This window comes from Halopiger goleimassiliensis, from assembly GCF_000455345.1.
In the GTDB taxonomy this organism is placed as follows: Archaea; Halobacteriota; Halobacteria; order Halobacteriales; family Natrialbaceae; genus Halopiger_A; species Halopiger_A goleimassiliensis.
Window position 1 is genome coordinate 448,115 of record NZ_HG315690.1, and the last position, 114,092, is coordinate 562,206.

104 protein-coding genes and 1 tRNA gene (2 of these 105 running past the window's edge) are annotated in these 114,092 nt (G+C 65.8%); 54 read left to right on the forward strand and 51 right to left on the reverse strand.

Annotated features, from left to right (window positions below):
* The 5 genes from TX79_RS02250 to TX79_RS02270 form a co-directional block, all read left to right on the forward strand.
* On the forward strand, positions 1-407 hold the final stretch of the coding sequence (locus tag TX79_RS02250; RefSeq protein ID WP_049925485.1) for a hypothetical protein. The gene continues 1,324 nt to the left of window position 1, outside the view; 407 of the gene's 1,731 nt are visible here — the last part of the coding sequence; the start codon falls outside the window, past its left edge; it ends in the stop codon at positions 405-407.
* A gap of 175 nt (positions 408-582) precedes the next feature.
* Positions 583-1,635, forward strand: coding sequence for a DUF7283 family protein (locus TX79_RS02255; RefSeq protein WP_049925486.1), 1,053 nt, complete (start codon positions 583-585; stop codon positions 1,633-1,635).
* Positions 1,613-2,107 carry a DUF7285 family protein gene (locus tag TX79_RS02260; protein ID WP_049925488.1) on the forward strand — a complete coding sequence of 165 codons (495 nt, stop codon included), beginning with the start codon at positions 1,613-1,615 and terminating at the stop codon, positions 2,105-2,107. Before TX79_RS02255 ends, TX79_RS02260 begins: the two co-directional genes overlap by 23 nt.
* Entirely contained in the window at positions 2,101-3,144 is a 1,044-nt protein-coding gene (locus TX79_RS02265; protein ID WP_154660447.1) for a DUF7284 family protein, read from the forward strand. Before TX79_RS02260 ends, TX79_RS02265 begins: the two co-directional genes overlap by 7 nt.
* A complete protein-coding gene (locus TX79_RS02270; protein ID WP_049925490.1) occupies positions 3,144-6,266 on the forward strand; it encodes a DUF7286 family protein in 3,123 nt (1,040 codons plus the stop codon). The genes TX79_RS02265 and TX79_RS02270 overlap by 1 nt, the downstream gene beginning before the upstream one ends.
* Positions 6,267-6,506: 240 nt before the next feature.
* Here TX79_RS02270 and TX79_RS18930 read toward each other — a convergent pair whose 3' ends face one another.
* Complete coding sequence (locus tag TX79_RS18930) at positions 6,507-7,703, reverse strand: outer membrane protein assembly factor BamB family protein (protein WP_081655466.1); 1,197 nt, start codon at positions 7,701-7,703, stop codon at positions 6,507-6,509.
* A gap of 114 nt (positions 7,704-7,817) precedes the next feature.
* Between TX79_RS18930 and TX79_RS02275 the strand changes: the two genes are divergently transcribed.
* The gene (locus TX79_RS02275) at positions 7,818-8,108 is read left to right on the forward strand and encodes a DUF7286 family protein (RefSeq protein WP_049925491.1); all 291 of its coding nucleotides are present in this window, start codon (positions 7,818-7,820) and stop codon (positions 8,106-8,108) included.
* Positions 8,109-8,126: 18 nt separating this feature from the next.
* On the opposite strand, the gene TX79_RS02280 is transcribed toward TX79_RS02275, so the two are convergent.
* On the reverse strand, positions 8,127-9,332 hold the full coding sequence (locus TX79_RS02280) for an outer membrane protein assembly factor BamB family protein (RefSeq protein ID WP_081655467.1): 1,206 nt from the start codon (positions 9,330-9,332) through the stop codon (positions 8,127-8,129).
* 149 nt (positions 9,333-9,481) lie between these two features.
* On the opposite strand from TX79_RS02280, the gene TX79_RS02285 reads away from it, so the two are divergent.
* On the forward strand, positions 9,482-10,333 hold the full coding sequence (locus TX79_RS02285; RefSeq protein WP_049925493.1) for a translation initiation factor eIF-2B: 852 nt from the start codon (positions 9,482-9,484) through the stop codon (positions 10,331-10,333).
* Here TX79_RS02285 and TX79_RS02290 read toward each other — a convergent pair.
* The gene (locus TX79_RS02290; RefSeq protein WP_049925494.1) at positions 10,330-11,025 is read right to left on the reverse strand and encodes a ThuA domain-containing protein; all 696 of its coding nucleotides are present in this window, start codon (positions 11,023-11,025) and stop codon (positions 10,330-10,332) included. The two genes, TX79_RS02285 and TX79_RS02290, sit on opposite strands and share 4 nt — an antisense overlap.
* A 294-nt stretch (positions 11,026-11,319) precedes the next feature.
* Between TX79_RS02290 and TX79_RS02295 the strand changes: the two genes are divergently transcribed.
* From TX79_RS02295 to TX79_RS02315, 5 genes are all read left to right on the forward strand, one after another.
* Complete coding sequence (locus tag TX79_RS02295; protein ID WP_049925495.1) at positions 11,320-12,435, forward strand: Gfo/Idh/MocA family protein; 1,116 nt, start codon at positions 11,320-11,322, stop codon at positions 12,433-12,435.
* Positions 12,436-12,788: 353 nt separating this feature from the next.
* Positions 12,789-14,117, forward strand: coding sequence for an ABC transporter substrate-binding protein (locus tag TX79_RS02300; protein WP_049925496.1), 1,329 nt, complete (start codon positions 12,789-12,791; stop codon positions 14,115-14,117).
* Between the two features lie 15 nt (positions 14,118-14,132).
* On the forward strand, positions 14,133-15,110 hold the full coding sequence (locus TX79_RS02305; protein ID WP_049925497.1) for a carbohydrate ABC transporter permease: 978 nt from the start codon (positions 14,133-14,135) through the stop codon (positions 15,108-15,110).
* Positions 15,110-16,000: a carbohydrate ABC transporter permease gene (locus TX79_RS02310; protein WP_081655468.1), complete on the forward strand. Its 891-nt coding sequence runs from the start codon at positions 15,110-15,112 to the stop codon at positions 15,998-16,000. Before TX79_RS02305 ends, TX79_RS02310 begins: the two co-directional genes overlap by 1 nt.
* Before the next feature lie 15 nt (positions 16,001-16,015).
* A complete protein-coding gene (locus tag TX79_RS02315) occupies positions 16,016-17,158 on the forward strand; it encodes an ABC transporter ATP-binding protein (protein WP_049925499.1) in 1,143 nt (380 codons plus the stop codon).
* A gap of 29 nt (positions 17,159-17,187) precedes the next feature.
* Here the strand turns inward: TX79_RS02315 and TX79_RS02320 are convergent, their stop codons facing one another.
* The 3 genes from TX79_RS02320 to TX79_RS19530 form a co-directional block, all read right to left on the reverse strand.
* Entirely contained in the window at positions 17,188-17,934 is a 747-nt protein-coding gene (locus TX79_RS02320) for a DUF4013 domain-containing protein (RefSeq protein ID WP_049925501.1), read from the reverse strand.
* 201 nt (positions 17,935-18,135) lie between these two features.
* Complete coding sequence (psmB, locus tag TX79_RS02325) at positions 18,136-18,867, reverse strand: archaeal proteasome endopeptidase complex subunit beta (RefSeq protein ID WP_049925503.1); 732 nt, start codon at positions 18,865-18,867, stop codon at positions 18,136-18,138.
* Between the two features lie 168 nt (positions 18,868-19,035).
* On the reverse strand, positions 19,036-19,206 hold the full coding sequence (locus tag TX79_RS19530; protein ID WP_195892443.1) for a hypothetical protein: 171 nt from the start codon (positions 19,204-19,206) through the stop codon (positions 19,036-19,038).
* A 307-nt stretch (positions 19,207-19,513) separates the two neighbouring features.
* Here TX79_RS19530 and TX79_RS02330 point away from each other — a divergent pair, with 307 nt between their 5' ends.
* From TX79_RS02330 to tenA, 3 genes are all read left to right on the forward strand, one after another.
* On the forward strand, positions 19,514-19,867 hold the full coding sequence (locus tag TX79_RS02330) for a DUF555 domain-containing protein (protein WP_049925504.1): 354 nt from the start codon (positions 19,514-19,516) through the stop codon (positions 19,865-19,867).
* 161 nt (positions 19,868-20,028) lie between these two features.
* Positions 20,029-20,568, forward strand: coding sequence for a CBS domain-containing protein (locus TX79_RS02335; RefSeq protein WP_049925505.1), 540 nt, complete (start codon positions 20,029-20,031; stop codon positions 20,566-20,568).
* 99 nt (positions 20,569-20,667) lie between these two features.
* Positions 20,668-21,351: a thiaminase II gene (gene tenA, locus TX79_RS02340; RefSeq protein WP_049925507.1), complete on the forward strand. Its 684-nt coding sequence runs from the start codon at positions 20,668-20,670 to the stop codon at positions 21,349-21,351.
* Here tenA and TX79_RS02345 read toward each other — a convergent pair whose 3' ends face one another.
* Entirely contained in the window at positions 21,352-21,771 is a 420-nt protein-coding gene (locus tag TX79_RS02345; protein ID WP_049925508.1) for a helix-turn-helix transcriptional regulator, read from the reverse strand. It abuts the gene before it with no gap.
* A gap of 235 nt (positions 21,772-22,006) precedes the next feature.
* Here TX79_RS02345 and TX79_RS02350 point away from each other — a divergent pair, with 235 nt between their 5' ends.
* From TX79_RS02350 to TX79_RS02360, 3 genes are all read left to right on the forward strand, one after another.
* A complete protein-coding gene (locus tag TX79_RS02350; RefSeq protein WP_049925509.1) occupies positions 22,007-22,558 on the forward strand; it encodes a hypothetical protein in 552 nt (183 codons plus the stop codon).
* Between the two features lie 66 nt (positions 22,559-22,624).
* On the forward strand, positions 22,625-22,867 hold the full coding sequence (locus tag TX79_RS02355) for an antitoxin VapB family protein (RefSeq protein ID WP_049925511.1): 243 nt from the start codon (positions 22,625-22,627) through the stop codon (positions 22,865-22,867).
* The gene (locus TX79_RS02360; protein WP_049925512.1) at positions 22,864-23,259 is read left to right on the forward strand and encodes a PIN domain-containing protein; all 396 of its coding nucleotides are present in this window, start codon (positions 22,864-22,866) and stop codon (positions 23,257-23,259) included. Before TX79_RS02355 ends, TX79_RS02360 begins: the two co-directional genes overlap by 4 nt.
* 61 nt (positions 23,260-23,320) lie before the next feature.
* Here TX79_RS02360 and TX79_RS02365 read toward each other — a convergent pair whose 3' ends face one another.
* The 6 genes from TX79_RS02365 to TX79_RS02390 form a co-directional block, all read right to left on the reverse strand.
* Entirely contained in the window at positions 23,321-24,295 is a 975-nt protein-coding gene (locus TX79_RS02365; RefSeq protein ID WP_049925514.1) for an aldo/keto reductase, read from the reverse strand.
* A 367-nt stretch (positions 24,296-24,662) separates the two neighbouring features.
* Entirely contained in the window at positions 24,663-25,025 is a 363-nt protein-coding gene (locus TX79_RS02370) for a hypothetical protein (protein ID WP_049925516.1), read from the reverse strand.
* Positions 25,025-27,568 (reverse strand): penicillin acylase family protein, encoded by a 2,544-nt coding sequence (locus tag TX79_RS02375; protein WP_049925518.1) that lies wholly within the window; start codon positions 27,566-27,568, stop codon positions 25,025-25,027. The genes TX79_RS02370 and TX79_RS02375 overlap by 1 nt, the downstream gene beginning before the upstream one ends.
* 80 nt (positions 27,569-27,648) lie before the next feature.
* A complete protein-coding gene (locus TX79_RS02380) occupies positions 27,649-28,851 on the reverse strand; it encodes an ABC transporter permease (RefSeq protein ID WP_394324989.1) in 1,203 nt (400 codons plus the stop codon).
* The gene (locus TX79_RS02385) at positions 28,841-30,865 is read right to left on the reverse strand and encodes an ABC transporter permease (RefSeq protein WP_049925519.1); all 2,025 of its coding nucleotides are present in this window, start codon (positions 30,863-30,865) and stop codon (positions 28,841-28,843) included. The genes TX79_RS02380 and TX79_RS02385 overlap by 11 nt, the downstream gene beginning before the upstream one ends.
* Complete coding sequence (locus TX79_RS02390; RefSeq protein ID WP_049925520.1) at positions 30,862-31,818, reverse strand: ABC transporter ATP-binding protein; 957 nt, start codon at positions 31,816-31,818, stop codon at positions 30,862-30,864. The genes TX79_RS02385 and TX79_RS02390 overlap by 4 nt, the downstream gene beginning before the upstream one ends.
* Positions 31,819-31,936: 118 nt before the next feature.
* Between TX79_RS02390 and TX79_RS02395 the strand changes: the two genes are divergently transcribed.
* Together TX79_RS02395 and TX79_RS02400 are read left to right on the forward strand one after the other, a co-directional pair.
* A complete protein-coding gene (locus TX79_RS02395; RefSeq protein ID WP_049925522.1) occupies positions 31,937-32,347 on the forward strand; it encodes an SRPBCC family protein in 411 nt (136 codons plus the stop codon).
* 104 nt (positions 32,348-32,451) lie between these two features.
* A complete protein-coding gene (locus TX79_RS02400; protein WP_049925523.1) occupies positions 32,452-32,802 on the forward strand; it encodes a winged helix-turn-helix transcriptional regulator in 351 nt (116 codons plus the stop codon).
* Positions 32,803-32,814: 12 nt separating this feature from the next.
* Here the strand turns inward: TX79_RS02400 and TX79_RS02405 are convergent, their stop codons facing one another.
* Positions 32,815-33,033 carry a hypothetical protein gene (locus TX79_RS02405; RefSeq protein ID WP_049925525.1) on the reverse strand — a complete coding sequence of 73 codons (219 nt, stop codon included), beginning with the start codon at positions 33,031-33,033 and terminating at the stop codon, positions 32,815-32,817.
* Between the two features lie 151 nt (positions 33,034-33,184).
* Here TX79_RS02405 and TX79_RS02410 point away from each other — a divergent pair, with 151 nt between their 5' ends.
* Positions 33,185-33,733, forward strand: a complete 549-nt coding sequence (locus tag TX79_RS02410) for a tRNA (cytidine(56)-2'-O)-methyltransferase (RefSeq protein ID WP_049925526.1) — start codon at positions 33,185-33,187, stop codon at positions 33,731-33,733.
* A gap of 20 nt (positions 33,734-33,753) precedes the next feature.
* Here the strand turns inward: TX79_RS02410 and TX79_RS02415 are convergent, their stop codons facing one another.
* Positions 33,754-34,416 carry a hypothetical protein gene (locus tag TX79_RS02415; RefSeq protein WP_049925528.1) on the reverse strand — a complete coding sequence of 221 codons (663 nt, stop codon included), beginning with the start codon at positions 34,414-34,416 and terminating at the stop codon, positions 33,754-33,756.
* A 95-nt stretch (positions 34,417-34,511) separates the two neighbouring features.
* Between TX79_RS02415 and TX79_RS02420 the strand changes: the two genes are divergently transcribed.
* The 3 genes from TX79_RS02420 to TX79_RS02430 all read left to right on the forward strand — a co-directional run bounded on the left by TX79_RS02420 (position 34,512) and on the right by TX79_RS02430 (position 36,768).
* Positions 34,512-36,092, forward strand: coding sequence for a class I adenylate-forming enzyme family protein (locus TX79_RS02420; RefSeq protein ID WP_049925529.1), 1,581 nt, complete (start codon positions 34,512-34,514; stop codon positions 36,090-36,092).
* A 107-nt stretch (positions 36,093-36,199) separates the two neighbouring features.
* Positions 36,200-36,418 carry a hypothetical protein gene (locus tag TX79_RS02425; RefSeq protein ID WP_049925530.1) on the forward strand — a complete coding sequence of 73 codons (219 nt, stop codon included), beginning with the start codon at positions 36,200-36,202 and terminating at the stop codon, positions 36,416-36,418.
* Positions 36,419-36,516: 98 nt separating this feature from the next.
* Entirely contained in the window at positions 36,517-36,768 is a 252-nt protein-coding gene (locus tag TX79_RS02430; protein WP_049925531.1) for an amphi-Trp domain-containing protein, read from the forward strand.
* 11 nt (positions 36,769-36,779) lie between these two features.
* On the opposite strand, the gene TX79_RS02435 is transcribed toward TX79_RS02430, so the two are convergent.
* The 4 genes from TX79_RS02435 to TX79_RS02450 form a co-directional block, all read right to left on the reverse strand.
* Positions 36,780-37,775, reverse strand: coding sequence for an MBL fold metallo-hydrolase (locus TX79_RS02435; RefSeq protein ID WP_049925532.1), 996 nt, complete (start codon positions 37,773-37,775; stop codon positions 36,780-36,782).
* Between the two features lie 91 nt (positions 37,776-37,866).
* On the reverse strand, positions 37,867-38,823 hold the full coding sequence (locus TX79_RS02440; protein ID WP_049925533.1) for an NAD-dependent epimerase/dehydratase family protein: 957 nt from the start codon (positions 38,821-38,823) through the stop codon (positions 37,867-37,869).
* A complete protein-coding gene (locus tag TX79_RS02445; protein ID WP_049925534.1) occupies positions 38,820-39,854 on the reverse strand; it encodes a DUF362 domain-containing protein in 1,035 nt (344 codons plus the stop codon). Before TX79_RS02445 ends, TX79_RS02440 begins: the two co-directional genes overlap by 4 nt.
* Entirely contained in the window at positions 39,851-40,954 is a 1,104-nt protein-coding gene (locus TX79_RS02450; RefSeq protein WP_049925536.1) for a Gfo/Idh/MocA family protein, read from the reverse strand. The genes TX79_RS02445 and TX79_RS02450 overlap by 4 nt, the downstream gene beginning before the upstream one ends.
* Before the next feature lie 415 nt (positions 40,955-41,369).
* Here TX79_RS02450 and TX79_RS02455 point away from each other — a divergent pair, with 415 nt between their 5' ends.
* Positions 41,370-43,235, forward strand: a complete 1,866-nt coding sequence (locus tag TX79_RS02455; RefSeq protein WP_049925537.1) for a rhomboid family intramembrane serine protease — start codon at positions 41,370-41,372, stop codon at positions 43,233-43,235.
* 14 nt (positions 43,236-43,249) lie between these two features.
* Here TX79_RS02455 and TX79_RS02460 read toward each other — a convergent pair whose 3' ends face one another.
* Positions 43,250-44,221, reverse strand: a complete 972-nt coding sequence (locus tag TX79_RS02460) for a polysaccharide deacetylase family protein (RefSeq protein WP_049925538.1) — start codon at positions 44,219-44,221, stop codon at positions 43,250-43,252.
* A gap of 402 nt (positions 44,222-44,623) precedes the next feature.
* Between TX79_RS02460 and TX79_RS02465 the strand changes: the two genes are divergently transcribed.
* Complete coding sequence (locus TX79_RS02465; protein WP_049925539.1) at positions 44,624-46,219, forward strand: alkaline phosphatase family protein; 1,596 nt, start codon at positions 44,624-44,626, stop codon at positions 46,217-46,219.
* Positions 46,220-46,308: 89 nt separating this feature from the next.
* Positions 46,309-46,686: a hypothetical protein gene (locus TX79_RS02470; protein WP_049925541.1), complete on the forward strand. Its 378-nt coding sequence runs from the start codon at positions 46,309-46,311 to the stop codon at positions 46,684-46,686.
* 37 nt (positions 46,687-46,723) lie between these two features.
* On the opposite strand, the gene TX79_RS02475 is transcribed toward TX79_RS02470, so the two are convergent.
* Complete coding sequence (locus TX79_RS02475; RefSeq protein WP_049925542.1) at positions 46,724-48,049, reverse strand: hypothetical protein; 1,326 nt, start codon at positions 48,047-48,049, stop codon at positions 46,724-46,726.
* 326 nt (positions 48,050-48,375) lie between these two features.
* On the opposite strand from TX79_RS02475, the gene TX79_RS02480 reads away from it, so the two are divergent.
* From TX79_RS02480 to TX79_RS02490, 3 genes are all read left to right on the forward strand, one after another.
* Entirely contained in the window at positions 48,376-50,163 is a 1,788-nt protein-coding gene (locus TX79_RS02480) for a hypothetical protein (RefSeq protein ID WP_049925543.1), read from the forward strand.
* Between the two features lie 545 nt (positions 50,164-50,708).
* Complete coding sequence (locus tag TX79_RS02485) at positions 50,709-51,650, forward strand: hypothetical protein (RefSeq protein WP_049925545.1); 942 nt, start codon at positions 50,709-50,711, stop codon at positions 51,648-51,650.
* A gap of 453 nt (positions 51,651-52,103) precedes the next feature.
* Complete coding sequence (locus tag TX79_RS02490; RefSeq protein ID WP_049925546.1) at positions 52,104-53,891, forward strand: hypothetical protein; 1,788 nt, start codon at positions 52,104-52,106, stop codon at positions 53,889-53,891.
* 308 nt (positions 53,892-54,199) lie between these two features.
* On the opposite strand, the gene TX79_RS02495 is transcribed toward TX79_RS02490, so the two are convergent.
* A complete protein-coding gene (locus TX79_RS02495) occupies positions 54,200-54,799 on the reverse strand; it encodes a DUF7344 domain-containing protein (protein ID WP_049925548.1) in 600 nt (199 codons plus the stop codon).
* A 749-nt stretch (positions 54,800-55,548) separates the two neighbouring features.
* On the opposite strand from TX79_RS02495, the gene TX79_RS02500 reads away from it, so the two are divergent.
* Positions 55,549-56,502: a transcription initiation factor IIB gene (locus tag TX79_RS02500; RefSeq protein ID WP_049925549.1), complete on the forward strand. Its 954-nt coding sequence runs from the start codon at positions 55,549-55,551 to the stop codon at positions 56,500-56,502.
* Here the strand turns inward: TX79_RS02500 and TX79_RS19535 are convergent.
* Both TX79_RS19535 and TX79_RS02505 read right to left on the reverse strand, forming a co-directional pair.
* Positions 56,495-56,671, reverse strand: a complete 177-nt coding sequence (locus tag TX79_RS19535; protein WP_195892444.1) for a hypothetical protein — start codon at positions 56,669-56,671, stop codon at positions 56,495-56,497. The two genes, TX79_RS02500 and TX79_RS19535, sit on opposite strands and share 8 nt — an antisense overlap.
* A gap of 70 nt (positions 56,672-56,741) precedes the next feature.
* Positions 56,742-58,481 (reverse strand): methyl-accepting chemotaxis protein, encoded by a 1,740-nt coding sequence (locus TX79_RS02505; RefSeq protein ID WP_049925551.1) that lies wholly within the window; start codon positions 58,479-58,481, stop codon positions 56,742-56,744.
* A 208-nt stretch (positions 58,482-58,689) separates the two neighbouring features.
* Here TX79_RS02505 and TX79_RS19540 point away from each other — a divergent pair, with 208 nt between their 5' ends.
* Positions 58,690-62,115: a DEAD/DEAH box helicase family protein gene (locus tag TX79_RS19540; protein WP_195892445.1), complete on the forward strand. Its 3,426-nt coding sequence runs from the start codon at positions 58,690-58,692 to the stop codon at positions 62,113-62,115.
* Here TX79_RS19540 and TX79_RS02520 read toward each other — a convergent pair.
* Both TX79_RS02520 and TX79_RS19185 read right to left on the reverse strand, forming a co-directional pair.
* Complete coding sequence (locus tag TX79_RS02520) at positions 62,112-62,432, reverse strand: hypothetical protein (protein WP_049925552.1); 321 nt, start codon at positions 62,430-62,432, stop codon at positions 62,112-62,114. The genes TX79_RS19540 and TX79_RS02520 overlap by 4 nt on opposite strands.
* 2 nt (positions 62,433-62,434) lie before the next feature.
* Positions 62,435-62,528 (reverse strand) — tRNA-Asp (locus TX79_RS19185).
* Between the two features lie 456 nt (positions 62,529-62,984).
* Between TX79_RS19185 and TX79_RS02525 the strand changes: the two genes are divergently transcribed.
* The 3 genes from TX79_RS02525 to TX79_RS02535 all read left to right on the forward strand — a co-directional run bounded on the left by TX79_RS02525 (position 62,985) and on the right by TX79_RS02535 (position 67,486).
* Complete coding sequence (locus TX79_RS02525; protein WP_230198529.1) at positions 62,985-64,721, forward strand: helicase HerA domain-containing protein; 1,737 nt, start codon at positions 62,985-62,987, stop codon at positions 64,719-64,721.
* Between the two features lie 126 nt (positions 64,722-64,847).
* Positions 64,848-66,479 carry an alkaline phosphatase family protein gene (locus TX79_RS02530; protein WP_049925553.1) on the forward strand — a complete coding sequence of 544 codons (1,632 nt, stop codon included), beginning with the start codon at positions 64,848-64,850 and terminating at the stop codon, positions 66,477-66,479.
* On the forward strand, positions 66,476-67,486 hold the full coding sequence (locus TX79_RS02535) for a lipid II:glycine glycyltransferase FemX (protein WP_049925554.1): 1,011 nt from the start codon (positions 66,476-66,478) through the stop codon (positions 67,484-67,486). Before TX79_RS02530 ends, TX79_RS02535 begins: the two co-directional genes overlap by 4 nt.
* 42 nt (positions 67,487-67,528) lie before the next feature.
* Here TX79_RS02535 and TX79_RS02540 read toward each other — a convergent pair whose 3' ends face one another.
* Positions 67,529-67,777: a MarR family transcriptional regulator gene (locus TX79_RS02540; protein WP_049925555.1), complete on the reverse strand. Its 249-nt coding sequence runs from the start codon at positions 67,775-67,777 to the stop codon at positions 67,529-67,531.
* Between the two features lie 255 nt (positions 67,778-68,032).
* Between TX79_RS02540 and glmM the strand changes: the two genes are divergently transcribed.
* Positions 68,033-69,346 (forward strand): phosphoglucosamine mutase, encoded by a 1,314-nt coding sequence (gene glmM / locus TX79_RS02545; protein ID WP_049925557.1) that lies wholly within the window; start codon positions 68,033-68,035, stop codon positions 69,344-69,346.
* A gap of 117 nt (positions 69,347-69,463) precedes the next feature.
* On the opposite strand, the gene TX79_RS02550 is transcribed toward glmM, so the two are convergent.
* Positions 69,464-69,673, reverse strand: coding sequence for a DUF7563 family protein (locus TX79_RS02550; RefSeq protein ID WP_049925559.1), 210 nt, complete (start codon positions 69,671-69,673; stop codon positions 69,464-69,466).
* Between the two features lie 381 nt (positions 69,674-70,054).
* On the opposite strand from TX79_RS02550, the gene glmU reads away from it, so the two are divergent.
* Positions 70,055-71,239: a bifunctional sugar-1-phosphate nucleotidylyltransferase/acetyltransferase gene (gene glmU, locus TX79_RS02555; protein ID WP_049925560.1), complete on the forward strand. Its 1,185-nt coding sequence runs from the start codon at positions 70,055-70,057 to the stop codon at positions 71,237-71,239.
* Positions 71,240-71,723: 484 nt separating this feature from the next.
* Here the strand turns inward: glmU and glmS are convergent, their stop codons facing one another.
* Positions 71,724-73,538: a glutamine--fructose-6-phosphate transaminase (isomerizing) gene (gene glmS, locus TX79_RS02560; RefSeq protein ID WP_049925563.1), complete on the reverse strand. Its 1,815-nt coding sequence runs from the start codon at positions 73,536-73,538 to the stop codon at positions 71,724-71,726.
* Between the two features lie 739 nt (positions 73,539-74,277).
* Between glmS and TX79_RS02565 the strand changes: the two genes are divergently transcribed.
* Complete coding sequence (locus TX79_RS02565; RefSeq protein WP_049928241.1) at positions 74,278-76,341, forward strand: cation:proton antiporter; 2,064 nt, start codon at positions 74,278-74,280, stop codon at positions 76,339-76,341.
* A 32-nt stretch (positions 76,342-76,373) separates the two neighbouring features.
* On the opposite strand, the gene TX79_RS02570 is transcribed toward TX79_RS02565, so the two are convergent.
* From TX79_RS02570 to TX79_RS02580, 3 genes are all read right to left on the reverse strand, one after another.
* Positions 76,374-77,072, reverse strand: a complete 699-nt coding sequence (locus TX79_RS02570; RefSeq protein WP_049925564.1) for a helix-turn-helix domain-containing protein — start codon at positions 77,070-77,072, stop codon at positions 76,374-76,376.
* 342 nt (positions 77,073-77,414) lie between these two features.
* Positions 77,415-80,540 carry a bacterio-opsin activator domain-containing protein gene (locus TX79_RS02575; protein ID WP_049925566.1) on the reverse strand — a complete coding sequence of 1,042 codons (3,126 nt, stop codon included), beginning with the start codon at positions 80,538-80,540 and terminating at the stop codon, positions 77,415-77,417.
* 241 nt (positions 80,541-80,781) lie between these two features.
* A complete protein-coding gene (locus TX79_RS02580; protein WP_049925568.1) occupies positions 80,782-81,204 on the reverse strand; it encodes a universal stress protein in 423 nt (140 codons plus the stop codon).
* 130 nt (positions 81,205-81,334) lie between these two features.
* On the opposite strand from TX79_RS02580, the gene TX79_RS02585 reads away from it, so the two are divergent.
* The 4 genes from TX79_RS02585 (at position 81,335) to TX79_RS19190 (ending at position 83,664) form a co-directional block, all read left to right on the forward strand.
* A complete protein-coding gene (locus TX79_RS02585) occupies positions 81,335-82,108 on the forward strand; it encodes an SCO family protein (protein WP_049925570.1) in 774 nt (257 codons plus the stop codon).
* Positions 82,109-82,110: 2 nt separating this feature from the next.
* Positions 82,111-82,674, forward strand: a complete 564-nt coding sequence (locus tag TX79_RS02590) for a TlpA family protein disulfide reductase (protein ID WP_049925571.1) — start codon at positions 82,111-82,113, stop codon at positions 82,672-82,674.
* Position 82,675: 1 nt separating this feature from the next.
* Positions 82,676-83,344: a cytochrome c biogenesis protein CcdA gene (locus TX79_RS02595; RefSeq protein WP_049925572.1), complete on the forward strand. Its 669-nt coding sequence runs from the start codon at positions 82,676-82,678 to the stop codon at positions 83,342-83,344.
* 125 nt (positions 83,345-83,469) lie between these two features.
* Positions 83,470-83,664, forward strand: coding sequence for a hypothetical protein (locus tag TX79_RS19190; protein ID WP_154660448.1), 195 nt, complete (start codon positions 83,470-83,472; stop codon positions 83,662-83,664).
* On the opposite strand, the gene TX79_RS02600 is transcribed toward TX79_RS19190, so the two are convergent.
* From TX79_RS02600 to TX79_RS02610, 3 genes are all read right to left on the reverse strand, one after another.
* Entirely contained in the window at positions 83,658-84,953 is a 1,296-nt protein-coding gene (locus TX79_RS02600; protein ID WP_081655470.1) for a sensor histidine kinase, read from the reverse strand. The genes TX79_RS19190 and TX79_RS02600 overlap by 7 nt on opposite strands.
* Before the next feature lie 59 nt (positions 84,954-85,012).
* Positions 85,013-85,681, reverse strand: a complete 669-nt coding sequence (locus TX79_RS02605; protein WP_049925573.1) for a helix-turn-helix domain-containing protein — start codon at positions 85,679-85,681, stop codon at positions 85,013-85,015.
* 77 nt (positions 85,682-85,758) lie between these two features.
* On the reverse strand, positions 85,759-86,916 hold the full coding sequence (locus TX79_RS02610; protein WP_049925574.1) for a M24 family metallopeptidase: 1,158 nt from the start codon (positions 86,914-86,916) through the stop codon (positions 85,759-85,761).
* Between the two features lie 179 nt (positions 86,917-87,095).
* On the opposite strand from TX79_RS02610, the gene TX79_RS02615 reads away from it, so the two are divergent.
* The 3 genes from TX79_RS02615 (at position 87,096) to TX79_RS02625 (ending at position 90,189) form a co-directional block, all read left to right on the forward strand.
* Entirely contained in the window at positions 87,096-88,745 is a 1,650-nt protein-coding gene (locus tag TX79_RS02615; RefSeq protein WP_049925576.1) for an alpha,alpha-trehalose-phosphate synthase (UDP-forming), read from the forward strand.
* Entirely contained in the window at positions 88,742-89,584 is an 843-nt protein-coding gene (gene otsB / locus TX79_RS02620) for a trehalose-phosphatase (RefSeq protein ID WP_049925577.1), read from the forward strand. Before TX79_RS02615 ends, otsB begins: the two co-directional genes overlap by 4 nt.
* A gap of 251 nt (positions 89,585-89,835) precedes the next feature.
* A complete protein-coding gene (locus TX79_RS02625) occupies positions 89,836-90,189 on the forward strand; it encodes a winged helix-turn-helix domain-containing protein (protein ID WP_049925578.1) in 354 nt (117 codons plus the stop codon).
* Positions 90,190-90,244: 55 nt separating this feature from the next.
* On the opposite strand, the gene TX79_RS02630 is transcribed toward TX79_RS02625, so the two are convergent.
* Positions 90,245-91,015, reverse strand: coding sequence for a peptidase M10A and M12B matrixin and adamalysin (locus tag TX79_RS02630; RefSeq protein WP_049925579.1), 771 nt, complete (start codon positions 91,013-91,015; stop codon positions 90,245-90,247).
* Between the two features lie 347 nt (positions 91,016-91,362).
* Between TX79_RS02630 and TX79_RS18935 the strand changes: the two genes are divergently transcribed.
* Positions 91,363-91,674, forward strand: coding sequence for a hypothetical protein (locus tag TX79_RS18935; RefSeq protein ID WP_081655585.1), 312 nt, complete (start codon positions 91,363-91,365; stop codon positions 91,672-91,674).
* Between the two features lie 30 nt (positions 91,675-91,704).
* Here TX79_RS18935 and TX79_RS02640 read toward each other — a convergent pair whose 3' ends face one another.
* Both TX79_RS02640 and TX79_RS02645 read right to left on the reverse strand, forming a co-directional pair.
* Positions 91,705-93,666: a bacterio-opsin activator domain-containing protein gene (locus tag TX79_RS02640; protein ID WP_049925583.1), complete on the reverse strand. Its 1,962-nt coding sequence runs from the start codon at positions 93,664-93,666 to the stop codon at positions 91,705-91,707.
* 162 nt (positions 93,667-93,828) lie between these two features.
* Positions 93,829-94,080 (reverse strand): MTH865 family protein, encoded by a 252-nt coding sequence (locus TX79_RS02645; protein ID WP_049925584.1) that lies wholly within the window; start codon positions 94,078-94,080, stop codon positions 93,829-93,831.
* Positions 94,081-94,331: 251 nt separating this feature from the next.
* On the opposite strand from TX79_RS02645, the gene TX79_RS02650 reads away from it, so the two are divergent.
* Both TX79_RS02650 and TX79_RS02655 read left to right on the forward strand, forming a co-directional pair.
* The gene (locus tag TX79_RS02650) at positions 94,332-94,721 is read left to right on the forward strand and encodes a CopG family transcriptional regulator (protein ID WP_049925586.1); all 390 of its coding nucleotides are present in this window, start codon (positions 94,332-94,334) and stop codon (positions 94,719-94,721) included.
* A gap of 142 nt (positions 94,722-94,863) precedes the next feature.
* Positions 94,864-95,277, forward strand: a complete 414-nt coding sequence (locus TX79_RS02655; protein ID WP_049925588.1) for a VOC family protein — start codon at positions 94,864-94,866, stop codon at positions 95,275-95,277.
* 12 nt (positions 95,278-95,289) lie between these two features.
* Here the strand turns inward: TX79_RS02655 and TX79_RS02660 are convergent, their stop codons facing one another.
* Positions 95,290-96,927: a cobyric acid synthase gene (locus TX79_RS02660; protein ID WP_049925591.1), complete on the reverse strand. Its 1,638-nt coding sequence runs from the start codon at positions 96,925-96,927 to the stop codon at positions 95,290-95,292.
* A gap of 99 nt (positions 96,928-97,026) precedes the next feature.
* On the opposite strand from TX79_RS02660, the gene TX79_RS02665 reads away from it, so the two are divergent.
* Entirely contained in the window at positions 97,027-98,097 is a 1,071-nt protein-coding gene (locus tag TX79_RS02665) for a phosphotransferase family protein (protein WP_049925593.1), read from the forward strand.
* Between the two features lie 31 nt (positions 98,098-98,128).
* Here TX79_RS02665 and TX79_RS02670 read toward each other — a convergent pair whose 3' ends face one another.
* The 4 genes from TX79_RS02670 to TX79_RS02685 all read right to left on the reverse strand — a co-directional run bounded on the left by TX79_RS02670 (position 98,129) and on the right by TX79_RS02685 (position 101,356).
* Positions 98,129-98,341: a hypothetical protein gene (locus tag TX79_RS02670; protein WP_049925594.1), complete on the reverse strand. Its 213-nt coding sequence runs from the start codon at positions 98,339-98,341 to the stop codon at positions 98,129-98,131.
* A 70-nt stretch (positions 98,342-98,411) separates the two neighbouring features.
* Positions 98,412-99,857: a hypothetical protein gene (locus TX79_RS02675; RefSeq protein WP_230198530.1), complete on the reverse strand. Its 1,446-nt coding sequence runs from the start codon at positions 99,855-99,857 to the stop codon at positions 98,412-98,414.
* Entirely contained in the window at positions 99,857-100,606 is a 750-nt protein-coding gene (locus TX79_RS02680; protein ID WP_049925597.1) for an ABC transporter ATP-binding protein, read from the reverse strand. Before TX79_RS02680 ends, TX79_RS02675 begins: the two co-directional genes overlap by 1 nt.
* Before the next feature lie 60 nt (positions 100,607-100,666).
* Positions 100,667-101,356 carry a cob(I)yrinic acid a,c-diamide adenosyltransferase gene (locus tag TX79_RS02685; RefSeq protein ID WP_049925599.1) on the reverse strand — a complete coding sequence of 230 codons (690 nt, stop codon included), beginning with the start codon at positions 101,354-101,356 and terminating at the stop codon, positions 100,667-100,669.
* 118 nt (positions 101,357-101,474) lie between these two features.
* Here TX79_RS02685 and TX79_RS02690 point away from each other — a divergent pair, with 118 nt between their 5' ends.
* Positions 101,475-101,837: a DUF7342 family protein gene (locus TX79_RS02690; protein ID WP_049925600.1), complete on the forward strand. Its 363-nt coding sequence runs from the start codon at positions 101,475-101,477 to the stop codon at positions 101,835-101,837.
* Between the two features lie 126 nt (positions 101,838-101,963).
* On the opposite strand, the gene TX79_RS02695 is transcribed toward TX79_RS02690, so the two are convergent.
* The 4 genes from TX79_RS02695 to TX79_RS02710 all read right to left on the reverse strand — a co-directional run bounded on the left by TX79_RS02695 (position 101,964) and on the right by TX79_RS02710 (position 106,600).
* Positions 101,964-102,944: a HEAT repeat domain-containing protein gene (locus TX79_RS02695; RefSeq protein WP_195892446.1), complete on the reverse strand. Its 981-nt coding sequence runs from the start codon at positions 102,942-102,944 to the stop codon at positions 101,964-101,966.
* Positions 102,945-103,244: 300 nt separating this feature from the next.
* Complete coding sequence (locus tag TX79_RS02700) at positions 103,245-104,003, reverse strand: SDR family NAD(P)-dependent oxidoreductase (protein WP_049925603.1); 759 nt, start codon at positions 104,001-104,003, stop codon at positions 103,245-103,247.
* A 169-nt stretch (positions 104,004-104,172) separates the two neighbouring features.
* A complete protein-coding gene (locus TX79_RS02705; RefSeq protein ID WP_049925604.1) occupies positions 104,173-105,393 on the reverse strand; it encodes an FAD-dependent oxidoreductase in 1,221 nt (406 codons plus the stop codon).
* Positions 105,394-105,514: 121 nt separating this feature from the next.
* Positions 105,515-106,600, reverse strand: coding sequence for a guanosine monophosphate reductase (locus tag TX79_RS02710; protein WP_049925606.1), 1,086 nt, complete (start codon positions 106,598-106,600; stop codon positions 105,515-105,517).
* Positions 106,601-106,792: 192 nt separating this feature from the next.
* Here TX79_RS02710 and TX79_RS02715 point away from each other — a divergent pair, with 192 nt between their 5' ends.
* Positions 106,793-108,223: an FAD-dependent oxidoreductase gene (locus TX79_RS02715; protein ID WP_049925608.1), complete on the forward strand. Its 1,431-nt coding sequence runs from the start codon at positions 106,793-106,795 to the stop codon at positions 108,221-108,223.
* A gap of 6 nt (positions 108,224-108,229) precedes the next feature.
* Here TX79_RS02715 and TX79_RS02720 read toward each other — a convergent pair whose 3' ends face one another.
* Together TX79_RS02720 and TX79_RS02725 are read right to left on the reverse strand one after the other, a co-directional pair.
* Entirely contained in the window at positions 108,230-108,646 is a 417-nt protein-coding gene (locus TX79_RS02720; protein WP_049925609.1) for a CBS domain-containing protein, read from the reverse strand.
* Between the two features lie 128 nt (positions 108,647-108,774).
* Positions 108,775-108,993: a hypothetical protein gene (locus tag TX79_RS02725; protein WP_049925611.1), complete on the reverse strand. Its 219-nt coding sequence runs from the start codon at positions 108,991-108,993 to the stop codon at positions 108,775-108,777.
* 107 nt (positions 108,994-109,100) lie between these two features.
* Here TX79_RS02725 and msrA point away from each other — a divergent pair, with 107 nt between their 5' ends.
* Complete coding sequence (msrA, locus tag TX79_RS02730; protein WP_049925612.1) at positions 109,101-109,637, forward strand: peptide-methionine (S)-S-oxide reductase MsrA; 537 nt, start codon at positions 109,101-109,103, stop codon at positions 109,635-109,637.
* Positions 109,638-109,673: 36 nt separating this feature from the next.
* Here msrA and TX79_RS02735 read toward each other — a convergent pair whose 3' ends face one another.
* Both TX79_RS02735 and TX79_RS02740 read right to left on the reverse strand, forming a co-directional pair.
* On the reverse strand, positions 109,674-110,336 hold the full coding sequence (locus TX79_RS02735; RefSeq protein ID WP_049925614.1) for a 2,5-diamino-6-(ribosylamino)-4(3H)-pyrimidinone 5'-phosphate reductase: 663 nt from the start codon (positions 110,334-110,336) through the stop codon (positions 109,674-109,676).
* An 82-nt stretch (positions 110,337-110,418) separates the two neighbouring features.
* Positions 110,419-111,006 (reverse strand): cupredoxin domain-containing protein, encoded by a 588-nt coding sequence (locus TX79_RS02740; RefSeq protein ID WP_230198531.1) that lies wholly within the window; start codon positions 111,004-111,006, stop codon positions 110,419-110,421.
* Between the two features lie 388 nt (positions 111,007-111,394).
* Here TX79_RS02740 and TX79_RS02745 point away from each other — a divergent pair, with 388 nt between their 5' ends.
* Together TX79_RS02745 and TX79_RS02750 are read left to right on the forward strand one after the other, a co-directional pair.
* A complete protein-coding gene (locus TX79_RS02745; RefSeq protein ID WP_049928242.1) occupies positions 111,395-112,723 on the forward strand; it encodes a Single-stranded DNA binding protein in 1,329 nt (442 codons plus the stop codon).
* Positions 112,720-114,092: the 5' portion of a hypothetical protein gene (locus TX79_RS02750; RefSeq protein ID WP_049925617.1), read on the forward strand. 445 nt of this gene lie beyond the right edge of the window; 1,373 of the gene's 1,818 nt are visible here — the first part of the coding sequence; the start codon lies at positions 112,720-112,722; the stop codon falls past the right edge of the window. The genes TX79_RS02745 and TX79_RS02750 overlap by 4 nt, the downstream gene beginning before the upstream one ends.

Genomic DNA, 114,092 nt, shown 5'->3' on the forward strand with positions numbered 1-114,092 from the left:
CCATCGTCTCGATGGCCGACCACCTCGAGGAGCTCGAAGACGTCGAGGCCGAAACCAAACGAGCGCTGGTCCGCGTGACGAGTACGCTCGACAACACTGCGGCCTATTTCGGTCCGATGGTCGGCGGTGCGACCGTCGCCATGGCCGATATGATGTCGACCGAGAACTTCGAGACGCTCGAGGGCTTCGAGGAGGCGACGACGCTCTCGACCGATCATCTCGGTATCGTCGTCGCCATCTACCTGATCATGCTCGTCTGCATCCTGATCCCGCTGTCGTACGCGCTTCGCCACGGGATGGATCGAACGCTGTTTGGCTACCACGTCGGCCGCGGACTGGTGTCGGCGATGGTGCTGTTCGTCCTGACGGTCGGCCTGATCGAAATCGCGCTGGTCGAACCGATCTGATCCCGATTTCCGGGCCGCTCTCGAGGATCGCCGACGGACATCGTCTCACGAGAAAGGAACGGCGCGGGCTTTTCGTGCGTCGGTTGGCGACGCCAGTCGTAGCGCCATTCGATGCTCGGACGAGGACGTTAATTCACCTGTGTATCTTTAAATACTAACGAGTAGCAATCACGATATGGACTTCGAGGCTCCGGTAGACGCCTGGTACGTCTTGGTGGCGGTGATGATCATCACCACCGCACTCGCCGGGATCGTACTGGGCCTTCCCTCGGCTCCGCCGCCGGACGCCCAGCAGACCGCAAACGCCATCGAGGGAACAACCAGCAGCGAGTACGCCGCTAGCTCGTCCTACGAGCACGATGCGGAGACCGTGACCATCAACCGGAAGACGATCACGATGGAGAACGATCACGGGACCGCTCACGCGAGTTTCGGCTACGGCACTGTCGTCCCCGTCAACGGGTACGAACGCCTCGAGAACCTCACCTACGGCGCGTCGTTCGAGGACGAATACGAGGCGGAACTCCAGGACGGGGACACGCACGCGTTCGCGGTGTTCGAAGACGAGGTCGAAACCGCTTACGAGGAGAATACCGACGAGGAACTCGTCGCCGACGGCACGCTTCAGGCCCGCAAGGTCACGGTCGACTCCGGAATCGACGAACTCGAGCCGCTCGAAGAGAGTATCACGGTCGAAGTAGCGGAGACGTGGGAACCTGCGATCAACAAAATTCCTGGGTGGGACCCAGACGAGTTCATCGGCGCGGTCAGGATAGCGTACGACGGAGTCGAAGACAGGCAGATAAGCGCCGATATAGAGGGAGACCACCGGCTCCAAGATACATTCCCGTCTGTGATCCCTGATCAGTTCCTCCCCTCTCCCGATGATCTGGACGAAACTGAACAGCTACAGGCTAACAATGCTGGATACGACTCGGAAACAGTCGAAACCAAATCTGAGGGGTTTACGATCGAGACAACGGTCCTTGGCCAGGATTTTTACGCCGAATCCAAGCAGCCTGCCGAAGATCCGGTTGAGTTCGACATCCGCGTTTCCGATCCAGCCGGAGAGCTGCCGACCGAAACGGTGGACCTAGAACTCGAGCACGATGAGGGTTCGAAAACGTGGGAAAACGAGATCGAACGCGAGATGGACTTCGACCACGACCATCCGGCGATCGGGCTCAACGACGGAGGGAACTACTATGTCACGCTCGTCAAAGTCTAGGGGACAGACCGAACCCCTCGCGGCGATCCTGGCGGTCTCTATCTTCGTCATCGCCCTGGGCATGTACGTGATGGCGACACAGCCGTTGTTACCGGGTTCTAGTGACGAAGCGACCGCCGATCAGACGATCGACCGGATCTGGAACGACGTGGAAGAAGACGGCATCTTCCACGCGTACCCAGGCTCCGACGACATCTCCGACCTGGTCGAGCACGAGTCGATCCCCGGTGGATCGTCCGTGTACGTTTCTGTAACCGCGATCGAGAACGGTGCGGAACGAACCGTCGACGAGGCTGCGTTCCCGTCGGGCTATGCCTCGGACACGAGCCAGAGCGACATTACCGAACTCGAGCAGTACATCGCCGACGAGGGCACCCCCGACGACGCCAGCGTGGCGACGCGCTCGATTCCGGTTGCCGTCGAGAGCCGTGCAGACGTTCGCTCCGGAACCCTCCGGGTGGAAGTATGGTAACACGCGATCGAGCCATCTCGACGGTGATGGACGTCTGCCTGGCGCTGCTGATCATCAGCGCGAGCGTGATGCTCGTCGGGATGTACCTCCACGACGACGAGGAGTCGATCGAAGGCGACCGCGGTGATCAGGCGCTGGAGACCCTGTCCGGATCGACGGTGACGATCACGTACAATCTCGACGCGCCCAACGAGTCCGGCCACGCTGCGACTGACAGCGACAATTACGACCTCCCCGATAATCTGGAGCCGGAAAACGTCGGGGAACTCTACAATATCACTACTTACGGCTCGGCGGCCGATCTGCTCGGGGAGGCGGCCCTCTCGAACCTCCGGATCGACGGGACCGAACTGTTCGCCTACGGTCACGAGGTCGAGCGATCAGTCGAAGCGGCGATTCAGGGTCGACTGGTCGGCAGCGAGGGGAACGTCTACGCCGTCGCGACCTGGGAACCCTACGAGGGTGCCGGGATCAACGGTACCGCAACCGCCGGGAGCCGACCGCCGTCGACGGCCGACGTCTCGAGTGCCACGATGGAAGTCTCGACCGACATTCCGGCACTCGATCCCCGGTCGCTGGCTAACTCCCTCTTACAGAATCCAGCGAGTCGGCCCGACGCCGAAGACGGATTCGACTTCGTCGGTCGGGATATCGCTGCGGCGATGGTCGAGGGCTATTTCCCGGCCACCCAGAGCCAGTATACCCTCGAGTCGACGCTCTCGGAGAATCCGGCGACGCTGTACAACTATCGACAGATGGCTGACGTAGCAGGCGTCGATATCGAGTCGGAACTTACAGGGACGCTTCCCGACGCTACCGAGGCGAACGAGAAACTTCGCGGTGATCCCGGTGCGGACGGGCTGGCCCCCATTATCGCAGACGACCTGCGCAACAGTACGGCCGGAGAGAAACTGGAGGCGGCTATTGACGACTTCGGCAACAATCCGACGCCGGCCGAACGGGACGAACTCGAAGCGCTGTGCGAAGAACTCTTCGAACCCGAAACGATCGAAATTACCGTCCAGACCTGGGACTAATGTCACGACGCAATCGCTCACGACGGGACGCATCGTTTACGATCGCCGAACGCGGCCACGTACCGTTCGCGATGATCGCCGTCCTCTTGCTCGTCTCGAGCATCGGCGTCGTCGCCGTGCTCGAACAGCGATCCGAGCCGACGATCAACCGCGACGCACAGGAGGTGATGGATCGCAGTGAAACCGCAGCACAGAGCGAACTCCGGACGGCCGCGCTCGAGGCGACCCACCAGGCCGGTGCCGCGCCAATCAATACGACGGCCGGCAGTTCCGTATCCGCTATCGCATCGGAGTCCGGCCAGGAAGCTTTCGAACGGTACGTGAAACTGCTCGTCTATATCGAGGCAGCCGACCGCCTTCCTGCGGCGGGACAGTCGATGGGTACTGATACCCGTTCGTCCGTGTCGCTGGAGCCGGTGACCAGTGGAGGAAGCGGTGACGGGATAACGCCGTCGGAGGCTATCGAACGGGTCGAACTCGACATCGGACGCTACGAGAGCGGCCTCGAGAACGGCACCGTCGACGTGACGATCGAAGACGTCGAGTTCGAGGCGCAGGTCGACGGCGAAACGGTGCCGACGGAGACGCGATCCATCAGCACCACGGTCGGGACGCCGGTGTTCGAACTCAACGAGAAGATGAACGAGTACGAATCGGAGCTCAACAGGGGCTTCTTCGAGTCCGACGGCATGCCCGATCCGACGAGTCTCGACGGGCTCGGTCAGGAGATGGCGGCGCGACTCTACCCCATCGCGTACATGAAAGCGGGTTGGAACCGGCTGGGTGAGAAAACGACGGCTCCCCAGAACCAGACCTTCGAAGAGGTCATCGACACCGATCACGCCGAAGTGCTCGCGAATAACGCCATCTTCTCCGTGCAGGAGGAGGTCTTCGGGACGCGCGATCCACACGCCTCTCGCACGATGCGACCACAGTATCTCTGTATGAGTCTCGATCTCGCCACGAATATCGGAGACGTCGATCTCGAGGTGGACATGAACGACATCGTTCCGAGCGATAACATCACGTTTGCTGAAGATCTCGAAGACCAAGGAGTCAACAGCAGTGAGATGGACGGCGACGAGAACGTGACGGTACCAGTCAACGGAACGGTGGACTTCCAGGAGGAGTTCTGTGACGACAGTGGAAGCCTAAACAAGTGGATCTTCGGCGACAAGGCGACGGGCGACCTCCCCGAAGTACCGCCGGTGTCGGAACTCATCCAGGACGGCGTCGACAGCATGGAGGTCGGTAATCAGGAGATCGAAGTGCCGGTGAACACGCTCGCGAACGCGACGTACTACGAGTACGCGATCGAGGACTATACGCTCAAAGACCTGAAGGATCCCGCCACGTATATCGAAGATCAGGCCGACAATCTGAGGAGCACTATCCAGGGCGAAGGTGGTGACGTAGACGACTTCGAGATCGACGACATTACGGACGACGATTACGAACGGACGCTGGAGGACATCAGGGACGAACTCTACAAACTCGGCGTGCGCATCGAATCGGATGCGTGGTCTGGATCGGTACCGAGTCCCTCGTCGCCCGGAAGCGGATACAGTCGCTACTATGCGTTAGATACCGAGCGCATCGAAGACGTCACCATCAACGACGTCAGACACAACCCGCACCCCGACGGTGACGACTACACGAACCGTGAGATCCACACCATTACGGCCGACGCATCCGTAGACGTATACGTCAGACATGGATGGGTAAAAGTCGAGGACAACAGGACCATAACGGAAACGACGAACACTACGGGATCCGTGGGCGTCGGGTTCAACGCGACGATCACGAGCAACTACAGATACAGAGAAGGCGGAGAACACTTCGAATCTGCGGGTCAGTTCCGCGTCGCGGAGAACCCGATCGAGACCGACTACGGTACCCACGAGAACGTCACGTTCCGAGAGGGCTTCGAAACGGCGCTCGAGGAACTGACGAGTGTGGGCGATTACAGTAGGGCCGAGAGCGACCTCGAGTCGGATCTCAGATCGGCGCTTTCGAGTTCCGATCCCGATTCCCTCGAGAGTGCCGCGGAAAGCGCCCTCACGGATGGGAGCAGTGCGACCCTAACCGTCGATCAGGTGATCGAATCCAGCGAGGAAAGCGAGCTCGAACCGGTGATGCATAACGAACTCGAAACGGTACACTCCGAGTTCCAGTCGGCCTGGGAAAACGACCCGTTCAAAGTCGAACTCAGCGAGCTCACCGAGGACGAGACGCCGCCCCAGAAGGTCATGGAGTACATCAAAGACGAGATTCAGCCCGATCTCGTCGACGAAAGCGGGTACGAGACGCCCGAGGACAATCTGCGACAGCAGGTTCGCAAGGCCTACTTCGACCGGATCTACTACTGGCTCGAACTGTTCGACGACGAGTACAGTACTCAGTTGGACGGCGTGAACGACAAACTCAACGACGTAACCGGTGACCAGATCGACGGGCTCAACGAGGTGCTGGGCTTCGTCCAGGACTTTGCCAACGCCGACTTCGATCCCGATCCGGTCGACCTCGAGGGGTCGCCGGTGTTAGACGACGCCCAGTACGAGGTGTCGGGTGCGCCGACGTACTTGGCGGCGACGTCGATCAATCGCTCGATCGATCCCGCCGTCCGTCCCGAAACGTCGACGGTCGCCGACGCCAACGTTCCGTCGGACTTCCATCATGACCCGCTGGCGATCAAGACACACAATCGCGTCCCCTGGCCCGGGTTGCCCGTCGTCCTGCCGCTGCCCAGCAACTGGTACGCTACCGTCAATACCTGGAACGTCGAGGTTGAAGGCGAGTACGCCCGCCTCGAGGTGAGTTCGACGGTGGGCGATCCAGCCGACACGGATCGGCTGACCTACGTCGCCGAGGCCAGCCCCGTCGAGGTCGAACTCAACGACGGCTCGACGGTTCAAGTGGGGAAGAACGAGGCCGTCGACTTCGACACCAGTACCGAAGTGATCGTCATCATGCCCGGAGCCGTCGTCCAGACCGGTGGACCGGTGCCGGCTGTCGCGGATGGGCGGTCTACAGGATCTGGAGCCACATACTGTTCACAAACATGGGACGAAGTTGGTCCAGATGCAGCAGTAGACTACGATAATTGTGACAACCTCGGTTAACGTTGGGGAATACACTATGATGGCTTTGATAATATAAATATTACGTGGATTTATATTTGAGTGTATAAGTTATCTACTCATACAATCCTAATTCTCAAGCGAATCATGGTGGATTGGATGCCACGATGTCAACCACGAATGTTAAAATTCAACGTCATTTGGGCCAACGTACCCTTCAGAGAGGAGGACAATCGCCCTAAAACAGACAATACTGATCCGAACAGCCGATTATAGATCCGTTTAGCTAAATGCAATGAGCCCAGGATCGTCAACAGCAACCAAAACGAGACCGTTCAAAACGACTGGAGAGTGCCATTCTGTCTGTTCAGGAATCTCCTTTTCTCCCCGAAGTTCACCCGTTTCTGCTTCCATTGACACGAACTTCTGCGGGGACACAACTCCTGCCTGATGAGTCCCGTACAGATTTCCAGCTGCTGCTACGAGTGGATCATCAGGACTTGCTTCGGGCTCCCAGTCTGCTACGGGCTCGTTAGCATCGAGATCGTACGCAATCAGGCTGCAGTAGATCCTTTCATTGTCCACTGTTGGTCTATTTCTTAGTGTAGTGTCCTCAAACTCTGCAATTTCGTCTATCTCCCCACTGGATCCCTCAATCGTGATGAGAGAATTTTCATCTCGAGTATATATTTCTCCATCGACAACCGGAAACGTTCGGGTATAGCGGTCATCAATCCAAGTTTCTGTTTTATAAAGGTCGTGTTCCCAGAGATGGTCGCCTGAATCTCGTTCGTATGCTGCCACCGTGAACTCATCTTCGTCACTCTCCTCTCGTGATTGGACGTAGATCCAATCGGCATCGATTGCGATCGATTGAAGCGTTTCAGCCACCTCGAATTCGTTGCGTTCTTCACCGTCTTCGTCGACAACGAGAAGCCGATCCTCGAGACCAGCATAGATTAGCTCGTCGTAGATCCGAATACTACGAACGGATTGCTCGTGGCCGGTCGTCCACTGCACATCACCCGTCTCGTGGTCTCGTGCTTCGAGGCCATCTCCACCGGTAAAAACGGCCGACTCGGAAACTGCAAGTGCCTTTTGTTCTCCGGTTTCGTCTTCCCAGATAACTTCACCATCGGAAAGGTCAACTGCACTATACATTCCGCTCCTGTGGCTTACAAATGCAGTATCGTCGTAGACAACTGGTGGTTCGACGGTCCCTTCTAGGTCAGCAGTCCACTCAATTTCGGGTTCGCCATCGATACCGTCGTGTGGAACCGAGAGTCGATTGCGGGAATTGTACCGGATCATCGGCCAGGCCCCGTACTCGCCGTCGTCCGCGACGGCACCGGGATCGTCCTCCGGCGAGGTTCCGTTCCCGTCGGAGCCACTGGTACAGCCCGCGAGAGCGGCCATCCCGACTGTCGTCCCGGCACACGCCACTAACCACTGCCGGCGGGTTCGTCTATTTTCACCCATACATTTACTTATCGATGTTATTGACAGTAATGTATTCTTCGGAAGTGATTTTCTTCCTTCATTCACGTTGGAAAAATACTGCACAGAAACGGCACGTGGGGGCAAAGTTAGACGGTGGGCGATCCAGCCGACACGGATCGGCTGACCTACGTCGCCGAGGCCAGCCCCGTCGAGGTCGAACTCAACGACGGCTCGACGGTTCAAGTGGGGAAGAACGAAGCCGTCGACTTCGACACCAGTACCGAAGTGATCGTCATCATGCCCGGAGCCGTCGTCCAGACCGGTGGGCCGGTGCCGGCTGTCGCGGACGGCAAAGCGACCGATTCTGGTACCACCTATTGTTCAGACACTTGGAAGGAAGTCGGCCCAGATGCGAACTCGGACGCTGCAAACCGTTGTGATTGAAAGAGGTTAGGTTGCTCCCTAACTGAACGCTACAAGACCGGGAGAATCGATCGGAAGTAGTACCAGTCCATTCAGAACGATCGGGAGATGAGACTCCGCTTGTTCTGGGGATTGTTTGTCCCAGTTTACGTCTCCAGAAGTAGCATCCATCGACACAAGATATTGGGGTTCAGTGACACCGCCACTATCTGTGGTGTAGATTTCATCGTCGGCAAGAACCAACGAACGTCGCGTATTCACTTCCGGGTCCCACTCAGATAGCATGCTGTCGGTCTCGAGATCGTAGGCTACCGGTTCCGTTGTACGAATGTACAACCGGTCGTGATGAATTGTCGGTCTCGTCCACGGATCTCCCTCATCGAACGTGGCTACTGCTTCTCTTTCACCGGTAGCTCCATCGATAGCAATCACTTCGTTTTCGTCGACAGTATACACTGACTGGTCGATGACGGGGAACGTTCTGGTCACTCGATCGTCGAACCACTGTTCGGTCTGATGAACGCTATGTTCCCACAGTTGTTCTCCAGTATCGTGGTCGTACGCAGTCATCACGAACTCGTCTTCCTCTTCGTTAGGTCGGGAACGGACGTAGATCTGGTCGGAATCGATAGCCAGTGATAAAACAGTCTCCGGCGCTTCGAACTCGAGTTGCTCGTCCCCTTCTGCGTCCAGAACGATTACTCGATCCTCGAGACCAGCGTACACTTGTCCGTCGTAAATACGAAGTGTTTCGACGGACGGATCGTGACCAGTCGTCCATTGAACATCACCCTCGTCGTGATCGAGGGCTTCAACGCCATCTCCAGCAACGAAAACAGCGGCTTCGGACACCGCAATTGTCCTCATATCATCTGTTTCGTGTTCCCACACGATCTCGCCCTCGCTCAAGTCAATTGCAGTATACTTTCCGATAGAATGACTAACAAATGCCATCTCATCGTACACGACGGGTGGATCAACAGGCGACTCGAGATCGACAGTCCACTCAATCTCGGGTTCACCATTCAGGCCATCGTGAGGGACCGACAGCCGATTTCGAGAATTGTACCGAACCATCGGCCAGGCCCCGTACTCGCCGTCGTCCGCGACGGCACCGGGATCGTCCTCCGGCGAGGTTCCGTTCCCGTCGGAGCCACTGGTACAGCCAGCCAGGGCGGCCATCCCGACTGTCGTCCCGGCACACGCCACTAACCACTGCCGGCGGGTTCGTCTCTCTCGAGCCATAGTGTTACTTTTCGAGGGTGTTGAGAGTAAAGTATCCTCCGAAAGGAGTGCTCTTTTCGACCAGGGTCGCGGAACGAATACTCGAGCCGGTTTCTCGCCGGTCGTCGCTCACCCGAACACCTTTTGCCCTCACGGGAATCCTCTCGAGTATGATCGACGAGACGGTCGAGGAGATCACGGAGATGCAGACCCACAGCTCCTCGGTGGTCGCGGTGAAGGCGACCCGGGCGCTCGAGGAGTTGCTCGAGCGCGAGTTCGCGACGGTCGAGGAGTACCTCCGTGCGCTCGAGCGGAACGGAACCGTGTTGCGGCGGGCCAATCCCTCCCACGCGTCGCTCCAGAACGCGATTCGGGAGGTCGTCACGGACGTGACCGAGGCGGACCCGGAGACCGTCGCGGACGCGAAAGAACGGACCCAGGAGCAGATCGACGCCGTGATTTCCCGGGTGCAATCGGGCAAACGGCTGGCCGCCGAGAACGCGGCCGAACTATTAAGCGACGGGGAGACGCTGTTGACACACGACTACTCGTCGACGGTACTCGAGGCGCTCGAGCAGGCGACCGCCGAGGGCAAATCGTTCGAGGTCTACGTCACCGAGGCCCGACCCCGGTACATCGGCCGGAAGACGGCCCGGCGGCTGGCGGACGTCGAGGGCGTCGAGCCGACGCTCATCACCGACAGCGCCCACGGCCTCTACCTGGAGGAGTGTGACCGCGTCATCGTCGGGATGGACTGTATCGTCGACGAGACGCTGTACAACCGGGTGGGGACGTTCCCCATCGCGGCGACGGCGAACCAACTCGAGGTGCCGGTCACGGTGTTGGGGTCGGCGTCGAAGATCGTTACCGAGGGGTTCGTCTTCGAGAACGAGTATCGGTCGGGGAGCGAGGTGATGCCCGAACCCGCCGAGGGGTTCGCCGTCGAGAACCCCAACTACGACGCGACGCCGGTCGCGTTGCTCGAGAGCGTCGTCACCGACGAGGGTCGCCGGGAGTTTTAGTCGCGTTCGCCGAACGTTCGGGGGGACCCCTCGCGGGGTGTTGCCCAGTCCACGGCGTTTCGCAGCACTTGCTGGACGTGTTCGTGCTCGTAGATGGGATAGGTCTCGTGGCCGGGTCGGAAGTAGAAGATCCGGCCGCTGCCGCGCAGGTAACAGCAGCCGCTGCGGAACACCTCGCCGCCCTCGAACCAGCTGACGAAGACGAGTCGATCGGGTTCGGGGACGTCGAACGGCTCGCCGTACATCTCGGTTTGGGGCAACTCGAACGACTCCGGGAGACCGTCGGCGATCGGGTGGCCGGGATCGACGACCCAGACGCGCTCGGTAGCGCCGTCCTCGCGGTACTGGAGGTTACAGGAGGTCCCCAGGAGCCGCTTGAAGATCTTCGCGTAGTGGCCCGAGTGCAGGACGATCAGGCCCATCCCCTCGAGAACCTGCTCCTGAACGCGGTCGACGACGTCGTCCGAGACCTCGTCGTGGGCCTCGTGGCCCCACCAGAGCAGGACGTCCGTCTCCTCGAGTCGGTCCGGCGGGAGTCCGTGATCGGGTTCGTCGAGCGTCGCCGTCCGGACCGCGAATCGCTCGTCGAGCGCCGCGGCGATCGTGGCGTGAATGCCGTCGGGATACACCGCCTGCACTGCCTCGTCGGTTCGTTCGTGTCGGTACTCGTTCCAGACGGTGACCGTTACCATACCGTCTCCGACCACCTCGAAGCCCTTAGCTCGCCCCCGTAGACTCACGAGGAACTCGGGGCACTCCAGGTCGCGGTGCCGGCTTCCAGCGCCCCGAATTGTCTGGACGTTTGAAGAAAATATATCGTAATAAGTGAATGATTAGTGGTGTAACGGATTAATCGTACACAACTCTTATTTCCATCCCCGACCGGGTTCCTACATGGACTTCTGCCCTCACCCACAACCGACACCGAAATGGCGTCTTTCTCGGCGATCGCACCAGATCTCCCTCGAGAAATTCGGTGTTTACACATGAGCGATGGGAGCGTCGGTATCGGCGTCGTCGGCCTCGGTGGAATGGGAACCCTCCACGCCCGCCGTCTCCAGGAGCTCGGTGCCGACGTCGTGGCGGGGGCGGACCTCGTGGAAACCCAGCGACGACGCTTCGCCGACGAGTTCGGAGCCACCGTCTACGAAACCCACGACGAGCTCGTCGTCGACGAGGCGGTCGACGCGGTCGTCGTCACCACGCCCAACCGGTTCCACGAACCGATCGCGGTCGCTGCCCTCGAGGCCGGCCGTGACGTCCTCGTGGAGAAGCCGCTGGCACACTCCCTCGAGAGCGCGGAACGGATCGCTGCGGTCGCGAGGGAAGCCGAGGGCGTCTGTATGGTCGGCTTCCACAACCGCCACGCCGCGTCGATGCGGATGTTCGAGGAACACCGCGCTCGCGGCCGATTCGGCGATCTCACTCACGTCGAGGCGAACTACGTGCGGCGTCGGGGCGTCCCCGGCCCGGGATCGTGGTTCACCGACCCCGAACTGGCCGGCGGCGGCGCGTTGCTCGACATCGGCGTCCACGCCCTCGACCTCGCGCTGTACGCCCTCGAGTTCCCGGAGATTACCGAAGTCTCGGGCGTCACGCGTACGACGTTCGGCGACCGGCCAGACTACGCCGACCCCGAGGGCTTCGGCGACAACTGGGACGCCGAGGCAGAGACCTACGAGGTCGACGACTCCGTCAGCGCGTTCCTGCGGACCGCCGAGGGACAGACGATTTCGCTCGAGGCAGCCTGGGCGACCAACCGCGAGGAGGGCATGGACTTCCGCGTCCGGGGGACGGACGCCGGTGCCCAGTTCGACATCGGCGACACGGACGTGACTATCCTCGAGGCTGGCACCGCGGGCTGTGACCACTACGCCGACGTCGAACTCTCCGGCGATCCCTCGTTGACCGGCTACAGCACGCAGGACCAGCGGTTCCTCGAGGCTATCACGGCGGGGGCAGAACCCGAGACGAACACCCTCGAGCAGGCACTGACCGTCCAGCGGGTCATCCACGCCATCTACCGCTCCAGTGAAAGTGGCCGCTCGGTCTCGCTCGAGGAGGCCGACCTGGCGGTCGGTCAACGGGCCCAGCTCAACTGACGACTCGAGCGTGATCGACGCGTCAGTCGAACACTCGAGTCGTCAGTCTTCGAGTATCGACAACGGGAGGGATGGGACCGAAACCGATCGAAGCCCGATCCTCCGGTGAGCGAACGAACACCCACCCGTGAACCGGACGGTTCGGCTAGAACTTGATCGACGAGCGAGGAGTCACTCGAGGGACTGTAGAACGAGTGGTACCGTCGACTTGCCGTCCCTCGCTGGCCGGGTGCGTCCCCGGTACCGAGGGGAATAGCACCGATCGAAGCCGTTTTCGACTTCGTCGCGACTCCGTGGTAATCCCAAAGGTATTAATGCACATTCCTTCATCATTATCGAAGTAGAAGTTGACTATGGATCGAAAGAATTCTAGCGTATCCACACCGTCCCGACGAACGGTACTCCAGGTCGCCGGTGCCACGGGGGCCGCCGCGCTCGCGGGGTGTCTCGGGGGCGACGACGAGGCCGAACCGCTCGGCGAACTGCTCGAGGAGGAGCCGGACGAGTTCGAACCGCTCGAGATCGCACACTGGTGGACCGCCGGTGGCGAGGAAGAAGCCTTCGATGCGCTCGTCGAGGGCTTCGAGGAGGCGTATCCCGAGATCGAGGTCGACTCCTCGCCGTCGCCGGGCGGGGCCGGGAGCGCGCTCGAGGCCGACGTGCGCAACCGGGTCGTCGACCAGAATCCGCCGAGTACGTTCCAGGTCTGGCCCGGTCAGGCTCTGACTGACTACACCGACGAGGACCTGCTGTACGACATCGGCGATCACGTCTGGGACGACGAGATGGAGGACGCCTACATGGACGGGCCGATCGACGCCGCGCGCCCGAACGGGGACTTCGTCGCCGTCCCGATCAACATCCACCGGCTGAACAACCTGTTCTACAACGTCGACGTGGTCGAGGAGGCCGGCGTCGACCCGGCCGAGATCGACAGTCCGAGCGAACTGCTCGACGCGATGGCGGACGTCGACGACGCCGGCTACGTCGGGATGGCCCAGCAGACCCAGTCGGAGTGGTCGACGCTCCAGCTGTGGGCACAGGTCCTGCTCGGCGAGTACGGCGCTGATACCTACGAGACGTTCATCGAGGGGGACGTCGAGGCGGTCGAATCCGAGGTCCGCGACAGCCTCGAGATCGTCGTCGACTACAGCGAGTACTTCAACGAGGACGCGAGTTCGATGGCCGACTGGGACGACGCCAGCGCCTACATCAACCGGGGCGAGGCGGCGTTTTTCCACCAGGGCGACTGGGCCGCCGGCGAGTACGAGGCCGACGACGACCTCGAGTACGGCGAGGACTGGGACCACGTCGCGTTCCCGGGAACCGAGGACATGTACGCGTTGAACATGGACTCGTTCGTGTTCCCCGTCTACAACCCTTCGCCGAACGCGACGCTGCGATTCCTCCAGTACGCGGGGAGTGTCGACGCACAGGAACGGTTCAACCCGCCCAAGGGGTCGATCCCGCCGCGGACCGACGTCTCCGACGAGGCGTTCACGCCGTTCCTCTCCGACCAGATGGCCGACTTCGAGCGTTCGAGCGAGCAGCCGCCCTCGATCGCCCACGGGCTGGCGGTGCGACCGGCAATCCAGTCGGACGTCGAAGGTGCCTTCGCCAACTTCATCGACAACTGGGACGTCGACGAAACGTACGACGAACTCGTCGCCGCATTCGAGTAGCGTCCGGACTGAGCTATGGACTCGTTACGACAATCGCTCGACCGGCTCAACCCGCTGTCGACGGCCGACGTCGACGAGACCGACGCCCACGGAGATGCTGGCCTGTTCGAGAGGGTCCGTCGCAGCGACTTCGTCCAGTCGATGCCGTTCTGGCTCCCGCCGACGCTGCTCATCATGCTGTTCGTCTACGGAGCGATCGGCTGGAACGTCGCCATCTCGCTGACCGGCTGGTCCGGCCTCGGACAGCCCGACTACACGAATCTGACGCTCGATATGTACCGGCAACTGCCGGGCGATCCCGACTTCCGGGCGTCGTTCGTCAACACGATCTACCTGCTCGTTTCGTTCACCGGGGTCTCGCTGATCGTCGGGCTCGTACTCGCCTTGCTCGTCGACCGCAAGGTCCGCTTCGAGAACACGTTCAGAACGATCTACCTGCTTCCGATGGCGCTGTCGTTCGTCGTGACGGCGATCTTCTGGACGTGGATGTACAACACGTCGGAAGGATTGATCAACACGGCGTTGAGCGCCGTCGGACTCGACGCCCTCACCCAGGACTGGCTGGGTGATCCGCGGTTCAAACTCGCCGCGGTCGTCTTCGCGTTGATCTGGCAGTTCAGCGGCTACTGTATGATCGTCTACCTCGCCGGCCTCCGGTCGATCCCGACCGAACACTACCAGGCAGCACGGATCGACGGCGCGTCGACGCTGAAAGTCTACTGGCGAGTGATCATCCCACAGCTTCGCTCCTCGACCGTCGGGGCGGTCGTCGTCCTGATGGTCTTCGCCCTCAAGGCGTTCGACTTCATCTACGTCATGTTCGGCACGAATCCCGGTCGGTCGGTCGACATCCTCGCGGTGACGATGTACCGCGAGGCGTTCGAACGGACCGAGTGGGCCTACGGCGCAGCGATCGCCGTCGTGCTCTTCTTGCTCGCACTGACGATCATCGGTCCCTACGCCTACAACCAGTACAAACGAGGTGCACTCTGATGGCTTCGACCGACGATACACACAGCCCCATCGATCGGCTCCGCGAGTTGCCCCGGCGCGTTCGCCGACTCGAGCGCAAACGCGTCGCCCTGTACGGCACGCTGTTCGCGCTGGTCCTGGCCTACCTCTCGCCGCTGTACAGCGGCCTTACCACCGCGTTCAAGACACAGGACGCGTATCAGGAGACGACGCCGCTTCATCCCCCCTTCCTGGAGGGGTTTACGATCGATCCGTGGGTCACGGCCGGGAGCGAACTGGCCTTCGCGATGGTCAACAGCTTCGCGTTGACGATCCCGGGGGCCGTGCTGTCGGCGGTTCTCGGCAGCTTCGCGGCCTACGGGCTGACCAAGGTCGACTGGCGCGGACAGGCGTTCCTGCTCGCGCTGTTTCTCGCAGCGGTGTTTATCCCCTATCAGGCGGTGCTCGTTCCGCTGCGGCAGTTCTGGTCGATGATCGGCCTGAGCCAGCTCCATCCCCGGGGCGAACTGGTGGAGTTGATCGTCACCCACGTCGCCTACGGGGTTCCGATCTGTACGATCCTATTCCGATCGTACTACCGGACGCTCGATACGGAACTCATCGAAGCGGCCCGCCTCGACGGGGCGACCCTCGCGCGGATCTACCGGAAGATCGTGTTGCCGCTCTCGCTCCCGATGTTCGCCGTGACGCTGATCTACCAGTTCACCCAGATCTGGAACGACTTCCTCTTCGCGCTGGTGTTGCTCACGAACCGCTCGAACTACGTCGCCACCCTCGAGTTGAACGCGCTCGCGGGGTCGATGTCGACGGACTACAGCGTCCAGATGGCGGGGGCGTTCATCGCAGCGCTGCCGACGATTCTGGTCTACGTCCTGTTCGGAGAACAGTTCGCCAAGGGACAAACGATATGAACGAACGGAGAGACGATGGCTGATCTAGAACTCGACGACGTAACCAAAGTGTACGTAGAGAACGACGGCAACGAGATCACCGCCGTCGACGAGGTATCGCTCGAAATCGACGACGGGGAGTTCCTGGTGCTGGTCGGCCCCTCGGGCTGTGGGAAGTCGACGACCCTCCGAATGGTCGCGGGCCTCGAGAGTATCACCAGCGGCGAGATCAGGCTCGACGGGGAAGTGATCAACGACCGCAAACCCAAGGATCGGGACATCGCGATGGTGTTCCAGTCGTACGCGCTGTACCCCCACATGACCGTCCGCGAGAACATGGCGTTCGGGCTCGAGGAGTCGACGACGATGCCCGACGACGAGATCGCCGAGACGGTCGAATCTACCGCAGAGATGCTCGGCATCGACGATCTCCTCGACCGTAAGCCCGACGACCTCTCGGGCGGCCAGCAACAACGCGTCGCGCTCGGCCGCGCGATCGTCCGCGATCCCGAGGTGTTCCTCCTCGACGAGCCCCTCTCGAACCTCGACGCGAAGCTCCGGGCCCAGATGCGGACCGAACTCCAGCGACTGCAGGAGGAACTGACCGTCTCGACGATCTACGTCACGCACGACCAGACCGAGGCGATGACGATGGCGGACAAGATCGCCATCCTGAACGAGGGGCAGTTACAGCAGGTCGGCACGCCCCTCGAGTGTTACCACGAGCCCGCGAACCTGTTCGTCGCCGGCTTCATCGGCGAGCCGTCGATGAACTTCTTCGAGACGACCCGCGAGGACGACCGACTCGTCCACGACTGTTTCGAGTACGACCTCTCGAGGGAGACGGCCGCCGAGGTCGGCGACCACAGCGACCTCGTGCTCGGCATTCGACCGGAGGACGTCGAGCTGTCCGCCGGATCGGAGGGACGACACTCCTACGAGACCGTCGTCGACGTGGTCGAACCGATGGGCAACGAGAACAACGTCTATCTCACGTTCGCCGGCGACCACGACGAGACGTTCGTCGCGACCATCGACGGGTTGCAACACGTCGAGGAGGGAGAGTCCGTGATCGCGAAACTACCGGAGGAGGCGGTACACGTTTTCGACCGGGAGAGCGGACGCGCGCTTCGCAACCGGACGCTCGACACGGAGTCGGTGACCGACCTCCGTATCTAGCCGGCCGTCGGTCGCTCTCGGCTCCGTTCTCAGTCGATCGAACCCGCAGCGTCTTCTACAGCCGACCGATAGCCCCGCGCGACGAGCCGTGCGGCGACGACGTGTGCGTAGAACGCGACGAAAATCGCGACGACGCCGAACGCCGTCGCACGCGAGAGCGCCGCGAGGAGGAACGCCCAGCCCGGGACGACGAACAGAGCCGCGAACGTCCAGGCCATGAAGTAACCGCTGTGTCCGAGAATCGGGACGTACCGGTGGACGTCCGCGGCACCCGCCAGCCGTCCGCCCGTGGCCACGTATCCGACGGCCGCGGGATAGACGTAGCCGACGGTCACCACCAGCACCAGGACGACCGTCGTCCCGGTGAAAAACAGCAACGATCCGGCGAACCCGAGCGAATCCGCCGATACGGGGACCTGTAACAGCCCGCCGACCGTCGCGGCGACGATCACACCTCCTACCGCGGCGTATCCGAGCGTCACGGCCAGCAGTCGACAGCCGTCCCTGAAGACGGTGCCGACTGGCCGAAACCCGGGCGGGGTATCCGCGCCGTCGATCGTCGTCGCGACGACCCTGAACAGGTACCCGAGCAAGGCGACGACCGGGACCGTTCCGAGCGCGAGGAACACTACGGCCAGTGGAAGCGAGTGACTGACGCTCGTGAGCTGGAGGGTCATCGCCGCCACCAGCCCCAGCAGGCCGCCGGTCGCGAGGAGATCCGGTGACCGATCGCCCCGGAACGGGTACCGCATCCCCTCGTTCACGAGCAGCGCCATGGTCGGTCACAGGGAGCCTCCCCCTAAAACGGTTTCAATCCCTCTCCGAGCAGTGCCACTGCGGTCCCGGACCGGTGATCGACACTCGAGCGATGGCCATGCCTCCACGGGGGGATCGACGGCGAGAGGCGGACGGGGTCCGGCTACGAGACAGGACGATTCCGTCCTCAGGCCGGTCGAAATCGGGAGAATCGAGTGGAGTTAGATTACTTCGTCGAAGTCGTGGTGGCCGTGGATGTCGACGCCCTCGTCGGTGATCTCACAGAGGAAAACGCCGTTACCGGAGCCGGTGTCGCGCTCGGCGGCGGACTTGATCGAGCGGGCCGCGATGGTCGTCGCCTCGTCGTTCGAGAGGTCGTCCTCGTAGGCCTGCTCGAGGTGGCCGTAGGCCAGTTGCATCCCCGACCCCGTCACGGTGTACTCGTCCTCCATGACGCCGCCCGCGGGGTCGATACTGAAGACGTGGCTGCCCTCTTCGTCGACGCCGCCCAGGATCGGGTGGATGGCGAAGAACGGGCCGCCGCGGGCGAAGTTGCCCGCGAGGTTCGCCAGCGCCTCGATGCTCATGTCCTCGCCGCGACGGGACTCGTAGAGGTTGACCTCGGCCCGCAGCGTCGAGATAAAGGACTGTGCGCCGCCGACGCTACCGACCAGCGTCAGCGCGCCGGTCGGGTGGATCTGCTCGACCTTCTGGACGTTCTTGTTGGAGACGAACCGACCGCCGAGACTGGCGCGCATGTCCGTCGCGATGACGACGCCGTCCTCGGTCGTGATGCCGATGGTCGTCGTCCCGGTCTTGTTCACGTTGTCGAGGTCGGCCGTCGAGAGGTCGTTCTGTGGCAGACGACCCACTTCGGGCGCGTAGGGGTCGGAGTCGTCGGCCAACTGATCGACCGTCCGCGAGAAGTCCGAGTCGTGGTGCGGTGTACGCATTGACGGAACGTTACGGCCGGACGGTATAAAACACCGGCGTTCGTCCTCCCGTTTTACCGTAACGCGCGTGAGCGGACGGTCGACGCGCTCTCGGAGTCACGAAGCGAACTAGGCCCACGGGGCCGTCGCTCGGTGGCGAGTCAGCGCAAAACGAGCGCGAGCGGTCGATCAGGGCTGGGCGTTTTCGTAGGCCTCCTCGACGTTCGCGAGGAGTCGGTGGACCGGAAGGGTGATCCCGGCCTGGCGGGCGGTGATGGCGAGGGGCATCGCGACGATACCGATCACGATGCACAGTTGGTACAGTGCGAACAGGGTCGCGCGGTACACGCGGGTTATCATCGGCGTTCAGCCGTGTTCAGAGGCAGGGAGTATATAAGCTTTCTTGAAACTCGTAAAGTATAATGATCGTCCCTTATCGACCAGGTCGCCGCCGTGTTGCGATTCAACTGGAGTTTACTCGAGCCAAACTGAGGCAGTTTTCGGCTCGACATCGGGCTAAGCCTGCGGGAATCGACGCGGCAAATTCGCATAAGTTACGAGCATTATCGCTTTGACGTGCGCGGTCGGTCCGGACTGCCGTCTCGAGAGCGCGCGCCTCGGAGCGACGAACCGCAAAACAGGAAACCCCTCGGAACGACCAGGGCATATGGGCAATTATCTCGTCGCGATGGAGGCCGCATGGCTCGTTCGTGACGTCGAAGAGATCGACGACGCGATCGGCGTCGCGGTCAGCGAAGCCGGGAAACGACTCAACAACGAGGACATGGACTACGTCGAAGTCGAAGTCGGCGCGACGGGGTGTCCAGCCTGTGGCGAACCCTTCGACTCGGCGTTCATCGCGGCCGACACCGCGCTGGTCGGCCTGGCGCTCGAGATGGAAGTGTACAACGCCGACAGCGAGGAACACGCTTCCCGGATCGCCAAAAGCGAGGTCGGCGGCGCGCTGCGGGACGTCCCGCTGTCCGTCGTCGAAGTCGTCGAGACCCCCGACGACGAGTGAACCCGACTGCCGTTCCGAACTACCGCCGCGACCGCGACGCGGACGCGATCGGTCCGACGCTGTCCTCCAGCGTCGGTACGTGACGGGAGTCCGACGTTCGTCCCGACCGAGGATTGGCACGTACCCAAAGTACTTTTGATAACCCGTAGTTATCCCTTCGTATGGAACTTCCGACGCCCGCGGACCTGCGCCAGCGCCGAACCGAACTCGGGCTGACCCAGAGCGAACTGGCCGAGAAAGCCGACGTCTCCCAGCCGTTGATCGCCCGGATCGAAGGCGGTGACGTCGATCCACGCCTCTCGACGCTGCGGCGCATCGTCAACGCCTTAGAGAAGGCCGAAAGCGACGTGGTTCGCGCGGCGGACCTGATGAACGAGGCCGTCGTCAGCGTCGCGCCCGACGAACCGGTCAGCGAGGCCGCCCGCAAAATGGAGGAAGAGGCCTACTCGCAACTGGCCGTCATCCAGGAGGGGATTCCGGTGGGTTCGATCAGCCAGAGCGACCTCGTCCACCTCGACTCCGAGGACCGCGACGAACCCGTGGAACAGCACATGAGCGAGAGTTTCCCGACCGTTTCGAAGGACGCGACGCTCGACGAGATCAGTAACCTGCTCGAGCACTACAAGGCCGTGATGATCACCGAGGCCGGCGAGACAGTCGGGATCATCACCGAAGCCGACGTCGCCGCGCGGCTGTCGTAACTCCCGTTCGGCCCGGTTGTGTCCGACGCACCGTGATCGGAACGACTCGCTCGCCTGGGATAACTGACTTGTACAAGGGGCGAATACCGGGGCGTACGTATGGCGTTCAGCGATCAGTTGCTCGAGGAGGGCGAATCGATCTGGGAGGCACAGAAGAGCCATCCGTTCGTGACGGAACTGGCCGCGGGCACGTTAGACGAGGCGGCGTTCCTCCACTGGGTACGCCAGGACTACCGCTACTTGCTCGACTATGCCCGGGTGTTCTCCGTCGCGGGGACCAAGGCCCGCGACGAGGAGACGATGACCCACCTGCTCGGCGTCGCCCACGAAATTCTGGACTTCGAGATGGACCTCCACCGGGAGTTCGCCGCCGACTACGGGATCGACCCCGCCGACCTCGAGTCCGTCGAGAAGGCACCGACCTGCCACGCCTACACGAACTACCTCGTGCGGACGGCCCACGAGGGATCGATCGCCGAAATCGCGGCGGCGATCTACCCCTGCGGCCAGGGGTATCTCGACATCGCCGCCCACATGGACGACCTGCTCGAGGATCCCGAATCGAACCCGTACACGCCCTTTATCGAGAAGTACACCAGCGAGGAGTTTCACGAGGCCGTCGACTGGATGCGTGCGTTCGTCGACCGTTGTGGCGAACGTTACCCCGGGGAGCACGAGGCCATGCGCGAGGCCTTCCTGACGAGCGCGAAACTCGAACACCAGTTCTGGGAGATGGCCTACACCCAGGAAGGCTGGGAGACGACCGCGGGCAAGACGGTCTGATTATGCGTCGTCGACGTCGGGACGGGGCGCGTTCTCGTATTTGACCATCTTCTCCGGTCTGTCCGTGATCGACTCGTAGAGGCGTTCGAGCGTCTCCTCGGCGGCCAGCAGGTTGTGCTCCTCGAGAAACGCCCGTCCCTCCTCGGTCAGGCGGTAGAACTTCCAGGGGTAGCCCTGCCGTCGCCGGTCGTCGGGGAGCGTCACCTCCTCGAGCAGGCCCGCCTCGATCAGTTTCTGGACGTGTTTGTACACCGTCGCGTCGCTGACGCTCGGGTTCAACTGCTCGAGTTCGTACATCGAGGGCATCCCCTCGGGATGCTGGAGCACGTTGTTGAGCAGCGCGAACCGGGTCTCCTGGGTGACGAAGTGGAGGAGTTCGCGCGTTTGCGTCCCCTCGCCGGTTCCTAAACGGGTACTCATACGTGCCCCTTTGGACCGAGGGGGTAAGTAGTTTACCCTAGAGTAAATTACTCTCGAGTAAACTTCCGTGGAGTAACGCACCTCGGAGTAGTTACCCGGTGCGGTTCACTCCGGAGGAAGTGCCGATGAAGGGGCATACCGGCCGCTTCTCGACCGGACCGAACGATAGCCGACGGAAATCGGAAACGGAAACGACTCGACAACTACTATTTTCCGGTCGCGTGAACGGTCACGTATGACCGACTCCCAGCCGCCCGTCCCGGAGGAGATCCTCACGAGCGCGAGCGACCGCCTCGCCGAGGAGGAACTGACGCTGGCGGAGAACGAGGAACTCCTCCACGCGCTGAGCGAGTTGACCGGCATCTACGAACACGAGCGATCCTACTTCGTCCTCGGGAACTACGACCCCGAGCCGATTCGACGGGTGAACCTCGTCGTCGACCGGCTCAACCGCCGCACGGACGCCTACGCGTTCCGGATGGTCGACGTCCGCGGCGACTGGGAGAACGGCATCCAGAAGTTCTGTCTGATCGCGGATCTGGTCTCCCACGTCGTCGGCGTCGCCGAGAGGGAGCCGAGCGGCTTCCTCGTCGAACAGGGCCTGCTCGTCGGCACCGAGGAGTACTTCGAGAAGAGCCACGTCCTCAAGCGAACCTATCCGGACGCCGACGGCCACCCCTACGGCTGGATGGAAGACGGCGTCTTCGAGTTGCTCGAGCGGGAGGAGCGACTTCACGAGTGGCGAACCGAGGACGACCTGCTCGAGGCCATCGAGGAAATTCCGTGAGATTGTGGCCGTGACCGACCGATCGTACCGAACGTTGAAGGATTGTCAACGCGAACGTTAACGATAATGGGGACCGCGAACGAACACATCCGCGTCAGCGAAACGGTGAAACGGGAGCTCGAGAATCGCCGGCGAGACGGGGAATCCTACAACGACGTCCTCGAACGGCTCCTCGACGAGGACGACCGCGACCTGCTCGCCGGATTCGGACGGTGGTCCGATGACCACGCGGATCGCGTCAGGGAACGGCGCGAAGCGTCGAAACGCGAGTCGAAAGCGCGGACGAAACGGCTGGAGAAGGACGAATGAAGGTTCTCGACGCGACGTTTCTCATCGACTATCTCGACGGTGTCGACGCAGCCGCCGAGTATCTGCTCGCACACGAAACGGAGCGATTCATCGTTCCGGCACCCGCCTACGCCGAAGTACTCGTTGGAGAAGGGAACGCACCGAACGGGGACGTCGCCGCAGTGAAAGCCGACCTCTCCTGGGGAGAAGTCTACGAACCGACCGCCAACACTGCCACGCTCGCCGGCGAAATAGCGAACGAGATCGGGCCGGACGGCCCGTTCCTCACTGGGATGGACGGATTGATCGCTGCTACCGGCCGCGAACTCGGCGCTCCGGTCGTCTCGAACGATACCGATCTCACACACGAGGCGACGAAAGCGGTAGTCGACGTCGAAGAGTACCGCGATTGATCGTCGATAGGCCCGCTTCGATCCCTCTCACTGCGATTTCGGGAAGCCGAACGGCCGGCCCTTACTCGTGACCCGACACCGGCACGGGTTCGTAGGGTTCCTCGAGATAGGCGATATCCGACGCCGACAGCGAGATCTCGAGCGCTTCGACGGCCTGCTCTAGGTGTTCGACGCTCGTCGTTCCGATGATCGGCGCGTCGACCCAGTCCTTGTGCAACAGCCAGGCGAGGGCGATCTGGGCCATCGTCACGCCCTTCTCGGCGGCCAGTTCGGCGACGCGCTCGTTGATCTCGCGTCCGCCGCCGTCGCGGTAGGGGTGTTCGTACATGTGCTCCTCCGTCTCGCCGCGGGTCGTCGCGTCGATCTCCTCGTGGGGCCGCGTGAGGTACCCCCGCGCAAGCGGCGACCACGGGATCACGCCGACGTCCTCCTTCTCGCAGAGGGGCAGCATCTCGCGTTCCTCCTCGCGGTAGACGAGGTTGTAGTGGTTCTGCATCGTCTGGAACCGCTCGAGTCCGAGTCGATCGCTCGTGTGGAGCGCCTCGGCGAACTGGTGGGCCCACATCGACGAAGCACCGACGTAGCGGACGTGACCCCGTCGAACGGCGTCGTCGAGCGTCCGCAGGGTCTCCTCGATCGGCGTCTCGTAATCCCAGCGGTGGATCTGGTAGAGGTCGATCGTGTCCATCCCCAGGCGCTCGCGGCTGGCCGCGAGTTCCTGCTCGATCGCCTTCCGGGAGAGCCCGCCCGAGTTCGGGTCGTCATCGCGCATCTGGAAGTAACACTTCGTCGCGACGACGGACTCCTCGCGGTAGCCCTCGAGGGCCTCGCCGAGGATGCGCTCGGACTCGCCCCGCGAGTACATGTTCGCCGTGTCGAAGAAGTTGATCCCGAGGTCGATAGCTCGCTCGATGATCTCCTCGCTCTCCTCGTCCTCGAGGACCCACTCGCGCCAGTCGCTCGAGCCGAAGCTCATGCAGCCGAGACAGAGCCGACTGACCTCCAGCCCCGTCCCGCCGAGCGTCGTATACTCCATGGGCGGTCGTACGGACGAGTAACCCAAAACGGTACGTGGTCCGGCAATGCGAACGCCGGCCCGGTAGCTGACGTTCGCGTCATCCGTGGCGAATTTCTATCATTAACGGTAATACATCCGTCATTTTTTAGTGAGGCGAGAACGTATGGAATCGTGACCATGGCGGAAGAACAGAACGACCGTGACCGAAGCGGTAGCGACGACGGAGGCATCGTCTCCCGAATCAAGAACGTCTTCAGCCGCAGCTAATCGGTTCGTCGGCCGTTCGATTCCGTCATTTTCGTATTTCTCACGCAGTCCGCCAGTGATGAGTACCGTCGTGGTCCGACTGTGAGCGGCCCGAACTGTTCGCGCCGCCGTCGGTCGCTCAAACGATTCCGCGGACGAGCGATCCGAACGCGGGGAGGCCGATCGCCGCCACGATCGGCACGTAGACGATCGGCGTCGCCTCGAGCGCGACCGCCGCCGAATCGCCGAGCGAGACGGCGAACAAAACGAGTACGAGGAGGCCGAACCCGATCGCACCGAGGAGGGCCCGACCGATCGTCGGCGAGACGAGTCCGATCAGGATCCCGCCGAGGAGCAGGCCGATCCAGTGGACGTGCGCGACGCCGATGCCGACCCCAACGGCGGTCAGAACGGCACCGAGGTGGACCGTCGGTTCCGTCCGTAGGCGTTCGAGAGCCGCCACGAAATCCGTCGACTGGGAGCCACCCGTCTCGGTCCCCATCAGTCGTCACCTCCGTCGACGAACGTCAGGTCGGGATCGCCCTCGGGGTCGGCGTCCATCGACCGCAGTTCGCCGTCGAGCCAGGCGTCGAACTGGTCGGCGTAGTGAGCCGAGAAGTAATCGCCCGAGTTGCCGCCCGGCAGGATCGCCCGGGCCTCCTCGCCGGGCGCAACGACCATCCGCCAGCTCGAGCCCACGGCCGAGTCGACGCGGTAGTTCTTGACGGTGGCGTCCGAGCCGTCTGCCGGGCGCTCCTCGTAGTTCAAAAACGGGGCCTCGCCGCCGAAGGGGTGTTCCACGACGCGGGTCGAGTTCCAGTCGCCGTAGCGGTCCCAGCCCTCCGCGTCGATCTCCTCGAGGGCCGCCTCGAGCGCGTCGACCATCGCGTCGGCTCTCGAGCGGTCCGCGAAGACGTCGCTCTCCGGGGGAAGCGTCGCGAGCACCCAGTCGTTCGGGTAGTACGACGAATCGAGGTCGACGGGATCGAACACCGGTTCGAAGACGCCCTCGCGGTAGTGGGCGAACCACCTGGCGAACACGAGCGCCCCCTCGGCGTCGCGATCCATGCGGTAGTCCCAGTCCTCGAGCGTGCTCCTGGCTTCCGCGAGCCGTTCCGACTCGTCGGCAGTCGGCGCGTCGTCGAGCGCCTCGAGGAGGTCCGGGACCAATTGTGCTGCGCGCCCGTCGTAGACGTCGTCCTGCAACTGCCGGTGGAACTCGAGGTCGGTCGCCTCGCCGGACGCGACGCGGTCGTCCAGCCGATCGTAGATGCGCGCGCCGCGGTAAGGCGTCGCGTAGGCGACGCCGACGTAGTGGTCGGGATCGTCGACGACTCGCTGATTCGCCGTGGCGAGCACGTCCGGGTCGACCGCGTGGGGTTTCTCCTCGAAGGGGACGAACCCCTCCCAGGTGGACTCGCCGAACGGAGTGAACCCGTCCCACTCGCCCTCGCCGGCGGAGCCGTCGAAGATCCGGTTCCCCGAGACGACTTCGCCGTCGACCTCCCTGATCGGGAGCTTCCCGGTCGCGTAGTACAGCGTTCGGCCGTCGACGTCGGCGTAGACGAGGTTCTGGGTCGGCAGGTCGAACCGCCGGGTCGCCTCGAGGAGGTCCGCCAGTCCCTCGCTGCGTTCGTACTCGTAGATCGCCTCCGTCGTCCGGGTCGCGGTGTGGCCGGTCCACGCGACGCCGACGGTTCGGCCCTCGCGCTCGAGCACCGGGCCGTGAACCGTCTTTCGGACGGTCACGGTCCGATCCTCGCCACCGGAGACGGGGATCTCGCGCGTCTCGGTCTCGAACGCCCGCCACTCGCCGTCGTACCGGTAGCGGTCGCCGTCCTCGTCGATCTCGTAGGTGTAACAGTCGAGGACGTCGGCACCGACGTTGGTGAACGACCAGACGCCGGTCCCGTTCGCCCCGGTGATGACGAACGGAACCCCCGGGAAGGTCGCACCCCGGACCGCCGTCTCGGGCGTCTCGACGGCCTGTTCGTACCACAGCGGCGGCGTCATGAGCGAGAGGTGGGGATCGTAGGCCACCGTCGGCTGCCCGCTCGCCGTGTGCTCGCCGGAGATCACCCAGCTGTTCGAGCCGACGCCGGTCGGCGATTCGAACCGCGAGAGCCAGTCGGTCAACGCCTGGCCGATTCGGGACGCCGCCTCGTCAGCGTCGTCGGTCGATTCGTCGTCCCTCCTGCTGGAAGCGTCGGCTCCACTCACTCCGCCGGCCGTCCCGCTCAAACCACCGATGCTGCTCGTTCCGCCCGCCCCGCCCGCCGTCCCGCTCGAGGCACCGATACCGTTCGTTACGCTCGCCCCGTCCGCGTCGTCCAGTCTGTCGGCATCGATCCCGTCGCGGAGGATGGGTACGTCGTGATCCAGTCGGTCCGGGAACAGTTCCTCGTAGCGGTCGTCGTCCAGTCGATCCGCGATCACAGCCCGGCGGAGTTCGCCGAAGTCACCGGTCAGGTCCCAGGAGATCTGTTTCTCCATCAGCATCGAGTCGACCGCCGTCCAGGGATCGGGCTCGTACCCCAGCAGTTCGAACTCCAGGGGGAGCTGTTCCCGGTCGATAGCCGCGTTGACGCCGTCGACGTAGGCCTCGACGAGCGGGGCGGCGGGCGTCTCGGCGACCACCTCCCAGGTCGCCTCCGCCGCGCCGACGAAGTCCATCGCGACGTGGAACTCGTCGTCCTCGAGCGTCGCCTCCCCGGCCAGTTCGGACACTCGCCCGCGCATGACGCGTCGCTGCAGGTCGAGCTGGAAGAGCCGGTCGAACGCCTGGACGTAACCCACGCCGAAGTACGCCGCCGCCTCGTCGTCGGCCTCGACGGTCGGGACGCCGTACTCGTCGTACCGGACGGCGGCCTCGCCGTACGGACTCTCGACCCGCTCGGAAAGCGTTCGGTTCGCCGCCTCCCAGGCGTCCCCCGACAGCGGCGCGAACGAATCGAGGAGTTCTCGAGCCGACGGCAGCGTCAATCCACCCACCCCTGCGGCCAACGCTCCGGCGAGTACGCCACGACGTGTGGTATCGTTCATCAGTGTTGGATCACCTCATCCCAGCTACAAAAACGTCCCCCGTCAGCGCAGTCGTGAAAATACACGACCGATCGCTCGGCCGATCACAGCGCGTCCGCCTCGAGGCGGACGACGGCGCGTCGGACGAGGCCGATCGCGACGGCGGCGAACAGACAGTAGGCCGCCAGCAGCAGCCAGGTCGTCGCCGTCGGGTTGCCGATGGCGAACTTCGCGACGGTGTTGGCGGGGTGTTCCGGCAGGAGCGTGGCGACGACCAGCGCGCTGACGACGCCGATCGAGTACAGCAGTTGGGCCTGTCGCCGATCGGGTGCGTAGAGGGCGACGCCGGCCCCGACGGCGACGACGAACAGCGACAGCGCCCCGACCAGACCGAGCAACGCGAGCGGGTTCGCGATCGCCGTCCCGTTGACTGCGAGCAACGCCAGCCAGGCGGCCGCCTGGATCGGCGCGAGCGCGGTGATCGCGAGCAGTTTGGCGTCGATCACGTCGACGAGCGAGGGCGGCGCGACCCGGAGCAAGGCGAGCGTCCCCCGCTCGCGTTCCTCGCTGAGCGAGTCGACGACGAGCGACCCGCTGATAAACGGTGGCAGGAACAACAGCAACGGAACCAGTACGGTGTACGTGAAGCCGACGTACGGACTGGCCTCGATTCCCGAGGGCACCGACAGCGGCGGCCGCTCGAGTCGGTTCGCGTTCGCCAGCCGCGCGTCCTGTTCGACGCTCTCTAGGACCTCCCGGAGCTGGACGACGAGGACCGTCGACTCGATGCCGCCGTCCGGTGCCGTCGCGTCGACCACGAGTTGTCCCTGGTCGTTCCGGTTGGCGTCGAGTACGGCCGAGACGGCCTCGCTGTCGAACGCCTCGTACGCGTTCGAGCGGTCCGCGAACTCGTGTGCGCTGACGCCCGCTTCCGCGTTCGCCGCCGCCAGCAGTTCGTCGGGATCGTCGCCGGTGATGGCGATGTCGGTCTGATACCCCTCCACCGCACCCGGATCGTACATCGAGACGAGGCCGACGACCAGGAACGACGAGAAGGCCGCGATGAACAACTGGATGGCGATCGCCAGCACGATCGTCTTCTCCGAGCGCAGCGAGGCCAGTTCCCGCCGTGCAATCGCCCACCGGGCACGCCAGACGGACTGTGGCCCCGTCTCTTGGGCTCGAGTCGGCGGGTTCGGTCCGATCGCGTCCGACCGAGCCGTGCCGTCGGTCTCCGAAAGCGACTCGCGCTCCGGCGATCCGACGTCGTCCTCGGGGGTCGATCCGTCGTCGCGATCAGGCGACAAGCGTGATCACCCCCAGATTGTAGACGGAGTGGACCAGGGTCGCCAGCAGGAAGGCGACGGCGTAGGCCGCCCGGCCGCGCGTCGCGCCGAGCGCGCCGATCACGGCCGTACCCACGTGCAGCACCATCGGCGCGAAAAAGAGCGCGACCAGGACGAGCGGATCGCTCGAGATCGCGGGGCCGAACGCGGCGACGGCAACGTCCAGTTCGGGTAAGCCGACGAGCTGGACGATCTGTGTGAACTTCTCGCCGACGAAGAAGCCGACGCCGGAGAGCGTACCCAGGACGACGCCGACCCGGAGCGAGCGATCGAACCGCGAGCGGGCGACGCCGGCGTAGACGTGGATGCTCTTGGCGAACTCCTCGATGGCGGCCGCGAGCACGAACACGATGGGGAGCGCGAGGGCGTCGGGGACGGCAAACAGCAACGCGACCACGAGCAACTGCCCCGCGAAGACGAACGGGATGAACAGGATCGAGAGAGCGAAGGGGGCGGCGTTGCGGTGGACGCGAGCGGTGATCGCGTCGATCTGGGCCACGATGGCGTCGACGATCTTTGCGGGGATCGGCTTCTGGGCGAACATGTCCTCCTCGCGGTAGACGCCGATTCCGAGCAGGAAGAGGACGGCCCCGCCGAGGTAGAACGTCCCCGTCGAGAACGCGTACTCCCCGAGCGAGACTGCCTCTCCCTGCAGGTCCATCACGATCAGCGTCAGCGGCGAGATCAACGCGATCGGCGTCACGTCCGTGAAGATCGCCGGGACGAACACGTACGTCGTCAACACCACGCTGATCGTGACGGTGACGAACGTGAGTTCCTTGAACGAACGGGCGAACATCGCGCCGGCGAACGTCGCCGCCAGAAACGCCACTGCGATCGGGAAAACGGCGGCGATCGAGAGAACGCCGCCATCGATCGCGAGCGCGATGACGGTCGAGATGGCGGCGAGACCGAGGAGGTAGGGAAGCGTCTTCCCCGCGACGATCTCGCGGCGGGCGGCCGGCGAGACCAACAGCAGTTCCCCCCGACGGTTGATGCGCTCGTCCATGATCGTGCTTCCGTACGCCTGGATCACGAAGTTCATCGGCACGACGAACAGAAACGCCAGCACCAGCGACTCGAACGGGAACGGCGGGGAGAGCGTCGACGGCGATCCCGGACTCGTGCCCGTCGACTCGAGCGTTCCGTCGCCGACGTCGGGAACCGGCATCCCGTCGTCCGTGGACGCCGTGCGGTCGCCAGCGCCGGCCGATCCCTCGTCGCCGTCGACCGTCGGCTCGTCGTCCGCTCCCCGCTCGTCGGTCTCGCCCGCCGTCGAGTCGGATTCGGACCCGTCATCCGTGCCGCCGTTCCCTCCTTCGGCATCGTCGTCAGAGAGGTGTGCGTCTCCCTCGTCGGTAGCCGTCTCCTGACCGGTATCGGTCTCGATCCCGCCTGCCGCGCCGTCGTCGTCCGTCGTCTCGGACGCGGCAGTCGAGTCCGAACCCGCCTGCGTCCGGTACTCGAGATCGACGAGGACGGGATAGGCGGCCGTTTCGTCGCTCTCGGCGGCCATCAGGTGTTCGTTGTACGTCTCGACGGCCGACTGGAACGCGTCGTAGGCGGCCTCACCGTTGGGACCGTGGTAGCCGATTCGGCCGTCACCGAGGACGACGACGTCCGCGTTACCGTCCCCGTCGGATATCGCGACCGCCGAGAGCGGAATCGGTCTGAACTCCTCGCTCTCGACGGCGACGTCGTAGTAGGGATCGTCCTCGTCGACGCCGACGACGTAGATCTCTTCCTCGAGGCCGAGACCGTCGTCGGCGACCGAAAGCCCGACGACGCCGGCGACGACCACCGTCGCGAGCACGAGCAGGAGGGTCTTTCGATCGACGGTTCCGGTCGTTCGCGTGACCTCCCAGCGGGCGATCCGGGCGGTTCTGGCGACGCCGGCGCGGAGCCGCCGCCACCGCGAGGCCGGTTCGCCGTCGGCGTCCGGATCGAAACCGTCGACGTCCCGATCGTCGCTCACGTTTCGGCCGCCTCCGGGTCGGGTGCGTCGCTCGCGATCTCGAGGAAGATGTCCTCGAGACTGGGCGTTTCCGTCTGAATGTCGGTGATCTCTCCGCCTGCGGCCGTGACGGCCTCCCGGATCGCCTCGACGTGGCGCATCTCGTGGACGACGTGCTCGACGTGGCCGTTCTCGCGTCGGACTTCGACGGCGGCGGATTCCGCATCGGCCTCCCGGGACGAACCGTCGTCGGGTACCAGCCCGTCGCTCCCGTCGACCGTCGCGTAGACGTGGTACGTCGTGCCGCCGTGTTCGTCGCGGATCTCCTCGAGCGTCCCCCGGGCGACGATCCGTCCCTCGTTCATCACGGCGACGCGATCGCAGATGCTCTCGACGTGAAAGAGGTTGTGCGCGCTGAAGACGACGGTCTTGCCCTCCTCGCTCAGCTCCCGGGTGAACTCGATGATGTAGTTGGTGGTGAGCGGGTCGAGCCCTGAGGCAGGTTCGTCGAAGATGAGTACGTCAGGATCGTTCACCAACGCCCGCGTGATCGCGACCTTGCGTTGCATCCCCTTCGACATGTTGCCGATCCGCCGGTCGCGGTGCTCGAGGTCGAGGCGATCGAGCGTCCGTTCGATGCGTTCCGCGGCGATATCGCTGGGAACGCCGTAGAGGTCGGCGAAGAAGGCGAGATAGCTCCGCGGAGTCATGTCCTCGTAGAGCGGCGATTCTTCGGGGAGGAAGCCGAGTCGGCGTTGCATCGCCGGCTCGCCGGGTTCGTGGCCGGCGACGACGGCGGTCCCGTCGGTCGGTTCGATCAGTCCGGCCAGCATCTTCAGCGTCGTCGTCTTCCCCGCGCCGTTGGGGCCGACGACGCCGTAGACCTCGCCGCGCTCGATGGCGAAGCTACTGCCTTCGACCGCGGCGAACTCCCCGTATTCCTTTCGTAAATCCGTAACGTCGACGATCGCCATAGAGTCGTTACTCGAGACTGGGAGCCACCGAAGGTAAGTCTAGTGGCGGCTGAGTGTCACGCCGTCCGGCGACTCGGCCGAAACGTTCCTGATCCGACGACGCCATGACACGGCTAGAATGACCCGACTCCGGCGAACGCGAACGGCGGCCGGGCGACGGCTCGAGGGCTCGCAGATCGTCGACGTCCCGGCCGACGCGGCCTGGGACCTGTTCGTCGATACGACCCGCTGGCCCGAGTGGTCACCGATCGTCTCCGGCGTGGACGCCTCGGATCGGTACGTTCGCGAGGGGACGACGGGCCGAATCCGGATCCCGGGGGCCTGGGTTCCGTTCACCGTTACCGACTGCCGGGACCGCCGATGGGAGTGGCGCGTGACCGGCCTTCCCGGCTCCGGCCATCGCGTCGACGACCTCGGTCCGGAGCGCTGTCGGATCGTCTTCGAACTCCCGACCCACGCCGTCGGCTGTGCGCCGATCTGTCTCGAGGGGCTCGAGCGGATGGCGTCCATCCTCGTCGAAGAGCGATAGTCCTGCGGTACCATCCTCGCGAACCCTGTTGAACTATCGCGGTGTTAGCTGGTTCGCTACCGAACCACTATAGGGACGCGGCCCGTACGATCCGGCGACGAGCAATGTCGACCCCCCAAGCGAAATCCGCCGACGACACCCCGGACGCCTGCCCCGTCATCGAATCCCTCGAACAGATCGGCTCCCAGTGGCGACTGGCCGTGTTGCACGAACTGCTCGCGGGCGAACAGCGCTTTAACGAACTGAAACGGTCGACGGGCGCGAACGCGCGGACGCTCTCGCGCGTACTCGACGACCTCGGCGAGATGGGGTTCGTCGAACGCCGGATCGAGGAGGACGCGCCGATCGCCACCTACTACAGCCTCACCGAGAAGGGCCGCTCGCTCGAACCGGTCTTCGACGAGATCGAGTGCTGGGCCGGCAGTTGGCTCGAGGACGACCCGAAAAGCGACTGACCGTATCGAGCGTTATCCGTCGCGATTTCTGGCCGCCTCGAGGCTCGCGAAGAAGCCGAAGTAGGCGACGATCCCCGAGAGCATCAGCAGGTAGTAGGCGTACTGCGGGCCGTCGATCACCCGGAAGATGAGATCGACCATCGTCACCCAGGCGACCGCGAACACGAGGTCGACGGCGAGACCCCAGCGCTCCTCGCGGGCGGTCTCGAGCCACTCGCGCACGCCGCTCATCGATCTCTCACCCGCCGCCGCTCTACTCGAGCCATCGTGTGAAACGTTCTCCCGATTCGGGAAAAAGCCTGTCGGCGAGGTCGCGTCGGATCGACCGTCGATCGCGCTGGAAAACGAAACCCCCTAACCCCGGCCGCGACTGGTCTCGAGCATGCAGGGATCCCCCGAGGTCGCCGTGTTGCGACTGGGCCACCGGCCGGGCCGGGACGAGCGGATGACGACCCACGTCGGCCTGACAGCGCGGGCGCTCGGCGCGGATAGCGTGACGCTTCCCGACAACGCCGCCCAGTCGATGGAGACGATCGAGGACATCACCGACCGCTTCGGCGGCCCGTTCGACGTCTCGCTGACCGACTCGCCGAAAGCCGTGATCCGCGACTGGGAGGGGCGAGTCGTCCACCTGACGATGTACGGCGAACGGATCCAGGACGTCGAAGGCGAGATTCGCCGCTCCCACCGCGAGGACGACCAGCCCCTGCTGGCCGTCGTCGGCTCCGAGAAGGTGCCCTTCGACGTCTACGAGGCGGCCGACTGGAACGTCGGCGTCACGAACCAGCCCCACTCCGAGGTGGCCGGGCTCGCCGTCTTCCTCGACCGCCTGTTCGAGGGGGCGGAACTCGAGCGGGAGTGGGCGGACGCTCAGCGGCAGGTGGTCCCGATGGAGACGGGCAAACGCGTGGAGTCGCTCGAGGAGGAGTAGCCCCGGACGGAGACGCTTCGTTAGCGACCCGGACGGAGCACCGAGAACGGCCGCAGCAGCCGTCGAGCGGCGTCCCTGAGGAGTGACGACGCGCCCATCTCGCGTTCGTCGACGGTGTACCGATCGTCGCCGACCCGTTCGATCGGATCGGCGTCGCCGAGGTCCGCGAGGATCGATTCGACCTCGTCCCGCGAAAACGCCGTTCGATCGGCGAGTTGGGCGGTCGAAAGCGGCGTCGGGGACTCCCGGAGTTCCGCTACGAGCAGGCGGCCGTCGGACATCACCGCCACGCTCTCGCGAACCGAGTAGTCGGCCATGGGATCGGCCGGCGGCTCCGACCGGTCGATGCCGTGGCGTCGATCGTAGAGCGCGTCGAGGAAGAGCCAGCCGCCCGCGACGGCGAAGGCGACCAGCAGCCACGAGAACTCGACCGCGACGACGGTGACGGCTGAGCCGACGGCGACGCTCGCGCCGACGACGAGTCCGCTTACGTACTGTGGCGCGCCCAGGGACGTGCGGGCGGCCTCGAGCACGGCGAGGCCGAAGAGCGTGCCCGCGATGATCGCCAGCGACGCCGGAGCGACGTCGAACACGAAGTACAGCAGCGCGAGGACGACCGCGAGGACGAGCGGCCCCCTCGAGGCGACCTCGGAGCGGAGGGCGGTGACGAAGGACTCTCCCATAGGATCACGTCTACGAACCGACACTAAAATCGATCGATACTTCGAATCCTGTAACCCGGACGAACGTTTATGTGGGAATCGCAGTATCGTCAACCATGGAACTGGATGACGTTACACAAACGTCACGTGAGGGGAACGTCGCCAACCTGTTCGAGGAGACCGCGGCCCACCACGGCACGGAAGATGCGATGGAACACCACGGCGAGCGGACGACACACGCCGAACTGCGGGACTGGACGGCGGCGTTCGCCGGCGGTCTTCACGACCTGGGGCTGGAGCCGGACGATCGGCTGCTGTTGTTCATGCCGAACTGTCCCGAGTTCCTGGTCGCGTCGCTGGGCGCGTTTCGGGCCGGCGTCGTCATCTCGCCGGTCAACCCCCAGTACAAGCGTCGGGAGGTCGCCTATCAGCTCGCAGATACGGACGCGAAGGCGGTCGTCACCCATCCCTCGCTGCGGTCGGTCGTCGAGCAGGCGGCCGAGGACGTCGGCACCGATCCCGAGGTGATCACCGTCGAGAGCCGGTACATGGACCGCAACTCGGACGACACGTTCTTCGAGGACGTCCGCGGCGAACCGACGCTCGTCGAGCGGGCCGACGACGACGTCGCTCTCCTGCCGTACACGTCGGGGACGACCGGCGATCCGAAGGGCGTCCAGCTGACCCACCGCAACACTCGCGCCCAGCTGAACTGGACGCTGGCCGGCTCGGGCGAGGACGTCGATCCGGAGGACGTGCGTAGCCTCATCTGGCTCCCCCTCTACCACATCACCGGCTTCACCCACACCGCGCTCCAGCCGCTGGTCGGCGGCGGCACCTGCTACTTCCGGAGCGCGCTCGAGTGGGACGCCGAGGCCTGCATGCGACTCATCGAGGCGGAGGAGATCACCCACTTCGTCGGCGTGACGACGATGTACGCCGACATGGTCGAGGCCGACGCGTTCGGCGAGTACGACCTGACGAGCCTCGAGTCGGCCTCGGAGGGCGGCGCGAAACTCTCCGGGGCCGTCCAGGAGCGGTTCGAGGAGACCGCCGGCGTCGCCATCTCGGAGGGGTACGGCCTGACCGAGACCCACGGCGCGACCCACACCCAGACCGGGTCGACGTTCGGCCTGAAACACGGGACGATCGGCCAACCGGTCCGGATGACCGACTGCAAGATCGTCGACGAGCGCGGCGAGGAGGTTCCGGTGGGCGAGGAGGGCGAACTCCTCGTCCGCGGCCCGCAGGTCATGAAGGGCTACCACGGGATGCCCGAAGCGACCGAGGCCGCCTTCACCGAGCTGGGCTACTTCCGGACCGGCGATATCGCCCGTCGCGACGAGAACAACTACTACGAGATCGTCGATCGGAAGAAACACGTGATCGTCACTGCGGGTTACAACGTCTACCCCAGCGAACTCGAGGAACTCCTGCTGGAACACGAGGCCGTCGCCGACGTCGCGGTCGTGGGGATTCCGGACGAGCGGCGCAACGAGGTCCCGAAGGCGTTCGTCGTCGCCGCGGACGGGATCGAGCCCGGGGCCGACGTCACGGGTGAGGCCCTCCAGGAGTACTGTCTCGAGCGCGTCGCCGAGTACAAACACCCCCGCGAGGTCGCGTTCATCGACGAACTCCCGCGGACGACCAGCGGCAAGATCCAGAAGTACAAACTCGAGCAGCGTGAGACCGAGTGATCTCGCTCGGATGGGATTCGACGAGAGACGTGGTGACTTCGCCACGGCGTCGACCTCCGACGAGTGAGAAGGGCTAGTTTTTCGGCCTCGGCCCCTGGAGTAGGGGTATGGCGTCGGACACGATTCTGCCGCGGACGGCGATCGAGTGGTACATGTTCGGAGCGCTGCTGGTCGTCGCCAATATGGTCGTCTTGCTCGCGACCAATCACACGCTCCCCCAGGCGTTCGGGATGGGCGTGGTCTTCGGCCTGTTGATGGCGCTCGCGGTCGCGTTCGCGACCGCCGCCTGGACCTCCTACACTAGTGATCCCGACAGCATCGAGTGACCGTCGGCATCGTCACCGAATCGACACGGATCCGAACGGTCACCGGGCTTGCCAGTTCGCCGGCAACCTATATCCGTCAGTCCGGTGGGGAATGGCGTATGGGCGATACGACCACTCACAGCGACGAACTCCCGCGAGAGGAAGCCGCGGATCGGTTGCAGGAACTGGCGCGCGAACTGCGACGCGACGGCCCGGCGGAGGTGAGCGTCGGCAACAAACTCCTGACGCTGTCGCCCGACGCGGCCGTCGAGTACGGCATCCAGGTCGAGGAACGGTCGCCGATGCTCGGCGGCGACCGCGAGGAGATCACCGTCACCCTCGAGTGGGAGACGCCAGACGCGAACGAGTAACCGGTTCTCCGTCAACAGGTCCGGTAGTACCGGACGCCGTCCTCGACGTCGTACGCCACGATTCCCCGGCGCTCGAGCGTGCCGAGCGCGCCCAGCGAGTCAAGCACGGGGGCGTAGTACTCGACTTCGCCGACGCGTTCTTCGGCGACCGACAGCGGCGTCGCGGGTTCGACCGCCTCGAGCGCGTCCGCCGTCTCCTCGAGCAGGTCCTCGAGCCACTGGCGGGTGCGGTCGACGACCGCCTGCGGCTCGTCGAAGACCGGCCCGTGACCGGGATATCCCCGGACAGCGTCGATGTCGGCCAGCCGATCCAGCGCCTCGAACGTGGCGTCGACGGCCTCGAACGCGCCGCGGTTGATCCCGGCGTGGAACGCGCCGACGCGGAACGTCTTCGCGAGCGCGTCACCCGCGAACAGCAGGCGCTCGTCGTCGACGGCCGTCTCGAAACACAGGTGGTGCATCTCGTGGCCCGGCGTCTCGATCGGCCGAAACCGTCGTCCACCGACGGTGATCGGGGAGTCGGGATCGATCGCTCGCGTTTCGTCGGGATCGAGCAGCCGTCGGTCCCGACGGATCGAGTCGGACTCGGCGTCGACGATCTCCTCGATTCTCCCGTCGGGGTAGCCGGCCACCCGGGCCATCTCCCGCGCTCCCTCGCGCATCGTCTCGAGGTCGGTCTCGAGTCGCTCGATGGCGGGTCCGGGTGCGTAAATCGTCGCGCCGGCCTCCCGGAGGGCGTCCACCTGCCCGATGTGGTCGCTGTGGACGTGCGTGACGAGGACGTGCTCGACGTCCGCTGGCGCGAAGCCTACCGACTCGAGCGCGTCAGCCATTGTCGTTTCGGTGGTCGACTCGTGCCCGCCCGCGTCGATCAGGATCGGCTCCGGACCGTCGATGAGGTACGCGGCGACGTGTTTCGGCGGCCACGGCACGTCGAACTCGAGGCGGTGGACGACTGCAGACTCGCGTCGTCCGTCGGTGACACCGCCCGACACGTCGGAATCCATCGTCAGTAGCACGGCGAGCCAGCGACGTGAATGTTACTCACTGCGATCCGCAGCCGGACCCGGCTTCCGGGCTGTGGCGTCCGCCGGTCGCTCACTGTCGCCGGTACCACGCGATCGTTTCGGGAAGGTGGTCCTCGAGCGAGCCGTACTCGTAGCCCAGTTCCTCGCGCGCCTTCCGGGAGCTGTAGAAGAGTTGTTTGGTCGCGAGCGCGGCCATCCCCCGGTCGAACGGGAAGATTCGCTGGCCGGTGACGGCGTGAACGCCCTCGGCGACGGGGCCGGCCGCACGAATCGCGGTCGCGGGAACGCGAACCGGAGCGGGAACGCCGCCGGCGTAGTCGGCGATCCGTTCCGCCGCCCGGTCGTAGCTCATGTTCTCCCCGCCGAGGAGGTAATGCTCGCCGGAGTCGCCGCGTTCGTAGGCCAGCAGGAGGCCGTCAACGACGTCCGAGACGCCCACGATACTCGCCCCGCCGGGCAGCGTCGCCGGCATCGTCGGCTCGAGGCCCATCGCGAGCAGTTGGCCCGTGAAGGAGTCGTCGCCGGGGCCGAAGACGGACGTCGGATGCACGATGACGGCGTCCCCGTCGGCGGCCGCGTAGTGATCGACCAGTCGCTCGGCGGCGGCCTTCCCCTCCTGGTAGGCCCCGATTGGGTCCGCGACGGCGGTTTCGTCGGCGAAGGCCCCGTCGTCCGCTCGTCGCGTCCCCGCCGTGCTGGTGAAGACGAGTCGGCCGACGTCCTCGGCTCGGCAGGCCTCGAGGACGTTCGCGGTGCCGTCGCGGTTGACGCGGACGACGGTGTCGGGATCGGCGCTCCAGAGGCCGACGCCCGCGAGGTGGAAGACGGCGTCCGCCCCGTCGACGAGCGACCGGAGCGTCTCCCCGTCGAAGAGGTCCCCCACGTACCAGTCGATCCCCTCGAGGTCGCCGCGATCCGACGTCGGCCGGGCGAGAGCGTGGACGTCCCACCCCTCCTCGAGTAGCCGCTCGCAGAGGTGGGTACCCAGGAATCCGGTCGCGCCGGTGACGGCTGCCGTCTCGCTCATCGGACCCCTCCCTCGAGTTGCGGAGGGACGGCGTCGCCGCCGATCGCCGCGTAGAGCCGGTACGCTGCGGTCACGGCCGGGTGGGTATCGTCGGCCGGGGGCAACCCGCCGCCGTCGAGCCGATCGCGAACCGCCGCGAGATCCGGTTCGGCGTCCCCGTACGCGACGGATTCGACCCCGATCGCCGGCTCGCCGTCGAACGACCGGCGTAAGGCGGGGTCCGCCTCGATCGGCCGCTCGAGCAGCGAGCTCCCGATGGCGTCGACTGCGGGCGTCGACCCCGCGAACAGGTGGGTCGTCGCCGCCGGACGGCCGTGGTAGGCGACCGTGGCGTCGAGGACGGTCGCGACGGGGTCGATCGCACGCGTGGCCGTAGCCGCGAGTGCGCCGTCGTCGCTGGTTCCCGTGTCGCTCTCGATGTCGGCCCCCGTCGTCCCGGCCAGCGACGACAGCGTTCGCATCCCGCCCGCGATCGTGTCTTCAGCGGTCGGTCGAAGCGATGGGACGACCACCACCGCGTCGTCGACGAGTCGCTCGGGGACGAAACAGCGACTGACCGCGGCCGGGTGGCGGTCCTCGCGGTCGGCGGTCCCGTCCGCGTCGTCCGCGAGCGCTCGCTCGACCGTCGGTTCGCCGGCGAGATCGACCAGGTCGGCGGCGAACCCCTCGAGCAGGGATCGGTAGCCGAGGACGGTCGCCGACCGATCGAACGCGATCGTCTCGTCGCTCCGACCGGCGACCGCCACGTCCGCGTCGGTCCTGCGCTCGAGTATCGCGACGATCGCGACGACGACCGCCGGATCGGCGACGACCCCCGACGAGGGGTGGAACGGGTAGTGGGCGTCGGGGACGACGGCGATTCGGTCGGCCTCGGCCAGAGCGGGCAGGTCCCGCTCGAGCACCGCCTCGACGCCGTCTTCGTACCGATCCAGCCGTGCGTCGACGTCCGGCGTCCACCCCCCGCGCGGCCACGGTTCGGTGGCGACCGCGCGGACGGTCGCGTCTACTGCGGTCGATGGCTCCCGGCTCATCGCGTCACCTCCGGCGGCTCGAGTGGTTCCCCTGTGGATTCGGCGGCCTCGTCGTAGGCGGTCTCGACGAGTTCCAGGGTCCGTCGCCCCCGCTCGCCGTCCACGGGCGGCTCCTCGTCCTCGCGGACGGCCTCGAGGAAGGCCGACAGCGCCTCGTAGTGGGCCTGCAGGTAGAACGTCGGGCCGAAGACGTCCGGGTCGTCCCGCGTCAGGCGGCTCACCACGTTGGAGACGGCCGATTTGGCCGCGTCCACGTAGAAGTTCTCGGGGAGGTGATCCCCGTTGGTGATCGTCCCGGTCACGCCCTCGAGGCGCAGTCTGGTGTTGACGTCGGGCAACTCCTCCCACTGGTAGGAACCGCAGTGGAGCGTGATCGTCGTCTCCGTTTCGGGCGCGCGAAGGAGGACCGTCGCGGCGTCTTCGACGGGCACCTCCAGGGTCGATCCGACCGCCGCGCTCTCGACCTCGAGGTCGCCGAAGAGCCACTCGAGCACGTCGAAACAGTGGACGCCCAGTTCCAGCAGCGCGCCGCCGCCGGCCGCGTCGGGGTCGAGCGGCCACTCCGGCGGCGCACCGTCGGCCGGTGGCCGGCCGAAGTGGCCGTCGTTCACCCGCGTCATCGAGGCGTAGGGGACCTGCCCCACGCGTCCCTCGTCGTACTCGCGTTTGACGCCCCGCATATCGGGCTGGTAGCGCAGCGTGTGATCCACGCCGACGGCGATTCCCGCCCTCTCTGCCGTCTCGAGCAGCCGATCGGCCTCCTCGGTCGATCTGGCCAGCGGCTTCTCGACGAAGACGTCGACGCCGGCCTCGGCCGCCCGCTCGACCGCCTCGGCGTGGAGAAACGGCGGGAGCGCGACGACGGCCGCGTCCACGTCCTCGGCCCCGAGCAACGTCGCGTAATCGTCGTAGGTCCGCGCGACGCCGGCGCGTTCGGCCCGTGTACGGTTCTCCGGGACCGCGTCGGCGGCCGCGACGACCTCGACGCCGTCCATCGCGAGCGCCGCCTTGAGATGGACAGTCCCGATGTTCCCGACCCCGAGTACCGCGAGCGAGAGATCGCTCGAGTCGGACCACCGACTGAGAAGTCCTGATGACATCTATCCGGGACGGCGGCCCCGTCGGGCTTTGTTATCGCGGTCGTACACCGCGCCGCCAGCCGTTGGCGTCGCCGTACAGCGATTCGCGAGGGGTTTACGCGGCCGTACAGCCCAATGGATCTCGGAGGGCAAGTCGGACGACAGCCGAATCTCGAGCGGCCCCGTCGCTGGCTGCGTTCCTCGTACCGTCGACGATGGCGGTGAACGGATCCACTCCGGCAGTCCCCACCGACGGGATGTCAGCACGGAGACGCGAAACCGATACGTACACCGACCAGTACGGCTGTTCGTGAACGATACCCGACCGAATCGCGAACGGTAGACGGCGCTTCGACGCGCGAACGAAACCCACCCGACAGGCACGCGACGGCCGGTAACCCAAATTTGACGGCACGGGTCTCCCAACGTGAGGTCGATGCCCGTCTCACCCTCGCAAATCGGGCTGGGGATCGTCGTCGTCGCCGTTCTCGGATTCGTCTGGTACGTCACGGATCGGGATCGGTGGCGAACCCGGCTCGAGGAGCGGTTCGTCTACGGTCTCCCCGTGGGGACGCTGCTGACCGTCGCGGTCGTCGTCGGCGTCTATCTGTTCGTCCAGGGTGGCCTGTTTCACTGGAGCGATCCCGTGACCGTCCCGTACGTCAGCTGGTCGTACTTCTACCCGACGGGGCTGTTCGCGTCCGGCCTGGCCCACGGCTCGCCGAGCCACCTCGTCTCGAATATGCTCGCGACGCTCGCCTTCGGTGCCGTCGCGGAGTACGCCTGGGGTCACTATCCGCCCGGAGCCGACTCGAGCGAGGGACTCCTGTCCCGACCGCTAGTTCGGGCGCTGGTCGTCGTCCCGGTTGCGCTGGTCGCCCTGGCGGTCGCGACCGCCGTCTTCGCGATGGGGCCGGGGCTCGGCTTTTCCGGTGCCGTCTACGGCATCGTCGGCTTCGCGGTCGTGATGGCCCCGCTGTGGACGGTCGTCGGCGTCGTCACGGCGAGCGGGCTGAGCGTCGTCTACGACGGACTCGCCCAGCCGGTGCTGTACGCGTCGACCGATCCCGGGCCGCCCGGGCCGCCGGGCTGGGCCGGCGTCGGCTTCCAGGCCCACCTGCTTGGCTTTCTGATCGGGGTCGTCGTCGCCATCACCGTGCTCCGGGTACGCACCGACAGCCGATCGTTCGAGCGGGTCTTCGCCGCGACGCTGCTCGTCGGACTGGTCCAGAGCCTCTGGTTGCTCGTCTGGAGCACCGGCGACACCTTCGTTCGCTATCAATCCGCCGGCGTCGCCTTCGTGTTCCTCCTCTCGCTGGTGATCGCGAGCGCAGTCGCCGGGAGCCTTCAGCCCCTCCTCGGTCGGTTCGCGTCCGTAGCGGGTCGCCCGATTCGTCGCCTGGCGAGTCTGGGCTGGCTCGCGCTCCTCGTCGGGACCGTCCTCCTGGGACTCGCGGCCAGCGTCCTCGCCGCCCTCCCGCTGGTTCCGATGGCGATAGGACTGGTCGTCGTGGCCGCGTTGCTCGCGATTCCAGCGCTACCGGCGGCCCTCCGCGATCCCGACGCGATTGGCCCGCTGAGTCGGCGCGGAGCGGCCGTCTCCGCCCTCCTCGTGCTGACCGTCCTCGTCGCATTTCCCAGCGTCCCGGCCAATATGCTCGTCGTCGACGACGCCGGTCTCGAGGGCCAGGTCGAGGCCACGGTCGACGTCGAGGGCTACACCGTCGCGTACGGCGAGAACGTGACGAACCCGCGAATCCCGGCGTTCGACCCCGGCATCGACGACGTCGACGAGGAACTCACGACGAACCGGAGCGGGCTCTTCGTGGCAGACGCCGAGCGGGAACTCTGGACCGTCTCGGCCAGCGACGACCTGCTCGCCTACCACGGCGACGAACAGGTCGAACTCGGTGGCCCCGGCTGGTACGAGGTCGTCACCGCGAACCGAACCGGCTGGGACGTCGTCGGCAACGACACCGCCTACGCCGTCGACCTCGAGCACGACGGCGAGACGGTCCGGTCGTTCACCGCCGATCCCGTCCGCGCGTCGGTGGTGATCGACGGTCACGAACTCGAAGTCGTCCCCACGGCGGACGACTTCCGCCTCGAGGTCCGTCGAAACGGCACTACCGTCGGCGCGGAACCGATCCCGGCGGCCAACGAGTCGGTACCGATCGGCGACCTGGTGGTGACGACCGACGGGGCCGACGACAGCGACGAGGCCGACCGACTCTCCGTAGCGACGGCCGACGGCGCTACCGAAGCGGAGATCGCCGTCGAAGAAGCGTACGCCGGGGACTGACCCATCCAGCGTCGTCACACCCGACTGTCCGGGTTCGTCGTCGCCCCGTCGACCTCGCCGCTCGAGGGGATCGACCCGCCATCGACGCCGCGTGCCTGATCGATCCGCCTGGCGACCTCGCCGATCGTCTCGACCTCGAGGGGGCTCGTTCGACGTTTCCGATCGAGATACGAGAGGATCGCCCGCAGTCGCTTGTCGTCGCGCGGGTTCGTGAGGTTGTTCGGGTGGAACCAGACGTGGAAGAGGCCGTCTCGCTGGGCCGCCTCGTCGATGCCGCGACGGGCCTGGACGACCATCGGATCGCCCCAGACCGACTCCGTCACCGTCCTGACCGGCCCCTCGAAACCGAACAGGAACAGCGACGCCGGCACGTTGACGAGGCCGTGGTCGTCGACGGTCGGTTCGACGAGCAGCGAGCGGTTCCGGACCGTCGTATCGAAGATGCCGCGGACCCCGTCTCTGGTCGGCGATGCCCCGCGGTAGGCCCTGATTCCGTACTCCGGCAGGACGTCCAGGTGGCCCACGTCGTTCCGCGGGAAGACGAACGTCTCGATCGAGAGCCCCCACTCGTCGGCGATCTCGACGGAGCGCTCGAGTTCGGCGGCCGCGAGGACCCGGTCCGTCTCCGGCCGGCCGAAGAGGACGTGGGAAAACGAGTGGCTCGCGACCTCGTGATCGACCTCGGAGTCGAGCAGCGCGTCGACCAGGTCCGCTCCGAACCGGAGATCCTTGCGATCCTTCCAGTCGGTTCGTTCCCGACGGAACCACCCCTCCGGGGCCGGGTGATCGGCGTGGCGGCCGTCGCAGGACTCGAGCATGAGGTGGCCGACCACGGCCCACGTCGCGGGAACGTCGTACTCGGCGAACAGATCGAGACAGGTGCTCCAGCCACGGCGACCGGCCTCGACGCGTTCGGTCGGCGGCTCCGCGAGGTCGTGAAACCCCCAGCCGAGTTCGGCGTCGAGCGAGACGACGACGCTACCCATTCGTGTCACCACCGAACACGCCTCCCCCGAAACAGTTTGCGGGCACCCCCTCGAGCAGGTTGCCGGATCCGGATGCGATCGACCCACCGTCGGTACGACGCATATCGACCCGAACGCTTGCGCGTGGTTTTGTTATTCAGCCCCTTTGGACCCGACGGCGGCGGTGTAAGGTGCCACGACTGGACCGGCGTCCCCCGGAGGACCGTTCGTCCGCGGATTATCTCCGTTCGAGCGGACCTTCGAGTCGACTGACGGTAACGTCACCGAACAGCCGACGGTCGGTCAGATTGACTGGTTAAGACGGTCGAACGCGTGGCTGACTCACCCGCCGGGGTGCTGAACACGCTCTATAACAAAGCCGTCGTCGGGCGACCCTCCGGTCAGCAGACTTCTCAGGAAATCATGAGCGGATCCACCCCTGCGTCCGAGCGTGCGTTCGTGCTCGGGTTCGACGGCGTCCCGTGGCGGCTCATCGAACGATGGAGCGCGGCCGGCGAGCTCCCGAACTTCGCGCGTCTGCGCGAGGAGGGGGCGTCCGGCCCGCTCGAGAGCACGAGCCCCCCGACGACGCCGCTGGCCTGGCCCTCTATCGCGACCGGCGTCTGGCCGGACAAACACGGGATCTACGGCTTCCAGAACCTCTCCTCGTCGTACTCCCACGAGATGTACACGAGTCACGATCTCAAGCAGCCGGCGCTCTGGGAACAACTCTCGCCGGCTCACGTGGGAAACGTACCGATGACGTATCCGCCCCGCGAGATCGACGGGACGACCGTCACGGGCATGATGACCCCATCGACGGAGACGGAGTACACACATCCCCCGTCGCTACGGGACGAGGTCGACCGACGTATTCCAGACTACGAGATCAGCCTCGACTACCCGGAGTACGCGGATCGCCTCGACGCGTTCGAGGACGCGGTCGACGAGATGCTCACGAAACGCCGCGAACTGATGCGCCTCCAGATGGAGGAGGCCGGCGACGACTGGGAGCTGTTTTTCTTCGTTTACACGGCCCCCGACCGGTTCCAGCACCTCATCTGGGACATGGATCGGCTCCTCGCCCACTACAAGCGACTCGACGACGTCCTCGGCGAGGTCATCGAGTACACCGAGGCTCGAGACGCCGACCTCTACGTCGTCTCCGACCACGGCTTCGGCGAGATCGACCACCTGGTCTACGTCAACCACGTGCTGGAACGGGAGGGGTACCTGTTCCGGCGCGAGGACGACGGAGCCCGCGGCGCGCTCGCGAGCCTGGGCATCTCTCGGGACCGGATCACCACGGCGCTCGAGCGCGTCGGTATCTCCGAGGAGCGACTCGTCTCCACGCTGCCCCGGACGCTGCTGGATACCGTCGCCGAACAGATCCCCGGCGAGCACGCGCTGTACGACGTCGATTTCGACCGTACCGTCGCATTCGTCCACGACGGCGGAAACTGCTACGTCAACGACACCGAGCGCTTCGAGGACGGCGTCGTCGATCCCGCCGAGATTCCGGATATCAAGGCGGAACTCGTCGAGGTGTTCGAGTCGGTAACCGACGCGGACAACACGCAACTCCTGTCGGTCGAGGACGGCGACGAGCTGTTCCCCACCGACGACGCCTCGCCCGACCTCGTCGTGAACGGGATCGACGGCTACGAGTCGCGGACGACGATCACGGACGAGGTGCTCGGCGACACCGGGACCTACGCCGCGAGCCACCGGAGTACCGGGATCATGCTCTGTCGCGGCCCCTCGATCGAACCCGGTGCGACCCTCCGCGGTGCTCGCGTGGTCGACGTCGCCCCGACGCTGCTCCACGGCATCGGGCGGCCGGTTCCGACGAACGCCGACGGACGCGTCCTCTTCGACGCGTTCGATCCCGAGTCCCGACCGGCCCGTACCAAAGTCGCGCGGACCGACGTCACCCGCACCGACCGCGAGGACGGGGACGTCGACGAGGACTTCACGGACGTCGAGGATCGGCTGAAAGGTCTCGGCTACATGGAGTAAGCCGCCACGACGAATCCCGTTCTCGGTGGCTCGAGCCAACGTAGACTCGCAAGCAGTGTCGCTACCCTTTCGGCCACCGAGATACGGTTATGGTCGAGGAGGACCTCGAACTCGAGCGCGATCTGGGCGAGGCGACGATCGTCTACGACGACCCGGACGAAGGGACGGTCCGGAAGACGGTGCCGAACGAACACGTCGCGTACTTCCAGGATCACTGGATCATCAAGACCGACGAGGACGACCAGGGCCACGACATCGTTCGGCGGATTCCCTCCTGGAAGGTCCACTACGTCGAACGATCCGTCGAAGAGTTCGAAGACGAGATCGACACGATCGTCGACCGGGTCCAGTCGGTCGCCTCGACGCTCCGGACGAAGATCCCCGTCGGCGACGAGGGGTCCGACGAGGACGCCGCACCGCTCGAGGTGGATCTCGGGGAGGAACCGGGACACTCCGACGAGGGCTGACGACGCCGTCGTCAGAGGCCTATCGGGCTGGCAACGATTACGAGGACCTGATGCGCTCGAGTCCCGACTGGACCGACTTCCAGGCCGGGTAGGCGACGTTGTAGACGCTGTTCGGCGTGTTTCTCGCGCCAGCGCGGAGCAACCGGTGGGACAGCGGCGACCGGGATTCGGCGACCAGCTCCTCGAGATCGACCGAACACAGCCACTCGAAGAAGGCTCGTTCCTGCGGGGATTCGGGGTCGGCCTCGCGGACGCGGTCGCGGATGTCGGCCCACATGTAGCGTTCGTCCTCGCCGAGTTCCCACGCGCCGGCCTCGAGGTTGCGACGGACCTCGTCGTAGTCGTCGCTCGAGAACGGATAGCCGTGGGCGGTCGGATCGAGGCCGGAGAGCCTGAGCCCGATCGCGGTCCGGTAACACTTCTCGCACTCGCCGCAGTTGCCGTCCATCCGGTCGTTGCAGGTCTGTACCTCGAGCGTCGGGTCCTCGTTTCGGACGTACTCCGCGATGACGTCGATGCGTTCCTGGCGAGTGAGTTCGTAGCCGTCGTGGTGACACCGGGTGCCACCCCAGCGAACGTGGTCGTCGATGTCGGGGCGTGACCCCCACTCGAGGTCGATCCCCTCCCAGTGGGTCGCGGCGACGTAGAGGTCCTCGATCCCGCGGACGTAGGCCATCGGCGCACAGAGACCGAGCAATCCGAGGCCGTGCCCGACCGAACTGTACCAGGCCCCGTCGACGAACCGTTTGTAGTGGGCGAGCAACATGGCGTGATCGAGCGCCGAGAGCGCGTTCGTCTCGAGGAACGCGGTCTCGAGGCCGCGGTCGGCGGCGAACGCGGAGACGCGTTCGCGGAGGTGCTCCCAGTCGGGGTCGTCGGCAGGATCGGGCGTGATCGTCCACCCACGGAGGCTCACGAGCGTCGGCGCTTCGTCCCGGTGGCGGACGTACGAACAGGTCGAGTCGACGCCGCCGGTGAACAGCAGAGCACTGTCGCTACCTTCGGTCGTCGACTCTCGGTCCGCTGTCGGATCGGCGTCGATGGTTTCCCGTGCGTAGAGCGTCCCGCCCTCGAGGAAGTCGTGCATCTCGAGCAGCGACGCTTTGGCTTCTTCTAACGCGTGCGCGAAAGTGACGTCGACCTCGTCGACGTAGACGTCGGCCCCGTTTGCCCACGCGACGGGACAGACGTTCGCGAGGGCGGGAATCGCGAGGATTCCCGCCGGAACGTCCTCGATGGGCTGGTCGTACTCGACCCGGAACGGTTCCCCCGTGACGAACCGCTCCAGGTCCCGCGTCGGGCGGAGTCTACACTCGAGTGTCGATCCGTCGGCGTCGATCCGATCGATGGCGATCCGGGACATACTGGGACGACGGCGCGGCCGTCGACGCTTCCGACCACGGATCGCGACAAAAATCGGACGAATCGTTTGTGGGCCGAGAACGGCGAAATCGACACGTAACAGGCCGTATGTGGCCAATGTACGCTCGTATCGGGTTCCGAAATCCGGCTCGGTCCGTCGCCGATGCTCTCGGCGCAACGGCCGAGCCTGCGGGGCCTCGGGCGGGACGCGAACCGTCGGCTTCGTGGCCGTGAATAAGACGTCTATAACAAACTCCGTGATCGGAGAGCCTTCCGCCAAGACATGCGTCCGGATTCGAACGCGAGCGGTCGGTGGGGCGATCGACGATGAGACGGACGACGCTGAATCTCACGTTCGCGATCGGTTATCTCGTCGTCGCGTTCGGGGTTCTCCACGCGCGTGCGAACCCCGCGACGAGTTACGAGGCGTCGATATACGCGGGAACGCCGGCGCTCGTCTGGGTCGCCCTCGCAGTCGCGCTGGCGATCGCCGTCGGTACGACGCTGGTCTGTCGGGACCGCGAGCAAGCGCTTGGCATCGGCCTCGGCGCACTGGTCGTGACGACGATCGTCAGCCTGCCCGTGATCAGGAACTACCGCTACTCCGGGATGGGCGACGCGATGACCCACCTCGGCTGGACCAGGGACCTCGTGGAGGGATCGCTCGCACCCCACGAACTGTTCTACCCGGCGGTTCACTCGCTGGGGAGCGTCCTGCACTTCCTCGGGGGCGTCTCGATCGAACGAGGGCTGTTGTTGACGATGGTCGTACTGTTCGTGCCGTTCTTGCTCTTCGTTCCGCTGGTCGTCCGGGACCTCTCGGGAAACGCGCTGGCCGTCGGCATGGCGGCCGTCGTCTCCTGGATGGTGCTGCCGATCAACAACATCGCGACCCACATGGGCGTACACACGAACTCGAACGCCCTGTTCCTCGTTCCGGTCGTGATCTTCGCGTTCGTCGCCTACGTCCGCCGACGGGCGACGATCGATCGGCTTCCGCTGGGCCTGTCGCCGTTTAGCGTCCTCATCTACGTCACCGGGGTCGCACTGCTGTTGGTCCACCCCCAGCAGATGATCAACGTCGTGGTGTTGTTCGCGGTCATCGCAGGCGTGCAGTTTCTCGCCCGGTACAGGTACGACGACCACCCGATCCTGAACCATCCGACCACCTACGCACAGACGCTCGTACTCGGCACGATCTTCACCGTCTGGGCCGCGACGAACGAACGGTTCAGACAGGCAGTGATCGGACTCGTGGAGGGGCTGGCGGCGGAGGACATCGGTACCGCTGCCGAGGTCGACGAACGGGAAGCCGCCCTCACGGAGATCGGCGGCAGTATCGGCGAGCTGTTCGTCACCATGTTCCTCGAGGCCGCCGTGATCGGCCTCCTCGTCGCGCTGTTCGTGCTGGCGACCTGGCTCGGCTGGACGAGCGTCGACCGGGAGACGGGGTCGTTCGTCACGTACTTCGGGATCGGCCTGCTCCCGCTCGGCGGCATGTTCCTGATCTACTTCGTCGGGACCCCGACGATGGCGTTCCGGCAGGTCGGGTTCATCTTCGTCGTCCTGACGATCCTCGGTGGGCTGGCCCTGGCCCACCTCTTCGGTCGCATGGCCCAGTACATCACGACGCCCGGGGCAAACGCCGTCGCGTCGCTCGTGATCGGTGCCTTCCTCGTCCTCGGATTGATGACGGTCTACGCGTCGCCGATCATCTACGACCCCGGCCAGCACGTCACCGAGGAGACGTTCAGCGGCTACGAGGCCACCCTCACGTCGGACGACGATCGCCCCCTCGCTGGATTGGGCTACGATCCCTTCCGGTACGACCACGCGATCAACGGCCTCGAGGGCGAGGAGACCCTAAGCGGCGCGACCGCTGCGAGCGGGGAGGTCGATCACGAAGCCTTCGAAGCAGGCAACTACAGCGGCGCGTACACCGGCGACGACTACTACCTCGCGATCACCGACTACGACGTCACCCGCGAGATCGACGTCTATCAGGAACTGTACTACAGCGAAGCCGCCCTCGAAGGCCTCGAGCGCGATCCGGCCGCGAACAACGTTATCTCGAACGACGAGTTCGAACTGTACGAAATCTCGAGCGACGAGTAAGCCGTCACTGGAGTTCTGTTCCCCCTCCCGATTCGTCCCGCGGTCCGCAGCGTCGACGCCGACTCGAGGTTCCGATCCGGGCCGACCCCGCTCTCGACGTAGCGTCGGTTCCCGACGTTCCTCTCCGGAATCGGTTACTGGTTCGCGATGACCTCCGTCTCCACCTGCCGTTCTATCGTCCTCATCGAGAGAGTGCGGGCAAGTCGTCGATCGACCTCGGTGTCGGTCGACCGCCCGGTGCCGACCGACGAGTAACGGCGAGTTACGGGTCCGTCACCGACGCAATGGCACACTTCCCGACGGATCTCCTGCTCGAGGAGCCGAACTGACCAGCAACGACTCGGTCCCGCTAGGGACGATCTCGAGGCGGTAATCCGTCGTTACGGTCGTCCGATCCGGGTTTCGATCGACCCGAACGTTCGTAACGCCGATACAGCTTTTTCATACAATCTACACTGATTACTGCTGATTAGATTACTTTCTCGTAGCCCTATACTTTATTCCAAGGAAAGGTTTATGAGTATAACGTGGAGTTACGCAAGTGTATGGCGCAGAACCCCCGTACGTCCGAGGCGGATGCTACTCCGACGACAGGCCGTAATGACGGCTTACACCGACGCAGCTTCGTTCGCTCGGTGGCTGCGGTCGCCACCGCGGCGACCGCGTTCGGTGCGACCGGCACGGTCGCGGCCCAGGACGACTACGAGGTAATCGAAGCGCAGAACCAGACGATCACCATCGAGTCCGGCGAGACCTGGGAGAACAAACTCGTCGACATGACCACCGGGCAGGACATCACCATCAGCGCCCGTGGGAGCGACTGGACGATCCGCAACGTCGGCTTCGAGGGTGCGAACACCTCCAACGCCGGCTCCGGCACGTTCGGTATCGCGGACCCGAACGGCTCGAGCACCGTCGAGAACGTCTATCTCGGCGACGGCTCCTCGAGCGGCAACTCGGCACCGAACGGCCACGGTGAGACCGCGTTCTGGGTCGCTCCGGAACACGCCGGTCACATCGACTTCCAGCACGTCAACATCCAGGGCTTCGCGGACAACGCGATATACGGCTCCGCCCCCGGTACCGGCGGTGGCGGTACGATTCACATCGATCGATCCTTCGCCGCGAACTGTTACGTCTCGCACTTCCGCCTCGCGACCGAGGGGAGCAAGGTGACGAACTCGAGCGTCTACGTCGACGAATCCGACTACCAGGGCCGGGGTATCTGGGCCTGGGCCCCCGGGACGATCGAAGTCGAGAACTGCCAGCTCGAGATGAACGGACAGAACGTCGCCATCGCGGCCGGCGCAAACGGCGACGCGACGACCGTCGAGGTCAGCGACAGCGACTACGATCCGGAGGCAGGCATCCAGGAAGCCGCCGGTTCGAACGTCCAACTCGCCGACGACGTCGGCACCGACCCCGACGCGTTCATCCCCGAAGGCACGCCGACGTCGGCCGAGGAAGCGGCCAGCGGCTCCAACTGATCGGCGACCACGCGCGACGACGGCCCCGCTGACGCACCCTCCACGTGACTCCCCCGACGACCCCTCCACACGATCCCCGCTGACGCGCTCTCCACGCGGTCCCCGCTGACGCACCTTCCCGTCGGTTTTCCTGCCGACACCCTCCATCGGCCTTCCCCACGTTCGATACTCCGACGCCTACACCGGCATCGGGTCGTTTTCTCCGGCTCCCTCGAGACGCGTCGTGGCTGACCGTTCGCCGATCGAGCCGGTCGATCTGCTCGAGCCGATTGGCCGAATCGGTCACCGACCGACCGGCTTCGTTTCGCCCCGATTGTCGGAACGCCCAACGTTCCTCTTCAAGAGAACATCACAAATTCTGTGAAGATACAGTACGATATGAATTATAGTCTGTAAATTTTAAGTATTTTGTAGGAGAAAGTTTATGGTGGTAGTTTCGTATTACTCGATCGCATGGCACGCGAACGTTCGGTACTGGACGAGGACGATTCGGTCGGTACAGGCAGTGGTACGCTCGATATCGGCGGTAATGAGTCATTACTCGACCGTCGATCGTATCTGAAGTTGGCCGGCGCGACGACGGCTGGTGCAGCCATCACTGGAACCGCCGCAGCGTCCGACGACTACGAGACGATCACGGCACGTGGACAGACGATCCGCATCGGCGCGGGAGAAACCTACGAGAACAAACTGTTCGACCTGACGAACGGCAACAGCGTTCTCCTGCTCGTCGAGGGCGGCAACTCGACGATCCGGAACATCGGATTCGAGGGGCTCCACCGGGGTGACGCGTTTATGATCTCGATCACTGCCCCGAGGGGCGACGTTCTCATCGAGAACGTCTACCTCGGCGACGGCTCCACGAAGGAAGGCGAGAGCTTCGTCCACGGTCCGGGTGCAGTCTTCTACCACAAGCGGGCCGGCTGTGACGTCACGTTTCGGTACTGCAACGTCCAGGGTTGGCCGAACAACGGTTTTTATTGCTCCAACACCGCCTCCGGCGGCTCCGTTACGTTCGAGCACTGTTACGGCAAGAACAACGGCGTCTCCACGTTCCGGGTCGCCGGCGGCAACGATCGACTCGTCAACTGCGTGGCCTACAACGACGATACCGACTACGGTCCCGGCTGGGGCGGCTACGTCGAGGACGCCGGTCGACCCCTGTGGGTCTGGCCCGGCGGCACCGTCTCCATCGAGGACTGTCACTTCGCGGCCGGGAGTTACCCCTACGCCGCAGTGATGCGCGGCAGCGGCTCTGCCCGGATGACCGGCGGCGCAATCCGCGGCAGCGTCCAGGGTGGCGGCCTCCAGCGATCGGGCGTCTCGAGTTCGCCCGACCTCTCGGTTCCCGAGGGCGTCCCGACGTCGGCCGCAGAGGCCGCCGCGGGCACCTCGAGTTCCACCCCCGACGACGGCGCGAACGAGTCCCCCGAGGAGGACGACGACCCGGAACTCGAGCACGTCATCCTGTTCGACGGCGACGCCGCTGCGGTTACGCGCTACGAGTTCACGGTCAGCGGTGACCTCGAGCCGTCGAACTACCGCGGGGCGACGATCGACGAGGAGAACGCCATCGCGGACGGCACCGCCCAGGGCGTCGTCGCCAACTGGCGTGACGCGTTCCGATTCGACGGCGATCTCGAGGAGCTAACCGTCGACGGGCCAGCGACGGTGTTCGTCGACGGTGAGGAAGTCGATCCGGACGACTTCGGCGCGGAACTCCCCCACGTGCTGGAAGTCGAGGGCCGTGGCACGCCCACGAGCTTCGAGATCACGGTCGACGGAACGATCGAACTCGTCGACGACTCGGCCGACGACGAGACGACGACGGTCTCCGGATCGACCGTCTCGAGTTCGGTCACGGACGCGACGCTGACGGCGCGGTTCTCCGGTGCCCTGACGGACGTGACGTTCACGGAGGGCGAGGCGGCCGTCTTCGTGGACGACGAGGAGATCGATCCCCAGGAGTACGGCGACCAGGAGTTGCTCCCCCACGCGCTGGTCGTCGACGGGACGGACACCGACGGCGTAAGCACGTACGCGTTCGAGACGTCCGGTGCGGTCGTCAAATCGGACTACCGTGACGCCTCGATCGACGACGAGGACGTCATCGAGGACGGGACGGTCCGGGGTGCGACCGCGAACTGGCTCGACGCCTACTGGTTCGACGGCGACATCACGGCGTTCAAGCTCGTCGGCGACGCGAACGTCGACGTCCAGTACAACGCCCGAAACCAGTGACGGGGCCTCGATCGATCGGTTCGGCTCGTCCGTAGCGAAGCCAGGTCTCGAGACGATCGACGACTCGTTTTAGAATCGAAGCGGCTCCCGAGGAGGAACAGTAAGCTGGCACGCGAACCGTTCCGGTACTGGACGTCGGGAGCCATGCATGCGTACGCGCGGTGGCGATAAAAGTCCTTCTCGAATCCCGCGCAGACGCTGGGGACGACCGCTGCTACCGAGACCGTGGTAGCGAACCGAGCGTCGAACGGACCGTCCTCGGGTCGGCCTCCCTCGGTTCGAGTCGCCGCGTCTCGATCGGGTTGGGATCACTCGATTCGCGAGAGTTTGCCGTCGACGGTCGCTTCCCGCCGTCGGTTGGTGACGACGTGAGCCAGCGAGAGCAGGAGGAACGCGACGACGATCCCCGCCGCGACTCCGGTCGCGGGGAGGGTCGAAAGCGGCGGAACTCCTGCGACGGCACCCCCGGTTACCGTCGCACCGACCACGCTGAGCGCGGCGTACCACCGATCCCACCGGTCCTGTTTGTGGGTATCGGTGTCCAGGTACATCATCAGCAGGTCGGCGTTGTCCGAAAGCGAGATGAGCCCCCGATCCTGGTCGTACTCGACGATGCCCGCGTCGTCCATCTTCGGGAGGTGGGTCTGATAGAGGGCCACGTAGACGCGCTTTCGTTGATCCGAACTCAAAGCGTTGACGTCGGTATCGTTCTCCCAGGCCGCGATCTGTTCGGCCAGTTCGCCGAGCGTGACCGTCTCGTCGGCCTCGAGGAGGTAGGTGAGGACTTCACGCCTGCGGCGGTTCTTCAGGAGTTCGAAAATGACGTCCTTCGAGAGTCCCTCCTCGTCCTCCGAGTCGGACACTGACGACGCGATCTCGTCCGGGATAGAGGTATCTATCGACGACATTATGACGAGCCTCCGGCTGTCGGTCGGTCGGTCCGTCGATATGTGGGCCGGCTGACTGGGGCGACGCGACCGGAAGAACGGACCGACGAGAGCCGTAATACGTTCGAACGGCGATTCGCAGTCACTGTTGACACACCAAGTTGTACACCAACAGAGACACTCTTAAACGCGGCCACGTTTTGCACCGGCTGCAAAGGTCGTACGGGCCGGCTTCTCCGAGCCCTCCGGTCGTTCTGCCGGCGTCGGTCCCCACGCGCGTCGCCCCGCCAGTCCGCGTCGACGGAGTATCGTTCGATTGGAATCCTGTACCGGGCGCGTACACTGGCGGGAATTCCGTGCAACGGTTCGGCAGCGGGATCTCTTGGATAGGTCGGCAACACGGCACTGGTATGTCACGTTCGGCGCGACCGATATAAAATCGCCTGTCGGTTCGGAACCGAAAGCGACGTTTACGCAGTGAATTGTCGATTGACGCCGACACACGCGTGAAACGATAGGAACGATTCATGTGGCGAGTTCACGCAGAACACAGTGGGTCGAAGCGGCCAGCCGTTCGCCGCTTGACCCGGACACGACCGATGGGACACGGTCTCGACACGATCGTCGACCGCCTCGAGCGGGCGGGTGGGACGTTCAGTGTCGCTCGTCTCCTCTCTTCCTTTCGGCGGCAGGAGTCGAGGTAAGTCGGTGTTTCCATCGGAAACCATGTGAACCCCTTACAGTGCCTGCACGGTTTGCTCCCGCTACTGATGACACAGTCCATCATCGATCAGTCGACGACTGAGTCCCAGGAGCGGGACGTCGAGCTGTGTCCCGACTGCGAAACGGATACGATCGTTCACGATCCGGACCGGGGTGAGCGCGTCTGTGAGCAGTGCGGACTGGTTCTCTCCGAGGATCCTATCGACTACGGACCCGAGTGGCGGGCGTTCAACGCCCAGGAACACGACGAACTCTCGCGCGTGGGCGCGCCACTCACGCAATCGATGCACGATCGGGGGTTGACGACGACGATCGACTGGCGCAACCGGGACGCCAACGGTCACTCGATGTCCGCGGACAAACACGGCCAACTCCACCGGCTTCGCGTCTGGCAGGAACGCATCCGCACCAAAAACGCCGGCGAACGCAACCTGAAGTACGCGCTCTCGGAGATCGACCGCATGGTCAGCGCGCTCGGGGTGCCAAAGCCCGTCAAGGAGACCGCCAGCGTCATCTACCGACGTGCCCTGGAACAGGACCTCATCCGCGGGCGCTCGATCGAGGGGGTCGCGACGAGCGCACTCTACACCGCGTGTCGGAAGGAGGACATCCCGCGCAGTCTCGAGGAGGTGACCTCCGTCTCCCGGGTCGACCAGCGCGAGATCGGCCGCACCTACCGGTACATCGCCGACGAACTCGACATCAACCTCGAGCCGACCAACCCACGGCAGTTCGTCCCGCGCTTTTGCTCGGAACTGGACGTCGACAACGACGTCGAGACGACGGCGATGGAGATCATCGACCGCACGACCGACCAGGGCCTCCACTCGGGGAAGTCACCGACCGGCTTCGCCGCGGCGGCGATCTACGCGGCCGGGTTGCTCTGTGACGAGACGATCCCCCAGCGGGCCGTCGCGGAGACCGCACAGACGACCGTCGTCACCGTCCGCAACCGCTACCGAGAACAGCTCGAGGCGATCGACCGCTCGCCCGCTACATGATCGAGCGCTCGTCCTCGCCGTAGGACTCCTCGTCGACGAGTGCGTGGAGGTTCGAGTACGGCACGAACGCCACGAAGTCGTCGTCCGCGTCGTATAGCTCCACCCCGTTTTCGGCGTGGTCGTACCGTTCACAGAGGATCTGGCCTTCCGGCAGGATCGCACGGAACATATTCAATCGTACGCGCTCGGGCCGCATATAGATTGGACTCGATTGCCACCCCGGACGCGGGCCGTCCCCGTTACTGCCCGGCTTCCGCGACGGTGAACTCGTCGAGACGGCCGGTAAGCTCCGAGGCGGTGTCGGACAGCGATCCGGCGGCGTCGGAAATTTCCGCGATCGTCGCCGTCTGCTCCTCGGCAGCGGCGGCGACGCTGTTCGTCTCCTCGAGCGTGCGTTCGCTCTCCTCGGTGGCCCGATCGACCATCGAGACGACCTGCTGGCTCGTGGTGGCCTGCTCGTCGGTCGCCTCGTTGATCGACTGGACCCCGTCGTTGGCCTCCTGGACCTGGTTCGCGATCTCCTCGAGTACTTCGAGGCTCTCCTCGATCGTTTCCGCACCCTCGACGACGTCCCGTTGCATCCCCTGGATCTCGTCGACCGCGTCCTGCGCCGCCGTCTGGACGTTCGTCACCAGCTCGTCGACCTCACGGGTCGCGTCGCCGGTCTCCTCGGACAGCGACTTGATCTCGTTGGCGACGACGGCGAACCGGCTCCCGTCCTGCCCGGCGCGGGCGGCCTCGATCGAAGCGTTGACCGCGAGCAGATTGGTCTCCTCGGCGATCTCGTCGATCAGTTCCACCACGTCGCTGATCTCCGCCAGTTCTTCCTCGAGGGCGTCGATCCGATCGACGATCGTCCCGGACCGCCGTTCGATACGCTCGAGTTCCGCGATGGCGTCCGAGGCCGTCTCGCGCCCGGAGCGGGCGCGATCGGCCGCTCGAGCCGAAACGTCGGCGACGCCGTCGGCCGTCGAAGCGATCTCCTCGATCGTCGCGGAGAGGTCGCTCATCTCGCCGAGCACCTCTTCGAACCGCTCGTTCTGCTCGTCGGTCGCGATCGAGATCTCTTCGGCGGAATCGCTGACCTCCGCGCTGGCCTGTTGCATCTCCGCGACGCTCGTCGAGACCTCCGTCCCTACCGCGTCGACCTCGTCGGCGAGACGCTGAACGTCCTGGAGCGTCCCCTCCACGTCGTCGAGCATCACGTTCAGCCCCGTCGCGATCTCGGTCATCGCCTCGTGATCGCTCTCGAGCGTGACCCGATCCGTGAAGTCGCCTTCGGCACACTTGCGCAACACCTGCCGGATGCGTTCGGCGTCGGCCTCGAGGTCGGCGTTGCGCCGCTTCACTTCCTCGCGCTGGTCTTCGATCCGTTCGCGGCTCTCCTCGAGTTCGTCGATCCGGTTCTGAAGCCCCGCTCGCATCCCCTCGAGCGACTCGCCGAACTCGCCGGGAACGTCCGCCTCGAGGACGTCGGCCTCGAACTCCTCCCGGGCGAGCGCGTCGGCCTGGCTGGCGACGGTCGTCAGGTAGTCGTGCATCGTGACGAACGACCGCTGGAGGTCGCCGGTCTCGTCGCGCTGGTCGGTCTCGGGCGGTCGGTAGTCGAGGTTCCCGTTCGCGATGCCGTCCGCGATCCGCTGAAGGCGCTCGAGCGGTTCGATCACGTCGCGTCTGGCGATCAGGATCGTGTTGACGAACGCGACGACCGCGAGGACGAAGACGAGGCCGGTGAGCACGATCTGGGTCGTCGGAAAGACCGCGAAGGCCTCGCGGGGACCGAGAAACACGAGCGGAAGGGCGAAGACGGCAAGCGTCGCGAGAAACTGCAAAAACACCGCAGCGGTGATCTTCCGTTCGACGCTCTCGGTGATGCCGATCCGATCCATCACCCGCCACAGCATCGATTCGTACCAGTCCCGAACCGACCCCGACTCCGCGGTGGTCGCCTCGAGTTCGTCCGCAGACTGGGTTGCCATGTCGAGAACACGTTCGGATCTGGACTTAAATCCCGACGCCGTTCCCCATCGGCGGGAAGAGGCGCATTTACGTCTTCTGGCCGCCCATTCTCGATTCCGGCCGCCAGCCAGTTCATTTATCGCCAGGATCGGAGCAGAAATCCCATCGGCAGCGCCCCCGCGGCCGCGAGCGTAATCGGTTTACTCCTACCGGCGTTACGGCCGGCCAGTGACCGACGAACGTGCGTCGACGCCGAACGATGGTGAGTCCGCCGCGACCGACGGTGAGCCCGACCCTGCGACCGACGGAGCCGAGGGGACTGCCAAGAGCGACGAGGAGACGGTCGACGATGCCGATTCACCCGAGGAGGCGTTCTCGATCGCCGACTTCCACGAGGCCAGCCAGCGCGAGGGTCGTCCCGTACTCACGGCCGCCGCGGTCGCTCGAGCGCTCGAGATTCCCCACGAAGAGGCAAGCGACCGCCTCGAGGCGCTGGCCGAACGCGGCGACCTAAAGCGGCTGTCGGTGTCGACGGACCCCGTGGTCTGGTATCCAAGCGAACTCGAGGACCTGACCGACCGCGAGCGGGTCGTCGTCTTTCCGAAACGCCGCGAGATCGTCGTCGACCGGCCCGACCAGTTCACCCGCGCCCAACTCGCCCAGTTCGCCCACCTCGAGGACGCCAACGGCGAGCAGGGGTATCGGTACGTCGTCCGCCCGGAGGACGTCTGGCAGGCACCCCACGACACGTTCGAGGCCCTCGAGCGGACGATGCGCCAGGCGCTCGGCCAGCGCTCGGAGCGACTCGAGGAGTGGGTCCGCAGCCAGTGGGAGCGGGCCCGCCAGTTCCGCCTCTACACCCACGAGGAGGGCTACACCGTCCTCGAGGCACAGAGCGCGGAGGTGATGGGCAACGTCGCCCGGCAGAAACTCGACGAAGAACACGTCCACGCGCCCATCTCCGAGACCGAGGACTGGGTTCGCGAGGGCTCCGAGGCCGCGATCAAGCGGATCCTCTACGAGGCTGGCTACCCCGTCCAGGACCACCGGGATCTCGACTCCGGAGAGGCGCTCGACATCGACCTCGAGGTGTCGCTGCGGGACTACCAGCAAACGTGGGTCGATCGGTTCGCCGAGGCCGGCGAGGGGGTCTTCGTCGGCCCGCCGGGTAGCGGCAAGACGGTCGCCGCGATGGGTGCGATGGCCGAGGTCGGCGGCGAGACGCTGGTCCTCGTGCCGAGTCGCGACCTCGCCCGCCAGTGGGCCGATACGATCCTCGAGTACACCTCGCTCGAACCGCAGCAGGTGGGCCAGTACCACGGCGGACAGAAGAACGTCCGTCCGGTGACGATCGCGACCTACCAGATCGCGGGGATGGATCGACACCGATCGCTCTTCGACGACCGAGAGTGGGGACTCGTCGTCTTCGACGAGTGCCAGCACGTTCCCAGCGACGTCTACCGGCGGAGCACGCACCTGCAGTCCCGACACCGCCTCGGTCTCTCCGTCGATGGTGACACGGTCGTTCCGATCAAACGCAACGGCAACGTCTCGATGGAGCGGATAGCCGACTTCGCTACGGAACATCTCGGGGAGGAAACCGGCTGGTCACGGGTGAACGACGCAAAAACGCTTGCCGTCACCGACGAGGGGGACGTCAACTGGACGGACATAACGGGCGTGATGCGGCATCGGAACACAAAACCGATGTACGAAATTCGGAGTTCGAACGGGCGGAAAGTATCCGTTACGGAAGATCATTCGATAATCGTCTTCGATGCTGAGGAAATGGAGCTCACGAGCAAGCTTCCAACGGAGATCGACGTTACCGACTATCTTCTTCAACCACACGACCCCGACCTGGGTCTTCCGTCCCGATCCACGGTCGATATATTGTCACTACTAGATGAGGGATTCGTCTTACTGAGCGAGGACACGCCCGATTCCGAATTCGAACCGCTGTACGAGAGGGATATCGGCGATAACAAGCGAAGATATAACTGGAAGACTCGAGGAAACCTCCCACTATCAGTCGCTCGAGAAATCGATATCGACCGAGAATATATAAAGGGTGTGTACACGGGAAAGCGAACACAATATATTCCTCCTTCGGTGCCAATCGAGGATTTCGCGCGTCTGATCGGGTTGTTCGTCGCCGATGGGTGTCTCGGCCATCGTCGAGTCGAATTTTACGCGCAAGATACCGCGGAAACGTCGGAAGTAAGCGAGTTTAAGTCAATCATCCGTTCATTACATCCAGAGGGGAATATCACGACTAGGTCGAACGGATCGGGATGCACGACTGTTCGAATAAGTGGACCTCTGGTCGATATACTCGAAACGGTTGGGCTATCGAACGGTGCACGCGAGAAAACGATACCACCGATTATTCTGTCTAACCCACAGTCGTACGAACCGTTCCTAGAAGGAGTTATACTCGGAGACGGGTCCCGACAACGCCGAGATCGAAATAGAGCGAACGTTACTATTTCGACATCGAGCGAACGGTTGACTCACGGGTTGAATATCATACTTTCATCGCTTGGATACGTCGGTGGAAACTATCGACGAGCGTGTGATGTCGAAGTACGAGAGCAAACCCACGATGTCACGACAAACAACCTCGTTCGGTTCAACCCCAAGAATCGTGAGAAAGATCCACGGAATTCACTAGTACCGTTTACGGAGCAACTCCGAGCCTGCTACGATGCTATCGGTCGGGTTCCAGTAACGAAGAGATATGACGGGATCCAGGAAACACCACTACAGTCGGGGCTCGAACATCGAACGCGACTGAACGACCGAGAGTTAGTAGCCCTTCTTGATCGGACAGATACCGATCAATGGCGATGGCTCGCCGAAACGGATATTGCAATGTTAGAAGTGGACAGTATCGAGCGTGTCGAAGACGAGGAGTTCGTATACGATATCTCGACCGCTGAATCGAATTTCCTTGGAAACAGTCTTTTCTGCCATAATTCAGCCAGCCCGATCCGCGAGGACGACCGCCAGCAGGAGATCTTCACCCTCGTCGGGCCGCCGATCGGCACCGACTGGCAGGCGCTGTTCGACGCCGGCTTCGTCGCCGAACCGGAACTCGAGATCCGCTACGTGCCGTGGGGCGACGACGAGCAGCGCAACGCCTACGTCTCCGCCGAGGGCCGCGAGAAGTACCGCATCGCCGCCGAGAACCGCGGGAAGATCGACGAGATCCGGTACCTGCTGTCGGCCCACCCCGACTCGAAGGCGCTGGTCTTCGTCGACTACTTAGAGCAGGGACGAGACCTCGCCGACGCGCTGGACGTCCCCTTCGTCAGCGGCGAGACGCGCCACTACGAGCGCCGCCGACTGTTCGACGAGTTCCGTCGCGACGAGCGGGACCTACTCGTCATCTCGCGCGTGGGCGACGAAGGGATCGACCTCCCGACCGCCGATCTCGCCATCGTCGCCTCCGGGCTCGGCGGCTCGAGGCGGCAGGGCACCCAGCGCGCGGGCCGGACGATGCGACCGGCCGGCGGCGCGCTCGTCTACGTCCTCGCCACCCGGGGCACCCGCGAGGAGGACTTCGCGCGCAAACAGCTCCAGCATCTCGGCCGGAAGGGGATGACCGTCCGCGAGAAGACCGTCGAACGGGAGGACGAGCCCGAGGACTAACCGACCTCCGCTACCGGTGGTGCGTCCGGTTCGACCGTTTCGACCCGTTCGACCGCTCGCACGCCGACGGCGCGCTCGAGCGTTCGTCTCGACGTCGGTTCGTCGGCGGCGTCGGCGGCGATTTCGAGGCGAACCTCGAGATCGACGGTCGTCTCGTTTAACGCAGGGGAGACGCCCCGGACGTCGACGGAAGTGACGGTTTCGACCGCGTCGGCTCGCTCGAGGACCCCGACGGCACCCTCGGCGAGGCTGCCGGAGGCACCGAGCGGGACACGAACGGTGCACAGCGCATCGATCTGGTGGATCGTCGCTACCATAACGCCCCCGTCGAGAGTCGAACTCGACGCTCGGGGTCGCCGGTGCCCGGCGTGGGAACCGACGACCCCGCGTGTTGGCCGATACACCACGGGGGAACGCCCCCGATACGCGTGTCGGCCGGGCGGTCGTCGAACGTCGTACGAACCGGTCCCCGACTGTTCGGGTTCCAGGTACCTCGAGAACGAGCGACGAATCCGTCCGGCCGGCGGCGTTATCGGGCGCGGACGGATTCGATAGCGACCGAATTCGACCCGGCGATCGGGTCGACGCTCCGTCCACGACCCTCGAGTCCAATAGCGAACTCGAGGTCCGGCTTGCCGAACCCACGCTCGATCGGCCCATAGCCGAGCGAGCAGTGAGTGGACATCGTGGTGCGGAGCATCGGTCTGAACGTATCCAGACCATGTTCGGGCGCTGTCATAACTGTTTCCCCAGTGTGTTCACACGCCACACGAATTGGACGGATCGAACCGGGGCCAATATTCAAGGTCACGCTCCGGAAACTGTACGGGTACCATGAACGAGCCGTTCGCAGACGGGGTGGGACGGCGGTGAGCGAACAACAACAGCGGGAGATCCTCGTCGGCGAGACGGACGACGGGACGGACCTCTATCTGCCCGTGGTCGAACTGCTGACCGGCCGCGGCTTCGTGACCGGCAAGAGCGGTTCGGGGAAGTCCAACACCGCCTCCGTGATCGCCGAAGAGTTGCTCGAGGCGGGCTTTCCCCTGCTGATCGTCGACACCGACGGCGAGTACTACGGCCTGAAGGAGGAGTACGAGATGCTCCACGCCGGCGCTGACGAGGAGTGTGACATCCAGATCGGTCCGGAACACGCCGAGCAGATGGCCGAACTCGCCCTGGAGGAGAACGTTCCGATCATCCTCGACGTCTCGGGCTACCTCGACGAGGACGTCGCCGACGAACTGCTGCGGGAGACGGCCCGACAGCTGTTCGTCAAGGAGAAGAAGATGAAAAAGCCGTTCCTGCTGGTCGTCGAGGAGGTCCACGAGTACATCCCCGAGGGCGGCGGCGTCGGCGAGACGGGCAACCTGCTGATCAAGATCGGGAAACGCGGCCGCAAACACGGCCTCGGGATCATGGGCATCAGCCAGCGTCCGGCCGACGTGAAGAAGGACTTCATCACGCAGGCGAACTGGCTGGTCTGGCACCGGCTCACCTGGGACAACGACACCAAGGTCGTCGGCCGGATCATCGACAACGAGTACTCGGAACTCGTCTCGGACCTCGACGACGGCCAGGCGTTCGTCCAGACCGACTGGGACGAAGTCGACGTCCGCAAGGTCCAGTTCCGCCGTAAGCGCACCTTCGACGCGGGTGCGACGCCCGGTCTCGACGACTTCGAGCGACCCGAACTCAAGTCCGTCTCCGACACGCTCGTCGGCGATCTGCAGGAGATCTCCGAGCGCAAGGAACGCGAGCAGGACCGCATCAACGAACTCGAGAACGAACTCGAGAAGAAGGAGAAACGGATCGAGACCCTGGAGGACGAACTCGAGAACGCCCGCGACATCTCGAACGCGGCCAAGCAGATGGCCGACGCGCTCTCGAACCCGCAGACGATCCAGACGCAACTCCCCGAGGGCGACGGTGCGGACGACGAGGAACTGCGCCGGCTCCACGAGGAGATCGTCGACCTCGAGCGCGAGTGCGAACTGCTCGAGGACGAACTCGAAGAGCGGGAGGCGGCCCTCGAGGAAGCCGAGGACGAACGCGAACGCCTCGAGGCGATGCTCGAGTCCCGGACGGAGACGATCGAGCGGCTCCGGATGGAGAACGAACGGCTCCGCCGACGGGTGACCGAACTCGAGCGCGAGGCCGACGGCGACGGGTCGGCCGGCGACGCCGAGTCGGACGGCGAGGAGGTCCCGGCCGACGATCCCATCGTCCAGGGCGACGGCGACGAGGTCGAGTTCGGCTACGTCTCGATCGACGACCCCGACGCCACCGAGATCGTCGTCGCGAACGAGCGCCGGGAGTTCGACGAACTCCTCGAAGTGATCGGCATCACCGACAGCGTCGAAGCGGCGAGCGACCGCTCGCAGTGTACCGTAGAGACCGCGACGCGGGTCGTCGCGGTCCTGGCAGCTGACGGTCCGCTCGGGACCCCGGCCATCGCCGACCGCGTGGATCGGTCGCCGGTCGCCGTCCAGGGGCTGGTCTCGGAGCTTCGAACGGAATCGGTACTCGACAGACGAGAAGGCCGGGAGTACGGTCTCTCCGAACCGGTCAGATCGAAGCTGAATCTCGTCGAACCCAATGAGTAGATCGTCCGGTATAGCCCTTGAAATGCCGATTTCCTGCATTTTTCCTGTTCACCCGTCTACCTGAAGCGTCGGCCTACGGCCGCCAAGCCCTCGCATAACAAAGCGGCGGCGATGCGACCGACCGCTATGGCAGATTCGGGCGAGGAATCCGACATGCGGTTGCTCGTCGTCGGACTCGATGCCGGGTGTCGACCCGTCCTCGAGCCGTTGTTCGACTCCGGGACGGTACCGACGCTCGCTCGGCTGTTCGAGAGCGGGACGAGCGGTCCGCTCGAGTCCCAGATTCCGCCGTGGACGGCCAGCGCCTGGCCGTCGCTGTACACGGGCAAGAACCCAGGAAAACACGGCGTCTACGACTTCCTCTCGTTCGACGGCTACGACTGGGACGTGGTGAACGCGACCCACGTTCGCGAACGGCCGGTGTGGGAGCTCCTGAGCGACCACGGCCACTCGAGCGTCGTCGTCAACGTTCCCGTCACGCACCCGCCTCGGGAGTTCGACGGCGCGTTGATTCCCGGGTTGACCGCGCCGGAGGATCCGCCGTGTCACCCCGACGGGATCCTCGAGGACGTGAAACTGGCCTGTAACGGCTACCGGATCTATCCCCGGAGCGGGCCGGAACCCGCCCGCTCGATCGAGGCCTACGAGCGAACGATCGAGTGTCGCGGGAAGGCGTTTCGGTACCTCTGTCGGCGGGTCGCCCCGGCGTTTGGCTTCCTGCAGTTCCAGGTCACCGACAGCGTCTTCCACGAACGGCCCGGCGACAAGGCGGCGATCGAAGCCGTCTACGAGGCGGTGGACCGACAGCTCGCGAAGACGCTCGAGGAAGTCGACCCCGAGAACGTCCTGGTCGTCAGCGACCACGGCATGGGGCGGGTGTCCGGCCCCGAGTTTCGAGTCAACGAGTACCTCCGCGAGGAGGGGTTCGTGACTGCGAAACGCGGCGGTGAGGGGATGCCCAACTGGACGGCGGCCTGGGAGAACGACCTGCTCGAGGGCGAGGACGCGGGCGATAGCGATCGGGGCCTCCTCGAGCGAGGGATGAACCTCGCCGCGAACGCCGGGATCACGACCCAGCGCGTCGCGGGCGCGCTCGCTCGAGTCGGCCTGAAAGAGCCGATCGGGAGACGGATCCCCGACGGAGTGATTCGGGCGGCCAGCGAACAGGTCGACTTCCGCGAGTCGCGGGCCTACATGCGATCCAAGAGCGAACTCGGCGTTCGGATCAACCTCGAGGGGCGCGAACCCGACGGCGTCGTCCCCGAGTCCGAGTACGAGGCCGTCCGCGAGGAACTGATCGACGCCCTGCGAGGCGTCCGAACGCCGGAGGGTGATCCGGTGTTCGAGGCCGTCGAACCCAGGGAGACGTTCTTCGAGGGGCCTCACCTCGAGCGGGCCCCCGACGTCGTTACCGTCCCCGCCGACTTCGACGTCGGCCTGGGGGCCGCCCTGGGGCAGGGACAGTTCGGCGATCCGATCGACCCCTGGAACCACAAGCGAACGGGGATCGTCGCCGCCGCCGGACCCGCCTTCGACGAGGACGCCTCGCTCGAGGACGCCGACGCGTCGATCTTCGACGTCGCGCCGACGATCTGTTCGCTGTTCGACGTGCCCGTCGACAGGGAGATGGACGGGACGTCGCTGCCGATCGTCGAGGAGACGACGGCAACCGAGTATCCGGCGTACGACTCCGAGCCGATCGTGCCGACCGACGACAGCACCGTCGAAGACCACCTTTCGGATCTTGGCTATCTATGAGCGTCGAGGTGACCCTCTACAACCCACGGACCGACGCCGACGAGTGGAACCGATTCGTCGAACGCTCCGACGGGACGAACCCGTTCTTCCGCGCCGAGGCGCTCCGTCTCCAGGCCGAGGAAACGGGGACGAGACCGCACCTCCTGTCGGGCTTCAAGGGCCAGGAGCCGGTCGGGATCTTCCCCGTCTTCGAGTACAGCAAGGGGCCGATCACCGGTGCGTTCTCACCCGCGCCACGCTCCTGGTCGCCCTATCTCGGCCCCGCCGTGTTGAACGTCGACAAACTCAAACGGCGAAAAGCCGACCGCCGGATCAAACGCTTCCTCGAGGGCTGTCTCGAGTGGATCGACGAGGAACTCTCGCCGATGTACACGAAGTTCGTCGCGGCCGAGTTCGAGGACGTTAGACCGTTCGTCTGGAACGAGTACGACGTCCAGCCCGGCTACACCTACGTTGTCGACCTCGACGGCGACGAGGACGCCCTCCTGAAGCGGTTCAGCAGCGACGCCAGGAGCAACGTCCGCAACGCCGACGAGGAGCGGTACGCCATCGAGGAGGGCGACGCGACGGACGTCGAACGGATCGTCCACCAGGTCGCTCGCCGCTACGAGGACCAGGGCCGACCGTTCCACCTGAGCCCCGATTTCGCCCGACGGGCGTACGAGCGCCTCCCCGAGGGGTCGCTACGGCCGTACGCCTGTCGCGTCGACGGCGAGTTCGTCGGCGGCATCCTCGTCGTCGAGTCGGACCGCACCCGCTACCGGTGGCAGGGCGGCGTCAAGCCCGACACCGACGTCGACCTGCCGATCAACGATCTGCTGGACTGGCACGTCATGCGCGACGGCCTCGAGAGCGGCATCGAGCGCTACGACATGGTCGGTGCCGGCGTCCCGAGCATCAACCGCTACAAGGCGAAGTTCAACCCACGACTCGAGACGCACTTCGAAATCACGTCGGGCGCGTTCGGTCTCGACCTCGTGGTCGATCGATACCGAAAACTTCGCTAACGCCTCGACCCCCGTCGACGCGATCAGCGAGGGGGTCGATCCTCACGGGATCCAGTACTTCGACCGGCGGGCGTCCTCGAGACAGACGCGGCTGGCGACCAGGTCCTGCTCCTCGAGTTTGCCCAGCGCGTACCTGACGGTCCGCGAGCAGAGCCGCGATTCCGCCGCGATCTCGGCCTGGGTCATCGCACCCTCGTACTCGAGGACCTTGTAGACGAGTTTCGCGCTGGGCGAGAGGTCGCCGATCGCCGAATCGTCGTCGACGTCAGTGTCGTGGTCGGTTGCGCTCATGTGATCGATATCGTGGCCCGACGTTCAGGCCGCGACCATATATACGACCGCGACAGTTCAGAAATATAGGGTCGAACTACCGTCGGCCCGTTCGCCCTGAACCGGCCGGTTCGGCCGGCTGACGGCAGCGGCTTCGTCGACGACGGCCGTCGTCCTCGATCGGTCGAGTCGTGGGTCGCGAACGGATCGCTCCCGGCCGGCGAATCAGCCGTTAACGTCCACATAGTAAGGCCACGCCCCCACCCATCAGTGCGTATGTTCGGAACGAGCGGGATCCGCGGTCCCGTCGGGGAGGAAGTGACCGCAGCGCTGGCACTGTCGGTCGGGCGAGCGGTCGCATCGGACGGCTACGAGACGGTCGTTCTCGGACGAGACGTCAGGGATAGCGGCTCGATGCTCGCCGACGCCGTGGCCGCCGGACTCAACGAGTGTGGCGGGGACGTTCTCGAGGTGGGCGTCGAGGCGACGCCGACGGTGGCACGGGCCGTGAGTCGATACGGTGCCGACGCCGGAATCGTGATCACGGCGTCGCACAATCCCCCGACGGACAACGGGCTCAAACTCTGGACGCCGTCGGGGAAGGCCTTCGGCCCGGAACAGCGCGAGTCGATCGCCCGCCGCGTCCGCGAGGGCGACTACGCGTTCGCGGACTGGGACGAGGTCGGCCGACGGAGTCGGCGGGACGACGCCCGTGACCACCACGCCGAACGGATCCGTGAGGCCGTCTCGATCGACGAATCGCCGTCCGTCGCCGTCGATCTGGGCAACGGTGCGGGGGCGATCACCCCCGCGGTGCTCGACGACCTCGGCTGTCACGTCCGCACGCTGAACGGCCAGCAGGACGGCTCGTTCCCCGGTCGGCCGAGCGAACCGAACGCGGAGACGCTCGAGGAGTTGGCGAGACTGGTCGCCGAGACCGACGCCGAGGTGGGGATCGCCCACGACGGCGACGCCGATCGGATGGTCGCGGTCGACGAAACCGGGACGTTCGTCCCGAAGGACGTGCTGTTGGCGATATTCGCCCGACGCGCCGCTGGCGAGGGGGATCGAATCGCCGCGCCCGTCGATACGAGCCTCGCGGTCGACGACGCCGTCGCCGACGCCGGGGCGACGGTGACGAGGACCAGGGTCGGTGACGTCTACGTCGCCGAACGAACGACGGCCGACGACGTCGTCTTCGGTGGCGAACCGAGCGGGGCCTGGATCTGGCCCGGGGAAACCCGGTGTCCTGACGGCCCGCTTGCGGCGGCGAAACTCGTCGAACTGGTGGCCGCTCACGGGCCGCTATCCGCGCTCGTCGAGGACGTCGACCGGTATCCGATCCGGCGCGAGTCCTACGAGGTCGACGAGAAGGACGCCGTCGTGGCGTCGGTTCGTGATCGCCTCCGCGAGCGCTTCGAGGAAGTCGATACGAACGACGGCGTCCGGGTCGAAACCGACGAGGGGTGGTTCCTCGTCAGAGCCAGCGGGACCGAACCGGTCGTCCGGGTCACAGCAGAGGCCAGAACCGACGCACGGGCCGACGAACTGTTCGAACTGGCCGCTGGCGTCGTCTCGGACGCGGCGTAGCTGGCCCGGAAGCACGTTGCTGGAGTTCTACGGGGTGATGGGAACTCGAGCGGGTAGCTCCCGGCTCGAGCCGAGCGGGGGGACGAATCGACGCCGGTAATCCGCCACGACCGAACGTTATCTGGCTTCTTCCGGGATGAAATCGGACGTTTTCATCTCGCGATACGTCGCACAGTCGGGACAGGCGTGGACCACGTCGCGGTTGTCGCCGAACACGCGGGCGAACTGACGGGTTACCTGGTTTCCACAGTTGACACATCGGGGAGCGCTCGTCGCCTCACGGGACGTCATCGGCGTCCACTTCGCGTCGGTTGGTTCCGTCGACATCAACAGCCCGTAGCCACAGAACGGTATTTACTATAGACACCATAACTCGATTCCGATCGGTTAGTTTCGGATTTCAACCGTGACACTCCGTCGCACGAAACCGTTCCGAAATCCTGACAGAGACGCTCTCTCCGACCAGAAATTCAATATTTCTGTCCGGAAACGACTCGTTTTTCGGCCGCTCGAGGACCGAATCGAGGGGTCGATCGCTCCCGAGGTCGCCGTCACGTCGCGGTCGGTCTCGACCGGTCGTCGCGTGCGATGGAGCCGTCGCGCATCGACGAACGTCAGACCGGCGTCCGTCGGGGGATTACCGCGTTCCGGCGGTCGATCCCAGTAACAGACGTATAATTATCCGGCGTATCGGCGTAGTCGCGGGCGATGAAAGCAGTCGTTCTCGCGGCGGGCGAGGGAACCCGGATCCGACCGCTCTCCGAAGCAGTGCCGAAACCGATGCTACCCGTGGCCGACCGGCCGCTCGTCGCCCACACGGTCGACGCCGCCATCGACGCCGGCGCGGACGAAATCGTTCTCGTCGTCGGGTACGAGGCCGACTCCGTCAGATCGTACTTCGGCACCGCTTACCGGGACGTTCCTGTCACGTACGCCGTTCAGCACGAACAGGCGGGCACCGCTCACGCGGTTCGGGCCGCTCGAGACCACCTCGAGGGTCCGTTCGCCGTATTGAACGGCGACAACCTCTACGAACCGGCGTCGATCGAGCGATTGTTCGCGTCCGCGCCAGCCGTCTGTGCGGTCGAGGTCGAGGATCCCCGCCAGTACGGCGTGCTCAGTACCGACGCCGACGGCACCGTCGATCACATCGTCGAGAAACCCGCGGATCCCCCGACGAACCTGGCGAACGCGGGCGCGTACGCGTTCCCGTCGGAAGCACGCGAGTGGCTCGACGTCCCTCCGAGCGAACGCGGCGAGCACGAGATCACCGACGTCCTCGCCCGCGTGATCGAGGAGTACGCGGTGACGCCGGTAACGACCGACCGCTGGATGGACGTCGGTCGCCCATGGGAGTTGCTCGAGGCCAACGAGTGGAAACTGCACGAACTCGAGCGGCGCGTCGAGGGTGACGTCAGCGACGCGGCCCACCTCGAGGGCGACGTCGTCGTCGAGGCCGGCGCGACCGTCAAACCCGGTGCCGTCGTCGAGGGGCCGGTGTTGATCCGCGACGGGGCGACCGTCGGCCCGAACGCCTACGTTCGCGGGGCGACCCTCATCGAGGCGGACGTCTCGGTGGGCAACGCCGTCGAGATCAAAAACAGCGTCCTCTCGCAGGGAACGTCGGTCAGCCACCTCTCCTACGTCGGCGACAGCGTCCTGGGTCGCGACGTCAATTTCGGTGCCGGAACGACGGTCGCGAACCTCAGACACGACGACCGCGACGTCCGCCTGACGGTGAAAGACGACCGCGTCTCGACCGGTCGGCGGAAGTTCGGCGTCGTCGTCGGCGACGGCGTCAAGACCGGGATCAACTCGAGTCTCACGCCCGGGCTGAAACTCGACGCCGGCGCGACGACCAGACCCGGTGAAGTCGTCGAACGCGATCGGTGAATCGGGCGGGGAAGCGATCCGAACCGTCGCTCGATCGGGGATCTCGATCTCGAACCGAGTTATCACGTACGTGATGATTATTTGGAAAATTCGCCAGCAAACGGCCGATCCCGTAGCTATCAGGTGTGGGCTTTATAATACGACGGCCACCTTGTCGAACTGGAGGGTGTCGATCGGTATCACGCCATCACTCGATCACCGCACTCCCTCCAGTTCCGACTTCGCCGTCGCCGAGTACGGGTCGCATTCGACGGAGGCTCGCGGACGTGGGGCTACGGGGGTGGCCTCGCGTCCCGTTCCTCCCGAGATTCGTACTCGTTCCGAGTGGGGGCACTCCGGACGAACCGAGTGACGACGGAACGACGACGATCGTTCCTCGATCGCGTTCGATCGTGCAATCGTTCGACCGACTGAGAACACGGGGAGCGACGCGGCCAGCGACCGGTTACAGGTGGACCGTGGCCGATTCTTCCACGCTGCGGTGTTACTCGACGGTGACGCTTTTCGCCAGGTTCCGCGGTTTGTCGATCGGCCGACCCAGGTTGTCGGCGGCGTAGTAGGAGACGAGCTGGAGCTGGACGTTCGCCAGCAGGCCGGCGAGTTCGGGTTCCGTGTCGGGAATCGAGAGGTGCGCGTCCGCGACGTCGACGGCCCGGTGGTCGTCCGGACAGACGGCGATTACCGGCGCACCGCGGGTCTGGGCCTCCTCGGCGTTTTTCAGCGTCTTCTCGTCCTCCTCACCCACGAAGACCGCGAAGACGGGCGTCTCCGGCGTGACGAGCGCGAGCGGCCCGTGTTTGAGTTCGCCCGACGCGAACCCTTCGGCGTGTTCGTAGGTGATCTCCTTGAACTTCAACGCGCCCTCGAGCGCGACGGGATAGCCCAGCCCCCGCCCGATGAAGAAGTACGACCGGCTGTCCTCGTACCGGTCGGCGATATCCGGGGCGTCAGTCCCCTCGAGGACCGTCTCGATCGCCCCGGGGGCGTGCGAGAGTTCGGGGAGCAGCGACTCGAGGTCGGCCGCCGGCTGGCCGTGGCGATCGGCGGTGATCCGCTGGGCGAGCAGCGTCAGCATGACGACCTGCGAGGAGAACGTCTTGGTCGCGGCGACGCCGATCTCGGGGCCGGCCCGGATGAACACCGCGTCGTCGGCCTCGCGAGCGGCCGTCGAGCCGACGACGTTCGTGACGGCCAGCGTTCGAGCACCGTCGGCGGCTGCCTCACGGAGCGCGTTCAGCGTGTCCGCGGTCTCGCCGCTCTGGGTGACCGCGATCACGAGCGTGTTCTCGTCGACCGGCGGTGCCGAGACGCTGTACTCGTTGGCGAGCAGTGCCGTCGCCTCGACGTCGGCCTGTCGAAGGGTGAACGCGCCGTACAGCGCCGCGTGATACGACGTTCCACACGCGATCAACTGGACGCTGTCGACGTCCTCGAACGATCCGGGGCCGAAGCCCTCGAGCCTGATTCGACCCCGCTCCGGATCGATCCGCCCCTCGAGCGCCTGGGCCAGCGACGTCGGCTGCTCGTGGATCTCCTTCAGCATGAAGTGGTCGAACTCCCCTTTACCGGCCTGCTCGGGGTCCCAGTCGACGGTCTCGGGCTCCCTGCGGACGGGGTTGCCGTCGAGATCGGTACACTCGATGCCCGACTCGTCGACGATCACGACGTCGCCGTCCTCGAGGAAGACGACGCTGTCGGTGTACTCGAGAAACGCCGGCACGTCGCTGGCGAGGAAGAACTCGTCGTCCTCGATGCCGACGACGAGGGGCGATCCCTTGCGGGCCGCGTAGAGGACGTGTTCGTCCGACACCATCGCCGTGACGGCGTAGCTCCCCTCGAGGTCGTCGATGGCCTCCCGGAAGGCCGTCTCGCTCTCGAGACCCTCGTCGAGGTAGTACTGGATTAGGTGGGGGATGACCTCCGTGTCGGTGTCGCTGGTGAACTCACAGCCGCGTTCTTTGAGCCACTCCTTGAGTTCGGCGTAGTTCTCGATGATCCCGTTGTGGACGACCGCGACGTCGGTCGTCTCGTCCGTGTGCGGGTGTGCGTTCTCGTCGGTCGGCGGGCCGTGCGTGCTCCAGCGGGTGTGCCCGATGCCGACGTGGCCCTTCAGCGACCCCTCCTCGACGGAGTCTTTCAGTTCCTCGACCTCGCCGGATCGCTTCTCGATGGCGATGCCTGAGCCGTTCTGTACGGCGACCCCCGCCGAATCGTAGCCGCGGTACTCGAGGTTCTCGAGACCGGTCAACAGCGTTTCGATCGCGTCGTCGTCGCCGACGTGTCCGATGATCCCACACATCGTCGATCACCCACCTCCCGAACGCAGGTGGAGTCGCTGCCGCTCGCTTCCTTCGCCAGTGGGCCGTGAACGTCGACCCTTCCCTCCAGAGGGGCGAACCAGTGATGCGTGACGGGACGGCCGATACGTGGACATGAATGGATGCAGACACCCCCGAACTCATTACTATAGACGGACTACTGAACCGAGTAGCGTCACGGTAATTTCCGACTGAGTGGTCGTAACGTTCGCCGCGGCACGGTCCGATTTCCGTACCGCTACGAACGATTTGTGAACGATCGTCATGCTCCTATTCGAATAGGAGTCGATCGTTCCAAAACTGTCGGCAAACGCGTGCGTACGTCATGCAAACAGCAACCAAGGGAACGGATACTGCAGCGCAACGTACGTCTGTCGAGGGCTGAACCGCCGGTAACCGGCACCAACAGGAGTAGCTCGATCGACCGCTCGATTCATCGCTACGGCGAGGACTGCACTGGTGTCGGTAGTCACCACCGTAGTGATGACAACCCTGCGTCCGTCGACCGCTCCCACTCCCGACCACGAGCGGACGACACAGTCCGGAATTTGGACGACGGAAGTCGATCGTCCGTCGGCAACAGACTGCTGAAATGCGACGTTTTATTAGTCGGCCAGCCATCGTCTCCCGACGATAACGCCCGTTCCCTCGTGACGGCACCGCTGCCGAACCGCCGTGTCGATCCGGGTCGCCCATCCCGGCGGCGTTCGTCGATCCAAGATGAGTCTACGATACGTTCCCGCCACGCTCGAGTTGGGTCTCGAGGAGCCGGTGTTCGTCTTCGCGATCGCGATGGCGATCTTCCTGGTCGGTCCGTTGCTCGTCAAGCGGCTGGGCCAGCCCGGGATCGTCGGTATCGTCGTCTTCGGGGCACTCGTCGGTCCGGGAGCGCTCGGCGTCGTCGAACACTCGGCCGCGATCGAGCTACTCGGTGAAGTGGGGCTGATCTACCTGCTGTTTACGGTCGGTCTCGAGGTCGACATCCGTGGCTTCAGGGAAGCCCCACAACACGCGGCGCTGTTCGGACTGACGAGTTTCGGCCTGCCGTTCGTCGTCGGCACGGTCGTGAGCCACGCGATCCTCGGCTTCGACGCGTGGGCGTCGATGTTGCTGTCGGCGGTCTTTGCCTCCCACACGCTGCTCGCCTATCCGGTCGTCAACCGCCTGGGCGTGACGAAAAACCGGGCCGTGGCGGCCGTCTTCGGCGGCATCCTCTTTACGGATACGATCGCACTGATCGTCCTCGCCGTCGTCATGGGCGTCGTCGACGACGGTGGCGTGTCGCTCTGGCTCGTCGGCGACGTGGGACTCTCGCTGGCGCTGCTGTTCGGGAGTACGTGGTTCGTCCTCCCCTCGACGGGACGGTGGTTCTTCCAGAACGTCAGCGAGGAGAGCTACTTCGAGTTCCTGTTCGTGATGACGGTCATCTTCGCGACCGCGGCCCTCGCGCAACTGCTCGACATCGCGCCGATCCTGGGCGCGTTCGTCGCCGGCATCTCCCTCAACCGGCTGATCCCCGAAGGCGGGACCCTCATGAACCGCATCGAGTTCGTCGGCAACGCCTTCTTCATCCCCTTCTTCCTGTTGCACGTCGGCATGCTCGTCGACCTCGGCGTCGTCTTCGACGGGCCGCAGACCCTCTGGATCGCGGCCGTCGTCATCGCAACCATGTTCGTGACGAAGGCCGCGGCGGCGTGGCTCGTCGCCGAAGTGCAGGGCTATACGCGCCACGAACGCGACGTCATCTTCGGCCTCTCGACGGGCCAGGCCGCCGCCGCGCTCGCGATCACGATCCTCGGCGTCGACGCCGGCCTGTTCGGCTCCGCGACGCTCAACGCCGTCGTCCTGATGTTGCTCGTCACGGCGCTGATCAGCCCGTGGCTGACCGAACGCGCCGCCAGGGGCGTCGCCCTCGAGCGCGACGTCGCGGACGAGGGCGACCGGGCGACGGATCCGACGATCCTGTTGCCGCTGTCCCACAACGCGGAGTTACAGCAGCGCCTGCTGGAACTCTCGTTTCTCATCAAGGGCGACCGGGGCTCGGAACCGGTCAACGTGCTCACCGTGGTCCAGCCGAACCAGCGGGAGTCGACCCCGGAGCAGGTCGCCACGGTGCAGGCGGAACTGGACGAGATCGCCGCGGCCGGTAGCGCGGCCGAGGTGCCGATCGAGACCGAAACCCGGGTCAACCACAACGTCGCCTCCGGGATCGTCCAGGGTGCCATCGAGGTCCAGGCCGACCAGATCGTCATGGGCTGGGACGCCGGACAGAGCTTCCGCCATCGCATGTTCGGCAGCATCATCGACCAGGTGCTCGAGCGGTCGACGCTGCCGATCCTCGTCTCCCGACTCGGCCACCCGATCAACACGACCCGACGGATTTTCGTCGTCGTGCCGATCGGTGCCGACCACCACGAGGGGTTCTACGAGGCCGTCCACCTCGTGAAACGGATCGCCGTCGGGACCGGTGCCGACCTGCAGGTGATCGTCGTCGAGGGATCGGCCCACCAGTTCGAGGAACTGTTCGGCCTCGTCGAGGAGGACGTCGCCGCCGGGTTCCAGTCGGTCGATCGCTGGGATCGGTTACTGCCGCTGCTCGAGTCCCGCGCGGCGGACGACGACCTGATCGTCACCATCTCGCCGCGTCGCGGCGACGTCGGCTGGCACGGTCGCCTCGAGTCGCTACCGTCGGAACTGGTCGGACTGCCGCCGGAGTCGTTCCTCACGATCCACCCGCGACAGGGCGAACCGGAGTACGATCGCCAGTACCTGCGGTACGAGTAGCGACCCGGAACAGTGCCGGGGATGGTGTGGCGTCAGGAGAGCGTCGCGTCGCACAGTTCGCCGATCGCCCGTCGGAGCCGCTGAGAGACGGCCGACTTCGAGACGCCGAGGCGATCCGCGAGTTCGTCCTGGGAGATGCCCCGCGGGACGTCGAAGTAGCCTTCCTCGTGGGCGACCGACAGCAGTTCTTGCTGTTTCTCGGTCAGCGCGAGGACGCCGTCGTCGCCGTCGTCGGAGACCCGGAGGTGTTCGACCGCGACGGAAACGTCCCGGTCGCGACAGTACTCGTTGTACGCGACCAGGGCGTCACGACTCGGGAACCGCAGTTGGACCTGCCAGCCGTCGCGGGAACTCGTGATCTCGAGGACGCGCCCGTTCGCGTCGGCCGTACCGGCGACGAGATGGCGTGCGTGGTCGGCCAGGGCGACCCGATAGACGCGCCGGTCGGGGTACCGGTCGAGCAGCGTCGGCTCGCGGACCGTCGGGTCCATCTCGAGGGCCGATTCGAAGGCGTCGTAGGTGTCGCCGAAGACGGTGACGAACAGGAGGGTCCGGCCGGTCTCGATCGTCGTCCAGTACTCCGGCTCGAGGGTGACGTCCGCGACCCGCCGGAGGGTCGGCCGGAGCACGAGGTCGGGGTGGTCGAGACGGAGCTGTGCGATGATACCGCCGTCGGCCTGGGACTGGAGGGCCGAGCGCTCTACTTCGTGGTCGGCGACGTCGATACTCACGACGACATCCGCCGTCCGAGCGGACGACCGTAAGTGCTCGTTACCGAATACGCGCTCATTACGTAGCCGATTCGACCCCGAACACATGGTCGTAGACGCTATACACGGAACCGATCAGCCGTCTGTCGTCAATACCTATTCATCCGTCCAGATTCGTGATCGTTCGCGGGTGCAGGAAATAGTCGATTACTCGCCGGCTGAACGGGAGTAATCCCACGATACGGGTCCGGAGACGTCGGATACACGGCGAAACCCACGTGGGACTGACGGTCCGTCGAGCGAACGCACGGAAGCGAGCGTCGCACCTCCGCTGAACGGGATCCGCGGGCGAGAAAGCGTGAATTACTCCGCCTGCCGCTCGTCGAACAACAACTCGAGCAGCTTTCGCTGGGCGGTCCGGAGGTGCCGACTGAACGTCGGCTGGGAGACGCCGAGCGAGTCGGCGATCTCTTCGCCGGTGCTCTCGCGGGGCCAGGCGAAGAAGCCGCCGTGGTAGGCCGTCTCGAGGGTTCGAAGCTGTCGTTCCGAGAGGTGCTCGTGCACCGACGCGTCGAACGGCCGAGCGGGTTCGATCGATCGCTCCCGCTCGCGGCGGGCGACCAGTTCGGTCCGCGGGTACGTCGCCGCGAGCGCATCGAGGAACGAGCGCACGTCGACGGTCCCGGGAACGTCCACGACGAGTCGCGTGTGACCCTCGCTCGGCTCGAGCGATCGGAGCCGGCCGCCGCGGGCCGCGATCGGTTCCGCGACGGACGACTCCGAGAGGCGGAGTTCGATCGCCGTCCCGTCCCCGGCGTCGTCGACGACCCGGGCGGACTCGACGGCCTCGATCGATTCTGGGAGCGTCTCCACGGCCCCCTCGTCGGCGTTCGAGACGGTTCCGTACACGGTCGACCCACCCGACGACCGTGGAACGATCGCCCGGACCTCGAGCGGCCGGTCGAGGTGACGGACGGCCGCCGAGAGCGGTTCCGCATCTCGGAGGGCGAGTTCGAGTTCCGTCGTCGACTCGGCGAGCAACGCCTGCGTGCGCTCGAGCGAACCGATCGCGTGGCCGGCGACCGTCGCGAGGTGGTGGACGGCCCGCTGAAGACGGTCGTCGAACGCACCCGGATCGGTCGCGTAGATCGTCAGAACGCCGAACTGGAAGCCGTCGGCCTCGATTGGGACGCCGAGTGCCGAGCGAACGCCCGCCTCGCGGAGGGACGCCAGCCAGTCCGCCGCCGGATCGCCGGGTGCGAGTTCCGAACTCCCGAGGTCGTCGACGACCGTCAGTTCGCGACGGGCCGCCGTCCTGCCCGTCGGATCGGTCGCGTCCTCAGCGACGGGGATCGACGCCGACTCGAGGCGGTCCTCGTCGGTGCCGGCCCACGCCACGGGAGAGACGGTCTCGGTGCCCGTGTCGACGTGGCCGACCCAGGCGAACGCGGCGTCGCCGGCGAGCAGGGATCGGACGCCCTCGCAGAGGTGTCGTTCCACGCGGTCCCGACGATCCGCCTCGAGCACCTCCCGCTCGAGGTCGCGTATCCGTTCGGCCCGGGTCGCGACCGTCTCGACGCGGGACAGTTCCCGGCGACAGCGCTGGACCCGATCCCGGCTCTCGAGGCGATCCAGGGCGAGCGAGGCCGATTCGACGACCGTCTCGAGCGGCTCCGTCTCCAGCTCCTCGGCGGCGAACGGATCGGCGCTGACGGTCACGACGACCCCGTGGTCGCCCGCCGAAACGGCGACGGCGCGTTCCGCTCGAACCCCGGCGCGCGACAGCACCGAACGGAGTTCGCCGTCCTCGAGGGCGGTTCCGGCGTCGTCCTCGAGGAGGTCGACGAGGGGCGTGGCGTCGTACTCGATAGTCGGTGCGTCGGCGTCGTCGCTCGTCGCGACGGCGGCGGGCCGGAGTAGCCGTCCGTCGACGAGGTACCAGCCGACGACGTCGGCGTCCGTATACGTGTAGATCTCGTCGACGGCCGCTCGCCGGACGTCCGCCCGGGTGTCGGCCCGATCGAACGCGTCGATGGCGTCCCGGAGCGTCGACAGCGCCGCCGTCGACGACCGTCGAGCGTCGCGGACGATACAGCAGGTCCGCTCGTCGCCCGGCAGCGGCGCGACGAAGACCGCGACCGGCCGGGTCGCGCCGCCGACCTCGAGACGGCCCCGAACCGGCTCCATCCACCTGACGACCGTCGAGGCGGTCCGCTCTCGGATCGTCTCGGCCAGGTCCGCATCGAACACCGACTCGAGGTCGCGGCCGACCAGCGGGTCACCACCGGCCCACGTCGACAGCGGGCCGTTGGCGTACTGGATCGTCGATCCATCGAGGACCGCGATACCGTCCTCGAGCGCGTCGACGACCGACTCGAGCAAGGCGAGTCGGTCCCGATCCGTCGCCGGGAGACCTGCCTCGAGCGATTCGTCGGCCGATACCGATCGGGCCACTACGGTGATCCCGTCGTCGTCGGCCCCGGCCGTCACCTCGTAGCCGTCGTCCGTGGACGACCCGGCCCCGAATCGGACGACGGAGTCGGTCGCGGCGGCCCCACGGAGGCGATCGTAGAACGCGTTCCGGACGGTCTCGGGTAGGTACTGCCAGACGACCGCCCCGGGTTCGGGATCGCCGACGAACAGATCCTCGGCCGCGTCGTTCCAGGACCGCAGTTCCCACTCCGATCCGAGCGTGAACACCGCCACTGGGAGCCGATCGATGGCCGTCTCGAGCCCATCGTCGTCGGCGGCCGGTACCTCCGCGACGGTCGCCACGATGCCTTCGACCGCCGGGTCCGCGAGGCGGTTGGCCGCCGTCACCTCGGTCCGCACCCAGGTCCCGTCCGTCCGACCCACGCGAAGCGAGGTCGTCTCCGTCTCCCCGACGGCCGCCGACGCGACCGACTCGAGCGTCTCGCGGAGGGCCTCGCGGTCCTCGGGGTGGACGAGTCGCGACAGCGGCGTCCACTCGAGTTCGGCCGGCGTGTAGCCGAACCGGCGCTCGACCGCGGGATTGACCTCCGCGATGGTGCCGTCGGACTCGAGGACGCAGACGACGGCCGACGCGTTCGCGAGGATCGAGCGGGAGCGACGGTCACGCTCGCCGTCGGCAGTCCATCCACGGACGACGTTCGACACCCGGGTCGCGAGGACGCGAGGCGACTCGTCGGGAGCGACCACGTCGCTCGCGCCGCGTTCGAGCGCGCGGTCGGCGGCGTCGGTCACGGCCAGGATCGGCACCTCCTCGAGGGCGACGGACAGTGCCTGGAGCGGCGACTCATCGCTGTCCGGATCGAACTCACAGACCACGCTCCGGACGGTGCCGTCGGCCAGTCGATCCAGGGCGTTCGCGACAGTCCGCGATCGGAGGACGCTCTCGGGTTCGAGAACGGACTCGAGCGCGTCGGCGGTCGCGTCCATTCGCGGGGAGGTCCCGACGATCAGCACGCGACTGTCGTCGCCGAGCGCGACGGCGTTGCGGTCGCTCATCGACCTCCCACCGGGCACCCGATGGCCCACTCACGCCGATCGAGCGGCATCCTGGCGGTCGGATTACCGAGGCTGCGGCGTCGCTGTCCGTTCGCGATCGGTCGGTGACTCGGTGCCCGCGTCCCCACCGACGCGCGGCTCCCCACCCGCCGGGCACCCGACTCGAGGCGTTCGGCCACTGTCGCCGCGTTCGGGTCCGACGGGGAAAATTATCGCTCCCGTATCCGGTCGTAAGCCCGGATTACTCCTCGACGCGGACCGTGACGACCGGAACCGGTGCGTTCCGGACGACCTCCTCGGCGACGCTGCCGACCACGAGGTGATCGAGGCCGGTCCGCCCGACCGTCCCGACGACGATCATGTCGACCGGGTTGCGCTCCGCGAACGCCACGATCTCCTCCTGCGGCACGCCCTCGAGCACCGTCGCGGTCGTCTCCACGCTCGCGTCGGCGGCGCGACGCTGGGCCTCCTCGATCGCCTGTGCCGCCTCGCCTTCTTCGTCCGCGCGCATCTCGTCGCGTTTCGAGGAACTGTGCGGCCCCTCCTCGGCGACCGAGACCACGTGCAGGGTGCTCCCGAGGCGCTCGGCCAGCGCGACCGCGTGTTCGGTGGCCCGCCGTGCGCCCTCGCTACCGTCCGTCGCGAACAGCAGATCCTGGTACATGCCCGGCCGTACCACGGGTGGGCGGATACGTCCCGGACCTGCCGTTGCCGGGGCCGATCGCCGGAGCGCGGGGCTCGCGCTTCGACGGTTACACCAGTGAGGCTTTCACTGTCGACTCGAATACTCGCGTATGGAACGCCGAACGTATCTGCGAGCCGCGGGGACGACGGCCGTCGCGGGGATCGCCGGCTGTCTCGACGGGTTCCTCGAGAACGGGGCCGAAGGGGCCGTCCTCGGGCCACCCGATCGGGATCTGGGGGACCCATCGCACCCGATCTACGGCGAGGAAGTACCCTCCTTCAGCGTCACCGATCCCTTCGCCGAGGAGACGATCACGGACGAGCAGTTCCGCGGCGAACGGGCGATGATGATAACGTTCATCTTCACCTCCTGTCCGGACGGCGTCTGCCCGGCGCTCCTCCAGATGCTCCGCGCGGGCCAGCAGGACGCTCAGGCAGAGGGGTACGCCGACGACGTCGCCTTCATCGCTATCACGTTCGATCCCGAGTACGACACGCGCGAACGGCTCCAGGAGGAGGCCGACGCGGTCGGTATCGATCCCCACGCCGACAACTGGCACTTCCTCCGGCCGGAGGACAACGAAGCGGCCGTCGAACTCGTATACGAGAAGTTCGGGACCCCAGTCCAACTCGAGGACCACGAGGATCACCGCGGTGAAGACGGCGAGGACGGTGCCGACGACGACCACGATCACGGAGGCGAGGGTGACGGCGAAGACGACGACGCGAGCGGGGACACCGATTCGGAGACGACCGACGGGACCCACTACGACATGATCCTGCTGGTCAACGAGAACGGCATCGTCGAACGCTCCTATCCGAGAGCGGTAAACTACCCGACCGACGAGATCGTCGACGACCTCAGGACGGTCGCGGAGGGATAACCATGCGGCGACGGGACCTCATCGCCGGACTGCTGGGTGGCGGCGTCCTCCTCGGCGGCGGCGTCGTCGCGTTCGGCGACGGCGCTCCGCTCGAGTCGGGCGAGACCCCCGAGCCGAACGACCCCGTAGAGGTCGAGACGCTCGACGCCCGGGGGAGCGAGGCCGGCACGCTGACCGTGCCCGACGAGGACCGCCTGACGGTGGTGACGTTCTTCGCGACGACCTGTACGGTCTGTGCCGAAAAACATCCCCGCATCGCGACGGTCGCGGAGTCGCTCGCCGACCGGCCGGTGCAGTTCGTCTCCGTGACGACCGAACCCGTCGGCGACACCGTCCCCGAATCGGCGGTCGTCGACTGGTTCGAATCCCACGACGGCGACTGGACGCTCGCCCACGACCCCGTCTCCGAACTGACGGTCACCTACGACGGCCTGCCGTACCCGAAGACGGCCGCGATCGGCCCCGAGGGTCGCGTCTGGTGGGAGCACACCGGTAACGCCGACACCGAGGAGATCCGCGAGGGAATCGAAGGCGCACTCGAGCGCGCCGACCTCGAGCGGGCCTGAGATGGTCGGAACCGATCTCCTCCCGGCGCTGGCGTTCGCCGGGACGGCCGCGGTCGCGACCTTCTTCTCGCCGTGTGCCTACGCGTTGCTCCCCGGCTACGTCGGGTTCTACACGAGCCGAACCGAGGAGCCGACGCTCGGCGGCGCGCTCGCCCGGGGCCTCGCCGCGGCGGCGGGCGTCGTCGTCACCCTCGCGCTGGTGCTCGGAGCGGCCTTCCAGGTCGGGAACCGAGTGTTCGCGAACCTCCGGTGGCTCGAGATCGGCGTCGGCGTCGTCCTGATCCTCGTCGGCGTCCTCGTCGTCGCCGGGCTGGATCGCTCGCTGTCGATCCCGCTCCCGAAACGGCGCTCGAGCGTGCTGGGTTTCGGCGTCTTCGGGGCAGGGTACGCGGTCGCTTCCGCGGGCTGTGTAGCGCCGATCGTCGTCACGGTCGTCGTCCAGGCGCTGTCGTACCCGCCGGGCGAGGCCGCACTTCTGCTGGCGACCTACGTCGGGGGCGTCGCCGCGCTGGTGCTGTCGCTGACCGTCGTCACCGGGATGGGGCTGCTCGCGGGCGCGAGTCGGTTCGCCGCCTACAGTCGCCGGCTCGAGCAACTGGCGGGCGTCGTCATGATCCTCGCCGGGATCGGACAGCTCTACGTCGCCCTGACGCTCTCGAGCACGTTCTAACGGATCCCTGTCGCGGTTCGGGAAGCCGTAAACGGCCCCATTCAGCCGCAGAAATCGGTGAAACGGAACGAAACGGTACGGTACGGCTCGGGTAACTATCGGGGAGGATCGGATACGCTCCCGGTATGTCCCGCTCGAACCGTTCCCCGATGTCGATCGGCTGTCCCGCCTGTAACGCAACCGTAAGCGCCACGCTCCCGCCGGGACCCGGAATCGTCGAGACTGAGGCCGAACCCCACCCCGAAGACGAAAACCGGCTCCGCGGAACCGACGCCCGCTGTCGGAACTGCGGTCACGAACTCGAACTCTACTTCTACTGACAACCGACGTCCGCGCTCGATCCTCCCTCTTCGGTTCGCTCCCGAATCGACGCCGAACCGCCGGGGATACCCGTCGGGTTCTCGCTTCGAGCGGTGGCCGAGGGGCGATTCGACGCGTCGGCACTCGCCTCGAGCGTCACGGAGAAGGTCGCTCCCTCGCCGGGTTCCGAATCGACCCGGATCTCGCCGTCGTGGCGCTCGACGATTCGTTTGCACAGCGCCAGCCCGATTCCGGAGCCATCGTGTTCCTCGAGCGAGTGCAGTCGCTGAAAGATTTCGAAAATGCGGTCGGCGTCGTCCGGATCGATACCGATGCCTTCGTCACGGACCGATACCGTCCACTCCGCGCCGTCTCGCGCCGCCGACACGTGTATCCGTGGCGGGGCGTCGCCGCTGTACTCGATCGCGTTGCTCACCAGGTTCTGCAGGAGCTGGCGTAGCTGCCGCCGGTCACCCTCGACCGTGGGTAACGGCTCCCGCGTGATCGTGGCGTCGGTCTCCTCGATCTTGAACTGCAGATCGGTGAGCACGTCGTCGAGCACCGCGTCGAGGTCGACCGCGTCGAACGAATCCCCCTGCGTTTCGACGCGGGAGTACTCGAGCAACCCGTCGATCATCTCGCTCATCCGCTCGGCACCGTCGACGGCGAAGTCGATGAACTCCCTGCAGTTCTCGTCGAGTTCCTCGCCGTAGCGCCGCTCGGCGAGTTCCAGATAGCGTCTCACCATGCGAAGCGGCTCCTGGAGGTCGTGGGACGCGGCGTAGGCGAACTGTTCTAACCGCTCGTTCGACGCTTCCAGCTGCGTGTTCGCCTCCTCGAGTCGCCGCTCCGTCCGTCGGAGCGTCTCGTTTTGTTCCTCGAGCGCTCGGGCGTGGGTACGCGCCTGGGCGTTGTTGACGCCGATGCCCAGCCCCGCGATGGAGCCGATCGACAGCAGAACGGCTTGCGTGCCGAACGTGAAGTCGACCTCGACGCCGGGATGGAGGACGCGCAGTCCGAGCACGATCCCCATGACGACGACTCCGCCGGCGGTCCACGCGACGATTCGCCGATAGAACTGGGGGACGATCGACGACGTCGGTAACCAGAGCCCGGTCCCCAGGAGGACGAGTCCCGGAACGCTGAGCAGGAGCAGATCGAGTCCGGCCTCCAGGAAGCCGCCGCTGCTGGATGCCGCGGCCACCGACTTCCCCACGGCGAAGACGAGTAGCGTGACGCCCGCCGCTGGGATAACGAACAGCCAGTAGCTCGTCTCATCCCTCCGCGATTCGGTCGAACTCCCCCTCATTGATACCTACAAAGCGCACCAGCGCTGTTGAGGGTGGCTTTTGAGCTTTCAATAGCCTTTTACCCGTCTCCGCGAGACGGGGGCTCCGCGTCTGAGAGCGTACTTCCGAGGACGTGCTTGATGCCGCGCCGGAGACGGGATGCGACGGCCTGGTGGGAGATTCCGAGTTCCTCGCCGAGGTCCGTCATCGTCACCTCGCGGGGAGATTCGAAGTAGCCGCGATTGTACGCGAGCACCAGCGCCTCCTGCTGCGAGTCGGTGAGTGCTTCCTCGGTAGCCGTCTCGAGCGGCGTGAGCGCGTGCAGTTCCGTCAGCGTGATCGGGATATCCAGCTCCCGACAGCGAGACTGGAAGGCCGCGATGTCGGATCGCGCGTCGCCGCGGATCTCGAACGTCCACCGCCGATCGGTGCCGATGGCTTTGACGAGCGCGATCTTCGTCTCCGTGAGCGTCGTCAGGACGTCGTCGTAATCCAGCGCCCACTCGACGCGCAGCAGGTACTCGTCCGCGACGGAGTCGACGAATTCGATTCGTTCCACGCCCGGATGGTCGGCGAACGCCCCCTCGACGTCGTCGACCGACGTTCCCCGAACCCAGAAATACGGGATCACCACGTCCCGTGCGGGGATGATCCGTTCCAGTTCGACCGTCGCGTCCGGCAGTCGCTCGAAAACGGTCCCGAGGGGGAACTGATCGGACGGCACCGTGAAGGTAGCCTCGGTAGCCATCGTCCGAACCGAGGTTCCGTGGGCGTAAATAGCCACCACGGGACCGCTCGAGCGAGACGCGACGAGCGGCCCGTCGGTTACGGTTCGTGATCGCCGCTCTCCCAGCCGCGGGGCGAGTCGTTCAGCCGTTCGGCCCCGTCCTCGGTGACGACCACGAGGTCCTCGATCCGGACGCCGAACCGTCCTTCGAGGTAGACGCCCGGTTCGACGCTGAAGACCATCCCCGGCTCGAGTTCACGGTCGTTGCCGGCGACGACGTAGGGCGGTTCGTGGACCTCGAGACCGACGCCGTGGCCGGTCCGGTGGACGAACGCGTCGCCGTAGCCCGCGTCGGCGACGACCTCGCGCGCGGCGGCGTCGATCGCCCCGGCCGTCACGCCGGGTTCGATCGCCTCGACGGCGGCCGCCTGGGCCGCGGCGACGACCTCGTGGACCCGCTCGTACTCCTCGGGCGGGTCGCCGACGACGATCGTCCGGGTCTGGTCGCCGGGATAGCGGCCCGTACCGCCGGGCAGGTCGGCCTCGACGAACGCGCCGAAATCGAGGACGATCGGATCGCCGTGCTGGATCTCGCGGTCGCCGGTGTGGTGGTGCGGCCGAGCGCCGTTCGGTCCCGACGCGACGACCGTCTCGAACGCGGGTTCGCCGCCGCCCTCGGCCGCGAGCAGGCGTTCGATCTCGGCGGCCACCGCCGCTTCCGTCGCGCCGACGAGGTCCGTTCCCCGAGAGCGGATCTCGAGCGAGACGCGATCCGCGATCGCCCCTGCCCGTCGCAGGGCCTCCAGTTCGACCGCGTCCTTTCGGACGCGCAGGTCCTCGAGGACGGCGCTCGCGAGTCCGAACGAGGCTTCGGGCAGCACCGATCGCAGGTCCTGGGAGAACGTCTCCCAGAGGCGGTCGTCGAGCAACACGGTCCGCGAGCGTCCCGTCTCGAGGCCGTAGTCCTCGAGCACGCGCTCGACGAGCACGACCGGATCGTCGTCGTCGGCCCAGGTTTCGATCGCGAGGTCCGCGATCGGCAGCGACTCCAGTTGAGCCGCGTACATCTCCGGCGCGACGATCGTCGGGTCGCCCGCACGGGGAACGAACAACAGGAGGTGGCGTTCGGACGGCGACTCCGCGAACCCGGTCAGGTACGTCAGGTTCGGTCCCGGGAAGGTGACACAGAGGTCGGCGTCGACGCGCTCGAGGCCCAGTCTGCAGGCCTCGAGGCGATCCTCGTACGGCGGTTTCATGGCTCGTGCTTCGGGGGTCCGGCCGAAAACCGTTCGGGTTCCGGCGGCCGGTCGGAGACTTCCGGCGCGACGAGACCGGCGCGACGAGAGTCCCCCGGCCGGCGTGGCGATCGGTACTAGACCCCCATGCGGATGCAGGCCGTGAATCAACCCGTCCCGGGGCTGTGTCTTTCGGCCGAATGCGAACTCCCGACGAGCGTTTGTCGTCGACGAACTGGCACCCGTGGCGGATACGAACGGACGGTTCCGGCCGCGGCTCGGACGACGGACGGGACGGAGCGACTCCACCGGAGTCGCTGATCGTCGTCTCCAATCGCCAGCCCTACCGTCACGAGTACGCGGACGATGCAGGCGAGTCCGCCGACGGGAACGGGGGCCAGCAGACCGAGGAGGAACTCACTGTCGACGAACCGGCGGGCGGACTGACGGCCGGCCTCGACCCGGTCGTCCAGGCGGCCGACGGAACCTGGATCGCCTGGGGCGACGGCGAGGCCGACTTCGACGTCACCGACGAGCACAACTGCGTCGCCGTCCCACCCGGGGACGAATCGTATACGCTCCGACGCATCGATCTCTCCGACGAAGCCGTCGACTCCTACTACTACGGCTTCAGTAATCAGGTGCTCTGGCCGCTCTGTCACGAGTTCCCCGATCTCGTTCGGAACCGATCGAACGACCTCGAGTGGTACCGGACGGTCAACGAGCGGTTCGCCGACGCCGTCGTCGAGCACGCCGACGACGAGTCGGTCGTCTGGTTCCAGGACTATCACTTCGCGCTCGCTCCCGGGATTGTCCAGGAGCGGACGCCCCGGTCGACGACCGTCGCACAGTTCTGGCACATCCCGTGGCCGACGCCGGAGACGTTCCAGCGCTGTCCGGCCGGCGGACGGCTGCTCGAGGGACTGCTGGGCAACGACCTCCTGAGTTTCCACGTCGATCGCTACGTCGAACAGTTCCTCGCGACCGTCGAGCGGTTCCTGCCGGCGGCGACGGTCGACCGCGAGCGGCGGCTGGTCCACTACGGAGCCGACCCGACGCGCGTCGTGGCGACGCCGATGGGCGTCGACGCCGCGTCGTTCGACGCGGACGCTCGAACGCTCGACCCGTCGACGGCTCGTGCGGCACTCGACACCTGCGACGTCGACCCCGCCAACGTGATCGGTCTCGGACTGGATCGGCTCGACTACTCGAAGGGGATTCCGGATCGGCTGGCCGCGCTCGAGCGGTTCTTCCAGCGCAACCCCGAGTGGCGCGGGGAGTTTACCTTCGTCCAGAAGGCGACGCCCTCCCGGACCGAGATCCCGGCCTACGACCGGTACGGCGACCTCGTCAGGAGCGAAGTCGAACGGATCAACAGCCGGTTCGGAACCGACGACTGGAACCCGATCGCCTACACCGAGGACTACGTCCCACACGAGCAACTCTGTGCGCTGTATCGCCGCGCGGACGTCATGCTCGTCAACCCGCTGCTCGACGGGATGAACCTCGTCGCACAGGAGTACGTCGCCGCGAACGTCGACGGCGACGGGGTGTTGCTACTGAGCGACCGGGCCGGCGCACACGAACGACTCGGCTCCCACGCGCTCACGGTCGATCCGACCGACGAAGCAGGGATCGCCCGCCAACTCGAGCGCGCCGTCTCGATGCCGATCCAGGAACGACAGCGCCGGATGGAGACGCTCCGCAACCGGGTCTTCGACGGCGACCTCGAGCGCTGGATGGAGACGCAGTTCGCCTGGATTCGGCGCGTTCACGCCGACGATCCGACGGCGTCAGAACCGGACACCGACCCGGACCCCGACTCCCGAGAGCCCACGCCACCAGCATGAGCGGCCAGACGACCGAACCGACGCCGGCGACTGCCCCCTCGACGCCCGATCCGCTCGAGGACCGGCTGTCGGAACTCCGAGGAACGCTCGAGTCGGCCACCCGGCTCCTGCTGTGTCTCGACTTCGACGGGACGCTCGCGCCAATCGTCGACGATCCCGATGCGGCGACGCCGCTCCCGGAGAGCCGGGCCAGACTCGAGGCGATCGCGGCCGACCCCCGCGTGAGGACGGCCATCGTCAGCGGCCGGGCGCTCTCGGACGTCCGCACCCGGATCGAGGGGCCGTCCGTCTACGCGGGAAACCACGGCCTGGAACTCGCCCGCAACGGATCGATCGCGGTGCACCCGGTCGCGCGAAGCCGTGCGAATCGACTCGCCGAGGTCCGGGTGGCCCTCAAGACGGCGCTCGCTCCGTTTCCCGGGGTCGAACTCCAGGACAAGCGGCTCACGGCGACCGTCCACCTCCGGTCGGTTCCGGAGCCGTTACGGCCACTCGTCCGGCGTCGGACGACCGCGATCGTCGACCGCCTGGCCGGCGACGACCTCGAACTCTCGGACGGCAAACGGATCCTCGAGATCGAACCCGCGATCCCCTGGGGGAAGGGCAACGCGGTCGCGTTGCTCGAGTCCGACCAGCCGGCGGGAGCGGTGACCGTCTACGTGGGCGACGACGTGACCGACGAGTCGGCGTTCCGGGCCGTCGAACCGCAGGGGATCGGCGTCCGGGTCGGCGGCACCGACCCGTCGGCCGCCAGCTACCGGGTCGAATCCCCGCGCGAGGTCGCGGCGTTCCTGGGCTGGCTCGAGTCGATCGACGCCGGACGCAAAGCAGTCGCGTGAGGAGGCCGCGGCTCGAGAGCGGTCGGCGTCTGTTCCATAGTCCGTCCCAACGACGGTCCGACGGCCGCCGAGCGAGTCCCTCAAAACCGGCATTCCGTCCCCAATTCGAACGGTCAAATTCTCCCCGAATGTCGCCGCAGATAGCCTGTACGTTCGAACAGATAGTGGAAATGGCCGACACATATCTGCACTGTTGGCCGAAAGTATTAGTTGCCACTGGAAATATAGGACGGGTACGAGAGTGACCAGACGTGAAACTTCGCCAACCAACTGACTTCCTCATCTTGGAAGCGCTCGAGGAGAAGGGTCGGAACGTCGCGACGAACCTGGCTGAACACACCGGAAAGAGCCGGAAGAACATCAACACGCGGCTCCCGGTACTCGAGGATTACGGCCTCGTCGAGAAGATCGGACCGGCGGAACGCTCCGGTCTCTACGAGATCACGTCGCTCGGCAAGGCCGCGCTCGTCTACCGGGACCAGTACGACGAGGTCGACGACTTCGAGGCGTTGATCGAAGGCCCCAACGCGGGCGACCTCGAGAACGCCGGTGAGGCCCAGGCCTCGTTCGCTCGCGGCGAGAACGACGACGAAGCCGACGAGTAGTGCTACCGCGAGGAAGCACTCCGAGGTAACGACGACGGCCGGGTGACCGACGGCGTCACCGCGGCCGGAGACCACCGCGGTAGCTCTCGAGTTCTCGCCGTGCGCACGCCGAGAACGCGAGGCTCAGTCTTCTGTCCCGGTTCGTGACGTCCGGATAGTCCGTCCCGCAGTGGGATCGATCGAGGTCGACGTCGTCGGTGAACGCGTAGGTACTGATCATCGGCGACGCGACCACCGCGTCGCCGCGGCGAAAGACGACGCCGTGTTCGTGGGCCAGTCCGAGCGCGTGACCGACCTCGTGGAGCAACACCTGAACGGTCCGGGTCGACGGACGGACCGGAACGATCGCTCCATCGACGTCGGCCCCACTGACACCCCCGAACAGCTCGGCGAGCGGCTCGAGGTCCGCGAGGTGACGCGCACCGCCGACGGAGGCGACGTGCGGTATTCCGTAGCCGGTCGGTGCCTGCGACATCTGTCCGTCGGTGATCAGCAGGTTGACGTCCCGCGCTGGCTCGACGTTCCGACCGCCGATCCCACCCGCAACCACCGTCGCTGGCCACTCGCCGCGGGTCGTCACGCGGGCCCCGTCCTCCGTCGAAGTCCGTACGACGCCGCCGAAGGATACCTCGAGCGACCAGTGCTCGAGGTCGAGGAACCGCTCGAGATACTCGACGGCGCGCACCCCGACGGCCGAGTACGACGCGGCTCCGCTCGAGAGCCAGACGGCGACCTCGAGTTCGTCGACCACCTCCCGGGTCGCGTACGTGAGGGCACCGAACGACGTGGCCGACCCGATCGCTCCCAGTAACGCCCGTCGGTTCACGGCCGCCAGTTTCGACGGCGCGTCCCAGTTGCTCCCGCTTCACATGTTGTGACTTTTTGAACTGTCCGCTGGGACGGGTGTCCGGCTCCCGAGACCTGTCGTTTCGACGATCACACGGAACGGGCTGTGAAGTCGTCCACGCGACGGGTCGTACCCGATTCCTCCGGGCCGTGATCGGTTCGCGAAATCTCTCCGAACGTGGACAGTGGTTCGATACGGAGAGTCACGATTACTTAACTGTCGTGCGTGTGAACCCGAGGGCGGATGATCGATCCGCCGGTTCGATCCGACAGCATGAGTCGATCGCTCCCGACGCCCGTTCGATCGCCGGCGGTGAGTCGATCGTGATGCCGGACGTCGTCGACGGCGTCTACGCCGGCTCCAACCGTCGGTACTACACCGGTTGGCAGATCGATCGACGACTCGAGCGTGGACGCTGGCGGTGCTGTCTCGAACAGCGGGAGCCGGATCGACTGCTGATCGAGGTCGAGCGGGCGCTCCTGTTGTCGCTGGTCCGGATCGACCCGAGCGACCTCCCACCCCGGGTCGAGATCAGGATCGACGGCGACCGCGCGCGAATCGTAGAGCACGGACGGCCACGGCCGGCACCGGTTGCATTGCGGCGGGAAGGCCGGGGTCGATTCGTCTCGGACCGCTGAACGAGATCAGCAGGCGGAGTCGTGGACCTGTCAGGCTCCGCCGTCCTCGAAGAACTCGCCGAGGATCGTCTTGAGCCCCTTCCGGAGGTGCTGGTGCATCGTCGGCGGCGAGACGTCCATCGATTCGGCGATCTCCTCGCCTGTGCTCTCGCGGGGCCACTCGAAGAAACCGCCGTAGTACGCGAGCCGCAAGGTCGTCAGTTGCCGATCGGTCAGTTCGTCGAGGATTCGTTTGCGGCGTTCGGCCGCCGTGTGGACCGGGCGGTCGACGACGCGGCGGGCGACCAGTTCCGTATTCTCGTAGATGCCCCCGAGCGCCTCCGCGATCTCACGCACGTCGGCGTCCCGGGAGACCTCCACACAGCAGGTGCCGACGCCGTCCTCGACGCGGACGTCGCGGATCGTCACCCCGTGGTTCGTCAGGGTGCGGACGCCCGATTTGCAGAGTCGCATCTCGATCGTACACTGCTCCGTGCCGTCGTGGATGAGTCGACAGCCCTCGATCGAGTCGTGGTCGGTCGCCTCCTCGAGAACGGTCTCGGCCTCGAGTCCCTCGACGGTGACGTACTGGTACGTGCGTCCGTCGTTAGTCGTGCCCGTCCACTCGAGCGAACACCGACAGTCGTAGCGCTCGGTGAGGTCGAAGGAGAACGTATCGCCGCCGTCGATTCGGAACTCGAGTTCCACGACCGAATCCGACAGCAGTAGCTCCCGGTTCTTGATTGCCATGATCGTAAAGCCGATCATCCCGCCGAGCAGTTCGAACGCCTCCCGTTCGCTCTCGCTAAAGGCGTCTGCACGTTCCGACAGCACCGTCAGGACGCCGTAGATCGAGTCGTCGTAGGAGACGGGGACGGCGAGCACCGCGTCGACGTCGTCCTCGTGGGCCGCCTCCTGTAACGGCTCCGGGAGCGGTTCGGTGTCCTGGACGTGTGTCACCGTCCGTACGTCGCCCGAGAGTGCGGCCTCGGTGGCCGGACACTCCACGCTACAGTCGAGGTCCCGAAGCTGGTCGAGGTAGGTCGTGGCCTCGCCGGTCCCCGATCGGGCGACGAGTTCGCCGTCGGGTCCGAGTTCGGCGATCCAGCTCCCACAGTAGAGCTCCGATTCGACGATCTGCTCGCAGACGTCGCGTTCGATCGTCTCCCGTTCGGAGGCCCCGACCAGCGACTCGACGACGCGTCGTCCGAGCGTGTTGATCCGGTTGAGGGTCTCGAGTTCGGCCCGTTGCGACCGGAGTTCGCGTTCGCGCCGAGCGCGCTCGGTGATGTCGCGGGCCAGCCAGACCACCGCCCGACGGCCGGCGATGCGCCGGTCCGTCGGAACGACGCGGGCCTCGTAGTATCGCGTCCCTTCGTTCGTCTCCGCCTCGTACTCGATCGACTGCGTCTCGCCGGCCTCGATCGCCCGCTCGAGACAGGACTGGAGCCGTTCGGCCGTCTCGGGCGGGAACGCGTCCGCGAGGGTGTTGCCGGTGAGCTCCGTCGAGGAAGTTCCATACAGGTCGGCCGCCTCGCGTCGCGCTTTCGCCTCGAGGTAGGTACCGTCCGCGGCGATGACGAACGCCTCGTCGGGCAACTCGTTCGCGATGATACGATGGTAGTCACGCTCGTCCCCGTCGGCGGTGTCGGCCACCACGGCGGTTTCGATGCGGTCGATCACTCCGTCGTCCGCGAGCGGGGCGTACTCCGTCGCGTCGCCACGGACCGCCGCCGCAGCGAGTGCCTCGTCGCCCGCTGGAGGTGCGACGATCGTCGGCACTGCCGGCGAGAACTCCCGAACCTGCTCGAGGCAGTTCCGGATGGCGTCCGGCCGCTCCAGTTCGAGAACGATACCGTCGGAAACGACGCCCTCGAGGACGTCCGCCACCGAGTCGGTCGACGCCGAGTGGACCCGATACCGTCCCTCCCCTCGGAGTCGTCGCTCGAGGGAACTGTCGTCCCGGTCCGACCCGGTGACGACGACCAGTGTCACGTTCGTCTCACGTCCCATGCGTTTCGGTGTTCATACGATCACTGCTCACCCGTCCGCCCCCTTCGTACTCAAGAGTACCGAGTGGAATAAAAAATCTGGTGGTTGGCACGAAAGTAAATATCGGGGTCGTCCCTCTCGGAGCGACGATCGGATCCGGAAAACCAGCGTTCGGGCTCGCGATTACAGTTCGCCCTGGTCCTTGAGATCCTCGATGATGTCGTCGACGAACGTCTCTACGTCGTCGTACGGGAAGTCACCGCCCGAGGTCTTGGTGTTGAGTTCCATCGCCGTCATCGAGAAGTCGCCGGACTCGAACGTCGTGCCCGGGCCGTCAGGAAGCGCGGGAACGAGGTCCATGGGACTCGAGATGGGGTAGTCGGCCTCACCGAAGGCGTCGATCATTTGTTCGCGGATTTCGGCTTCGTCTGCCATAGCGTGTTGCCGTTTGGGTGCATAAATAATAAATTTGTGGGTAGTTGTACCGTTCGATCGACGCGACCGGTATCGACCGGAATCCTCCACAGGTGTCCGTATTGACCGTCTCAGGATTTAATAACCGGGGCCGGTTGATTGAGCGAACGACGGCGACAGTCCCAACGAACCGCTATCTACGGCAAAGCGAACAGTCACGAAACCTCTCGTATCCGAAACAGTAATTAGCGATCAGTGAGGTAGTGAAGGACATGGCCAAAGATACCGTCAGGTACCCGGACGAGGTCGTCGAGGAGATCGACACGCTCGTCCAAGACGGTATGTTCGAGAGCAAATCCGAGTTTTACCGGTTCTCGGCGGAGTACGTTCTCACCCTCATCAATCCCGATCACGACGTCAAGACGTTCAACTTCGACGAGATCAAACACGAACTCGACATCAGCGAGGAGGACCACGCCAAGGCCCTGGGTACCGACGGTGGCACGTTCTTCCTCGACGCAGTCATCACCGTCCGCAAACACGGCCTGCGGGGCAACTACGAGGCCGCCGAACGGTTCATCGACACCCACTACGACTCGACCGACCAGGAGTGTATCATCCTCGAGGAACTGCTCGGGACGTACCGCAACGAATCGGCCTGACCGCTCCCGGTCTCTCGCATCCGCTCGGATTTCGAACTTCTCGACTCGTTTCGATGCTATCCGTCTCCGTGAGTGGGTTCCGCACGCTGTTCTGCCGACGATCCGTCAAAGCGTTCACATCACTGGACCTCGGGTATCGAGTATGGAGGACCACGCCGATCCTGACGCCGCCGGTCGGATTCACCACCTCGAGTTGTACGCGTCCGCGTTCGAGACGGCGGTCGCGTTCTGGGACTGGCTGCTCGGCGAACTGGGGTACGAACGGAAAGACGAGTGGGAGGGCGGTCGCTCGTGGCGCAACGGGCCGACCTACGTCGTGCTCTGTCGGGCCGAGAACGCGAACCATCCCTTCGACCGGCGCGCGAGCGGGTTGAATCACGTCGCGTTTCACGCCGGATCGCGCGAACAGGTCGACCGCATTACCGACGGGGTTCGCGACCGAGCGGACGCGAGCGTGCTCTACGAGGATCGTCACCCCTACGCCGGCGGCTACTACGCGCTGTACTGCGAGGACCCGGAGGGAATCAAGGTGGAGGTCGTCGGACCGGACGAATGAACGGCGGTGACCTCAGACGAACGGGTCGCCCAGCGCCTCGAGGTCGACGTGTTCGCGGACCAGCGACGCGGCCCTGTCCGCAGGGGTCTCGCCGGCGAGAACTGATTCCCCCGTGGCCGACCCACAATCGCCGTCCGAGGACGGGCGGTCCACGCCGGCGTTCCGGGCAACGGCCGCGAGAAACGCCCCACGAACGGACTCGTTGTCGAAGAGACCGTGCAGATAGGTTCCGAGGACGCGCCCGCAGGACGCGCTCGAGTCGCCGAGCGGCCGCTCGAGGTCGGCGTCCGACGCCGCCTGCGTGCGCCCGGCGTGGATCTCGTAGCCGGTCGCAGTCCCTGACGCGCCGGCCAGCAGGGACGAAGCCTCGCCGTCGACCGTCACGGACGTCCGCTCGAGTCGCTTCTCGGGTTCGAATCGGGTCTCGACGGGCAGGAGGCCGAGGCCCTCGATCACGTCGTCGCCGCCGGTGCCCTCGAGTGCCGCGTTGGTGATCCGCTCGCCGAGTAGCTGGTAGCCGCCACAGAGGCCGACGATCGGGCCGTCGAACGCCGACAGCAAAGCGGCGTACCCCGCCTCGCGGAGCGCGAGCAGGTCGTCGACCGTGTTTTTCGTTCCTGGGATGACGACCGCGTGGATCTCCTCGAGGGCCGCCTCCTCGATCGACGTCTCGCGACCGACGGGGAGGTAGACGACAGAAACGCCGGGTTCGGCGGCGAGCACCTCGAGGTCGGTCGCGTTCGAGATGCGTGGCAGGCGGGGAACCCCGATCCGTATGCGACGATCCGCGGGAACGCCGTCGTCGTCGCCGCGTACGTCGCGTTCCCCGCTATCGGGAAGTGCGACGCTATCCTCCTCCGGCAGTCCGGGATCGGCGTAGGGTACCACGCCGAGTATCGGGACGCCGGTCTTCGATTCGATCGCCGCGATGCCCGGCTCGAGCAGTGATTCGTCGCCGCGGAACTTCGTGATGATCGCGCCGACGAGGTGCTCGCGGAGCCGATCGGGCATGAGTTCGATCGTCCCGTAGAGGCTGGCAAAGGCACCACCGCGCTCGATGTCGACGAGTAGCAGGATGTCGGCGTCGGCGAACTCGGCGGCTTCGACGTTCGCCAGGTCCCGGTCGTGGAGATTGATTTCGCCGATGCTGCCGGCCCCTTCGGCGACGATGACGTCGTACTGGTCGGCGAGTCGCCGGTAGGATTCCTCGGCGGCCGTTCGCGCTCGCTCCCAGTACTCCTCGTAGTAGGTGCCGGCGGGGACGTGCTCGTGGGCACGTCCCTGGAGAACGAGTTGACTCTCTCCGTCGCCGCGGGGCTTGAGGAGGACCGGGTTGCAGTCCGTCGTGGGCGTGATCCGTGCGGCCCGGGCTTGAACGAACTGGGAGACGCCGATCTCGCCCCAGCGGTCGTCGCTCGAGTCAGTCGCGTCGCCGATACCGGCGTCGTCGGCCTCGCCGTCGCGCTCGAGGGTCTCCATCGACCCGGACGCGTCGGGTCTGACGACGACGCGGGCGTTGTTGCTCATGTTCTGGGCCTTGAACGGGGCGACGGCGACGCCCCGATCGGCGAGCAGCCGACAGAGCCCCGCGGCCACGGTCGACTTGCCGACGTGGCTCGCCGTGCCGGCGACCAGCAGCGTCCGTGTCATTCGCTTCGCGACCTACTCGCACGGCTGGGAGTATCGTCCTGTCGGTTCGGCGGTTACTCCCACCGAAAGAATTCTTCTGGACCGCCCGGAACTGCGGGTATGGACGACGTGCCGGACGCCCGGGCGTTCTCCGAGGCGACCCTCGAGGAGATGCTCCGGTCCGTCGATCCCGACTGGGAACTCCTCGCTGCGGAGCCGGCAGAGCGCGGGTTCAGTTCGGTGTATCGGTTGACCGTCGCCGACGACGAGCGGACGCGAGAGCTGTACCTGAAAGCCTCCCCCGACGGACGAACGTGGAGGCTGCCGACCGAATCCCGTATCCAGGCCGTCTTGCGTGCGACAACCTCGATTCCGGTCCCCGAGGTCGTCGGCGTCGTCGACGACCACGACGCGGTGCCGACGCCGTGGTACCTGATGGAGGCCCTCCCCGGCGAGGAACTCCCCTACGAGCGTGTCGCCCGTCTCGAGGACGCGATCCTCCGACGACTCGCACGACAGGTCGGCGAATACCTGGGCGAACTCCACGCGGTGCCGGCACCCGACGACTTCGGTCACGTTCGCCACGACGGTCCGGCCCTGCGCGGCGGCCGTCCCGCCGGCGACCCGTCGACGTTGACGGTCACCGAGGCCCGGACGTGGCCCGAATTCTTGCGCGCGTACGCCGACCGGGAACTCGAGCGCCACGCCGACTCCCGGTTCGGCGCGCTGACGCCCGAGCTACGGTCGTGGCTCGAGCGAGAGATCGACGCGCTCGAGGGGCCGTTCGAGGCGGCCCTCGGCCGGAACGATCACGGCCTGCACAACCTCCTCGTCGATCCCGAGACGGGCGACGTGATGGGGATGCTCGACTGGGGATACACGCTCGTGGTTCCCCCGGCGTTCGACCTCGCGTTCGCGACGTACATCTTCAGCGGGGCCTTCCTCGCCGGCTGTCCAGACGTTCGGGATCGCCGGCCGCTGGTCCGGGACGCGCTGGCCGCGGGCTACCGAACGACGGCACCGGATCGCGAAGAGACGGTCCCGGTCGCCGATCCGCGCTACGAGGCGCTCGCGATGATCCGGATCACGAACGACTTCGACCAGTTGACGCTACCCGACGGGACCGAGACGGCCGTCGAAGAACGGCTCGAGGCCGACCTCGAGGCGTTGCTCGAGCGAGAACGGGCGTGACAGTAGCCGATCCGGGTACGAATGCGGCGTCTCACTCTTCGTCCGTTTCGACGTCGGGTGGCTGGCCCTCCTCGAAAGCGACTTCCTCGCCCTCGTGGGGTTCGATGTGGCTCAGGATCTCGTGGGGGACGTAGCCGATGTTGTACCCCTGGGCGTCGTGGAGGACGACGCCGTGTTCGTACTCGCGAAAGTCGGCGCAGTTGATCTCCTCGTAGGCGTTCCCCGGCTTGAAGACGACCTTCATGGCGGTCACGTCACCGTACCGGCCGGTTTCGGTACGGCTTGCAGACGACGGTGACTTTCGGATGCCCGGATCACTCGCGGCGATAGCGCCGATCCCACCGCGGCCCGGCGCGACTCGAGAGGACGTACCCGACGACCCCGAATCCGATGCCTGCCGCCGCGAGCACGGCTGCGACGGTCAGCGTCGGCGGCACGACGACGAAGCCGGCCACGAGCGCGGGCACGAGCGCGACGGCGACGCCGACGGTGAACGCGCCGAACCGGACGGAATCGAAGAGGAACTCGTTCGGGTCGAAGCCGGCGACGTAGACGGTCAGCCCGTAGTAGTACAGCCCGTACCCCGCGAGCAAAATCGCGCCGACGGCGGCGTCGACGAGCGTCGCGTCGAACCAGAGCACGGCACCGAGATACGGCAGCCCGACCGCGGGCGCGCCGACCAGCACGAACGCCGCGCGTTTCGCCCGGAAAACCGCCTCGATCGAGACGGGGTAGACGAGGTAGGCCTCGAGCGAGTCGAACTGGGTGAGCCAGTTGTACGTCGTGAAGGCCGCGAGACCGAGAACGCCGCCGAAGAAGATCCCCGGTGCCGGCTCGATACCCGTGATCTCGCGGACGACGCCGACGAGCGCGCCCACGAGCGCGAGCAGGATGCCGGTCGAGACGAACGGCTTCCAGACGCCGCCCGAGGACCGCGCGAGGTCCAGCAGCGTCTTCGAAACGAGCGCGTCCTCGGCGATGGGCAACGGGTCGGCGACCGTGGCGAACCGGTCGCCAGCGGTCCGATCCGGCCGGGCGTACGTGGGATCGTACGCCCAGAGCGATCCGACCGCGACGACCACGGTCGCGACGGCGAGGCCGACTGCCGCAGCCGGCGCGTCCGTGATCGGTACCGTGACGCCGAGGGCGCTCGGGCCGCCGGCGACCCACGCGCCGACGACGGCGAGGACGGCGACGGCAGTGATCGCCCACGTCGGCACGCCCCGCGTACGGACCGCGATCAGTGCGACCGTCAGGGCCATCCCGGCGACGAAGACGAGCGACAGGGAGAGCCACAGCGCGAACAGCTGGGGAAGCGCCGTCGGCGCGAACCCGTGGATCGGAACCGCCGCGGTCGCCATCGGCAACACGACCACGAGCGCGTAGAAGATGGCGTCTTTCACGAGGAATGCACCCAGCAGCCACCGCCGCGACAGCGGCAAGGTCTCGGCCGTCGAGAGCACCAGCGAGAGCTCCCCGAAGACGTTCTCGAGCATGTCCGAGCCCGCGAACCCGGCCGTGCCGCTGTAGAGGCCGAACCCGCAGGCGAGGACGTGCAGCCCAATCAGGACGCTCCGGGGGGACGTCCCGGTCTCGAGCAGGGCGACCGTCCCGCCGAGGACGAGGACAGCGATCAACAGGGGGAAAGACGCGAACCGCCAGCCGCCGAACAGCCGGGTGTGGAGCCGCCACTCCTCGCGGGCGAGCGAGAGAAAGACCCAGCGGAGCCGCCGCAAGCGCCCCGCGTGCTCTTCGTCCATCATCGTTCGATCGGCGCTTTCGAGGGCATGTCTCGCGGATCCGTCCGGTCGACGTGCTCGAGGAAGGTTTCGAGCAACGGCTGGTCGTCCGCGTCGGGCCGGCGCTCGGCGACGATCCGGCCGTCGGCGACGATGCCGACGCGGCTACAGATCGCCTCCGCGACGTCGATGTTGTGCGTCGAGACGAAGACGGCGTTGTCCCGGGCCGCGTAGTCGACGAGCACCTGCTTGACCTGCTCCTGGACGATCGGATCGAGGTTCGCGAGCGGTTCGTCGATCAACACGACGTCGGGTTCGTGCAGGAACGCCTGGGCGATCATCAGCTTCTGCTGTTGTCCGCGCGAGAGGTCCGTATGCAACGTCTCGAGTTTGCCCCGAAAGCCGAGCCGATCGGCCCAGCGGTCGATGCGCTCCTCGACGACGTCCGGTTCGAGGTCGCGGACCCGACCGACGAAGGAGAGATACTCCTGTGGAGTGAGAAAGCTCGGCGGCGACCCCCGCTCCGGCAGGATGCCGACGCGGCGGCGCGTCTCGAGCGGCTCGGCGACGGGATCGGTCCCGAGAACGCTGATCGTCCCCGAATCCGGACGCACCTGTCCGGTGATCGCCCGGATGGTCGTCGTCTTCCCGGCCCCGTTCGGTCCCAGAAAGCCGTACAGCTCCCCGCGGTCGACGCTGAACTGCATTCCGTCGACTGCACGCACGGACCCGTACGACTTGGACAACTCGTCGACTCGAATGGCGGCCATCGATCGCCCGTCGATTGACAGCCACCGACAATAACGGTACTGGCACCGGCGAAGCGCTCCCTAATATTCGGTGCCCCGGCGGGCACGCTGGCCGTCGTCGATCGGATGCTTGACCTTCCGGACGTTCGTGACGAGGTCCGCCCGGTCCGCGAGGTACGCCGGTTCGCTGTGGCTCCCGGACAACACCAGTTCGAGGCCGTCGGGTTTCGCGTCCAGCAGGTCGTGGACCTCGTCCTCGCTCACGAGGTCGCGGTCGGCGGCGTAGAGCACCTCGTCGAGGATCAGCATGTGCACGCCGTCCTCGGGGTCGGCGTCGAGGTCGATCGGTTCGTCGAGGTTCGCGTCGGCGGCCGCCTCGAGCAGTTCGTGGGCGCGCTCGAGGCCGGCGCGGGCCTCGGCCTCGTGTTCGGTCTCGTCGCTGCCGTCGGCCATCCCGTGCCAGCCGTAGTGGCCGAGGTTCTCGTAGCTCATCCCCGGGAGCGCCGCGATGGCGTTGTACTCGCCGCGGACGGCCTCGACGCTCGAGGCCCCGCCTTTCATGAACTGGAGCACGTGGACGCGGAAGCCGTGGCCGGCCGCGCGCATCCCCATGCCGAGCGTGGCCGTCGTCTTGCCCTTCCCGTCGCCCCACCAGACCTGGACGCGGCCGAACTCTTCGGGCGCGGACGGCTCGATGGGCTGAGCGTCGGGCGTTCGTCCCTCTCCGGGCGTGTTCTCGACGACGGATTCTGGCGTCGGGTCCTCGCTCATACGCCCATCCTCGGACCGATCAACCATGTAGCTTCCCCGTTCGCTCGTCAACCCACTCACCGTGATGACACTAACCAAACTCCTCTTGAGGCTTCGCTCCTAACGTGTTCGCATCTATATGTCTCTAGAGCTGTCGTCCGACGACGCACCCGATCTCGAGACGATCGTCGGCGTCCTCCACGACGACGGCTGTCGGCGGATCGTCGCCGTTCTCGAGGAACCGAAAACCGCCGACGAGATCGCCAAGGCGGCGGACCTCCCGCCCTCGACGACTTACCGCAAACTGGATCGGCTCACCGAAGCGTCGCTGGTCACTGAGGCGATCGGCAGCCAACAACGGAACCGGCAAAAGGCCCAATACGTCGGCAACTTCGATCGGATTACGATCGACTTCGACGAGAACAAAAATCTGCAAGCAGACGTGAGTCGTTCGTCGAATCGTGCGACCATCCTCTGGTCGAAAAATGACGGAAACTCGTAAGGTTCGGCCCGTCTCTTCGGAACCGATCCGGTGATCGACAATCAGCGATCCCCGCAGCCGGAATCGATACGAAAGACGGTACCTGAGTACCACGGCTGGGTGAGTCGACCACGTTCTGAGACAGTATCAGGAGTGCTTCTGTAGCGTTTCGACCGCTGTCCGGCGAACAGACGGATCGGAGTCCTCGGCTAACTGCTGCAGGAGAGCCACGGCGGATCCGGACGGCACGTTTCCGAGGGCGGTCGCAGCAGCGTTTCGGACGTCAGCATCCGGATCGGTTGCTGCCGGCTGGAGTGCTCTCGCAACGGCGTCGCGCTTCCGCTCGCTTTCCAATTCAAGATTGCCGAGAATCAGCGTGGCGTGGACTTGAATCGGGGAACGATCCGCTCGAACGAAGCCCTTGAATAGACTCGCGTGTTGCAACGGCAGACGGCCGTGATCTCGAGAGATCCAGACGAGCGATTCGAGACTATCTTCCGTCGTTCCGTCACTACCGGACGTAACCTGCTGTACGAGTGTCTCGTAGATCGCCTCGGGGCTTGCCGAACTGTATTTAATCGCTTTTCCAGGTGTGTTTCGGAGGATATTCGAGGTGGCCTTCAACGCGGCTTCGTTCGCTCTCTCGTGTCGATGACCGATGTTCTCAAGGGCGAAGTCGATCCGTTCGACCGATGGATTTCTCACGAGTTGCTCTAGCTCTTTCGTTACTCTCACGTCGTTCTTCGCTAGGTATCTGCCGTGCAGATTCGGAACACCCGCTAGTACCACTGCTGACAGTATCATTGCCGAATTGGCCGTCACATCCCACACGCTGTCGGCCAGTACCACGGCGATGTTCAGTAGAATCAACAACACAACCAGGAGTGAGAGATAACTCAATGGTCCATACAGCCGTTTCACTCTCCCACGCCATCCCAGTTCCTTCGACTCCTGGTACCCGCGGCCGAGATATTTCCCCGAGAAGTACCCGAAAATACCCATCGGACTGCCGATGACGACACTAGTTCCACCGGATTCCCGTTTCCTCACGTCGTATCTAGCTATTTTTCCCTCGTAAATGTGGTCTCTAATGTTGTCGACGTGCCAGCGATAGATTCCCTTCACCATTGGTAAATTCCCGTTCAGCAACATGATGTTGCTCCAGCAGGTATATTACGATTGTGGCAGTTCCCCCCGCAACGAGCGAACGATACAAACCGGGACGAACCTGCCTTCGTACGCCATTCGATCGGAGCAGAATCCATCGATAGAAGGGATCGAACCAGTCGATCAAAACGATCCTGCAGCGCCGGTTCAGTACGACGGTCGTCCGTCAGCGGCCCCCGAGTAAACTCGTCGGCTTCACCACCGGATGGATCCAGCCTCGATGGACTGTGTATACCGACGGCAGGGGATCGGCGACCGGGGCTACTGCGCCAGGTAGCCCCCTTCCACGGGTAGCGTCACGCCGGTCACCCTCGAGGAGAGCTCCGAGCCGAGAAAGAGCACGGCGTTCGCGACTTCCTCGGGCTCGGCGAGCCCGGGCATGGGTTCGGTCTCCTCGAACTGAGCCTCCATCTCGGGGTTCTCCTCGATGGTCCGTTCGATCATCTCCGTCCGGACGATTCCCGGCGCGACCGCGTTGGCGCGGATCCCGTCCTCGGCGTACTCGATGGCGGCGTACCTGGTGAGTTGGCCGACGGCCGCCTTGGCCGCCCCGTAGCCGCTGTAGTTGGGGACGGCTACCTCGCCGGCGATAGAGGAGGCGCTGACGATCGACCCGCCGCCGTCGGCCAGCATGGCCTCGATGCCGTACTTCAGGCCGTACCAGACGCCCTTCAGGTTCACGTCGACCACGCGCTCGAACGCCTCGTCGTCGTACTCGTGCAATCGGTCGACCGGCCCCTCGATCGCGGCGTTGTTGTAGAGCACGTCGATGCCGCCGAACTCCTCGACGGCCGTCTCGATCGCCCCTTGGACATCGTCCGGATCCGAGACGTCCGTCTCGACGAACGTCGCCTCGCCGCCGCCGTCGGCGATCCGCGAGACGGTTTCCTCGCCGCCCTCCGCGTCGACGTCGGCCACGACTACCGACGCGCCGTGTTCGGCGAAGGTAGTCGCCGTCTCTCGACCGATACCTGACGCTGCGCCCGTGATGACCGCGACGCGATCCTCGACGAGTCCCATTGTCGGACCCTCCACACCCCCACGGATAGGGGTTCGGGTTGAGACCGGTCCCCGCGAGGAGACGCGGGTCGCCGAGCCGACAAAGCCGACGATTCGGTGGGTCGGAGACCGGGACGCGCCGGTTCGATGCGTCCGACACCGAGTCACCGGGCGATGAACCGGCGTCGGGCTACTGACCGACGGTGTCGGCGTCCGCGGGTCCCTGACCGTCGAACTGGTCGACGAACGCGTCGAGCCGATCCGGATTCGACGCGCCCGGGAGGTCTCGATCCGCGGTCGAACAGGGGGCGTCGACGCCGAGTTCCCTGCAGACGTGATCGGCCGCCACCTCGGCCATCTTCCGGTAGGTCGTCAGCTTGCCGCCGACGACGCTGACGAAGTTGTCGACCCCCTCGTCGGCGTGATCGAGCACGAAGAACCCCCGCGAGATGCCGCGGCCGCCGCGTGCCGCCTCGTCGGGCGCGTACAGCGGTCGGACGCCCCACCACGTGCGCCGGCGGGGCGCGTCGGCGACCGGCGGAAGCATCGTCGCACACTCTCGAATCGTCTCCTCGAGCTCCCAGTCGGCGGTCTCGTACGCCTCGGGGTCGTCGACCGGGACGCTCGTCGTCCCCAGCACGACCGCCTCGGCGTGGGGGACCACGATGTCACCGTCGGCGGGCTCCCGGCACCGGTTGAGCACCGGCTCGAGCCCGTCGTACTCGACGGCGATCATGACCCCGCGGGTCGGCCGCATCTCGACTGACACGTCGGCGAGCGCGGCCGTCTTCTCCGCGTACGGGCCGGTCGCGTTGACGACGTACGTCGGCTCGACGGTCTCGCTTGCGTCGCCGCCGAGTTCGACCGTAGCGATCCGCCCGCCCTTACGAGTCATCGACTCCACGGGCGCGTCCGGTAGCACGCGAGCACCGTGATCGCGGGCGTCCGCGGCGTTGGCCGCGACGAGTCGCGACGGGAAAACGACGGCGTCGGGGACCCGCATCGCCCGCTCGACGTCCTCGCTGAGCCCCGGGACCCCGCGACGCGCGTCGTCCACGTCGACGATTTCGACCGGAATCCCGCGTTCCTCACAGGCGACGCGCTTCGCGTCGAAGTAGTCCGGATCGTCCGCGGTCAACTGGACGAAGAGCCCGCCGGTATCGCGGACGCACGCGCCGGCGACGTCCCTGAGCGTGCGGTTTTCCTCGAGACACTCGGTCGCGCCGACCGGATCGGACTCGGCGTAGCGTGCGCCGCTGTGGAGCAAGCCGTGCGATCGACCCGACGCGCCCGCGGCGAGGCCGTCGCGGTCCACGAGCGTCACGTCGACCCCGCGGAGGGCGAGGTCGCGCGTGATTCCCGCGCCGGTCGCGCCGCCGCCGATCACGAGAACCGACGTCTGATTCGGCATACGATACCGACGCCGGCGAGACCTACAAGCGTTTCACCGGGGCCGGTCGGCGTCCGAACCGAGGCCGTCGATCCCGCCACCGCTATTCGTCCTGGAGTCGTTCCGAGCCGTCGTGACCCGATCAGTCGTCCGCACCTGTCGCCGCCTCGCCGACGCTGTCGACGCTGACCGTCTCCCACTCGGCGTCGGTGTGGGCACCCTCCCGTTCCTTCGCGCTGGGGGCGACGCGGATGAACTCGGCCTTCTCCCGGGCCTCGGGGATCGTGTGGCCGCCACAGTAGGAGAGGCCGGAGCGGATCCCCGCGCAGAACTCGCGTACGACGTCGGCGACCGGACCCTTGTACGGCGTCAGCCCCTCGACGCCCTCGTCGGTGTCGACGTCCTCCTCCTTGTCCGACCTGTCCTCCGCGGCGGCGGTCGTCGCCATCCCGCGGGAGCGTTTGTACCGGACGCCGTCGACCTCGAGCACCTCACCGGGTGCTTCCGCGGTGCCGGCGAAGAGACTGCCCAGCATGACGGTCTCCGCGCCGGCCATCAGCGCCTTGACGGCGTCGCCGGAGGTCCGGATGCCGCCGTCGGCGATCACGGGGATGCCGAGGTCGTCGGCGGCGTCGGCACAGTCGTCGACGGCCGTCAACTGCGGGACGCCGACCCCGGCAACCTTCCGGGTCGTACAGTGCGATCCCGGCCCGATTCCCACTTTGACGCAGTCAGCGCCGACCTCGTAGCAGTCCTCGACGCCCGCCGGCGTCGCGACGTTCCCGACCACGAGTTCGGCGTCCGGGAACTCCGAACGGATCGTCGCAGTCGCCTCGAGCGTGCGCTCTAAGTGGCCGTGGGCGACGTCGACCACGAGCGCCGTCGCACCAGCCTCGAGGAGCGCCTCGGAGCGGGCGACGTAGTCCTCGTCGATGCCGACGGCCGCCGCGACCGGGACGCCGGCTTGCGCCGTCCGGGCGACTTCGGTCGCCTGCTTCTCGATCGTGAGGAAGCGGTGGATCGTACCGATCCCGCCGGCCTCGCCGAGCGCGATGGCCAGCTCCGCTTCGGTCACGGTGTCCATCGCCGCCGACACCAGCGGCGTCTCGAGTTCCACGTTCGGCGTGAGTCGCGTCGAGAGGTCGACGTCCCCACGGCTGTCGACGGGCGATCGCTGCGGCACGAGCAGTACGTCCCCGTAGCTCAGCCCCGTCCTGATATCGTTCATGACCCGTACGAACGACGGGACGCACGGGGATAAAGTCGTCGGGCCGACACCTCGGGCTGTCGACGGGTCGAACGCTCGCCAGTCGCCCCACGCTTTACACCTGCCCGCGTCGAACGAGAGTTCCATGGCGGATCCTGCACCCCGTCTCGAGGGACGAATAGCCAGGCACGTCGGCGGTCGGAGGCGAGACGCGTGACCGACACGTTCGTGGTAATCGGCGGCGACGCGGCGGGGATGTCCGCCGCGAGCAAGGCCAAGCGGGACGACCCCGACCTCGAGGTGGACGTCTTCGAGACGGGCGAGTGGGTCTCCTACGGTGCCTGCGGCCTCCCCTACTACGTCAAAGGCGAGATCCAGTCGCTCGAGGCGCTGGTCTCGGTGACGCCCGAGGAGTTCCGGGAGGAACGGGACATCGATCTCCGGACGGGCCACGAGGTGGTCGGGATCGATCCCGACGAGCGAACGGTCACCGTCGAGCGCGTCGCGGACGGGACGACCCTCGAGCAGGCGTACGATCACCTGCTGCTCGCCACCGGTGCCGAGGCGGTCGTCCCGTCGATCGAGGGCACCGATCTCGAGGGCGTCTACACGCTGGGGTCGATGAGCGACGGGAAGGAACTGCGGGAGTACGTCGCCCGCGCCCGCGAGAAGGAGTCGTTCCAGCAACCCGATCGCGGGCCGGCCTGTCGCTACCTCGAGGACTGTGCGGGCCGCGTCGCCGTCGTCGGCGGGGGCTACGTCGGCATCGAGATGGCCGAAGCCCTCGCGGCGAACGCGTTCGAGGTGACGCTGTTCCAGCGCGGCGAGCGCCCCCTGACGGGGTTCAGCGAGGCGACGAGCGAGGCGGTCGCCGACCACCTGCGGGAACGGGACGTGGACGTCCGCCTCGGGACCGAGGTCCGGGAGCTCGTCGCTGGCGAGGATTCGGAGACGGTAGCCGCAATCGTCACCGCCGACGAGCGGGTCCCGGTCGAGATGGTGTTGCTCGGGACCGGGGTGCGACCCAGGACGGCCCTCGCCGAGGACGCGGGAATCGACATCGGGCCGACGGGTGCGATCGCGACCGACGCCTACCGCGAGACGAACGTCCCCGACGTCTACGCCGCCGGCGACTGCGCCGAGGCGACCCACACCGTCACCGGCGAGCCGGTCTACGCGCCGCTGGCGCTGACCGCGAACCGGCACGGCCGGGCCGTCGGCCAGACCGTCGCCGGGACCCCGAGCGAGGGCGGCACCGTCGCGGGCACGGCCGCCGTCAAGGCCTTCGAGGTCGAAGCCGCGCGAACGGGTATCCTCGACCACGCGGAGGGCCGCGAAGCCGGCTTCGACCCGGTCACGGAGACGATCGACGCCAACTCCCGAGCCGGCTACTATCCGGAAGGTGGCACCGTCACCGTCACGCTCACCGCCGACCGCGAGACGGGACGCCTGCTCGGGGCGAGCCTCGTCAGCGAGTACGGCGAGGGGGCGGTCCACCGCAGCCACGCGATCGTGGCAGCACTCGAGGAGTCCGCGACGGTCTTCGACCTCGAGAACTACGATCTGGCCTACGCGCCGCCGTTCAACTCGACGTGGGATTCGGTGCTCGTGGCGGCGAAGGTGCTCGCCGGGAACCTGCGATAGACCGCCTCAACTCGGGCCGGCCTGCTGTTCGATCACGTCCGAGGCGTTGCTCAACTCTGCCGCCGTCATCATGAGCAGGTCGTCGAGCGTGATGATCCCGCAGAGCGATCCGTCTTCGGTGATCGGGATCCGGCGGATGCCCTCGTTGCTCATCTGCTCTACGGCCTCGTAGTGGGAGGCGCTGTCCTCGATCGTGACCGGATTCTCGGCCATCACGTCCTCGGCCGTCATATCCTGGATCGAGTCGGCGTTGCGCATCTCGAGGGCGATCGAGCGATCCGTTACGATCCCCGTCGGCTCGTCGCCGTCGGTGATGACGACGCTGCCGACCATCTGGTCGTCCATCATCTCGAGGAGTTCCTCCACGCTGGCGTCCGAACTGGCCGAGACGACGTCCGTCGTGGCGATCTCTGTCAGTGTCATGCAGTGACGGCTTTGCCGACCACGGCCTAAATACGGGGGGCGGCGTTCGCATGCCCGATCGGCGTGTCTCTCGGGATCGCCTGACCGTCACTCGCGGCGACGGGTCGACGTCAGTCGCGTCGGTCCCGTCAGTTCCGTCTGTCGCGCCGGCGCGTGGCGACGCCCTCGAGTGCGGCCCCGCGGGTCCGGTAGCCGATCCCGATCGCGTCGCAGTCGAGACACTCCCAGCGGTACTCGCCGTCGAAGCCGCGGATCGAGACGACGGCGTCGCAGTCCGGACAGCGCTTGCGACGGCGGCGTTCGCGCACACGGTCGAGCACGTCGGCGACGGTCTGCTCGTCGGTCATTCCACTGCGGGCTGGTGATCGGTCGGTTGTAAGCCTTCCCATCCAGCGGGACGCGCTTGAAATCGGGCCTCGTCAGGTACATATCGCTCGCGACCGTACGAACGCCCATGACCGAGACCGCAACGTTCGGCGGTGGCTGCTTCTGGTGTGTCGAGGCGGCGTTCAAGGAGATCGACGGCGTCGAGTCCGTCACCTCGGGCTACGCCGGCGGTCACGTCGAGGACCCCTCCTACCGGGAGGTCTGTACGGGCAACACGGGCCACGCCGAGGTCGTCCAGGTGGAGTACGACCCCGAAGTCCACGGCTACGAGGACATGCTCGAGGTGTTTTTCACCGTCCACGACCCGACGCAGTTGAACCGGCAGGGGCCGGACGTCGGCACGCAGTACCGGTCGATCGTCCTCACCCACGACGACGAGCAACGGGAGCTAGCCGAGGCCTACATCGAGGCACTCGAGGAAGCCGGCGGCTACGACGACGAGATCGTCACCGAAGTCGAACCCCTCGAGCGGTTCTGGCGCGCCGAGGAGAAACACCAGGACTACTTCGAGAAGAACCCCCAGGACGCCTACTGCCAGATGCACGCCCAGCCGAAGGTCGAGAAGGTCCGCGAGAAGTTCGCCGAAAACGTCAGTCGGGCCTGAGCGCGGACGGATCGACGGCTGGCCCGCATCCCGCGATCAGCGCTCGACCTCCCAGGTCAACAGCGCCCCCTCGTCCAGTCGCTCGACGTTCTCGAGCGCGAGCGTGGGGAACTCGTCGACGAACCCCTCGCCGTCGGCGAGCGTCGGCGCGTCGCGGCCGCCGATCACTTTCGGGCCGACGTAGACGCGGAGTTCGTCCACGAGTCCGGTCTCGAACAGCGAAAAGATGAGTTCGCCGCCGCCCTCGACCATCAGGGTCTCGAGGCCCTCGCGCTGGAGCGACGCGAACGCGCGCGGGAGGTCGACCCGCTCTTCGCCCGCAGTGACCAGTTCGGCGCGCTCGGCGAGCGCCATCCGCTCGTCGATCGGCGCGCGCTCGCTCAGACAGACGTAACTCGCCGCCGCGTCGTCGAGGACGGCGGCGTCGAGCGGCGTACGCCCGCTCGAGTCGACGACCACGCGGGCGGGATGGTCGGGGACGCCGCGTTCGCGTCGCCGCTCGACGAGGGAGTCGTCCTTGACGGTGAGGTGTGGATCGTCCGCGAGGACGGTCCCGACGCCGACGACGACGGCGTCGCTGTCGGCCCGGAGCCGATCGACGCGGGAAAAGTCGGCCTCGCCGCTGATGGCGAGCTGTTCCCGGCGGCGCGAGGAGAGTTTGCCGTCCGCGCTCATCGCGGCGTTGACGACGACGTGCATACCGCTTCTGGGTGCCGGGGGCTAAAGAAGACACCGCGTCCGGACGTCGGCGGCGGATCGATCCGAGGAACCGAGCGAAACGTTACGCGAGTTCGATGTCGCCGACCATCGTCGTCTCGTGGGGTTCACAGACGTAGGTGGCCATCTCGTCGGTCACCTCGTCGATCTCGAGGGTCTGGGTCTCGCCTTCCTCGCCCATCGTGTCGGTCTGGTAGTCGTCGACGACCTCGTCGTTGTCGTCGCGGATCTCGATGTTGTGTTCCGCGCCGTCGCCGTTCTCCCAGGTAATATCGTAGGATTCGCCCTCCTGGAGCGTGAGCGTCGGGTTCTCCTCGTCGGCGATGTCGTCCGGGGCCTCGCCCTGCCAGCCCTGCGTCTCACCTATGAGTTCGATCTCCGTCTCGGGATCGATCGCGTCGCCGCCACCGTCTCCGCTCTCCTCGCCGTCTTCTTCCGTTTCGTTGGCCTCCTCTTCCTCGCCCCCGGCGGGTTCTTCTTCCTCACCACCGCCGGCGGGTTCCTCTTCTTCCCCGCCGCCAGCGGGTTCCTCTTCCCCGCCGCCGGCGGGTTCTTCGCCACCGCCGGCAGGTTCTTCCTCACCGGGACCGCCGCCGTCGCCGCAGCCGGCCAGGACCGTCGAAACGGTCGCGATTCCAGTCAATTTGAGCACTGTTCGGCGCGAATGCGACTGTTCTCGTGACATCTGGCATCCGGGAGTGACCGTTCTACTCGCATAGTCTCCGTCCCGGCAGGTTCAGGCCGCGAAACGATCGATTTCGGGATTGGTTCCCATTGAAACGTAAACCCCCAATTACATCCGGTCCACCCCTATGGAAAGAAACGCTCCATACCGTCACCTCCTGTGCGTGTGGGTCGTCGTTATCCACAGTGTATGGACGGATTTCGATTCCTGGTCCGTCCGCTCGCATGTCGCGCCGATGACTCGAGCCGTGATCGGCGGGGCGTCCGCTCGTCGGCGATCCACCGTCGAACGCGACGCCGTTCACTTTCGCCCCGTTGCGGGAACGTTTTTCACGTCGCCAGACGAAACACGGACGATGGAACTCGACGACCATGCCGAGGAACTCGCCTCCGACCTCGGCGTCGACAAAGAGGAGGTCAAATCCGACCTGCAGAACTTAGTGGAGTACAGCGTTCCGATCGACGAGGCGAAAGGCAGCCTCCGGCGCAAGTACGGCGACGGCTCGAGCGCGAGCAGCGGTGCGCCACAGAGCAAGGCCGTCGCCGACGTCGTCCCCGAGGACAGCAACGTCACGGTGACGGCCGTCGTCCTCTCGGCGGGGAAGCGGTCGATCCGCTATCAGGGCGACGATCACGTCATCGTGGAGGGGAAACTCGCCGACGAGACCGGCGTCATCGATTACACCGCCTGGGAGGAGTTCGGCCTCGAGCCGGGCGATACGATCACCGCGGGCAACGCCGGCGTCCGCGAGTGGGACGGGGAACCCGAACTCAACCTCGGCGAGAGCACCTCGCTCTCCTTCGAGGAGGAGTCGCTCGACCTGCCCGAAGCGTACGCCGATCTGATCGGCGGCGATACCCAGCTCGCCGACCTTCAGACCGGCGACCGCGCGGTCACCGTCGAGGTGGACGTCCTCGAGTGCGAACGCCGGACGATCGACGGCCGTGACGGCGAGACGGAGATTCTGAGCGGCGTCTTCGGCGACGAGAGCGGCCGGCTCCCGTTCACGAACTGGGATCCGGTCCCCACGATCGAAGAGGGCGGGCCGGTACGGATCGAAAACGCCTACGTCCAGGAGTTCCGCGGCGTCCCCGAGGTCAACGTCTCGGAGTTCTCTACGGTTACCCCGATCGACCGCGAGATCGCGGTCGGTGCCGACACGACGACGCTGTCGGTCCGCGAGGCGATCCGGACCGGCGGTATCTACGACGTCGAAGTCGTCGGCAACGTCATCGCGGTGCGTGACGGCTCGGGGCTCATCCAGCGCTGTCCCGAGTGTTACCGCGTCATCCAGAAGGGGCAGTGTCGCACCCACGGCGACGTCGACGGCGTCGACGACCTGCGGGTCAAGGCGATTCTCGACGACGGTACCGCCGCGTTGACCGTCGTGCTGGACGACGACCTCACCGAGGACGTCTACGGCGGGACCCTCGAGGACGCCTTAGAGCAGGCCCGCGAGGCGATGGACCAGGAGGTCGTCGCCGATACGATCCGGGAACGCATCGTCGGCCGTGAGTACCGCGTCCGCGGTCACCTCTCGGTCGACGAGTACGGTGCCAACCTCGACGCCGAATCGTTCGCGGAGAGCGACGACGACCCCGAGGAGCGCGCACGAGCGTTCCTCGAGGACGCCGGCTGGACCGACGCGGGCGACGCCGAGGTCCCCGAGGAGGTGGACGCATGAGCGCGAGCGACGACGAGGAGATTCCGAGCCGCGAGGTCGCTTACCGCCTGTTCGCGGCCGAGTACGACGACGCGTCGCTCTCGCACACGGAGAGCGACGAGGAGCGCGCGCCGAACTACGTCGTCTCCCCCACGGGCGCGCGGACGAACCGCCTGTTCGTCGTCGGGACGCTCACCGAGGTCACCGACGTCAACGAGGAGATGGTTCGCGCCCGCGTGGTCGACCCCACGGGCGCGTTCGTCGTCTACGCCGGCCAGTACCAGCCCGACGAACTGGCCTTCCTCGAGCAGGTCGACCCGCCCGCGTTCGTCGCGGTGACGGGGAAGGCCCGCACCTTCGAACCCGAGGACGGCGACCGGATCTACACCTCGATCCGCCCCGAGAGCATCGCCCTGGTCGACGCCGACACCAGGGACCGCTGGGTCGTCAGCGCCGCCGAGGCCACGCTCGAGCGGATCGGCACCTACGCCGCCGCGGCGGACGTCGAGGCGAGCGGCGACGGACTGCGGACCGTCCTCGAGGACGCGGGCGTCGAACGCGGCCTCGCGGCGGGCATCCCGCTTGCGCAGGACCACTACGGTACGACCCCGTCGTACCTCGCCGCGCTCCGCGACCGGGCGCTCGAGGCCGTCGCGGTCGTCTCCGGCGACCGCGAGCAGGTGTCCAGCCTCGACGTCGCCCCGGACGAACGGAGTTCGGCCCACGCCGACGCGACGTTCGCGTCGCTGGCCGAGGACGTGGACCTCGACCTCGAGGCCGTCGAAAGCCCGACTGACGCGGAATCGACGCCGGCCACGCCGGACTCCGACGCGGTCGCCGCGGCGACTGCGAGCGGCGGCACGGACTCCCACGTCGGGTCGGCAGACGCCTCGGCGTCGACCGCGTCGACGAGCGATATCGACGACGACCTCGAGGCGGAGATCGAATCCGCGACGGACGACACCGAGAGCGCAGTCGACACCGCGACGGACGACGCGACGAGCGAGCCACCGACCGGCGAGGACGCCGCAGACGCTGAACAGGCCGACGGGGTGGAGGAAGCGCCGACCGACGAGGCCGATACCGAACCGACGGCCGGCGTCGACGAGGAAGCGGAGCCGACGGCGGACGAGGAGACCCCGGCCGACCTCGGCGGCGTCGACGCCGACGAGTTCGGCGACGGGATGTACGAGATGGACGACGAGGAGCGCCAGCAACTCGAGGAGGAGTTCGGCGCGGAGTTCACGACCGGCACAGAGGTCGACGACCCCGGCGAGGCGGACATCGACGTCCCCGAACCCGACGCGGACGCCGACCCGACAGCCGAGGAGTCCGGCGGCGAGACGGCCGAATCAGCGGCCGACGTCGAGTCCACCGACGACGACATCGG

Coding starts and splice junctions, on each gene's coding strand:
- TX79_RS02255 (WP_049925486.1), top strand. CDS start 583: ATGGACTTCGAGGCTCCGGTAGACGCCTGGTACGTCTTGGTGGCGGTG.
- TX79_RS02260 (WP_049925488.1), top strand. CDS start 1,613: ATGTCACGCTCGTCAAAGTCTAGGGGACAGACCGAACCCCTCGCGGCG.
- TX79_RS02265 (WP_154660447.1), top strand. CDS start 2,101: ATGGTAACACGCGATCGAGCCATCTCGACGGTGATGGACGTCTGCCTG.
- TX79_RS02270 (WP_049925490.1), top strand. CDS start 3,144: ATGTCACGACGCAATCGCTCACGACGGGACGCATCGTTTACGATCGCC.
- TX79_RS18930 (WP_081655466.1), bottom strand. CDS start 7,703: ATGGGTGAAAATAGACGAACCCGCCGGCAGTGGTTAGTGGCGTGTGCC.
- TX79_RS02280 (WP_081655467.1), bottom strand. CDS start 9,332: ATGGCTCGAGAGAGACGAACCCGCCGGCAGTGGTTAGTGGCGTGTGCC.
- TX79_RS02285 (WP_049925493.1), top strand. CDS start 9,482: ATGATCGACGAGACGGTCGAGGAGATCACGGAGATGCAGACCCACAGC.
- TX79_RS02290 (WP_049925494.1), bottom strand. CDS start 11,025: ATGGTAACGGTCACCGTCTGGAACGAGTACCGACACGAACGAACCGAC.
- TX79_RS02295 (WP_049925495.1), top strand. CDS start 11,320: ATGAGCGATGGGAGCGTCGGTATCGGCGTCGTCGGCCTCGGTGGAATG.
- TX79_RS02300 (WP_049925496.1), top strand. CDS start 12,789: ATGGATCGAAAGAATTCTAGCGTATCCACACCGTCCCGACGAACGGTA.
- TX79_RS02305 (WP_049925497.1), top strand. CDS start 14,133: ATGGACTCGTTACGACAATCGCTCGACCGGCTCAACCCGCTGTCGACG.
- TX79_RS02310 (WP_081655468.1), top strand. CDS start 15,110: ATGGCTTCGACCGACGATACACACAGCCCCATCGATCGGCTCCGCGAG.
- TX79_RS02315 (WP_049925499.1), top strand. CDS start 16,016: ATGGCTGATCTAGAACTCGACGACGTAACCAAAGTGTACGTAGAGAAC.
- TX79_RS02320 (WP_049925501.1), bottom strand. CDS start 17,934: ATGGCGCTGCTCGTGAACGAGGGGATGCGGTACCCGTTCCGGGGCGAT.
- psmB (WP_049925503.1), bottom strand. CDS start 18,867: ATGCGTACACCGCACCACGACTCGGACTTCTCGCGGACGGTCGATCAG.
- TX79_RS19530 (WP_195892443.1), bottom strand. CDS start 19,206: ATGATAACCCGCGTGTACCGCGCGACCCTGTTCGCACTGTACCAACTG.
- TX79_RS02330 (WP_049925504.1), top strand. CDS start 19,514: ATGGGCAATTATCTCGTCGCGATGGAGGCCGCATGGCTCGTTCGTGAC.
- TX79_RS02335 (WP_049925505.1), top strand. CDS start 20,029: ATGGAACTTCCGACGCCCGCGGACCTGCGCCAGCGCCGAACCGAACTC.
- tenA (WP_049925507.1), top strand. CDS start 20,668: ATGGCGTTCAGCGATCAGTTGCTCGAGGAGGGCGAATCGATCTGGGAG.
- TX79_RS02345 (WP_049925508.1), bottom strand. CDS start 21,771: ATGAGTACCCGTTTAGGAACCGGCGAGGGGACGCAAACGCGCGAACTC.
- TX79_RS02350 (WP_049925509.1), top strand. CDS start 22,007: ATGACCGACTCCCAGCCGCCCGTCCCGGAGGAGATCCTCACGAGCGCG.
- TX79_RS02355 (WP_049925511.1), top strand. CDS start 22,625: ATGGGGACCGCGAACGAACACATCCGCGTCAGCGAAACGGTGAAACGG.
- TX79_RS02360 (WP_049925512.1), top strand. CDS start 22,864: ATGAAGGTTCTCGACGCGACGTTTCTCATCGACTATCTCGACGGTGTC.
- TX79_RS02365 (WP_049925514.1), bottom strand. CDS start 24,295: ATGGAGTATACGACGCTCGGCGGGACGGGGCTGGAGGTCAGTCGGCTC.
- TX79_RS02370 (WP_049925516.1), bottom strand. CDS start 25,025: ATGGGGACCGAGACGGGTGGCTCCCAGTCGACGGATTTCGTGGCGGCT.
- TX79_RS02390 (WP_049925520.1), bottom strand. CDS start 31,818: ATGGCGATCGTCGACGTTACGGATTTACGAAAGGAATACGGGGAGTTC.
- TX79_RS02395 (WP_049925522.1), top strand. CDS start 31,937: ATGACCCGACTCCGGCGAACGCGAACGGCGGCCGGGCGACGGCTCGAG.
- TX79_RS02400 (WP_049925523.1), top strand. CDS start 32,452: ATGTCGACCCCCCAAGCGAAATCCGCCGACGACACCCCGGACGCCTGC.
- TX79_RS02405 (WP_049925525.1), bottom strand. CDS start 33,033: ATGAGCGGCGTGCGCGAGTGGCTCGAGACCGCCCGCGAGGAGCGCTGG.
- TX79_RS02410 (WP_049925526.1), top strand. CDS start 33,185: ATGCAGGGATCCCCCGAGGTCGCCGTGTTGCGACTGGGCCACCGGCCG.
- TX79_RS02415 (WP_049925528.1), bottom strand. CDS start 34,416: ATGGGAGAGTCCTTCGTCACCGCCCTCCGCTCCGAGGTCGCCTCGAGG.
- TX79_RS02420 (WP_049925529.1), top strand. CDS start 34,512: ATGGAACTGGATGACGTTACACAAACGTCACGTGAGGGGAACGTCGCC.
- TX79_RS02425 (WP_049925530.1), top strand. CDS start 36,200: ATGGCGTCGGACACGATTCTGCCGCGGACGGCGATCGAGTGGTACATG.
- TX79_RS02430 (WP_049925531.1), top strand. CDS start 36,517: ATGGGCGATACGACCACTCACAGCGACGAACTCCCGCGAGAGGAAGCC.
- TX79_RS02435 (WP_049925532.1), bottom strand. CDS start 37,775: ATGGATTCCGACGTGTCGGGCGGTGTCACCGACGGACGACGCGAGTCT.
- TX79_RS02440 (WP_049925533.1), bottom strand. CDS start 38,823: ATGAGCGAGACGGCAGCCGTCACCGGCGCGACCGGATTCCTGGGTACC.
- TX79_RS02445 (WP_049925534.1), bottom strand. CDS start 39,854: ATGAGCCGGGAGCCATCGACCGCAGTAGACGCGACCGTCCGCGCGGTC.
- TX79_RS02450 (WP_049925536.1), bottom strand. CDS start 40,954: ATGTCATCAGGACTTCTCAGTCGGTGGTCCGACTCGAGCGATCTCTCG.
- TX79_RS02455 (WP_049925537.1), top strand. CDS start 41,370: ATGCCCGTCTCACCCTCGCAAATCGGGCTGGGGATCGTCGTCGTCGCC.
- TX79_RS02460 (WP_049925538.1), bottom strand. CDS start 44,221: ATGGGTAGCGTCGTCGTCTCGCTCGACGCCGAACTCGGCTGGGGGTTT.
- TX79_RS02465 (WP_049925539.1), top strand. CDS start 44,624: ATGAGCGGATCCACCCCTGCGTCCGAGCGTGCGTTCGTGCTCGGGTTC.
- TX79_RS02470 (WP_049925541.1), top strand. CDS start 46,309: ATGGTCGAGGAGGACCTCGAACTCGAGCGCGATCTGGGCGAGGCGACG.
- TX79_RS02475 (WP_049925542.1), bottom strand. CDS start 48,049: ATGTCCCGGATCGCCATCGATCGGATCGACGCCGACGGATCGACACTC.
- TX79_RS02480 (WP_049925543.1), top strand. CDS start 48,376: ATGAGACGGACGACGCTGAATCTCACGTTCGCGATCGGTTATCTCGTC.
- TX79_RS02485 (WP_049925545.1), top strand. CDS start 50,709: ATGGCGCAGAACCCCCGTACGTCCGAGGCGGATGCTACTCCGACGACA.
- TX79_RS02490 (WP_049925546.1), top strand. CDS start 52,104: ATGGCACGCGAACGTTCGGTACTGGACGAGGACGATTCGGTCGGTACA.
- TX79_RS02495 (WP_049925548.1), bottom strand. CDS start 54,799: ATGTCGTCGATAGATACCTCTATCCCGGACGAGATCGCGTCGTCAGTG.
- TX79_RS02500 (WP_049925549.1), top strand. CDS start 55,549: ATGACACAGTCCATCATCGATCAGTCGACGACTGAGTCCCAGGAGCGG.
- TX79_RS19535 (WP_195892444.1), bottom strand. CDS start 56,671: ATGTTCCGTGCGATCCTGCCGGAAGGCCAGATCCTCTGTGAACGGTAC.
- TX79_RS02505 (WP_049925551.1), bottom strand. CDS start 58,481: ATGGCAACCCAGTCTGCGGACGAACTCGAGGCGACCACCGCGGAGTCG.
- TX79_RS02520 (WP_049925552.1), bottom strand. CDS start 62,432: ATGGTAGCGACGATCCACCAGATCGATGCGCTGTGCACCGTTCGTGTC.
- TX79_RS02530 (WP_049925553.1), top strand. CDS start 64,848: ATGGCAGATTCGGGCGAGGAATCCGACATGCGGTTGCTCGTCGTCGGA.
- TX79_RS02535 (WP_049925554.1), top strand. CDS start 66,476: ATGAGCGTCGAGGTGACCCTCTACAACCCACGGACCGACGCCGACGAG.
- TX79_RS02540 (WP_049925555.1), bottom strand. CDS start 67,777: ATGAGCGCAACCGACCACGACACTGACGTCGACGACGATTCGGCGATC.
- glmM (WP_049925557.1), top strand. CDS start 68,033: ATGTTCGGAACGAGCGGGATCCGCGGTCCCGTCGGGGAGGAAGTGACC.
- TX79_RS02550 (WP_049925559.1), bottom strand. CDS start 69,673: ATGTCGACGGAACCAACCGACGCGAAGTGGACGCCGATGACGTCCCGT.
- glmU (WP_049925560.1), top strand. CDS start 70,055: ATGAAAGCAGTCGTTCTCGCGGCGGGCGAGGGAACCCGGATCCGACCG.
- glmS (WP_049925563.1), bottom strand. CDS start 73,538: ATGTGTGGGATCATCGGACACGTCGGCGACGACGACGCGATCGAAACG.
- TX79_RS02565 (WP_049928241.1), top strand. CDS start 74,278: ATGAGTCTACGATACGTTCCCGCCACGCTCGAGTTGGGTCTCGAGGAG.
- TX79_RS02575 (WP_049925566.1), bottom strand. CDS start 80,540: ATGAGCGACCGCAACGCCGTCGCGCTCGGCGACGACAGTCGCGTGCTG.
- TX79_RS02580 (WP_049925568.1), bottom strand. CDS start 81,204: ATGTACCAGGATCTGCTGTTCGCGACGGACGGTAGCGAGGGCGCACGG.
- TX79_RS02585 (WP_049925570.1), top strand. CDS start 81,335: ATGGAACGCCGAACGTATCTGCGAGCCGCGGGGACGACGGCCGTCGCG.
- TX79_RS02590 (WP_049925571.1), top strand. CDS start 82,111: ATGCGGCGACGGGACCTCATCGCCGGACTGCTGGGTGGCGGCGTCCTC.
- TX79_RS02595 (WP_049925572.1), top strand. CDS start 82,676: ATGGTCGGAACCGATCTCCTCCCGGCGCTGGCGTTCGCCGGGACGGCC.
- TX79_RS19190 (WP_154660448.1), top strand. CDS start 83,470: ATGTCCCGCTCGAACCGTTCCCCGATGTCGATCGGCTGTCCCGCCTGT.
- TX79_RS02600 (WP_081655470.1), bottom strand. CDS start 84,953: ATGAGGGGGAGTTCGACCGAATCGCGGAGGGATGAGACGAGCTACTGG.
- TX79_RS02605 (WP_049925573.1), bottom strand. CDS start 85,681: ATGGCTACCGAGGCTACCTTCACGGTGCCGTCCGATCAGTTCCCCCTC.
- TX79_RS02610 (WP_049925574.1), bottom strand. CDS start 86,916: ATGAAACCGCCGTACGAGGATCGCCTCGAGGCCTGCAGACTGGGCCTC.
- TX79_RS02615 (WP_049925576.1), top strand. CDS start 87,096: ATGCGAACTCCCGACGAGCGTTTGTCGTCGACGAACTGGCACCCGTGG.
- otsB (WP_049925577.1), top strand. CDS start 88,742: ATGAGCGGCCAGACGACCGAACCGACGCCGGCGACTGCCCCCTCGACG.
- TX79_RS18935 (WP_081655585.1), top strand. CDS start 91,363: ATGCCGGACGTCGTCGACGGCGTCTACGCCGGCTCCAACCGTCGGTAC.
- TX79_RS02640 (WP_049925583.1), bottom strand. CDS start 93,666: ATGGGACGTGAGACGAACGTGACACTGGTCGTCGTCACCGGGTCGGAC.
- TX79_RS02645 (WP_049925584.1), bottom strand. CDS start 94,080: ATGGCAGACGAAGCCGAAATCCGCGAACAAATGATCGACGCCTTCGGT.
- TX79_RS02650 (WP_049925586.1), top strand. CDS start 94,332: ATGGCCAAAGATACCGTCAGGTACCCGGACGAGGTCGTCGAGGAGATC.
- TX79_RS02655 (WP_049925588.1), top strand. CDS start 94,864: ATGGAGGACCACGCCGATCCTGACGCCGCCGGTCGGATTCACCACCTC.
- TX79_RS02660 (WP_049925591.1), bottom strand. CDS start 96,927: ATGACACGGACGCTGCTGGTCGCCGGCACGGCGAGCCACGTCGGCAAG.
- TX79_RS02665 (WP_049925593.1), top strand. CDS start 97,027: ATGGACGACGTGCCGGACGCCCGGGCGTTCTCCGAGGCGACCCTCGAG.
- TX79_RS02670 (WP_049925594.1), bottom strand. CDS start 98,341: ATGAAGGTCGTCTTCAAGCCGGGGAACGCCTACGAGGAGATCAACTGC.
- TX79_RS02675 (WP_230198530.1), bottom strand. CDS start 99,857: ATGGACGAAGAGCACGCGGGGCGCTTGCGGCGGCTCCGCTGGGTCTTT.
- TX79_RS02680 (WP_049925597.1), bottom strand. CDS start 100,606: ATGGCCGCCATTCGAGTCGACGAGTTGTCCAAGTCGTACGGGTCCGTG.
- TX79_RS02685 (WP_049925599.1), bottom strand. CDS start 101,356: ATGAGCGAGGACCCGACGCCAGAATCCGTCGTCGAGAACACGCCCGGA.
- TX79_RS02690 (WP_049925600.1), top strand. CDS start 101,475: ATGTCTCTAGAGCTGTCGTCCGACGACGCACCCGATCTCGAGACGATC.
- TX79_RS02695 (WP_195892446.1), bottom strand. CDS start 102,944: ATGGTGAAGGGAATCTATCGCTGGCACGTCGACAACATTAGAGACCAC.
- TX79_RS02700 (WP_049925603.1), bottom strand. CDS start 104,003: ATGGGACTCGTCGAGGATCGCGTCGCGGTCATCACGGGCGCAGCGTCA.
- TX79_RS02705 (WP_049925604.1), bottom strand. CDS start 105,393: ATGCCGAATCAGACGTCGGTTCTCGTGATCGGCGGCGGCGCGACCGGC.
- TX79_RS02710 (WP_049925606.1), bottom strand. CDS start 106,600: ATGAACGATATCAGGACGGGGCTGAGCTACGGGGACGTACTGCTCGTG.
- TX79_RS02720 (WP_049925609.1), bottom strand. CDS start 108,646: ATGACACTGACAGAGATCGCCACGACGGACGTCGTCTCGGCCAGTTCG.
- TX79_RS02725 (WP_049925611.1), bottom strand. CDS start 108,993: ATGACCGACGAGCAGACCGTCGCCGACGTGCTCGACCGTGTGCGCGAA.
- msrA (WP_049925612.1), top strand. CDS start 109,101: ATGACCGAGACCGCAACGTTCGGCGGTGGCTGCTTCTGGTGTGTCGAG.
- TX79_RS02735 (WP_049925614.1), bottom strand. CDS start 110,336: ATGCACGTCGTCGTCAACGCCGCGATGAGCGCGGACGGCAAACTCTCC.
- TX79_RS02745 (WP_049928242.1), top strand. CDS start 111,395: ATGGAACTCGACGACCATGCCGAGGAACTCGCCTCCGACCTCGGCGTC.